94 protein-coding genes, 1 tRNA gene and 1 pseudogene (1 of these 96 running past the window's edge) are annotated in these 115343 nt (G+C 49.9%); 38 read left to right on the top strand and 58 right to left on the bottom strand.

Annotated elements, in window-relative coordinates:
- The 12 genes and pseudogenes from nuoG to efp all read right to left on the bottom strand — a co-directional run.
- Positions 1-1752 carry the 5' portion of an NADH-quinone oxidoreductase subunit NuoG gene (gene nuoG, locus ABJU74_RS03260; protein WP_348382688.1) on the bottom strand. 261 nt of this gene lie to the left of the window's left edge, so only the first 1752 of its 2013 coding nucleotides appear in the window; its start codon is at positions 1750-1752; its stop codon lies beyond the left edge, outside the window.
- Positions 1752-2114, bottom strand: a complete 363-nt coding sequence (locus tag ABJU74_RS03255) for a hypothetical protein (protein ID WP_348382687.1) — start codon at positions 2112-2114, stop codon at positions 1752-1754. Before ABJU74_RS03255 ends, nuoG begins: the two co-directional genes overlap by 1 nt.
- A complete protein-coding gene (gene nuoF / locus ABJU74_RS03250) occupies positions 2111-3421 on the bottom strand; it encodes an NADH-quinone oxidoreductase subunit NuoF (RefSeq protein WP_348382686.1) in 1311 nt (436 codons plus the stop codon). The genes ABJU74_RS03255 and nuoF overlap by 4 nt, the downstream gene beginning before the upstream one ends.
- Positions 3422-3514: 93 nt before the next feature.
- On the bottom strand, positions 3515-4180 hold the full coding sequence (gene nuoE / locus ABJU74_RS03245) for an NADH-quinone oxidoreductase subunit NuoE (protein WP_348382685.1): 666 nt from the start codon (positions 4178-4180) through the stop codon (positions 3515-3517).
- On the bottom strand, positions 4173-4424 hold the full coding sequence (locus ABJU74_RS03240) for a hypothetical protein (RefSeq protein WP_348382684.1): 252 nt from the start codon (positions 4422-4424) through the stop codon (positions 4173-4175). Before ABJU74_RS03240 ends, nuoE begins: the two co-directional genes overlap by 8 nt.
- Positions 4417-4599 (bottom strand): hypothetical protein, encoded by a 183-nt coding sequence (locus tag ABJU74_RS03235; protein ID WP_348382683.1) that lies wholly within the window; start codon positions 4597-4599, stop codon positions 4417-4419. The genes ABJU74_RS03240 and ABJU74_RS03235 overlap by 8 nt, the downstream gene beginning before the upstream one ends.
- Positions 4596-5828, bottom strand: a complete 1233-nt coding sequence (locus tag ABJU74_RS03230; RefSeq protein ID WP_348382682.1) for an NADH-quinone oxidoreductase subunit D — start codon at positions 5826-5828, stop codon at positions 4596-4598. Before ABJU74_RS03230 ends, ABJU74_RS03235 begins: the two co-directional genes overlap by 4 nt.
- 35 nt (positions 5829-5863) lie before the next feature.
- Positions 5864-6466: pseudogene (locus ABJU74_RS03225) on the bottom strand (NADH-quinone oxidoreductase subunit C); the annotation flags it as partial.
- 1 nt (position 6467) lies between these two features.
- Positions 6468-6983 carry an NADH-quinone oxidoreductase subunit B family protein gene (locus tag ABJU74_RS03220; RefSeq protein ID WP_348382830.1) on the bottom strand — a complete coding sequence of 172 codons (516 nt, stop codon included), beginning with the start codon at positions 6981-6983 and terminating at the stop codon, positions 6468-6470.
- Between the two features lie 41 nt (positions 6984-7024).
- Complete coding sequence (locus ABJU74_RS03215) at positions 7025-7399, bottom strand: NADH-quinone oxidoreductase subunit A (RefSeq protein ID WP_348382681.1); 375 nt, start codon at positions 7397-7399, stop codon at positions 7025-7027.
- 105 nt (positions 7400-7504) lie between these two features.
- Positions 7505-8323, bottom strand: a complete 819-nt coding sequence (locus tag ABJU74_RS03210) for an inositol monophosphatase family protein (RefSeq protein ID WP_348382680.1) — start codon at positions 8321-8323, stop codon at positions 7505-7507.
- 117 nt (positions 8324-8440) lie between these two features.
- On the bottom strand, positions 8441-9004 hold the full coding sequence (efp, locus tag ABJU74_RS03205; RefSeq protein WP_348382679.1) for an elongation factor P: 564 nt from the start codon (positions 9002-9004) through the stop codon (positions 8441-8443).
- Positions 9005-9137: 133 nt separating this feature from the next.
- Here efp and ABJU74_RS03200 point away from each other — a divergent pair, with 133 nt between their 5' ends.
- On the top strand, positions 9138-9356 hold the full coding sequence (locus ABJU74_RS03200; protein ID WP_348382678.1) for a hypothetical protein: 219 nt from the start codon (positions 9138-9140) through the stop codon (positions 9354-9356).
- Between the two features lie 61 nt (positions 9357-9417).
- Entirely contained in the window at positions 9418-9657 is a 240-nt protein-coding gene (locus tag ABJU74_RS03195) for a hypothetical protein (protein WP_348382677.1), read from the top strand.
- Here the strand turns inward: ABJU74_RS03195 and thiE are convergent, their stop codons facing one another.
- From thiE to tkt, 6 genes are read right to left on the bottom strand one after another with little or no spacing between them, the layout of a single operon-like run.
- Positions 9658-10290 carry a thiamine phosphate synthase gene (gene thiE / locus ABJU74_RS03190; RefSeq protein ID WP_348382676.1) on the bottom strand — a complete coding sequence of 211 codons (633 nt, stop codon included), beginning with the start codon at positions 10288-10290 and terminating at the stop codon, positions 9658-9660.
- A gap of 53 nt (positions 10291-10343) precedes the next feature.
- Positions 10344-11237: a fructose bisphosphate aldolase gene (locus ABJU74_RS03185; RefSeq protein ID WP_348382675.1), complete on the bottom strand. Its 894-nt coding sequence runs from the start codon at positions 11235-11237 to the stop codon at positions 10344-10346.
- 11 nt (positions 11238-11248) lie between these two features.
- Complete coding sequence (locus ABJU74_RS03180; protein ID WP_348382674.1) at positions 11249-11755, bottom strand: N-acetyltransferase; 507 nt, start codon at positions 11753-11755, stop codon at positions 11249-11251.
- Positions 11752-12942, bottom strand: coding sequence for a phosphoglycerate kinase (locus ABJU74_RS03175; protein ID WP_348382673.1), 1191 nt, complete (start codon positions 12940-12942; stop codon positions 11752-11754). Before ABJU74_RS03175 ends, ABJU74_RS03180 begins: the two co-directional genes overlap by 4 nt.
- Before the next feature lie 18 nt (positions 12943-12960).
- Positions 12961-13968: a type I glyceraldehyde-3-phosphate dehydrogenase gene (gap, locus tag ABJU74_RS03170; protein ID WP_348382829.1), complete on the bottom strand. Its 1008-nt coding sequence runs from the start codon at positions 13966-13968 to the stop codon at positions 12961-12963.
- 32 nt (positions 13969-14000) lie between these two features.
- Positions 14001-15968 (bottom strand): transketolase, encoded by a 1968-nt coding sequence (tkt, locus tag ABJU74_RS03165; RefSeq protein ID WP_348382672.1) that lies wholly within the window; start codon positions 15966-15968, stop codon positions 14001-14003.
- Between the two features lie 196 nt (positions 15969-16164).
- Between tkt and ABJU74_RS03160 the strand changes: the two genes are divergently transcribed.
- The 4 genes from ABJU74_RS03160 (at position 16165) to ABJU74_RS03145 (ending at position 17767) form a co-directional block, all read left to right on the top strand.
- On the top strand, positions 16165-16356 hold the full coding sequence (locus ABJU74_RS03160) for a hypothetical protein (RefSeq protein ID WP_348382671.1): 192 nt from the start codon (positions 16165-16167) through the stop codon (positions 16354-16356).
- Position 16357: 1 nt separating this feature from the next.
- Entirely contained in the window at positions 16358-16723 is a 366-nt protein-coding gene (locus tag ABJU74_RS03155) for a cell division protein ZapA (RefSeq protein WP_348382670.1), read from the top strand.
- A gap of 211 nt (positions 16724-16934) precedes the next feature.
- Positions 16935-17519, top strand: coding sequence for a 5-formyltetrahydrofolate cyclo-ligase (locus ABJU74_RS03150; protein WP_348382669.1), 585 nt, complete (start codon positions 16935-16937; stop codon positions 17517-17519).
- Positions 17516-17767: a DUF2842 domain-containing protein gene (locus tag ABJU74_RS03145; protein WP_348382668.1), complete on the top strand. Its 252-nt coding sequence runs from the start codon at positions 17516-17518 to the stop codon at positions 17765-17767. Before ABJU74_RS03150 ends, ABJU74_RS03145 begins: the two co-directional genes overlap by 4 nt.
- 26 nt (positions 17768-17793) lie before the next feature.
- On the opposite strand, the gene ABJU74_RS03140 is transcribed toward ABJU74_RS03145, so the two are convergent.
- A tRNA-Asp gene (locus ABJU74_RS03140) sits at positions 17794-17870 on the bottom strand.
- 426 nt (positions 17871-18296) lie between these two features.
- On the opposite strand from ABJU74_RS03140, the gene ABJU74_RS03135 reads away from it, so the two are divergent.
- From ABJU74_RS03135 to ABJU74_RS03120, 4 genes are all read left to right on the top strand, one after another.
- Positions 18297-19307, top strand: coding sequence for a hypothetical protein (locus ABJU74_RS03135; protein WP_348382667.1), 1011 nt, complete (start codon positions 18297-18299; stop codon positions 19305-19307).
- Positions 19308-19317: 10 nt separating this feature from the next.
- Entirely contained in the window at positions 19318-19794 is a 477-nt protein-coding gene (locus ABJU74_RS03130) for a hypothetical protein (RefSeq protein ID WP_348382666.1), read from the top strand.
- A 67-nt stretch (positions 19795-19861) separates the two neighbouring features.
- The gene (locus ABJU74_RS03125; protein ID WP_348382665.1) at positions 19862-20962 is read left to right on the top strand and encodes a hypothetical protein; all 1101 of its coding nucleotides are present in this window, start codon (positions 19862-19864) and stop codon (positions 20960-20962) included.
- Between the two features lie 116 nt (positions 20963-21078).
- Complete coding sequence (locus ABJU74_RS03120; RefSeq protein ID WP_348382664.1) at positions 21079-26121, top strand: hypothetical protein; 5043 nt, start codon at positions 21079-21081, stop codon at positions 26119-26121.
- A 146-nt stretch (positions 26122-26267) separates the two neighbouring features.
- On the opposite strand, the gene ABJU74_RS03115 is transcribed toward ABJU74_RS03120, so the two are convergent.
- The 7 genes from ABJU74_RS03115 to ABJU74_RS03085 form a co-directional block, all read right to left on the bottom strand.
- Positions 26268-27569 carry a dihydrolipoamide acetyltransferase family protein gene (locus ABJU74_RS03115; protein WP_348382663.1) on the bottom strand — a complete coding sequence of 434 codons (1302 nt, stop codon included), beginning with the start codon at positions 27567-27569 and terminating at the stop codon, positions 26268-26270.
- On the bottom strand, positions 27566-28579 hold the full coding sequence (locus ABJU74_RS03110) for an alpha-ketoacid dehydrogenase subunit beta (RefSeq protein WP_348382828.1): 1014 nt from the start codon (positions 28577-28579) through the stop codon (positions 27566-27568). Before ABJU74_RS03110 ends, ABJU74_RS03115 begins: the two co-directional genes overlap by 4 nt.
- Positions 28576-29850 (bottom strand): 3-methyl-2-oxobutanoate dehydrogenase (2-methylpropanoyl-transferring) subunit alpha, encoded by a 1275-nt coding sequence (locus ABJU74_RS03105; RefSeq protein WP_348382662.1) that lies wholly within the window; start codon positions 29848-29850, stop codon positions 28576-28578. Before ABJU74_RS03105 ends, ABJU74_RS03110 begins: the two co-directional genes overlap by 4 nt.
- A gap of 156 nt (positions 29851-30006) precedes the next feature.
- A complete protein-coding gene (locus ABJU74_RS03100) occupies positions 30007-33294 on the bottom strand; it encodes an autotransporter domain-containing protein (RefSeq protein WP_348382661.1) in 3288 nt (1095 codons plus the stop codon).
- Between the two features lie 188 nt (positions 33295-33482).
- Positions 33483-34424 carry a thymidylate synthase gene (locus ABJU74_RS03095; protein ID WP_348382660.1) on the bottom strand — a complete coding sequence of 314 codons (942 nt, stop codon included), beginning with the start codon at positions 34422-34424 and terminating at the stop codon, positions 33483-33485.
- Between the two features lie 73 nt (positions 34425-34497).
- Positions 34498-35082, bottom strand: a complete 585-nt coding sequence (locus ABJU74_RS03090; protein ID WP_348382659.1) for a hypothetical protein — start codon at positions 35080-35082, stop codon at positions 34498-34500.
- A 158-nt stretch (positions 35083-35240) separates the two neighbouring features.
- The gene (locus tag ABJU74_RS03085; RefSeq protein ID WP_348382658.1) at positions 35241-35723 is read right to left on the bottom strand and encodes an Lrp/AsnC ligand binding domain-containing protein; all 483 of its coding nucleotides are present in this window, start codon (positions 35721-35723) and stop codon (positions 35241-35243) included.
- A gap of 105 nt (positions 35724-35828) precedes the next feature.
- On the opposite strand from ABJU74_RS03085, the gene putA reads away from it, so the two are divergent.
- The 3 genes from putA (at position 35829) to ABJU74_RS03070 (ending at position 44390) form a co-directional block, all read left to right on the top strand.
- A complete protein-coding gene (gene putA / locus ABJU74_RS03080) occupies positions 35829-39548 on the top strand; it encodes a bifunctional proline dehydrogenase/L-glutamate gamma-semialdehyde dehydrogenase PutA (protein WP_348382657.1) in 3720 nt (1239 codons plus the stop codon).
- 103 nt (positions 39549-39651) lie between these two features.
- Positions 39652-41808 (top strand): EAL domain-containing protein, encoded by a 2157-nt coding sequence (locus tag ABJU74_RS03075; protein ID WP_348382656.1) that lies wholly within the window; start codon positions 39652-39654, stop codon positions 41806-41808.
- Between the two features lie 5 nt (positions 41809-41813).
- Entirely contained in the window at positions 41814-44390 is a 2577-nt protein-coding gene (locus ABJU74_RS03070) for an ATP-binding protein (protein WP_348382655.1), read from the top strand.
- A 4-nt stretch (positions 44391-44394) separates the two neighbouring features.
- On the opposite strand, the gene ABJU74_RS03065 is transcribed toward ABJU74_RS03070, so the two are convergent.
- From ABJU74_RS03065 to ABJU74_RS03030, 8 genes are all read right to left on the bottom strand, one after another.
- Complete coding sequence (locus ABJU74_RS03065; RefSeq protein WP_348382654.1) at positions 44395-45351, bottom strand: crotonase/enoyl-CoA hydratase family protein; 957 nt, start codon at positions 45349-45351, stop codon at positions 44395-44397.
- Positions 45352-45640: 289 nt separating this feature from the next.
- Positions 45641-46642 (bottom strand): NAD(P)H-dependent glycerol-3-phosphate dehydrogenase, encoded by a 1002-nt coding sequence (locus ABJU74_RS03060; RefSeq protein ID WP_348382653.1) that lies wholly within the window; start codon positions 46640-46642, stop codon positions 45641-45643.
- A gap of 68 nt (positions 46643-46710) precedes the next feature.
- Positions 46711-47640, bottom strand: a complete 930-nt coding sequence (locus ABJU74_RS03055; RefSeq protein ID WP_348382652.1) for an alpha/beta fold hydrolase — start codon at positions 47638-47640, stop codon at positions 46711-46713.
- A 29-nt stretch (positions 47641-47669) separates the two neighbouring features.
- Positions 47670-48524, bottom strand: coding sequence for a lysophospholipase (locus ABJU74_RS03050; RefSeq protein ID WP_348382651.1), 855 nt, complete (start codon positions 48522-48524; stop codon positions 47670-47672).
- The gene (locus ABJU74_RS03045) at positions 48521-49999 is read right to left on the bottom strand and encodes a DUF3336 domain-containing protein (protein ID WP_348382650.1); all 1479 of its coding nucleotides are present in this window, start codon (positions 49997-49999) and stop codon (positions 48521-48523) included. The genes ABJU74_RS03050 and ABJU74_RS03045 overlap by 4 nt, the downstream gene beginning before the upstream one ends.
- Before the next feature lie 87 nt (positions 50000-50086).
- Complete coding sequence (locus ABJU74_RS03040; RefSeq protein ID WP_348382649.1) at positions 50087-51646, bottom strand: wax ester/triacylglycerol synthase family O-acyltransferase; 1560 nt, start codon at positions 51644-51646, stop codon at positions 50087-50089.
- A 26-nt stretch (positions 51647-51672) separates the two neighbouring features.
- Entirely contained in the window at positions 51673-54018 is a 2346-nt protein-coding gene (locus tag ABJU74_RS03035; protein WP_348382648.1) for a glycerol-3-phosphate 1-O-acyltransferase, read from the bottom strand.
- Positions 54019-54027: 9 nt separating this feature from the next.
- On the bottom strand, positions 54028-55905 hold the full coding sequence (locus ABJU74_RS03030) for an HAD-IB family hydrolase (protein WP_348382647.1): 1878 nt from the start codon (positions 55903-55905) through the stop codon (positions 54028-54030).
- A 343-nt stretch (positions 55906-56248) separates the two neighbouring features.
- On the opposite strand from ABJU74_RS03030, the gene ABJU74_RS03025 reads away from it, so the two are divergent.
- The 3 genes from ABJU74_RS03025 to ABJU74_RS03015 all read left to right on the top strand — a co-directional run bounded on the left by ABJU74_RS03025 (position 56249) and on the right by ABJU74_RS03015 (position 63821).
- Positions 56249-59389 (top strand): S8 family peptidase, encoded by a 3141-nt coding sequence (locus ABJU74_RS03025; RefSeq protein WP_348382646.1) that lies wholly within the window; start codon positions 56249-56251, stop codon positions 59387-59389.
- A gap of 75 nt (positions 59390-59464) precedes the next feature.
- Complete coding sequence (locus ABJU74_RS03020; protein WP_348382645.1) at positions 59465-62083, top strand: EAL domain-containing protein; 2619 nt, start codon at positions 59465-59467, stop codon at positions 62081-62083.
- A gap of 94 nt (positions 62084-62177) precedes the next feature.
- Positions 62178-63821, top strand: coding sequence for a hypothetical protein (locus ABJU74_RS03015; protein ID WP_348382644.1), 1644 nt, complete (start codon positions 62178-62180; stop codon positions 63819-63821).
- A gap of 204 nt (positions 63822-64025) precedes the next feature.
- Here ABJU74_RS03015 and ABJU74_RS03010 read toward each other — a convergent pair whose 3' ends face one another.
- The 3 genes from ABJU74_RS03010 to ABJU74_RS03000 form a co-directional block, all read right to left on the bottom strand.
- Complete coding sequence (locus ABJU74_RS03010; protein ID WP_348382643.1) at positions 64026-66968, bottom strand: TonB-dependent receptor; 2943 nt, start codon at positions 66966-66968, stop codon at positions 64026-64028.
- A 142-nt stretch (positions 66969-67110) separates the two neighbouring features.
- A complete protein-coding gene (locus tag ABJU74_RS03005; protein WP_348422604.1) occupies positions 67111-68436 on the bottom strand; it encodes a membrane dipeptidase in 1326 nt (441 codons plus the stop codon).
- A gap of 1 nt (position 68437) precedes the next feature.
- Positions 68438-69481 (bottom strand): alpha/beta hydrolase, encoded by a 1044-nt coding sequence (locus ABJU74_RS03000; RefSeq protein ID WP_348382641.1) that lies wholly within the window; start codon positions 69479-69481, stop codon positions 68438-68440.
- Between the two features lie 135 nt (positions 69482-69616).
- Between ABJU74_RS03000 and ABJU74_RS02995 the strand changes: the two genes are divergently transcribed.
- The 3 genes from ABJU74_RS02995 to ABJU74_RS02985 all read left to right on the top strand — a co-directional run bounded on the left by ABJU74_RS02995 (position 69617) and on the right by ABJU74_RS02985 (position 73310).
- Positions 69617-71479 carry a PQQ-binding-like beta-propeller repeat protein gene (locus ABJU74_RS02995; RefSeq protein ID WP_348382640.1) on the top strand — a complete coding sequence of 621 codons (1863 nt, stop codon included), beginning with the start codon at positions 69617-69619 and terminating at the stop codon, positions 71477-71479.
- A 10-nt stretch (positions 71480-71489) separates the two neighbouring features.
- Positions 71490-72590, top strand: a complete 1101-nt coding sequence (locus ABJU74_RS02990) for a VOC family protein (RefSeq protein WP_348382639.1) — start codon at positions 71490-71492, stop codon at positions 72588-72590.
- 102 nt (positions 72591-72692) lie between these two features.
- Positions 72693-73310, top strand: coding sequence for a TetR/AcrR family transcriptional regulator (locus ABJU74_RS02985; protein ID WP_348422603.1), 618 nt, complete (start codon positions 72693-72695; stop codon positions 73308-73310).
- A 24-nt stretch (positions 73311-73334) separates the two neighbouring features.
- Here the strand turns inward: ABJU74_RS02985 and ABJU74_RS02980 are convergent, their stop codons facing one another.
- The gene (locus tag ABJU74_RS02980; protein WP_348382637.1) at positions 73335-74090 is read right to left on the bottom strand and encodes an SDR family NAD(P)-dependent oxidoreductase; all 756 of its coding nucleotides are present in this window, start codon (positions 74088-74090) and stop codon (positions 73335-73337) included.
- Positions 74091-74490: 400 nt separating this feature from the next.
- Here ABJU74_RS02980 and ABJU74_RS02975 point away from each other — a divergent pair, with 400 nt between their 5' ends.
- The 5 genes from ABJU74_RS02975 to ABJU74_RS02955 all read left to right on the top strand — a co-directional run bounded on the left by ABJU74_RS02975 (position 74491) and on the right by ABJU74_RS02955 (position 80544).
- Complete coding sequence (locus ABJU74_RS02975; protein ID WP_348382636.1) at positions 74491-75303, top strand: glutathione binding-like protein; 813 nt, start codon at positions 74491-74493, stop codon at positions 75301-75303.
- A 326-nt stretch (positions 75304-75629) separates the two neighbouring features.
- On the top strand, positions 75630-77057 hold the full coding sequence (locus ABJU74_RS02970; protein WP_348382635.1) for an NAD-dependent succinate-semialdehyde dehydrogenase: 1428 nt from the start codon (positions 75630-75632) through the stop codon (positions 77055-77057).
- Between the two features lie 23 nt (positions 77058-77080).
- Positions 77081-78523, top strand: coding sequence for a carotenoid oxygenase family protein (locus ABJU74_RS02965; protein ID WP_348382634.1), 1443 nt, complete (start codon positions 77081-77083; stop codon positions 78521-78523).
- A gap of 99 nt (positions 78524-78622) precedes the next feature.
- Positions 78623-79411: an SDR family oxidoreductase gene (locus ABJU74_RS02960; RefSeq protein ID WP_348382633.1), complete on the top strand. Its 789-nt coding sequence runs from the start codon at positions 78623-78625 to the stop codon at positions 79409-79411.
- A 146-nt stretch (positions 79412-79557) separates the two neighbouring features.
- Positions 79558-80544, top strand: a complete 987-nt coding sequence (locus ABJU74_RS02955) for a PHB depolymerase family esterase (RefSeq protein WP_348382632.1) — start codon at positions 79558-79560, stop codon at positions 80542-80544.
- Positions 80545-80563: 19 nt separating this feature from the next.
- Here ABJU74_RS02955 and ABJU74_RS02950 read toward each other — a convergent pair whose 3' ends face one another.
- From ABJU74_RS02950 to ABJU74_RS02925, 6 genes are all read right to left on the bottom strand, one after another.
- A complete protein-coding gene (locus ABJU74_RS02950) occupies positions 80564-82315 on the bottom strand; it encodes an ABC transporter substrate-binding protein (protein ID WP_348382631.1) in 1752 nt (583 codons plus the stop codon).
- Positions 82316-82340: 25 nt separating this feature from the next.
- Positions 82341-82616: a DUF2160 domain-containing protein gene (locus ABJU74_RS02945; RefSeq protein ID WP_348382630.1), complete on the bottom strand. Its 276-nt coding sequence runs from the start codon at positions 82614-82616 to the stop codon at positions 82341-82343.
- A gap of 24 nt (positions 82617-82640) precedes the next feature.
- The gene (locus ABJU74_RS02940) at positions 82641-83417 is read right to left on the bottom strand and encodes a carbohydrate ABC transporter permease (RefSeq protein WP_348382827.1); all 777 of its coding nucleotides are present in this window, start codon (positions 83415-83417) and stop codon (positions 82641-82643) included.
- Positions 83418-83482: 65 nt separating this feature from the next.
- Positions 83483-84358, bottom strand: a complete 876-nt coding sequence (locus ABJU74_RS02935) for a sugar ABC transporter permease (protein ID WP_348382629.1) — start codon at positions 84356-84358, stop codon at positions 83483-83485.
- On the bottom strand, positions 84358-85458 hold the full coding sequence (locus tag ABJU74_RS02930; protein ID WP_348382628.1) for an ABC transporter ATP-binding protein: 1101 nt from the start codon (positions 85456-85458) through the stop codon (positions 84358-84360). Before ABJU74_RS02930 ends, ABJU74_RS02935 begins: the two co-directional genes overlap by 1 nt.
- A 1-nt stretch (position 85459) precedes the next feature.
- On the bottom strand, positions 85460-86560 hold the full coding sequence (locus ABJU74_RS02925; RefSeq protein ID WP_348382627.1) for an ABC transporter ATP-binding protein: 1101 nt from the start codon (positions 86558-86560) through the stop codon (positions 85460-85462).
- Positions 86561-86861: 301 nt separating this feature from the next.
- On the opposite strand from ABJU74_RS02925, the gene ABJU74_RS02920 reads away from it, so the two are divergent.
- Positions 86862-87155, top strand: a complete 294-nt coding sequence (locus ABJU74_RS02920) for a hypothetical protein (protein WP_348382626.1) — start codon at positions 86862-86864, stop codon at positions 87153-87155.
- Positions 87156-87286: 131 nt separating this feature from the next.
- Positions 87287-87769 carry a GNAT family N-acetyltransferase gene (locus tag ABJU74_RS02915; RefSeq protein ID WP_348382625.1) on the top strand — a complete coding sequence of 161 codons (483 nt, stop codon included), beginning with the start codon at positions 87287-87289 and terminating at the stop codon, positions 87767-87769.
- A gap of 85 nt (positions 87770-87854) precedes the next feature.
- Here ABJU74_RS02915 and ABJU74_RS02910 read toward each other — a convergent pair whose 3' ends face one another.
- Positions 87855-88385: a hypothetical protein gene (locus tag ABJU74_RS02910; RefSeq protein WP_348382624.1), complete on the bottom strand. Its 531-nt coding sequence runs from the start codon at positions 88383-88385 to the stop codon at positions 87855-87857.
- A 248-nt stretch (positions 88386-88633) separates the two neighbouring features.
- On the opposite strand from ABJU74_RS02910, the gene ABJU74_RS02905 reads away from it, so the two are divergent.
- Positions 88634-89089, top strand: coding sequence for a GNAT family N-acetyltransferase (locus ABJU74_RS02905; protein WP_348382623.1), 456 nt, complete (start codon positions 88634-88636; stop codon positions 89087-89089).
- Positions 89090-89304: 215 nt separating this feature from the next.
- On the opposite strand, the gene ABJU74_RS02900 is transcribed toward ABJU74_RS02905, so the two are convergent.
- Positions 89305-90456, bottom strand: a complete 1152-nt coding sequence (locus tag ABJU74_RS02900; RefSeq protein WP_348382826.1) for a serine hydrolase domain-containing protein — start codon at positions 90454-90456, stop codon at positions 89305-89307.
- Positions 90457-90526: 70 nt separating this feature from the next.
- A complete protein-coding gene (locus ABJU74_RS02895; RefSeq protein WP_348382622.1) occupies positions 90527-91627 on the bottom strand; it encodes a hypothetical protein in 1101 nt (366 codons plus the stop codon).
- A 202-nt stretch (positions 91628-91829) separates the two neighbouring features.
- Between ABJU74_RS02895 and ABJU74_RS02890 the strand changes: the two genes are divergently transcribed.
- From ABJU74_RS02890 to ABJU74_RS02880, 3 genes are read left to right on the top strand one after another with little or no spacing between them, the layout of a single operon-like run.
- Positions 91830-92231 carry a DoxX family protein gene (locus tag ABJU74_RS02890; protein ID WP_348382621.1) on the top strand — a complete coding sequence of 134 codons (402 nt, stop codon included), beginning with the start codon at positions 91830-91832 and terminating at the stop codon, positions 92229-92231.
- On the top strand, positions 92228-92668 hold the full coding sequence (locus tag ABJU74_RS02885) for a MarR family winged helix-turn-helix transcriptional regulator (RefSeq protein WP_348382620.1): 441 nt from the start codon (positions 92228-92230) through the stop codon (positions 92666-92668). Before ABJU74_RS02890 ends, ABJU74_RS02885 begins: the two co-directional genes overlap by 4 nt.
- Positions 92665-93453 (top strand): thioesterase family protein, encoded by a 789-nt coding sequence (locus ABJU74_RS02880; protein WP_348382619.1) that lies wholly within the window; start codon positions 92665-92667, stop codon positions 93451-93453. Before ABJU74_RS02885 ends, ABJU74_RS02880 begins: the two co-directional genes overlap by 4 nt.
- 96 nt (positions 93454-93549) lie before the next feature.
- On the opposite strand, the gene ABJU74_RS02875 is transcribed toward ABJU74_RS02880, so the two are convergent.
- A complete protein-coding gene (locus tag ABJU74_RS02875) occupies positions 93550-93939 on the bottom strand; it encodes a hypothetical protein (RefSeq protein WP_348382618.1) in 390 nt (129 codons plus the stop codon).
- Positions 93940-94104: 165 nt separating this feature from the next.
- Here ABJU74_RS02875 and ABJU74_RS02870 point away from each other — a divergent pair, with 165 nt between their 5' ends.
- From ABJU74_RS02870 to ABJU74_RS02855, 4 genes are all read left to right on the top strand, one after another.
- The gene (locus ABJU74_RS02870; RefSeq protein WP_348382617.1) at positions 94105-94776 is read left to right on the top strand and encodes a hypothetical protein; all 672 of its coding nucleotides are present in this window, start codon (positions 94105-94107) and stop codon (positions 94774-94776) included.
- Between the two features lie 144 nt (positions 94777-94920).
- The gene (locus ABJU74_RS02865; protein WP_348382616.1) at positions 94921-96270 is read left to right on the top strand and encodes a hypothetical protein; all 1350 of its coding nucleotides are present in this window, start codon (positions 94921-94923) and stop codon (positions 96268-96270) included.
- 30 nt (positions 96271-96300) lie between these two features.
- Positions 96301-96660, top strand: coding sequence for a hypothetical protein (locus ABJU74_RS02860; protein WP_348382615.1), 360 nt, complete (start codon positions 96301-96303; stop codon positions 96658-96660).
- A gap of 35 nt (positions 96661-96695) precedes the next feature.
- The gene (locus tag ABJU74_RS02855; RefSeq protein WP_348382614.1) at positions 96696-97469 is read left to right on the top strand and encodes a DUF1036 domain-containing protein; all 774 of its coding nucleotides are present in this window, start codon (positions 96696-96698) and stop codon (positions 97467-97469) included.
- Positions 97470-97508: 39 nt separating this feature from the next.
- Here ABJU74_RS02855 and ABJU74_RS02850 read toward each other — a convergent pair whose 3' ends face one another.
- Entirely contained in the window at positions 97509-99479 is a 1971-nt protein-coding gene (locus ABJU74_RS02850) for a sensor histidine kinase (protein ID WP_348382613.1), read from the bottom strand.
- Positions 99480-99541: 62 nt separating this feature from the next.
- Here ABJU74_RS02850 and ABJU74_RS02845 point away from each other — a divergent pair, with 62 nt between their 5' ends.
- Together ABJU74_RS02845 and ABJU74_RS02840 are read left to right on the top strand one after the other, a co-directional pair.
- A complete protein-coding gene (locus tag ABJU74_RS02845; protein ID WP_348382612.1) occupies positions 99542-100216 on the top strand; it encodes a response regulator transcription factor in 675 nt (224 codons plus the stop codon).
- Between the two features lie 436 nt (positions 100217-100652).
- Positions 100653-102989, top strand: coding sequence for a beta-propeller domain-containing protein (locus ABJU74_RS02840; protein WP_348382611.1), 2337 nt, complete (start codon positions 100653-100655; stop codon positions 102987-102989).
- 226 nt (positions 102990-103215) lie between these two features.
- On the opposite strand, the gene ABJU74_RS02835 is transcribed toward ABJU74_RS02840, so the two are convergent.
- Both ABJU74_RS02835 and ABJU74_RS02830 read right to left on the bottom strand, forming a co-directional pair.
- On the bottom strand, positions 103216-103977 hold the full coding sequence (locus ABJU74_RS02835) for a hypothetical protein (protein ID WP_348382610.1): 762 nt from the start codon (positions 103975-103977) through the stop codon (positions 103216-103218).
- Positions 103978-103982: 5 nt separating this feature from the next.
- Positions 103983-104912 (bottom strand): SDR family NAD(P)-dependent oxidoreductase, encoded by a 930-nt coding sequence (locus ABJU74_RS02830; RefSeq protein WP_348382609.1) that lies wholly within the window; start codon positions 104910-104912, stop codon positions 103983-103985.
- Between the two features lie 171 nt (positions 104913-105083).
- Between ABJU74_RS02830 and ABJU74_RS02825 the strand changes: the two genes are divergently transcribed.
- Positions 105084-105659, top strand: a complete 576-nt coding sequence (locus tag ABJU74_RS02825; RefSeq protein ID WP_348382608.1) for a TetR/AcrR family transcriptional regulator — start codon at positions 105084-105086, stop codon at positions 105657-105659.
- A 410-nt stretch (positions 105660-106069) separates the two neighbouring features.
- Here the strand turns inward: ABJU74_RS02825 and ABJU74_RS02820 are convergent, their stop codons facing one another.
- The 7 genes from ABJU74_RS02820 to ABJU74_RS02790 all read right to left on the bottom strand — a co-directional run bounded on the left by ABJU74_RS02820 (position 106070) and on the right by ABJU74_RS02790 (position 114378).
- Positions 106070-106633, bottom strand: coding sequence for a hypothetical protein (locus tag ABJU74_RS02820; protein WP_348382607.1), 564 nt, complete (start codon positions 106631-106633; stop codon positions 106070-106072).
- A gap of 137 nt (positions 106634-106770) precedes the next feature.
- Entirely contained in the window at positions 106771-107166 is a 396-nt protein-coding gene (locus tag ABJU74_RS02815; protein ID WP_348382606.1) for a hypothetical protein, read from the bottom strand.
- Between the two features lie 1067 nt (positions 107167-108233).
- On the bottom strand, positions 108234-108695 hold the full coding sequence (locus ABJU74_RS02810) for a hypothetical protein (protein WP_348382605.1): 462 nt from the start codon (positions 108693-108695) through the stop codon (positions 108234-108236).
- Between the two features lie 169 nt (positions 108696-108864).
- Entirely contained in the window at positions 108865-111972 is a 3108-nt protein-coding gene (locus ABJU74_RS02805) for an efflux RND transporter permease subunit (protein WP_348382604.1), read from the bottom strand.
- A gap of 4 nt (positions 111973-111976) precedes the next feature.
- Entirely contained in the window at positions 111977-113095 is a 1119-nt protein-coding gene (locus ABJU74_RS02800; RefSeq protein ID WP_348382603.1) for an efflux RND transporter periplasmic adaptor subunit, read from the bottom strand.
- Positions 113096-113497, bottom strand: coding sequence for a hotdog fold thioesterase (locus ABJU74_RS02795; RefSeq protein ID WP_348382602.1), 402 nt, complete (start codon positions 113495-113497; stop codon positions 113096-113098).
- Complete coding sequence (locus ABJU74_RS02790; RefSeq protein WP_066749441.1) at positions 113494-114378, bottom strand: alpha/beta hydrolase; 885 nt, start codon at positions 114376-114378, stop codon at positions 113494-113496. Before ABJU74_RS02790 ends, ABJU74_RS02795 begins: the two co-directional genes overlap by 4 nt.
- Before the next feature lie 76 nt (positions 114379-114454).
- On the opposite strand from ABJU74_RS02790, the gene ABJU74_RS02785 reads away from it, so the two are divergent.
- The gene (locus ABJU74_RS02785; protein WP_348382601.1) at positions 114455-114928 is read left to right on the top strand and encodes a MarR family transcriptional regulator; all 474 of its coding nucleotides are present in this window, start codon (positions 114455-114457) and stop codon (positions 114926-114928) included.
- The last annotated feature ends 415 nt before the right edge of the window (positions 114929-115343 follow it).

The following is a 115343-nucleotide window of genomic DNA, read 5'->3' as shown; positions in this document are numbered from 1 at the left end:
CACATCGGACAATGCCCGCAAAATGCTCCAGTCTTCCCGCGCGTCGCCGGGCGCAAAAATCGCCTTATTCGAGCGCTGCACACGACCTTCCAGATTCACATATGTTCCGTTTTTCTCGGTATAGGCTGCTGCCGGCAAAATAACGTCCGCCGCATGCGCTCCGGCATCACCATGATGGCCGATATAGACTTTGAAGCTCTTGTCAAACGGCGCATAGTCCATTTCATCAGCGCCAAGCGAAAAGAGCAGTTTTGGTTTCTTCGCTGCAATCGCCTTTATGCCGCCATCATAGGCATAGCCGAGCATCAATCCACCGGTGCGCGACGCACCAATATGCAGCACGTTAAACCCATTCCAATCATCGCGGACCAATTTGTATTTTGTTGCAAGTTTCAAAGCAGCCCCATGCGCCCCTTCGACACTCAACGCACCGCCGCCCAATATCAGCGCAGGCTTTTCAGCATTTTTCAGCGCATCAGCGGCGGCTTTGGGTAGCTTGGCCAGCAAGCCCATATCATCCCCTAGCCACTCAACCGGATAGGTTTGGTCGGCTTCGGGGCCAATACCAAAGACTTTGGCTCCGCCCTTGCGAACGGCTTTGCGAATACGGGTGTTGACCAGCGATGCTTCCCAACGCGGGTTGGTCGAGACGAGAATAATAACATCAGCGTCTTCAATGCCAGCAATGGTTGTGTTGAAATTGACTGAAGCCAGATTGGACACATCATAAGATAGTCCCGTTTGCCGGCCTTCCAGCATGTCGGACCGCATGGATTTGAGCAGTCGCTTGGTCGCATACATGGTTTCGCAATCGACAAGATCACCGGCTATTGCCGCAACCGAACTGCCCGCCTTGACCGCCGCAATGGCCTCAAAGGCTTCATTCCAACCAGCGGCAACCAATTTGCCGTCCTTGCGAATATAGGGCTGATCAAGACGGCGTTTCATCAAACCGTCAATCGCATGGCGTGTTTTATCGGTCGCCCATTCCTCGTTCACATCGTCATTGACCCGCGGCAGTGCGCGCAGCACTTCCCGGCCACGACTGTCGATCCGGATATTGGTGCCGACACCGTCCATCACGTCGATCCCCATGGTCTTGGTCAATTCCCAAGGCCGGGCTTCAAAGGCATAAGGCTTGCTGGTCAAAGCGCCAACGGGACAAAGGTCCACGACATTGCCGCTCAATTCGCTGTGTACGGCGCCTTCGAGATAAGAGGTAATTTCCATCCCCTCACCGCGTCCAACCGCGCCAATTTCTTCTACGCCGGCTACTTCCTCGGCAAAACGCACACAGCGGGTGCAATGAATACAGCGGGTCATTACCGTCTTGACCACCGGCCCCATATATTTCTCGGTTACCGCGCGTTTATTCTCGTCATAGCGCGAACCGCCCTTGCCATAAGCGATGCTCTGGTCCTGCAAATCGCATTCACCGCCCTGATCGCAAATCGGACAATCAAGCGGATGATTGATGAGCAGAAATTCCATCACCCCTTCCCGCGCCTTTTTGACCATTTCGCTATCCGTACGGATTTCCTGTCCCTCGGCAGCGGGCAGCGCACAGCTCGCCTGCGGCTTCGGCGGCCCGGGTTTTACCTCAACCAAACACATGCGGCAATTGCCCGCAATGCTGAGGCGTTCATGATAACAGAAACGCGGAATTTCCTTACCGGCCAGTTCAGCCGCTTGCAGCACAGTTGCGCCCTGTGGAACTTCCAGTTCGACTCCATCTACGGTGACTTTAGGCATTATTTTCTCACCAATTTATCAATGTCGGAAGTATCCACTATTGCGGTAAATTGGTTTTCGGGGACATAGGACGAACCAACATCTTTTCCTTTGTCTTTGGCCTGTGCTTGAGCAAAAGTTCCGCATTGACCCACAATTCTATTTTCCACCCCTTGCCAACGCTGCGGTGAGCTCTTCTTTAGTTTTTTGCCAAGGAACACGGCGTTAGCCATGCTTCTCATGAAATCATGATCATTTGATTCATAGGCAACTTGATACCCACATTGCACCCAAGCTCTAACAGCCGGAGTGACTTCCAAACATGCCCATGCTGGGGAGGCTACCAAAAGGCTACCGCCAAGAATCAGATAGCTAAGCTTCATTCCGCCGCCTCCATTACTTCTTGCTGTGCGCCATTCTCGCGAATACGTCGCTCCATCTCCGGACGGAAATGCCGGATCAAGCCCTGTATCGGCCAAGCCGCAGCGTCGCCAAGCGCGCAGATCGTATGGCCTTCAACCTGTTTGGTCACTTCATAAAGCGTATCAATATCGCCTATCTCTGCATCGCCATCGCGCATTTTCTCCATAACGCGCCACATCCAGCCTGTACCTTCGCGGCATGGCGTGCATTGGCCGCAGCTTTCATGCTTGTAGAAATAGCTGAGCCGGGAAATGGCGCGAACGATGTCGGTCGACTTGTCCATCACAATGACCGCTGCCGTACCAAGGCCGGAGCCCAAATCCTTTAGACCATCGAAATCCATCGGCGCGTCCATGATTTGCTCAGCTGGCACCAAAGGCACCGAAGAGCCGCCCGGGATAACAGCAAGAAGATTATCCCAACCGCCCGTAATGCCGCCGCAATGCTTTTCGATCATATCCTTGAACGGGACAGACATGGCTTCTTCAAACACAGCTGGCTTATCGACATGGCCGGAAACCTGAAACAATTTCGTACCATGGTTATTTTCGCGGCCAAAGCCAGCAAACCAGCTCGCACCCCGCCGCAAGATGGTTGGCACCACCGCAATGGATTCAACATTGTTTACCGTAGTTGGGCAACCATAAAGGCCGGCACCAGCAGGAAATGGCGGTTTCAGGCGCGGCTGGCCTTTCTTGCCTTCGAGACTTTCAATCATCGCGGTTTCTTCACCGCAAATATAAGCGCCCGCGCCGCGGTGCACGAAGACATCAAAATCATAACCGGATTTGGCGGCATTTTTGCCGATCAAGCCAGCATCATAGGCTTCCTGGACGGCCGCCTCCATGACCTTGGCTTCCATGATATACTCACCGCGAATATAGATATAGGCGGCGCGCGCGCGCATTGCGAACCCAGCAATCAAGGCGCCTTCGATCAGCTTATGCGGATCATTGCGCAGAATTTCGCGGTCCTTGCAGCTGCCAGGTTCGGATTCATCCGCATTGATCACCAGAAAACTCGGCCGCCCATCAGGCGACTCTTTCGGCATGAAAGACCATTTCAAACCGGTGGGAAAACCCGCGCCACCGCGACCACGCAGGCCGCTTTCCTTCATTTCATCGATAATCTTGTCATTGCCGCGCTTGATAATATCAGCGGTTTTGTCCCAATCACCGCGTTTTTTCGCGGCTTTCAGATCCCAAGATTGGAAGCCATAGACATTGGTAAAGATCCGGTCTTTGTCTTGGAGAAAGTCAAAAGCCATTATTTCTTACTCCTCCGACCCCAAAGGCCGCCTGCCACAGCAATTGCAACAACCGCCAGCGCCACCCATCCTGCATATCCGTCGAGCAGCATCTTACCACTCCTTCCGATAATCATGATTGGATTTCACCATCTCTTTCAAGATCACTGGACCGCCCTCCGGTTCACTGGTCTTGCGGCCAATCTGCGAACCGACGGAAATCTCTTTGCCGGCAGCGAGATCTTCGAGAATGCGCGTCATGATGTCATAATCGAGATCTTCATAATTATCGTCGTTTATCTGAACCATGGGCGCGTTGGAGCAATTGCCCATACATTCCACTTCGGTGAGCGTGAACAATCCATCGGGTGTGGTTTTGCCTTTGGCCATGCCCTTGTTTTTGCAGGCGGCCATGACATCGTCGCTGCCACGCAACATGCACGGGGTTGTCCCGCAAACCTGAACATGGAAACGGCCTACCGGCGCGAGATTATACATGGTGTAGAAAGTCGCGACTTCATAGGCCCGCATATAGGGCATGTCCAAATAGGCGGCGACATATTCAATCACCGGAACCGGCAGCCAACCTTGGGTTTTCGTGTCCACGCCGACTTGCCGCTGCGCCAGATCGAGCAGCGCCATAACCGCCGATTTCTGCCGGCCTTCGGGATATTTGGCGATTTGCCATTTGGCGAGTTTTTCATTTGCTGGCGTAAATTTGAAATCGCCCCATTTGGCGCGCACTTCAATCTCATCCGGTATATTCGCAGCTTCAGCCATCACTATCACTTTTGTTTCGCGTATCAAAACGCGCTTCCCCGATTTCGTCCCAATGCTTGGAAAAATATATGTTCAGCCAGAAACCCGCAGCGATCAGGCCCACGGTCATGGTCAGTAAAATAATATTCCAAACCAGATTTTCCGGTTGCCACAATTCCCATGCCAGCATGATCGCAATGATCACAAAAACCGTTGCACCACCACCGAGCCGCCATCTTTTTGATGTATCAGGCGCATTAGCCATGGCGCAATTTCCGTTCAACAAAACGCCCGCAATATAATCCGATCACAGCGGCAAAAGCGGTCGACACCACTTCTTTCACGCTCACATCATTGTGGAATGCGGCGAGATACCCAGCAACGGCAGATGCAAAAAGGATGCTAGCGCCGATCAATATGATAATCTCGCGACCAATCACCGGTCACACTCCCCGAAGACAATATCCATCGCGCCCAAAATGGCAGTGGCATCAGCAAGCATATGGCCTTTGGACATGAAATCCATCGCCTGCAAATGCGAAAATGCGGTCGGACGGATTTTGCAGCGATAAGGTTTATTGCTGCCATCACTGACCAGATAGACGCCAAACTCTCCTTTCGGGCTCTCGGTTGCGACATAAACTTCACCAGCCGGCACATGAAAGCCTTCTGTGTACAGCTTAAAGTGATGGATCAACGCTTCCATCGACTGCTTCATCTCGCCGCGCTTGGGCGGAACAACTTTACGGTCGGTGCTCGCCACTGGCCCGTCAGGCATTTCATTGAGACATTGCCGCATGATCCGTGCGGACTGGCGCACTTCTTCCACCCGCACCATGAAACGGTCGTAGCAATCCCCGCGCGTACCAACCGGTACATCAAAATCCATCCGGTCATAAACATCATAGGGCTGAGACTTGCGCAAATCCCAAGCTATGCCGCTGCCGCGGATCATCGGGCCGGAAAAACCCCAGCGCACAGCATCTTCTTTGGACACGGTAGCAATATCGACATTGCGCTGTTTGAAAATGCGATTGTCGATGACCAAGCTCATCGCATCTTCGAAAAATTTCGGAAACTCATCCAGCCAATCCGCCATATCGGTCAGCAGTTTCAGCGGCACATCCTGATGGACGCCGCCCGGCCGGAACCAGGCGCTATGCATGCGCGCACCACTTGCTCGCTCGAAAAAGGCCAAACATTGTTCGCGAATTTCAAACACCCAGATATTGGGTGTCATTGCGCCGACATCCATGACATGGGCGCCAATATTGAGCATATGATTACAAATGCGCGTCAATTCCGCGAATAAAACCCGCAAATACTGTCCCCGTAAGGGGACTTCGAGATCGAGCAGCTTTTCAATTGCAAGCACATAGCTGTGCTCCATGGCAAGCGGTGAGCAATAGTCCAGGCGATCAAAATAGGGCAAAGCCTGCAAATAGGTTTTATGCTCGATCAACTTTTCCGTGCCGCGATGCAATAACCCGACATGAGGGTCCAACCGCTCCACAATTTCGCCATCCAACTCCATGACCAAACGCAAAACGCCATGCGCCGCCGGATGCTGTGGTCCGAAATTGATCGTATAATTTTGGATTTCCAGATCACCAACCGTCGGGTCAGCTTCATCTGCAATATGATCCATTTCGTCGAGATAATCAGCCATTAGGACTTGGCCCCCTTATCATCACCCGCGTCGGTCTTTTCATCCCCAGGAAGGATATAATCTGCCCCTTCCCATGGCGACATAAAGTCAAAGCTGCGGAAATCTTGCGCCAATTTTACAGGCTCATAGACAACCCGTTTGGCTTCTTCGGAATAGCGCATTTCGACATAGCCGGTCAGCGGGAAGTCCTTGCGGAAGGGATGCCCCTGAAAACCATAGTCGGTTAAGATCCGGCGTAAGTCGGTATTGCCTTCAAACAACACTCCATAAAGATCGAACACTTCTCGTTCGAGCCAGCCAGCAACTTCCCAAATATGGGTTACTGTTGGAACCGGCATATCTTCATTGGTGGTCACCTTGACCCGGATACGATGATTTTTGGTCAAACTGAGCAGATGATAACAAACCTCAAAACGCTCCGGACGATCCGGATAATCGACACCGGCTATTTCCACCAATTGCTGATAATCGTGCTTGTCGCGCAATTTGGCCATCACCGCGGGCAATTTCTTGCGGTCCACGGTCAAACTAATCTCACCATGCGCTTCGACCGTTTCCAAAACGGCCGCGCCCAAGGCTTTGTTCAGCGCATCAGCAACGCCGTCGTTGCTCGCTATTTTAGGGGCCCCGTTCGCCATATCAGCGCTCTAACGTCCCGATGCGCCGTATTTTCCGCTGCAATTGCATGACACCATATAGCAGAGCCTCGGCGGTAGGCGGACATCCCGGGACATAAATATCTACCGGAACAATCCGATCACAGCCGCGGACAACCGAATAGCTATAGTGATAATAACCACCACCATTGGCACAGCTGCCCATGGAGATTACATATTTAGGTTCGGACATCTGATCATAGACCTTGCGCAAAGCGGGGGCCATTTTGTTACATAATGTCCCAGCAACGATCATCACATCAGACTGGCGCGGGCTTGCTCGCGGTGCCGCACCAAAACGCTCCATATCATAGCGCGGCATGTTCACATGGATCATTTCCACAGCGCAACAAGCCAATCCAAAAGTCATCCACCAGAGCGAACCGGTGCGCGCCCATTGGAATAGCTCTTCGGTGGATGTGACAAGAAATCCCTTGTCATTCACTTCCGAATTCAAATCTTTGAAAAACGTCTCGTCCGGCGGCGTGTTCGACGCCATTGGCGTCCCATCCGCGTTCAAGATTGCATTACTGGTGGTTTCTACTCCCAATCGAGCGCTCCCATTTTCCATTCGTAAATAAATCCGACGGTCAAGATGAATAGAAAGACCATCATAGCGGACCAGCCAGCCCAACCAATTTGTCCGAGCGATACCGCCCAGGGAAACAGAAATGCTGCTTCGAGATCAAAAATGATAAATAAGATAGCGACCAGATAGAAGCGCACGTCAAACTGGCTTCGTGAATCTTCAAAAGCAGGAAAACCGCACTCATATTCTGATAGCTTTTCAGCATCGGGCTGGTGCGTACCGGTTAATCGAGAAACGCCCATGGGCAGAAAAACAAAAAGAGCAGAAAGGCCCAGTGCTACAGCAAGAAACAGCAATATCGGCGCATATTCGGTTAGATCGACCACAAAAGACTCGTTTCGCTAAATTTCAGGGCCGCTTTTAGGGATAGGCATCCCATGCTGCAAGGGCCAAATAGACCGAAATGGCGGCATAGCTCCCGCTTTTCTAATTCAAAGCAACGACCGGGCGAGGATTTTGTGCAACTTACTGTGCAGCGCTTCATTCGCCGCCAGTATTTCTCTTTGCCCGATCGGTTGATCGCCGCCAGTATAATCACTGACAAATCCGCCTGCTTCACGCACCATCAAAATGCCCGCAGCCACATCCCAAACCTGTAAATCGGCTTCCCAGAAACCATCAAACCGTCCGGCTGCCAGCCAAGCCAAATCGAGCGATGCCGCACCGTTGCGGCGGATGCCCGCCACTTCCGGCGCAATCGAACCAAATATACGAGACCATTCTGCCAAATCGCCATGGCCTTTAAAGGGAATACCCGTGGCAATGACCGCTTCCGATAGATCTCTGCGTGCCGACACGCGCAATCGTTTTTCGCCCAGATAAGCCCCTTTGTCCATTTCCGCCCACCAGGTTTGATCCGACACCGGTTCATAAATTAGACCGCTGGTTATTTTTCCCCAGCCTTGGCCATCATAGGCGCGCTCTTGAACAGCGATAGAAATGGCGAAATGCGGAATGCCGTGCAGAAAATTTGTCGTGCCATCGAGGGGATCGACAATCCAGCGCGGCTTGCCTTCTTCGCCTTCAATCATCCCGCCTTCTTCTAAAACAAATCCCCAACCAGGCCGCACCTTCATCAATTCGTCATATAAAGTGCGTTCCGAACGCATATCAGCCTTGGACACAAAATCCGCCGGCCCTTTTTTCGAAACTTGCAAATGTTCAACTTCACCAAAGTCACGGCGCAAACGCGATCCCGCTTTGCGCGCGGCGCGTTCCATAACGGTGATCAATGCGGAATGTGCAGGCATATCTCAGGCTTTCACTATCTAGGGGAGCATAGTTATCGTTTAGCGGTGGCTGTGTCGAACCACTTATCATCAATATTAGCCAGCGCCCTCCGATGAAGGCGAGCGTGACAGAATGACTTAACTCACTTTGCCGACATATTCCCGGGCATAGACATCAACGATGATTTTCGTACCTGCGGAGATAAATGGCGGCACCATGACGCGCACCCCATTATCAAGCACTGCAGGCTTGTAACTGGATGATGCGGTTTGTCCTTTGACGACCGCATCGGCTTCTACAATTTCAGCTTCAATTTGGTCCGGCAACTGCACAGAAATGGGCTTTTCTTCATAAAGCTCGAGCTGCACATCCATGCCATCTTGCAAAAATTCAACCGCTTCACCGAGCAAATCGGAAGGCAAAGTAATTTGCTCATAATTTTCTTTGTCCATGAACGTCAACATGTCGTCGTCAGCAAATAAATATTGGAAAGTCTTGGTATCCAGACGAACTTTCTCAACCGTATCAGCGCTGCGAAAACGAACATTGGTTTTCCGGCCATCGACCAAGTTTTTCATCTCAACTTGCATATAAGCGCCGCCTTTACCCGGTTGCGTATGTTGAATTTTCGCAACCTTCCATAGGCCATTTTCATAATCCAAAATATTGCCGGGACGGATATCTACGCCGCTGATTTTCATGGAATGTCTCGCTTTCGGAAATCTTGTGTTGCGGCCCTCTATAACGATGAACAGATATAGGCAAGCACAGCGAGAGTGTCGAATGGCTATTTCATACAATACAATAGACGTAGCGGATTTTACCCAATAGCCAATGGAAGATAATTTCGATCCGGCGACTCCGGAAGAAACCATGGCCCCTGCCGCCGGTCTGTTCCGCTCAAACTTTGCGGATGACCGGTTCCGCCTGTCGTCTCCGCATGGGTTTCTCAGCACAATCGAAACCATGCCGCATTTTGGGATACCTTCTCCCGATAGCTTCACAAAAAATTTCCTGGCCGGCCGCAAAGGCTTGTTCATTATCGAGCCCTGAACAAAGGCAACCTGTCTTTTTCATCCAATACCGTCTGCTGACAGCAATGTAACTTAACCGCATGACTGAACAAGATCTGCCCGAAACCATCACATCATGCACTGACGATGTCACCGACAACCCGGTTTGCGCTGGACTTTTTGGCTATTCCTTGAACGAAGCCAATATGCGTCCATTCTTGCCGCTACCCGAATATGTTCGTGATTTGGAACAAATTCCAAATTTTGCACCGCCATCAGTCGAGCGATTTTTGGCGCAATATGTGCGGTCGCAAATCGGCGTTACGAAAAGCTCATCCTGATCAACTTGCGTTTGATAATATGTCGGTAAATTGTCGGACTGTTTTTGCGGGTCCGTCCGGCGTTTTCCAAACCGAACCACTGACCGCCAGAAAATCGGCGCCCGCAGCGATCAGCGGTTGGCAATTATCCGGTGTAATGCCTCCGATCGCGACACTGGGTATCTCCATCATGGTTGACCACCATTGCAGGATATCAACGCCGGGCTGGTAGATAGTTTCTTTCGTCTCGGTTGGGAAAAAGGCTCCAAAAGCCACATAGTTGGCACCGCCCTCACCCGCCTCCATCGCGAGATGGCGGCTATCATGGCAGGTTATTCCAATTTGCACTTTATCGCCCAAGAGGGCCCGGGCTTCTTTCAAACCCGCATCGCTTTGCCCCAAATGCAGGCCATCGGCTTCTATCCGCTGCGCAAGCGCAACATCGTCATTCACCACAAAGGCAACATCGTGCGTATCGCAAATGGCTTTGAGCGGTTCGGCCAAACGCGCGGCGGTGTCTGGATCGATATCCTTGACGCGAAATTGAAAGGCCGCAACCGGCCCCGCCTCGAAAGCCGACTGCAATTTTTCCGGAAAATCACCACCCGTGTCTAGTGGTGAAATCAGATAAAGTTGGCAAGACGGTGGTGTCATAATCTCAGCCTCTTAGAAGCCATGCCTGCATTCATACAGGAATAGCTGACTTCCTACCCTTTGACTGTAGATGCTTGGTGAATCTGGTCGATGGCTTCGCCGAGGGATGCATCAAATTCTGCATCCGTCATCGGGTGCCGCAAATCTTGCAAGAGGGCCCGCGAAAAACTCGCAATCATGCCGCGGTTTTTGGCAAGCTCACTGCAGGCCTCATCCCGAGAAAAACCGCCAGAAAGAGCAACGACACGGGCCACGCGTGGATGATCCACCAAAGATGTATAGAGATTAGCTTCCGCCGGGATTGACAATTTCAACATCACTTTACGATCCGCAGGCAGTGCATCCAGTTGATTGGTAATTTCTTGAAGCAAAATCGCATCACATTGCGCACGTTCTGCGCTTTTAATATTCACTTCGGGTTCGATCATCGGCATCAGCCCGTGATCCAAAATCTCTCCAGCCACATCAAATTGTTGCTTCACAATGGCGGCTATACCGGAAGGGGATGCCAAATTGATAACAGAGCGCATTTTGGTTCCGAACACGCCTTTTGCCTTGGCCCGTTCCAACAGAGCGCTCAGTTCAGGCATGGGTTTCATCATCTGAACACCGTCAGCTTCGTCTTCCAAACCTTTGTCCACTTTCAAAAACGGCACGACACCGCGTTCCCAAAGCAAGCTTGGTACCGCTTTGCCATCCGCTTCGCCGTCCATGGTTTTCTCAAACAATATGGCGCCGATAACTTTGCCGCTGCCAAAGCTTGGTGCGGTGACGATCCGGCTGCGCATGCCGTGAATCAAGGCGAACATCTCATCATCATTGGCATAAGCATTTTCTTCAACGCCGTAGCCCCGCAATGCCTTGGGTGTAGATCCGCCGCTCTGGTCCAGTGCGGCAATGAAGCCGCCGCCATTTTCGATCGTGTCCATCATTTTGGGATCATGCATGAAATTCGTCCTTATTGGTTAGGTTGTTTGGCCAGAATATTGATATCTCGCCATAAAATGCGCTCATTGGGCACCATAGTCCCATATAAGTCTTTATTTTCGGTTCCATCCGGCTCGCCGCCAAGCTTTGTGTAGAGCTTGCGGGCGCGATCATTGCCGACCACAACGTGAAGCCACATGGATTGACGCCCATTTTGCTGAGCAATATTGGCGGCTGCCGTGAGCAGTTTTCGGCCGGTACCCTGCGATTGGCAAGCGCTGCGGACATGCAGATTGTCGACATAGACACTGTCATTATCCCAGGCGGCCACAAAGCCTTGAATGGCATGGTCTTCGGCTACCAGGACAATATCTTGCGCGCCAATGACCGCTTTACTCCAATGGTCTGCCATGAGGCCGGGTATTTTTTCATCCAACAGCGCGGGGGACAGCACATTGCGGTAATTTTCCTGCCAGCTGCGCGCATGAATCTCGGCAATTATCGGCCTGTCCATATCTTGTGCAGGCCGGATAATCATTGCTGCAGCGCCTTTACGCCCGGCAGATCCTTGCCTTCCATCCATTCCAGAAACGCCCCGCCCGCAGTCGATACAAAACTGAAGTCATCGGCCACACCGGCATGATTGAGCGCCGCCACCGTATCTCCGCCGCCAGCAACAGACAACAAAGAGCCTTCTTTGGTCAAGGCCGCCGCCGTTTGCGCTAGCGCAACAGTGGCCCGATCAAATGGCGGCGTTTCAAAGGCGCCCATCGGGCCGTTCCACACCAACGTCTTGCAGGTTTTGAGCACATCGGACAGCGCTTCCACAGCGGCTGGCCCAACATCGAGGATCATTTCATCCGCTGCCACTTCATGGACATTGACCGTCCGGGTTGGCGGATTGGCAGCAAATTCCTTCGATACGACCACATCATAAGGCAGATGAACCGTGCAATCAGCCTGATCGGCGGCCTCTAATATGGCATTTGCCGTATCGGTCAAATCATGTTCGCACAGGGATTTTCCGACATCGACACCGCGCGCCGCCAAAAATGTATTGGCCATACCGCCGCCAATGATCAAATGATCCACTTTCTCAACCATTTGCCGCAGAACATCGAGTTTACTGGACACTTTGGCGCCGCCGACCACGGCCACGACCGGATGATCCGGATTGCCCAGCGCCTTATCCAGCGCGCTCAATTCCCTTTCCATCGACCGACCGGCATAAGCAGGCAGATGCGCAGCCAACCCCGCGGTAGTAACATGGGCCCGATGCGCGGCGGAAAAAGCATCATTAACGAAAAATGTAGCGAAAGACGCCAGCGCTTTGGCCATGCCGGGATCATTTTGTTCTTCCCCCGGCGCAAAACGGCTATTTTCAACGACGCTGATGCTACCATTAGGTAATTTTGCGATCGCATCCGGATCCGGTCTTTGCAGAAAAGCAACGTCCCGGCCCAATATATCAGCCAAGGGCGCCACCACAGGTTCAAGCGAATATTGCATATCCACCTGCCCCTTTGGCCGCCCAAAATGCGCTAGCAGCAGTAACTTCGCGCCGCGGTCAGCCAATTCGGTAACCGTGGGAATCACCGCTTTCAGCCGCGTATCATCCGTCACCTTGCCATCAGCCATAGGCACATTGAGATCCACCCGGACAAAACCAGCTTGACCGGTTACATCACCAATATCATCCAGTGTTTTAAAATTGTTACCAGACATTGCTCAGAACCTTTCTGTCTAGAGCAAGCCCGCCATAACACCTGCTGTATCGATCATCCGATTGGAGAAGCCCCATTCATTATCATACCAGCTGACAACGCGTACCAATTTCCCATCCATTACGGATGTTTCGAGGCTGTCGACGGAAGAACTGGCGGGTTGATGATTGAAATCGCTCGAGACAAGCGGCTTGTCTTCAAACACCAAAACACCCTTCATAGCGCCATCTGCTGCGGCTTTCAGCGCATTGTTAATCTCTTCCGCGGTCGTTTCCCGATTGGGGGTAAAGACCAAGTCGACCAAGCTCACATTAGGCGTCGGGACGCGCACGGAAGAACCGTCCAGCTTGCCGTTCAGCTCAGGCAAGACCAATCCCACCGCGCGAGCAGCACCGGTTGTGGTGGGAATCATATTGACCGCCCCTGCCCGGGCACGGCGCATATCACTATGCATTTGATCGAGCATCCGCTGATCGTTGGTATAGCTGTGAATAGTGGTCATGAAGCCGCGCTCAATACCCACGGCATCATTCAGAACCTTTGCAACGGGAGCCAAGCAGTTTGTCGTACAAGATGCATTAGAAACAATAACATCCGTTGACGTCAAAACGTCATGATTAACGCCATAGACCACAGTTTGATCGACATTTTTGGCCGGTGCGGAGATTAAAACCCGTTTGGCGCCGGCATCGATATGCGGCTGCGATGCTTCTTTGGATTGAAAGAAACCGGTACATTCTAAAACAATCTCAACACCCATTTCAGCATGAGGCAAATTGCCTGGATCGCGTTCTGATGTCACAGCAATTTTCTTGCCATTGACCGAAATACTATTGCCATCGGCCGTAACTTCGCCCGGAAAGCGTCCATGGACACTATCATAGCCGAAAAGCAGCGCATTGGCGTTGGCATCCGCTAGATCGTTAATCGCAACCAGTTCCAAACCACAATCTGGGCGCTCCAATATGGCGCGGGCGACGAGACGGCCGATGCGACCAAATCCGTTAATTGCTACTTTTGTCATGATGTTGCTCCTTTGAAAGTGGATTTTGGCTGTTTTTAGCCCAATTTTTCTAATATTTGCGGGGTAATTGCTTCTGCAGTGAGACCAAAATGCGCGAACAGGTCATTAATCGGGGCCGATGCGCCAAAACTATCTATGCCAAAGCGCAGACCATTCAAGCCCGTATACCGTTCCCAACCAAAAGTTGTGCCGGCCTCGATCGAAACCCGCACCATATCGTCACCGCCCAACAGGTCCGATTTATAGCTATCGGTCTGGGCGTCAAATAATTCGGTACAGGGCATGGATATAACAACCGCTCCAACACCAGCGGCTTCCAATTGCGCCGCAACCGCCATGGCCAGCGACACTTCAGAACCGGTGGCGATCAAAACAACCTTTTGCGCATTTTCTGGCGCTTTAATTGAATAAGCACCTTTTTCACAAAGGTTTACGCTGACGTCATGGCGGATTGGCGGTAGCCCCTGACGCGTTAATGCTAGCGTAGACGGCCCTTCAGACCGTTGAATTGCTAGGGCCCAACATTCGGCCGTCTCTACCGCATCCGCGGGCCGGAATACATGCATATTGGGCATAGCACGCAAGCTTTGAACATGTTCAATCGGTTGGTGGGTAGGACCGTCTTCGCCGAGCCCGATACTGTCATGGGTCATGACATAGATGGCACGGCTATTTTGTATGGCGGAAAGACGCATGGCTCCCCGGCAATAGTCAGTAAACACCAGAAATGTCCCACCATAAGGGATAATACCGCCATGAAGAGCCATGCCGTTCATCGCCGCGGCCATCCCAAATTCGCGAATGCCATAATAAATATAGCGCCCGGAATAATCGTCTTTCGTCAAAGGCTTAGTGGAATCCGTCTTGGTATTGTTCGAACCTGTCAAATCCGCGCTTCCGCCGACCATTTCCGGTAATGCCGCGGTAAGCGCGCCTAGAGCCATTTCCGATGCTTTACGGGTCGCCACTTTCGGGGGATCTTGAACCAGGCCTTCCAGATAATCCTGCATCATATTTTGATCAGGGAGCGCCCCGGACATGCGCCTCTCAAACTCTTCAGAAAGACTATGAGCTTTAAGCCGTGCTTCCCATTCCGCCCGTTTTGCCGCTCCCTTTGCACCAATTTGGCGCCATGACGCCAATATATCCTCTTGAATTTCAAAGGGTTTATCATTCCAACCCAATTGTTCCCGGGTGGCTGCAATTTCGTCTTCTCCGAGGGGTGCACCATGAGTTGCGGACGTGCCCTGTTTGTTTGGAGCGCCATATCCGATCACTGTTTTACACGCTACCAATGATGGCCGCGGGTCAGCCTCGGCTTCAGACAAGGCGCGGCGTATGTCATCGAAATCATGGCCATCACAACGCGCTACATGCCATCCCGACGCCTCGTAACGGGCCGGAATATCTTCACTGGTCGACAATTCTGTGCCGCCATCAATGGTTATTCCATTGTCGTCCCACAGGACATTAAGCCGCCCAAGCCCCAAATGGCCTGCTAATCCCACGGCTTCATGATTGATCGCTTCCATCAGACAGCCATCTCCAGCAATGACCCATGTCTTGTGATCCACCAAATCATCGCCAAAATGGGCGTTTAAGTGTCGTTCAGCGATAGCCATGCCGACCGCCATGGCAAATCCTTGCCCCAAAGGTCCTGTGGTTGCTTCCACGCCTGCGAGCTTGAAATTCTCAGGATGACCCGCACATGGGGACGATAATTGCCTGAAATCCTTAATATCTGCCATAGTTGGTCGGTCATAGCCGGTAAGATGCAATAGCGAATAGATCAGCATCGAGCCATGACCTGCAGATAGAACAAATCGGTCGCGATCCGCCCATTTCGGGGCTTTAGGGTCATAATTCAGAAAATCGCTGAATAATATCGTCGCGACATCGGCCATACCCATGGGCATCCCAGGATGACCGCTATTTGCGGCTTGCACGGCGTCCATGGACAATGCGCGAATGGCGTTGGCCATATTTTTTTCAGAAATGGTCATAATATTTTCGGATCCCCCAAAGTGATCAAATTATGACAACGGTGGACTGAGAAAATCTACCGATTCGCCATTTTGAGACATCCTTTGCTGACCTGCGCTCATATCGTCAAGGCCGCGCTTCACCGATCTCGGGTTTACGCACGGCTCCGAGATTGTTACCAATGAAACACAATAACTTATATGTCGGAACCAAGTCATGGAAAATGAACGAGTGATCCTCGCGATAGGCCGAATAGAGCGCGCCCTCAGTCGGATAGAATCATCCCAGATATCTGCGCCTCACCCGCAAGCCGATCCTGCGCTGGAACAACGGCATGCAGCGCTAAAAGAAGAAATGAAGCAAGCCATCCTGACCATTGACGGGCTGATTGCCCGGCAGGAGAGTTGATATGGCACAGGTAAAGCTCGAAATTGGCGGCCGTTCATTCATGGTCACCTGTCAGGACGGCGAAGAAGATCATCTTGGTAAATTGGGTGCAATGGTCGACGCAAAAGCCTCAGAAGCGGGGGATCCTGCGGGTTTGACCGAAAGTCGGATGCTGCTTTTCACCTCATTGCTGCTGGCGGATGAACTGCATGCTTCAAAAAATGCCCAACGCAATGAACCCTCGCCGCAGCCTGCCATTCCTCCTGCTGCAAGCCCGCAGAAAACCAACGATGCTGAGGATGAACGTGTCTTGCTGGCGTTGGAAAAACTGGCGGATCGCGCCGAAGCTTTTGCGAACAGTCTTGAGCCAAAGAGCAACAATGCCTAGATAGATTGAGACGGGTACTGCCTGGCACGAGCCTGAAGCGAACATCCCTGAGGCGATATAACAACATAGGGAGCTGTCCCTGCCCGGATTGCGGACTTTTTTGGAAGTCGGGTTCGGTGCATATGGCGCCCACCTGACGTAATTGGCGTCAGAGGATTTTCTAGCAAACGACCTTGGCGGTCCCGTCACCACTTCCAAGAAAGACATATAGTTGAATAACTTAGTTGAAGATAAGAAGAAACTACGTGAAGAGTATAAGCGCCGACGCAAAGCTTTTTACGACCAACTGGATCCGGCGACAAAAGGCTTGGCATTCCGTCGTCCGCCTACTCCGCTAGCCCAGCTTATCAATGACAGCGAGACCATCGCGCTATACAGTGCCATGGGTTCAGAGGCGCCGACGGCAAGGCTCGCGGAATATTGCATTGAAATTGGAAAAAATTTATGTTTTCCAGTGGTTATAGGCAGGAAGCCCCTTGAGTTTCGCCTTGTTGATTCGATCAATATATTGCAAGCTGGCTATCAAAATATAGCGGAGCCTGGGACCGACTGTCCAGTGGTTGTTCCGGACCTGATTATCGCGCCTTTGGTGGCTTTTGATCGGTCTCTTAGTCGACTCGGTCAGGGTCAGGGCCATTATGACCGCAGCTTTGAAAATCTCCCGCATGCACGCCGAATTGGCCTGGCGTGGTCGGTGCAGGAAACCGAAAATGTGCCAAACGAGAATCATGACGTCACTCTGGAGATGATTGTCACAGAATCTGAAATAATTCAATCGGTTAACATGACGTCATGACATCAGATCCAGGCGATAAACCACCCTATAATCCGCCTGATGCCCCCAATTGGCGCGCGCCAGTTGGCATGTTGTTAATGTTGATCTTTCTCTTAGTTTGGTCCGGCATTGTCGTCACAATGATCGACTGGATAAGCAACCTCAATTTTTGGCTGCAATTGCCCATCTATGTTTTTGCAGGGATTATATGGATATTTCCGATCAAGCCATTGCTGCTTTGGATAAATACCGGGAAATTCCGTTCCTAGACCGCCATATGCCGTTTTTCAGGCAATGGCGCGAGTGACGAGACTTGAACTCGCGACCTCCGGCGTGACAGGCCGGCGCTCTAACCAACTGAGCTACACCCGCTTATTCACCGGCAAGCTTGCCGGGATATGCAGTGGAGAAGCGCAAGTATAAGAGCGCTGCCTGACTGTCAACAACACTCTTGCAATCCAGCGAAGATTTTTTTGACCCAGGTCCACCGGCCCATGAATTTGAGGCGATTTTCAACATGTCTGACGTCATTTTAACCGATACGGCCTTTGGGATTTTTTTCTCTAATCGATTTTTTGCAACCAAGCGATATTTTACAACATTGTACGCAAGTTACAATTGGTTACAGTTAACAGAGCGTTAAGCAAAAGCCAAAAAACATCCTCATTAATACCTTTAAACCCCTGTTTTCCGGGGAATTTGATGGTGACGTCATGAACATGTTTTTGACGCCATCTTTACGAAATATTTGCCTTTTTCCTGCATATCAGAGCCATGAATTATGCAAGAAAATCAAATTTGACCCGGCCAATTATGGCTCATCGGTCTTTTGCGGTTCGCGGAGCCATGACGGTTGCTGCCATCCTTTCTGCCATGACATTTGCCGCCCCAACGGTACATGCTGCAGGGACGGTTGCGGGAACGGACATACTCAATACTGCGCAAGCTACCTATGATGGTCCAGGCGGAACCGTTACGATCGATTCCAATACGGTGACGATTAAAGTGGACGAATTGCTCGATGTCACCGTCGCCTCCAGCGATCCAGGTGATATTGCTGTCGATAGCGGCGCCTTGCAACAAGTGACCACTTATCAAGTGACCAATACCGGTAACGGCAATGAAGCGTTTGCGCTGACCGCTGATACTGCAAAAGGTGGCGATGATTTCGACACCAGCAACCCAGTTATTTATCTGGATACGGACGATAACGGCATTTTCGATCCCGGTGTGGACACAATTTACACCCCGGGCGCGAATGATCCGGTATTGGCGCCGGATTCCAGCACAACCATCTTTATATTGTCGGACATTCCGGCAACAGCAACAGATGGACAACGCGCGGAAGTAGAATTGCTTGCCGCGGCCGTAACCGGCACCGGTACCCCGGGCACTAGCTTTGCGGGCCAAGGCGATGGCGGCGGTGACGCTGTGGTCGGTTCAACCGGTGCGGATGGTGAAGCGAGCAGCTTTTTCCTTATTCAAGCGGCGCAAGTTGCCTTGGTGAAAAGCGCAACAGTTGTTGATCAATTTGGCGGAAATCAGGCCGTTCCCGGTGCAACCATCACCTATCAACTGGTGGCGACCATTACCGGTACCGGGACTTTGACCAATTTAAACGTGACCGACGATATACCAGCAGACACCACTTATACGGCCCAAAGCATCACGCTTGAGGGTGCCGGCGTCACAGATAGTGACGCGGATGCCGATGCTGGATCCTTTGATGGCAGCGCGATTGCCGTCAGTCTCGGCGATGTACCGGGCGGACAAACCCGGACTATCACCTTCCAAGTAACCATAGATTGAGGAAAAGTTGATGAAAATCAATATCTTAAAGCGTTTGGCTATGCTCGCAGCCCTGGCAATTCCTGGAATGGCCATGGCCGCCAATAATGTGGCATTGACCAGCGACGTTTTTGTTGAACGCAAAGTGGAAAAACCGGACGGCACGACAGCAGTGATGCTCGAGGCGCCGAAAACGGTGGTTCCTGGCGATAATCTCGTCTTTGTCCTCAAATATAAGAATGTCGGCTCGACGCCGGCGACGGATTTCTCGGTCACCAACCCGCTCCCCAAAGCGGTGGCGTTCAAAGGAACGTCTGATGGCTCGGAAATTGTCTCCATTGATGGAGGCAAAAATTGGGGGTCGCTCTCGGCTCTCACCTACACGCGTGAAAATGGAGAGGTCCGCCCTGCCCTGATGAGCGACGTGACGCATATCAAGTGGAAATTTAATCGTTCTCTTTCAGTGGGTTCAGAAGGGAAACTTGTATTTCGCGGCACTGTAAAGTGACCGCAAACCGTATCGGATCGCCGCGGGGGTTTGGCGATCCAAATTGAAGTGAAACAGGAGATCAGTTATGACCAGTAAACTGAAACTACTCGCCACCGCGGGTGGTGTTTCTGCATTAATGTTGGGTGCAAACCCAGCATTTGCTGCAGGTACAACCGCAGGCGATACAATTACCAACAATGTGACCGTAAATTATCAGGTCGGCGGTGTAGACCAGACCGCTGAAACCGATTCAGACACGTTTACGGTTGACCGTAAGCTTGATTTGACGGTTTCGGAAGCAAATGGCGCCGCTCAGTCGGTAACGCCAGGCCAAACCGGCGGCGCTCCGAACCCAGCGTTCCTGACCTATACCGTAACCAACGATTCAAACGACGTTGTCGACTTTGAATTGTCTGCGGCTCAACAAACCACGGGTGCAGCGACACCATTTAGCGGTACCGATGACTTTGATGTCACCGGCCTGCTTATTTTCGTGGAATCCGGCGCAACTCCTGGCTATCAGCCAGCAGAAGATACGGCGACATTTATCGATGAATTGGCAGAAGATGCCAACCAGACCGTATATGTTGTCGGCGATATCCCGCTTGGCCTCGCAACAGGCGACGCAGCAGGTATCACTTTGACCGCAGCCATTAAAGAAGGCGACACCGGCGGTTCGCTTGGTGGTGATTATACGGTCAATGCCGGCGCCAATACCGAAGATGGCACCGTTAACGCGGCCAATATTGACAACGTATTTGTCAATTCTTCTGCATCGGACACCGATAACTTCGTCATTTCCGCTGCTAATGTCAGCGTTGTGAAGTCAAGTTCAGTATTGTGGGATCCCGTAAACGGTAGCTCCAACCCGAAATCCATTCCGGGTGCTGTTATCGAATATTGTATTGCGGTAACCAACGCTACAGGCAGTGCAACGGCGACAAGCGTGAGCATTTCGGATGATATTTCGGCTCTCGATCTGTCTTTCTACGCCACAGCGCCAGCATCAGGCCCAGCCACTATACCGGCTGCCAATGGTGTTCGATCAGCTCTGGCATGTGATGGTACTGGTACCAACGCAGACGCCGGTACGCTGGCCGAAGCAGGCGGCGTGATCACTGGTGATCTTGGCGATGTTGCTGCCGGTGTCACCGAGACTCTGCTCTTCCGGGCAACGGTCGACTAAAATTGAGGAAAGTGGCGGTTTACCGGGCCTCCGGTAAGCCGCCACCTCCCCTTTTTTTGATGCGGTGGTTAACCAATCTTTTTAAGCCAGTCAGTCTGGCAGTTGCTGCAGGAGCGATGATCGCGCCTGCCTCTATGGTACCCGCATATGCTCAAGGCTTCCCTCTTATAAGCAATGTAGCGGAAGCTGAATGGGATGTTGGCAGCCAACGGTTGCAAAGCCCTTCTAACCGCGTGGACATTCAAGTTGTTGCTCCCCCAGAAATACAACCGGAAATCACGCTTTTTCATTTTGATGATCCGCCCGGCGCGGAACAACTTTCTCTTCCCGGCACGATCTGCAGAGGCTCCGGTGGCAATGTCCCCGTTGAGCTCGTAGGTGTTTTTGCCGGAACCAACACTAGCCCCGCGTCTATATCCCAAACGGACAATATTCGCGCGGGTGAGCCTGTTATTCTCTCGGTTCTTGCCCCAAACAAGAATTTGAGCACCGCCACTATCGATAATTTCGATATTGTTATCACTACGCCTTCCGGTGACAGTGAAACGATCAATATCGTCGAGACCGATGTCAATAGTGGTCGTTTCGTTGGAATGATCAATACCGCAGCGGTACCGCCGGCGCCAGTTTCAGGCGATTGTGTCCTGTCTGTGCAGCCTGGCGACCAGCTCAGTGCCGGTATTGATGATTTATCCGGCGCTACAATCGGTTCAGTTGAAATCGGGATCCTGATTGATCCCTTTGGTGTAACCTTTGACAGCGGTGATGGCACAGCTGTTGATGGGACAAGAGTAACGTTGATCGACGCTGACACGGGCTTGCCCGCGGATGTATTCGGCGATGACGGGGTTTCTGTGTTCCCCAGCACAGTCATTTCCGGCGGAACCGTAACGGATAGCGGCGGAAACGTGTATAATTTCACCGAAGGTTTTTATCGCTTCCCCTTTGCCCGTCCCGGGCGTTATCGCCTGCTGATAGAACCGCCAGCGCCATATACGGCGCCGTCGACGGCTACGCCGGAGTCCTTGGCCGGTTTTCAGCGCACCGATGGCCTGCCCTTTACGATTGTGGACGGGTCTTTTGGCGGTATCATTGTCTTGGACGATCCCGCACCGGTGCGAGTGGATGTACCGCTTGATCGACCGGGTGTTCCGATCACCATCACCAAAGCGACCTCAACAGCCATTGCTGTGCCCGGTGATGCGATACAATATCGGGTCACCGTCCAGAATAGTGATCCGTTGCGGACAACCGGCGCGATTACGATTGAAGATCAGTTGCCGAACGCGATGCGCCTGCGTGCCGACACGGTCCGCTATAACGGCGCCTTGATTACCCCCAATGTCACGCCTAACGGCCAAAATTTCTCGGTCAACGTCCCTTCCTTGCCTGCTGGCGGAAGCGGTTTATTGACTTATTTGGCGGAAATCCGCCAGGATGCCCAACCCGGCGACGCGATTAACACCGCACAAGCCCGCGATGATCGTGGAGCCGAAAGCCTTGTCACCAGTGTGCCAGTGCGCATCGAACGCGACGGGATTTCGGAGCGTTTCACCCTTATTGGACGGATTACCGACGGCGCATGCACCGTTGATCCGCGCCTAGCCAACGGAATTGGCGGCATCCGAGTGATGTTGCAAGATGGTACCTATACCGTCACCGATGACGATGGTCGTTATCATTTTGAAGGCATTCGGCCCGGTTTGCACGTGGTGCAGGTCGATCCATCAACCTTCCCAGCAGACCTAGCTCCGGTTGATTGCGCGCAAAATACGCGTTCTGCGGGCAGCGATATCTCTCGCTTTGTTGAAGGCCGCGGTGGTGCGCTGAAACGCGCAGATTTCCGGGCCAAAAAGGTCGCTCCACGAGAAGTTGCTGCACCAAAAACCTACCAAAAACCTGAAATTTTGTCCGATCCTGAAGCCGCTGGTGCCAATCGCAACTGGCTTGCAGGTCAAGCACCGGGCATTGGCTGGGTATTCCCGGGTACCGACTATAATCCGCGGGTTAAATCTCTACGGGCCGCGGTAAAACACCGTAAAGGGCAACGGGTGGAGCTTTTGCTCAATGGCGAAAAAGTCAATCCTCTGTCCTTTGAAGGCAAAGAAAAGAGCGCAACCGGCTCGGTGCAGATCAGCATCTGGCGCGGACTGGATATTAAAAACCGGAAAAACGTTCTGACAGCGCGTGTTTTGGACGCAAAAGGCGCTTTGGTCGAAGAATTGACCCGCGAAGTCCATTATTCGGCTAGCCCGCTTAATGCAGAATTGCTCAAAGACAAATCCATATTGGTTGCCGACGGTGTCACCCGTCCTGTCTTGGCTGTTCGCTTGACCGATCGTGATGGCAAACCAGCGCATCACGGCACCACCGGCGATTTTAGCGTCCCTGCACCCTATATGCCGGCTATTGAAGTGGACGCCCAACAAGCCAATCAATTGTCCGGCTTGGAGCGCGGCGCACCGGTATGGCGTGTCGAAGGCGACGAAGGCATTGCCTATATTGAATTGGCGCCGACAACGGCTTCTGGCTCGGTCAGCATTACATTTCCATTCCGCGATGGCGAAGTTGCCCGCGAACAACGGGTTGAAACCTGGCTTGATCCAGGCAATCGGCCTTGGACCGTGGTCGGTTTCGCTGCCGGTACCGTTGGCTTCAACACGCTGGACGAACGTCTGGAAGATTTGACCGCCGATGATGACAATATCAATCTGGATGGCCGTGTTGCGCTTTATGCCAAAGGCCGCGTCACTGGCAAATGGCTCATGACCCTGTCTTACGATACCGACAAGGAAGAAGATGAGACGCGCTTTGCGGGTATTATCGATCCTCGTCGCTATTATACCGTATATGCAGATCGTTCTGAGCAACGCTATGACGCAGCGTCTGTACGCCGTCTCTATCTCAAACTGGAACGGCCGCAATTTTACGCGCTATTTGGCGACTTTGAGACCGGCATAAACGAGCCCGAGCTCGCTCGGTACCAACGTGCGTTTAATGGCGTTAAAGCCGAATATCGCAGCGATCAGGTTAGTGCTCTGGCCTTTGGTGCCGATGCTGCGAACCGCTTCCGCCGCGAAGAAATTCAAGGCAATGGTTTATCTGGACCTTATGCCCTCGCAACGCGCGATATTATCGCCAACAGCGAGCGGATCACGCTGGAGACGCGGGATCGGTTGCGCTCGGACCGGATTGTTGAACGCAAGGAACTGATCAGACATATCGACTATGATATCGACTATCTGGCCGGCACATTGCGGTTCCGTGAGCCTATTTTAAGCCGCAGCAGCGGTCTCGATCCGCAATTTATCATTGCTGAATATGAAGTTTTGGGTGTGGGCGGTCGTGATCTCAACGCTGGTGGCCGTTTGACTTATGAATCCAAAAATAAGAAGTTCAAAATCGGTGCCACGGCCATTCATGATGAGAATGAAAGCGTCAAAAGCGATTTGGTTGGCGTCGATGTCCGGTATCGACCCAATTTAAAGACAGAATTTCGTGCTGAAGTGGCGTCAAGCGATAGCGAAGACAAAACAGCCGACATATTAAATGGTGAACCGCGCGGTTCAGACAGCGCCGTCGCGTGGCTAGTGGAAGCGGAGCATCACGGATCTAACTTTGATGTATTGGCTTATGTTCGCCAGCAATCAGCGGGTTTCGGATTGGGTCAGCTTAATGCAGCCGAAAGCGGTACGCGCAAGTTCGGCATTGATACGCGGGTGCGGTTGAGTGACAAACTATCCTTGGCGGCCAGTGGCTATCAAGAGAATTTCTTGACCACAAACGCAAGACGGCGCTCTGGTACGGCAGAAATTGAATATCGTAGCAACGACACCGCGCTACGTGCTGGTGTGGTTCATGCGGAAGATCGTTTGTCAGACGGCAGCGTCAACCGATCAACCCTCGCACGCCTAGGAGCGACACAAAGGCTATTTGATGGCAAGTTGGAATTGGATGCACAGACGGAATTCGCCTTGGGCGGACAAGATGAAAGCATCGACTTTCCTGCGCGCCACAGCGTAACCGCGCGTTATGCAATCACCAATGATATTAAACTGGTCGGCACCTATGAAATTGCCGACGGGGAAAATATTGATGCCCGGACTGCCCGTATCGGGGTCGATGTCGCTCCATGGGATGGGGCGCGTGCGGTGGTCAGCGCCAATCAACAGGAAATTACCGAATTCGGTCCCCGCACATTTGCGGCTTATGGACTGACACAAAGCATTCCGCTCGACGACAAGTGGACGATTGATTTCTCACTCGACGGCAACGAAACCTTGGGGGGTTTTGACCGCAGCGACGTGATTAATGATCAGCAGCCTGTCGCTTCTGGCGGTTTCCTCGGCAGTGATGGATCCTTGACGGAAGATTTCGTCGCGGTCACCGCCGGTGCAACCTATCGTGATGATGAATGGAGCTGGGTATCCCGCGCCGAATATCGCGATGGAGATTTGAGTGAGCGCTACGGCTTCACCTCTGCCGTTTTGAAACAAATCGGTGAAGGCAGCTCTCTCGGCGCGCTGGGCAGCATCTTCCACGCAAAAGATGAAACCGGTACAAGCACGCAAGTTATCGAGGCAGAAGCCAGCTGGGCCCATCGCCCGGCCGATAGCCAGTGGTCTTGGCTCGAAAAACTCGAATTTCGGGAGGACAAAGTGCGCAACGCGGTTGCGGGCACCTCCGGACCAATTGGCGGTGCGCCGCTTCTTGTGAACGGAAACGTTACTTCTCGTAGAATTATCAATAGTTTAAGTGTCAATTATACGCCAATTGATGCGGATGACGGAATTTTCACCGAGGCGGGAGAATATAGCTTCTTTTGGGGAAGCCGCTATGTTTTCGACAAATTTGGTGAGGATGATGTCAAAGGCTGGAGCAACGTGATCGGAGCGGATGTCAAGTTCGATCTTTCTGACACGATTGATATCGGCGGACAGGCGACCGCGCGCATAGGTACGGATTTCGATACGATTGCCTATAGCGGGGGACCGAGTATTGGGATCACACCGTTTAAAAACGGCTATATCTCGCTCGGCTATAATGTGGTGGGTTTTGAAGATCGCGACTTTGAAGAAAGCCGCTATACCAGAGATGGGCCTTTCATCACCTTCCGATTGAAATTTGATCAGCAAACGCTCGGGAATTTGGGGTTCTAGGGCGCAACTGATCACCCATTCGCGGTCTTTGAGGCCAGGCGAATGCTCATGCTGACACGATCAGCACCAAGTTTCAAAAAGGCCGGAACCTTTGGGGGGAACCGACTTTATTGGACCGGCGGCGCAATGGTCAAAGCCCTAGCGGCTTAGTCAGCGAATAATAATATGGGTGTTTCCAGCAAATGCTTGAGCGCCTGCACATAACTGGCGGCATCATAGCCGTCCACGACCCTGTGATCACACGAGATCGACAGATTCATGAGCTTGCGCGCCTGAATCTCGCCGTCAATGATCATGGGGCGCTCTACTATCTTATTCGGACCGATAATGGCCACTTGCGGACGCTGGATAACCGGTGTTGTGGCAATGCCGCCTAACGGCCCTAGAGACGTTAAAGTCAGCGTCGATCCCGACAATTCATCCGATTTGGCGCTGCCACCGCGCGCGGCCGCCGATAAGCGGCCTATATCAGCCGCCAATTGCCAGATATTCTTGTCCTGAGCATCCCTTATAACCGGTACCATAAGGCCCTGATCGGTCTGTGTGGCCATCCCTAAGTGCACTGCGCCATGACGGGTCACCAGACCCGCCTCATCGTCATAAGTGGCATTGAGCATGGGAAATTGCGGCAATGATTTGCAGATCGCCACGATCATCAAGGGCAACATAGTAAGCTTTGGCCGATCGCCGCGATTGGCATTAAGGTCTGCGCGCATCTCTTCCAGCGCGGTCATATCAATTTCATCGACATAAGAAAAATGAGGAATATGGCGTTTTGACTCTGCCATATTTTGCGCGATCTTGCGGCGCATGCCGATGACCTTGATCGTCTCATCATCGCGCTTCTGGGACGCGCCTGCGGGCCGATAGCCCTGGCCGCTTCCATAGCTGAGATAGGCGTCAAGATCGCTGTGGCGAATATGCTCTCCCTGGGCTTTGACGAGGCTAAGATCGACACCCAGATCTGCCGCGCGTTTGCGCACGGCCGGGGTGGCCAGCACCTTTGCCAAGGGAGCATTTTCCGCCGCCATGACGTCAGTTTGCGGTGCTTTCACGGCCGCTTTGTTCTCGCCAACTGCTGGTGGTGAAGATGGAGCCTCGGGAGCAGTTTTCACTTTATTTTCAATGCCTTGAGACGACTTCAAAGCGTCACTTTCGGCTACCGCATCGCTCTGCCCATTATCTCCTTCCGCGGCGCTTTCGTCAACTTCAGACTCGATCTGAACAAGCATCGCGCCAATGGCAATAACATCCCCTTCTTCTCCAGCCACAGCCACAATTTTTCCGGACACCGGTGCTTCCATTTCAACCGTTGCTTTGTCCGTCATCATGTCCGCAATCTGGTCGTCTTCGGCAACCTGGTCCCCGACTTTCACATGCCAGGCAACAATCTCCGCCTCGGCAATACCTTCACCAATGTCGGGCAGATTAAAAGTATAAATGCTCATGATGTCAGCTCTCCGACTATCTTATCCAAAGCCTCGCCTATCCGGACCGGTCCTGGGAAATAAGCCCATTCCAGCGAATGCGGGTAAGGCGTATCAAATCCAGTAACGCGTTCAATCGGCGCTTCTAAGTGATAGAAGCAGCGCTCTTGAACCAAGGCAGACAATTCTGCTCCGAAGCCACTGGTGCGCGTGGCTTCGTGAATGATCAAGCAGCGCCCAGTTTTTTTCACCGAAGCCTCGATCGTTTCGATGTCCAGCGGCACCAAGGTCCGCAAATCAATCACTTCTGCATCAACCCTATGTTCTTCCACAACGGCATTTGCAACATGGACCATCGTGCCATAGGCCAATATCGTCACAGCTTCGCCGGCCCGGACAATATTCGCTTTGCCAATGGGTATCTTATAATAATCCTCAGGGACCTCAGACGCTTCAAATTTTGACCACGGCTCCACAGGTTTGTCATAATAGCCGGTAAAAGGCCCATTATATATTCGCTTCGGTTCAAAAAACATAACCGGGTCATTATCTTCAATCGCCGAAATCAGAAGTCCCTTGGCATCATAAGGCGTCGATGGAATAATCGTTTTCAATCCGCAGACATGGGTGAACATGCTTTCCGGTGATTGGCTATGGGTCTGCCCGCCAAATATTCCTCCGCCGAAAGGAGAACGTACAGTGATGGCACTTGTGAATTCAGCGGCCGACCGATAGCGCAAACGTGCTGCCTCCGATACCAATTGATCAAGCCCGGGATAGATATAGTCGGCAAATTGGATTTCTGGCACCGGCCGCATCCCATAAGCCGCCATGCCGACAGCGACGCCGATAATCCCGCATTCGCTGATCGGCGTATCGAAACAACGCGTCTTGCCGTGTTTTTCCTGAAGACTCGCCGTAGCCCGGAAGACACCGCCAAAATAGCCTACATCTTCGCCCATGACGACGACATCATCATCGCGTGTCATCATGGTATCCAGGCCACTGTTAATGGCTTCTATCATATTCATGACGGCCATTTGATTTCCCGTTCTTTATTGGCTTGTTTGCTTTGCTCTTCCAGGTGCCAAGGCATTTCCTCGAACACATCTTGAAACATGGTTTCAAATGGCTGATGTAAGCCATGTCCCAATATTCCATTTTTCTCGGCTTCTTTGGTCGCTAGCTTAACCGCTTCGACACATTGTTCATCGAGCACTGCATGTTGCTCTTCGCTCCAGGCACCGCGTGCGATTAAATGTCGTTGCAATCGGGTGATCGGATCACCCAATGGCCATTCTTCGCGCTCTTGCGCGCTGCGATAAGCTCCCGGGTCATCCGAAGTGCTGTGGGCTTCCGCGCGATAGGTAAAATGTTCAATCAAGGTCGGACCATTATTGGTTCTCGCTCGTTCAGCAGCCCATTGCGTCGCAGCGTAGACTGCCAGCGGATCATTGCCGTCCACGCGCAGTCCTGCAATTCCATAGCCGGCCGCCCGTGCTGCAAAGGTGGTGCGCTCGCCGCCAGCAAAACCAGAGAAAGAAGATATGGCCCACTGATTATTGACCACGTTCATGACGATCGGTGCATTGTAAACCGTGGCGAAGGTCATTGCGCTGTGGAAATCCCCTTCCGCCGTTGACCCCTCTCCGCACCAAGTGGCAGCAATCCGTGTGTCACCTTTTGCCGCGCTCGCCATCGCCCACCCGACGGCTTGGGGATATTGTGTTGCCAAGTTACCGGAGATAGAGAAAAATCCAAGTTCTCGAGAGCAATACATGATCGGTAATTGACGGCCTTTCAATTTATCTTCTCGGTTTGAAAAAATCTGATTGATCATATCAACCATCGGATAACCGCGAACAAATAATATGCCTTGCTGACGATAGCTCGGAAAACACATATCATCCCTGTGCAAGGCCATAGCCGCTGCCACGGACGTCGCTTCTTCCCCGGTACATTTCATGTAAAAACTCGTTTTGCCTTGCCGTTGCATCCGGTGCAGTCGATCATCAAAGGCCCGCACCTGCGCCATGGTTTTCAACATCTCGAGCAGCGTTTCGTCGGACAATTTCGGATCCCATGGTCCGACGGCCTGATAGTCGTCATCAAGCACCCGAACCATATCATATACCAGATCACGCATCGCGCCCGGATCACTATTTACATCCGGACGAGATTGATCACCAGCTTTGGGAATATCAACATCGCTATAATCAACCGCATCGCCTGGACGATATTTCGGCTCCGGGACGTGAAGAGACAATGGCGGTAAATTGGGTTTGCTCTGTTTATCAGCCATCCAAAATCTCCTCTTGCGCTTGTGCTGCAGCGCAACAATTATTTCAATTGATTGTTATATTATTTCATAGAATATAAAAGGTCAACATCCCTGTCCTAAGGGCAATAAAAAAGGGAGCGGACATCCACTCCCTTTTTTTTCAAATTTTTGGACTAATCAGAATCGCACAGCCATATTTAAAACCGCACGGTTGTCGCGATAGATTTGCTGACCAATCCGGCTTTCAACCGCTGCGCCAATGTTCAACGGCCCATTAGCGAAACTAAACCCGCCTTTTAGCTCACCATAAGAGGCATCCTGCAAGCCAATAGGAAGCGCAAACGGAAGGTTTTCAGCCTCCAAGAAACGCAATCGGAAACTGGTATCATTGCCGGATATCCGGTTTACAAAGTCGATTTTCATTTCTGGTTGGAACGTCCAACTGGATGCGTAGCGCATCTTCGCCTGGCCGGAAATTTTAAATCCGACCTTAGCTTCGAAACCGGCGCGACCAATTCCATCGACCGCAAGGCCGAGATCGCCCGTTGCGTCGCGAAAACCGTCAACGCTGTAAGACGCATATCCGATACTCGCTCGCGGAGTCAGCACCAAACCATCAGCATAAATATTGTAGCCAGCTTCAATTTCGCTCGCAAATGTCAAGGAGCTGGTGTTCAAATTGGTCAAGGCCGTCGCACCGCTAATGCGATGATCCGAATCTATCCGGGAATGGGTCATCGATGCCTGTCCGCCGATATAAAAATTGTCGTCCAATCTGTAATTGCCATAAACCGATGCTTGATTGGTTGCCACATTCGCCAAGCTGCCACTGACTTCCTGCGCGCCATTAGCGTAGCCGACTGCGGTACCGAAGCTGCTCCGATCATCAAGATCCAGCTCTAACCCCATCGCAATATGCCAACTGCCTTGTCGATCTTCCGAGCTGCTCCGACCAAAGGCCAAAGCTGATTGATTATAACCGGCAGACATAAAGCCGCTCATATTCTCCGGCAGCTGCACAGCAGACCAACTGGAAGATTTATAGTTCCCCGCGAAACTTAGCAACGCGGCGGAGCTATTGGTCAACTGACGATTATTCAAAACACCTGGCGCACCAACAATTTTGATTCTACCAGCCGCTTCTCGATTAAAACCCATAAGCGAAAGGCGATCGGAAACAAGATTACGCAATGTTGAGGCTTGTTGCTGATCCAATGTTGTCGTTCGACCGGCTTGAGAAGCCGACAGGCTTTGGAAGGTCGCACTCAGTTGCCCCACTTCCATAACGTCAATCAATCCAAAAACATTGGCCAGATCCGTAAAGGATCGATCACGCAAATCATCCAGCGCATTGCCAAAGGCTAAAGAGAACGCATTGGTTACGCCATTTCGATTGAAGAAATCAGAAAAGCGTATTGCGCGCATCCTAGCCGTGACATTATTGGGTCCGTAGATCAGTTCTGGATAGAGAACCCCTATTCTGCCAACGACATTGTCAAAACTGTTTTCCACACCGCCTTCAGCCGTCACAATTTCGAAAGTTTGCCCAAACCGAGCGCTTGCACGTCCAAATTTGTTGATGACAGCAGCTGTTCCGCCGAGCGAGATAATGCCGGGATTATCGCTGTCGCCGATAACCGCCAGCTTATCTCCGCCCCTGCGTCCAACATCGAAAATGGACAATGTGCCAGATGCTAAAATCACATCACCTGCAACCGTTAAGGTCCCGGTATCACCAAAGTTCCGCCCGGGTGCGATGGAGCCATTGACTGATGTGAGAAAGGTGGGATCAAACAATCCGTCACCGGTCAGCAAACCGACACCCAAAAAGGCTTCCCCGGTGGTCAATGTTCCGCGCAAATCAAGCCAACCACCGGTTTGAGTATAGTCACCCCAAACTTTGAGATTGCCACGCCGGCGAATATCCAAACGTGCAGCCCCTTCAATACTCAGTCGATCGATAGTGACATCATCACGCAACCGGGTTGCACCACGCGCGGCAAGCGTCACTTCATAATAGCGCGCCCTGATACCAGCAGACGGATCTGCTACCACATTGTTGGGAACAAAATTGCGACTGCCGGGCCCGCCTTCGATAAACACACTATTTGGCGCCCCCTCATCCAGTTCGACGCTCAGCGTCGACAGATCCTGGCAATCATCGAGGAAGCAGACATTGCCAAATTTTGGCGTATCGCCCGTGACGCCCGGCGCTTCAAATCCGGGTAAGGCATTGACCAATTCTCCGTCCACATCAATTGCATAATTGGGATCGATATCTTGGACCCAATGGCGCGGGTTCAGCCAATTGCGTGTCCCTGCACGGCTAGATGCGTAGACATACGCATTATTGGCGACAATTTGATCCCAGAAGAGATAAAGCGGCTGATAAAAACTCTGCGTGCCATAGGAAGAAAACGGCTGGAATGTATTGGCTGGATCAGGATCATCTTCCGCACCAAAGAAGCGCGAACCGCCGGATAGAACCGATGTAATAACCGGCTTGTCATAAAGTTCATCAGCGACCAGCGCACTGCCGGAATCACCGCCCGCAGTCGTGCCTTCCCGAGGCAGGGCTGCGCCGTCATAAAGATCAAAATCAAATCGCCCATTTTCGGAATCGAAAACTGCTTCGCCATCAGGGCTGTCAAAATCTGTATTGTATAGAGTTTGCGGCAAAGCCGGATCACCCGGGCCGAACAGGAAATTGTTTCGATCATCAAGCGAGCTTGCCGATGATATCATATTCTCCGCAATCCGTCGGCGAAAATCTATGCCCAAATTGGCGCCATCTGGCCCCAAGCCGCGCGCACCATAGCCATTGATGACACCATGAGTTTCCTCCCTCAGCGGCGAAAACAAAACAGTCCAAGTGGGCACACCATCGGCATGTGTATCCAGCGTGGCAAGCGCAACATCGGCTTCTAGGAAGCCAAGCGGCACGGATCGCTCATCATACCAGACCTGCTCCACATTATAGATGTTAAAATCCACATCGGTTTCGTTGGCAACACCATCATCAAGGCCAACCCAACGGCGAACGGCCGGGAGATTATCGGCGCTAAAGCCGAAAGCAATTGCGGTTCCACCGGATGCAAAACCATAGTCATCCGCGTCACGACTGTTGACACAGTGCGCGGCGAATAAAACGGTCCTAGGATTGATCAAAGTCCCGGTACACAAGCCGAGCCCAAAGCTGTTTTGATCACCGCGTACGGTCATTTGACCAACGCCGGTTACATCAACGCTATTGTCAAAAACACCGGTTGGCGGCGGATCATCCAAGGTTAAATCATCGCGGATTACGATATGCGCTTCATTTTCCACCGCTACCGGACGGGAGTGCGCTGCTTCATCCGCAGCAGGGGATGTAGATTGCGCATGCGCCGGCACCGCCAGTGCGGCGACGCAAGCAATTGAAGATGCAGTAACAAATAAAGAACGTGCGAATATAAAAGATGACATTGTAGCTCTCCCTAGTGACTGGTTGAACTAAGCAATACTACTGTTTTTTGAGGGTCCTCACGACTCGTTGAAACACCGTAAATATCATATATTATTGTAAACTTACATCCTTGGCAGGCAATTAAATTACAGCTGCTTGATCAACCGTGACGAGATTCCGCAATTTCTTGTCGTCATTTGACGCAAGTTTAAACAGCTACAGGCGCAGAAATATGCGCTTGCGGCGCGTAGTCTGTGACTTCGAAGTCTTCGATGCAATAGGAAAAAATTGAATCCGGATTACCGGCAATTTTGAGTTTAGGCGCCCCGTCTGGACGACGAGATAATTGTTCGTCAACCAGTGCTGCATGATTCAAGTATAGATGCACATCACCGCCGTTCCAAACCAATTCCCCGGGCTCCAACTGACATTGCTGCGCCACCATGCGCAAAAGCAATGCAGCCGAAAAAACATTAAATGCAAAACCCAATCCCAGATCACAACTGCGCTGGTATAAGATCACCGACAGCTTTCCACCTGCCACATAAAATTGGTAGGTCTTATGACACGGAGGCAGCGCCATTTGGTCCAACTCAGCAACATTCCATCCGGTGAAGATATGCCGCCGAGACCCTGGATTGTTTTTCAGTCCATCAATCAGCAAGGCAATCTGGTTGATGCCTTTTTCTTCGCGCCGATACAGCCCCTCGCCAGCTGGCGTAAAGCGCGGCCAATCGACCCATTGCTTGCCATAGACGGGACCTAAATCGCCCCATTGCTGGGCAAAAGCGTCATCCTCTATAATCCGATCCTCAAACGTCTCGCGATCAATATTGTCTCCAGTCTCTTTGCGATATTTGTCCAACGGCCAGTCCGTCCAGATATGGACTTTTTGCTTCACCAATGATTGAATATTTGTGTCGCCGGTCAAGAACCAAAGCATTTCTCTCGTTGCGGTTTTCCAAAATACCCTTTTGGTGGTCAACAAAGGAATGGCGTCATCCGCTAGATCAAACCGCATTGTCGCACCGAAAACAGCCTTTGTTCCGACGCCGGTCCGATCTGTCCGTTCGTCGCCGTTCGTCCAAATGTGCCGCATCAAATCAAGATATTGCTGTTCATAATGTTGACTGGAATTCACAAGACTCACTCCGTGTTTTGTCTGTCGACGCTATACGGGTCTTTCGCGATGCTCAACCGCGCAAAATATATTTTGTCGGACGTTAGGGGGTCTGGACAGCGGCCCAATTTTTCAAGTCATTGACAATCTGTTTTTGCGATCCATCAAGGCCTTGAAAAACACCATCCAATAAGGCCGCTAGAAATTGTCGCAAATCTATCAATGCATAGGGTGAACGATGTGCATCGACGCCCTCTGTCGACAATATTTCCATCATCTCCTGATGCGACAATAATTTTACGATCTGGCTCCAATTCTCTTCTTCTTTAAGGGACATTAAATTGGACAGTTCAACGATCAAAAAGCACTTAAAATCGTTGCCATCTTCCTCGGCACTGCCTGTTGCAACGCTGGCCACGGCAGCGAGAAAAACCTCTTCAAACTTGACGATTTCGTTGACACTGCGATCGGGTGTCGATCCAATTTCAAGACATTCCAAAGCTAGGCCAATCAAGAAGAGTTCACGCCAGGAATAGGTTGCGCCCTTGCCTTTCCCGGTGTTCGCGCCCGCAGGAAAGCCCAAGCGCTGAAAATGTTGCAATCGGCCACGAAAAGCTACTTTTTTATCTTGCTTGATACCGTGTTTCAGCGACAAGATGTCGAGAATTTCTGCATATGTGAATTCCATGGTCACCCTCTCCTAAACCGACAGGTTTGTTTGTCCCCGAATAAATAACATCATTGTTATTGTTTCATTGTCGGGCTGGGAGCAATGACGATCCGATCCATTTTGGTTCTATCCAAAATAGGGAATCAGACACACCGAATAACCGCCTCTATTTTATCTTACAGCTGATTGCTGAAATCGACACCAACAGCGCGCTTAACTTCTTCCATAACCGGAAATGTCGCGGTCTGATAAACTCCGGGTAGATCATTAATATCGTCCGTTAAGATCATCCGATATTCTTCCATATTGCGGCAGCGCACTTTCAGCAGATAATCAAACCCACCGGCCATCATATGGCAGGATTGAATGACATCGATTTTGCGCACCGCCTTGTTAAACTGCTCAAGATGCCGCCGGCTCGTGGCCTCCAATTTTACCTGAATGAACACCACATAGTTTTTCCGCACTTTGCGCATGTTGAGACGCGCATGATAGCCGGTAATATAACCATCTTCTTCGAGACGTTTCAGGCGGATTTGGCAGGGCGTTTTTGAAAGCCCGACCTGATCGGAAAGCGCTGCGAGCGACAGGCGTCCATCCTGTTGCACGGCATCCAATATGCGCCAATCAAACTTATCAAGTATCCTATCATCAGTCATGCATCAGTCCATTTGATTTATATTTTTATACTAACTCAGTATTTTTTCCTACTAAAACTTCAACAGCATTATTTCAATGCTATATCCTATCATTAAGTTGGTCTTATGAACCAACATATTTCCAGTCCTTCGATAGATTCGCTTTTGCGCCAAAAAATTGCAGATACGACATGGACGAAGGAAGATATTTTATATCGACAGATGCGGGCTCAATTGAACTTGGATGAATCCGGATGGGAACGGATTTTTGCTGCCAGCAAAAAATCAATTGAACGATTGAGAGCAGAAACTGATCAACCCCTTATCGATCAATTCCTAACCGAATATGGAGTATCAACTGACGAAGGTGTTCAACTGATGCGCTTGGCAGAGGCGTTGTCGAGAACGACCGATCCAATAACCGCCAATGCGCTTATTCAGGACAAATTATCTCATCGCAATTGGCTCGGCCATAGCGGTGCCGGTCACAAATGGGTGATGAGTCTGTCTGCTCGTCTTTTACATATCGTAGAAAAATGGCTGGTCTGGACTGGCAAACCGCATACCGGTTGGAAATCCATAATTGTTCGACCCGGCAACGGATTTTTGCGCTTTGCTACGCGCATGGCGATCAAGGCCTTATCATCCCAATTTGTTTTTGCCGAAACCTTGGAAGGCGCGATCAAGCGAACCCAAAACTATGCGAAAAAGGGTTATTTGTTCTCCTTTGATATGCTCGGCGAAGCGGCGCGAACCCAAGCCGATGCGCAAAAATATTATGCTGCCTATGATGAAGCCTTAAACGCTGTGGCCAGTCAGGCTTCATCACAAAAACCTGGCGACAATCACGGCATCTCAATCAAGTTATCGGCTCTCCACCCACGCTATGAATATGGGCAAGCCGAACAGGTCGCCCCGTCTATCGCCTCTTTGTTGCTGCCGCTCGCGATCAAGGCGCGAAAGGCCAATGTCCAGATTACAATTGATGCTGAGGAGGCTGAACGCCTCGATATTTCCATGGATGTTTTGTCAAAACTAGTGACCGCTCCAGAGCTAAAAGGATGGTTGGGATTGGGCTTTGTCGTGCAGGCTTATCAAAGACGTGCGCTGCCCCTGTTGGATTGGCTTGTAGAACAATCCCGCACTCTTGAAGCACCTCTGTTCATTCGACTGGTTAAAGGTGCTTATTGGGACAGTGAAGTAAAACGAGCCCAAGAAATGGGACTGGAAGATTATCCGGTATTTACACGCAAGGAAATGACCGATCTCAGCTATCTTGTTTGTGCCCAAAAACTGCTTCATCGCGCCGACCATTTTCGACCGCAATTTGCAACGCATAATGCGCTGACAGTGGCAGCGGTACAGGAATTGTCTTGCGACCAAGGCGCTATAGAATTTCAAAGGCTGTTTGGCATGGGGCAACAGCTACATGATCAAATTTTGGATAATGAGAATGGCAAAAGCCGTATTTATGCGCCCGTGGGCACACAGAAAGATCTCTTGTCCTATTTGATCAGAAGACTGCTCGAAAACGGTGCCAATAGTTCCTTTGTCAATAAGCTCGCAGATCCCAAGATCGCCATTCCCATGCTGATCCAAAATCCGGTCGAAGAACTGGCGAAATTTGAAACCATAGAAAATCAGAATATTCCCCGCCCTAATGACTATCTAATGCAGGACCGTTTAACTGCAAAGGGGTGGGATTTATCCAATCAGGTTCATCGGTCGCGGTTTGAATCAGGTATGAAAGAAGCAGCAAAAACCGCCTATCGCGCAAATCCAATTATCGCCGGCAAAGCCGTTTCAAGCCCTGAAGAAGTCGTAATCAATCCCGCTACATTCAAAGAAGCTGTTGGCCAGGTCAGTTTATCCGACATCGAAACGGCCCATCGCGCCGTCGACACAGCCAGCACAGCTTTTGCGAGCTGGTCTGCGCAACCCATTGGTCACCGCGCATCGGTACTCGAAAAAGCGGCTGACTTGCTGGAAGAACGCGCCAGTATATTTCATTATTTAGCAGTTCAAGAAGCGGGAAAAACCTGGTTGGACGCGGTCGATGAAGTAAGGGAAGCGGTCGATTTCTGCCGCTATTATGCCGCGCAGATCAGATCCGAAAAAATGGCGCACCGCAAAGCCTTGGGGGTGGTCATTTGTATATCGCCCTGGAATTTTCCACTCGCCATCTTTCTCGGACAGATAACCGCTGCACTGGCAGCAGGAAATACCGTGGTTGCGAAACCGGCGGATCAAACGCCGCTTATCGCTGCAGAAGCAATTCGATTGTTACACGATGCCGGGATTGACGGTGCTGCGGTAAACTTTGTTCCGGGTGATGGACCGAATGTCGGAGAAGCCTTGGTCGCTCACCCCAAAACTGCAGCCATTTGTTTTACGGGATCGACGCTTACAGCCAAAAAAATAGCTTCTCGTCTTGCACAACTGGATCGGCCGATGACCCCGCTTATTGCTGAAACAGGCGGGATTAATGCGATGATTGTGGATTCAACAGCCCTGCCCGAACAAACTGTTGATGATGTCATATCGTCTGCCTTTCAAAGCGCAGGACAAAGATGCTCCGCCCTGCGATTGCTCTGTTTGCAAGAGGATATTGCTGATGATTTTCTAACCCTCCTCAGCGGCGCTATGACCGCCTTGAAAGTCGGCAATCCAAAAGTTTTAGAGCATGATATTGGACCGGTTATCGACGCTGCGGCTCATCAAAAAATCTCAGCGCATATTGCCAAAATGAAAAAAATGGCGACGCTTATTGGTACAGCCCCTCCGCCCGTTTCTGACTATGGCTATTTTGTTAGACCAACCGCCTTTTTGCTCGATAATTTTGAAGACCTGGATCAAGAAATTTTTGGTCCGATCCTTCATATTGTTCGATTTTCCGCTGATCAAAAAATGAACCTGGTCGATCAGATTAATCAAAGCGGTTTCGGATTAACGCTAGGTGTCCACAGTCGAATTGACAGCGCCTGTGACGCGATTGCCGGTCATGCTGATGTCGGCAATATCTATATTAACCGCAATCAAATTGGTGCGGTAGTCGGTGTCCAGCCCTTTGGAGGACAAGGCTTGTCGGGAACCGGGCCGAAAGCAGGTGGTCCTCTTTACCTGCTGCGCCTGTCTTCGCCTTGCTCGCAACAGCAGAACTTCACGGGCCCGGCAGGCCAGAATTTTGATCACCATTATAAGCCGACAGCTGATCGGGTTATTGATTGCTTCAAAGCCGGTGCAAAAGCCGCATCGCTATGGCAAAAAATGACCGTTTCCGATCAAAATTTAATGACAACGGCACAGGCTTTAGAAGATTCCTGTTCCATGCTTTTGGAACAAGAGCTTCAACTGTGGCAGGCTTTACTTCAAAATATCGGATCGCTCCCCTCTCCTACCGGTGAAACCAACCAATATTCCTTGGCCGGACGCGGCCTTATTATTTCACTGTTGCGCGATGAAAAGGCAATCAAGCAAGCGGGTTGGCGGGCCATTGTTACCGGCAACAGTTTTCTGCAGGCTCACCGGGCACCAGCAGCGGATGAATTGAAAGCGTGGAGTGACCATATTAATCACGCCACAGGCGTCCCGCATTTGGTTCAGCAAACCCAAATTAGTGCAAGCGATAATCTATTGGAATATTTGGGTAGACCCGAAATTGCAGCGGTCATTATGGCACCAGATGACCCGGACGTGTCGCATGTCGGCCGAGCGATCGCTCATCGAGCCGGTCCCATTATTCCCATATTGACTCCGGATGATCTGCATGACCGGTTTGTTCATGAAAAAACAATCACCCATAATATCGCGGCTGCAGGCGGTGATATTGGCTTGCTCAACACCTGAGAATTGCTCCGTTTTAGCGATAATTTCGAAACAAAAATTGAAAGAGTTAGAATAACAATCCGGCGTTAACCTTATTTTGAGTATCGCGCCGTATTCCGACCCTATGACAACGCGCGTTCTCATTGTTGATGACAGGCCAACGAATCTCAGGATTTACGCCCAGTTTGTGACGATCATGGGGGAGAAATACTCCTCGGTGACCTTTGCTGATCCCGTCGAAGCGCTGGAATGGCTGCGCAATAATGGCGCGGAGTTGCTGGTTGTCGACTATCGCATGCCGCAAATGAACGGCGCGGATTTCATCAAAAATGTGCGCAAAATGTCGAATTGCAGCGATGTGCCGGCGATTGTGATTACGGCTCATCAAGATCGTGAATGCCGCCTGTCTGCCCTGGATGCGGGCGCAACCGACTTTTTGCAAAGCCCCGTTTCGCACGTCGAATTTTGCAAACGCGCTATGTCTCTGCTCACCAAGAGCCAGAAAAGTGTCAATCTGAGAAAAAGAGCATCAGAAATTGAGCGCAAACATGCTGCCCTTTCTGAAGTTGTCGATCGGGATGTGCCTGCAAGCAAAAGCATGTTGGAACAGATTATTGATACCATCCCGATCATGATCAACGCGACCGATCGTTCCGGACGATGCCTGTTCACCAATGCTTATCAATCGGCACTTTTCGATCAGACACCCGATCAAATGGTGGGGCGTGATTTCAGCGAATTACTGGGACCCGATCTTGCCACCAATTCCGAGCGGCGAAATGCGATTGTATTGAAATCAGAACAACCCATTCCGCACTATGAAGAAAAATTCACCAGTGATGGCGTGGAGCTTATTTTCCACTGCAACAAATCACCTTTGCTCAATCATAATGGGGAAACCATTGGTGTTTTGACAACGGCAGTAGACATTACAGCGCGTAAATTTGCCGAAGAACATCGGACCCATCTGGCATTGCACGACATGCTCACCGGCCTACCCAATCGCGCGTTATTGGCGGAGAAAGTGCGCAAAGCGATCGAAGCCTGCACCCAAACTGGTCAACAGGCAGCCTTGCTGTTGCTGGATCTCGATCGGTTTAAGGTGATTAACGACACCAGGGGTCATCATAGCGGCGACACGCTGTTGCGCGAAGTGGCCGAACGCTTGCTCGATATAATTGGACCGGATGATTTTGCTGCACGCATTGGCGGCGATGAGTTTGCGATCATTCTCGGCAAAGTTGATGATGCCGATGCAATTAACAGCCGTTGCACCAAGATATTAAAGGCGATCAATCAACCCTATTCCATTAGCGGTATTGAACAAGTTATTGGCGCCAGTATCGGCGTTAGCCTGATTCCAAATGACGGCAATGAATATGAAGAATTGCTGCGTCTTGCGGATCTGGCTATGTATGATGCCAAAGCCAATGGTCGGAATTGTCATCGGTTCTTCTCCGAGGGCATGAACGAAATTGCCCAAGCCGATGCCGCACTGGAAATCGAACTCCGAGATGCGCTAGCGCAAAATCAATTTGCTCTTGAATATCAGCCGATAGTCGATGCCCAATCTTTGGAATATGTTGGATTGGAAGCGTTGGTGCGTTGGGATCATCCAACGCGGGGCCGCTTACTCCCTGTGCAATTTATTCGCGTGGCCGACGATACCGGCATAATGGATACATTGGGCAAATGGATTATCGCCGAAGTGTGCAGCCAGATCCGGCGCTCTGCCGACGAAGGCGTTCATTTGCCTCGGGTTGCGATTAATGTTTCACCTCGCCAGTTCCAAAACCAAAATGTTTGCGAAGATATTCTCGAGAATATTGAGAAAAATAACATTGCGCCTTCCAAAATTGTTGTCGAGATCACGGAAGAATTATTACTCAATAACAATGATCATGTTAGCCAGACGCTCAACCGTTTGCGCAATGCTGGCGTCGGCATTTCCATTGATGATTTCGGCACAGGCTATTCCTCTTTGCAATATCTCCGGGATCTGCCAGCCAATTGCTTAAAAATTGATCGAACGTTTATTTCCAGGATCGAACATTCTTCGGCTGATCGAGCTATAATCGGCACCATCTCGCATTTGGCGCATGCTCTCGACATGCGGGTTATTGCAGAAGGCGTTGAGAATGACGCGCAATTGGAGTTGCTCCAAATATCAGGTTGTGATGAGATTCAAGGCTTTAAAATCGCGCGGCCTCAACGAGCAGAGGACTTGCCCAAATTATTCCAATCTCGGCCAGATGCGGTTTCTGATTCGGTGAAAGGATAAGCAAAATGCTATCCCCAACGCCTCGCCGTCACGGCGCGAAACATAAGCACACACATAATCATCACCATCATCACAAAAAACATGGTGATGTGATTACTCGCGGTCGTGACCGTGAACGCGAAATGATTATCAACCGTTTGGTTCTGATAATCATTGCACTGTCGGTGACCTATTATCTCGGCGGAGCCGCCAATTTGATCCTGGGCTTCCAGCTTCATCTAATGGGTAGTTTGGCCATATATATTGCCTATCGTTTCCGTCCGGGTCCAAGCAACGGCCGACGATTGGCTGGATTGATCGTCGACTTTGGTGTTTCATCTTATTTGTTCGAAGTGGGCGGAGGCGCGGTTGCGGCGCTCTATCCTTTATATCTTTGGGTGATTTTGGGCTATGGATTCCGCTTCGGCGTCAAATGGCTTGGCATCGCCGCGGCTCTTGGAACCTTATCTTTTGGCTGGACTGTTTTTAGCGTCCCTTATTGGCAAGAGAATATGTCGCTTTCCTGGGGCTTGTTAATCGGTCTGGTGGTGGTGCCGGCTTATTGTTCCACCCTGATCATCAAAATATCCTCCGCAACCAAAGAAGCGGAAGAAGCAAATAAAGCCAAAAGCTTGTTTCTTGCGAGCATTAGTCACGAACTACGAACACCGCTCAACGCCATTATCGGATATGGTACCCATTTGCTCGATATGAAATTGCCGGATGCGCAACAGCAAATGGTTGCAACCAGCGTGTCCGCCGGACAGCATCTTTTGCATCTGATCAATCAACTGCTCAGCTTCGCACAATCTGATACGCAAGAAGAATTGCCAGACCCGAAGGAATTTACCATTGTTGATGTCCTCACTGAAGTGCGGGATATCATGCAATTGGCTGCGGCTGAAAAAGGCCTCCAAATTCATCTTGAAGCCGAGGCGATGAGCGATCAGAAAGTCGCCGGTCAGCTCGACTATATCCGTAATATTTTAATCAACCTAACCAGCAATGCTGTTAAATTCACGGATTCCGGTACGATCACCATGAAATGTGGACTTGATGAAACCCGTGAAATTCCCGAACTTTGGTGCTCGGTAACCGACACGGGTCCGGGCATAGCTGAAGAAGCCCATCAGAAAATATTCGGCGTTTTCCAGCAAGCTGATGATAGCATTATTGATAATTTTGGCGGCACCGGTCTGGGACTGGCAATTTGTCAGCAACTGGCCATTCAAATGGGCGGCGGAATAAGCCTGCAAAGCGAAGTTGGCGAAGGCAGTACCTTCACCTTATCTTGCCCGATTTCTTTGGTTGCTGAGGTTGAAACCCCCGATCGGACAGGCGAAAATTTCCGCATATTGTCTCTTGGCTTTGGATTGAACGGCCCTCGCCTCTCTGGATATGATGCCCAATTTGTCGACATTGATCACGTGCAATGTGCCAAAGCCGACCGGTTGGAAACTATTCTTCAGAACCGTCCGCTAGTTTCCTATGATTTCGCATTGCTTGATGAAGAAATCGCTGAGCAGCACAAAGACGATATAGTGTTCTGGAACCATTTTCGCAACGCGAACTTACCGCCCGTTCTGTTGTCCAAGAACAGCAACAAGAGTCTCGATGAGATAAAATTACGCGCTGCCTTTGCGTCGGTCCTGCCCGCATCCCCTGATTTCGATACGGTGCGCAGCGTGGTTCAAATTGGTTGTTCATTCAATCGCACCCTCAAAAAATCGGAAGATGATCCTAATCGATTGATCCGAACATCCGTGTCGCTCAACATATTGGTTGCTGATGACAACCGCACTAATCAGATGGTTTTGCAGACGATATTGACCAATGCTGGTCATAAGGTCGTGGTCGTGTCCGACGGCGAACAAGCTTTGGATGAGCTCGATAAATATGCATTTGATATCGTCTTTCTAGACGTCAATATGCCGAATATCGGGGGTATTGAATGCTCCAAATTATGGCGCCAAATTGAAGGTCCGCGCAATCCAATTCCGATTATCGGGTTAACCGCGGATTCCACCGCCGAGACCGAGAAGAAGTGCTTGGATGCCGGTATGAATCTGCGTCTTACAAAGCCCATTGAGGCTGGCCTATTGCTGGATACTGTTGCGGAACAAACCGGAAATTTTGTAAAAGCGGACGAGGCGGAACGCCAAGGTGATCCGGATCCATTTGACGTGGTTCAACCAATCCAACCTGCACAACAGCAGGATCAGACACCACCAATTGATCCCGATCAGATGGACTATCTAAAATCAATCGGCGATGAAGAATTCGTTCAATCTATTGTGGACGCCTATCTGGAAGATACAGTCGAGATAATGGCCGCTTTCAATATGGCCATAGATAGCGACGATGTAGAAAATTTCCGCTTTCAGGCCCATGCCTTCAAGAGTGGGGCAAATAATGTCGGCGCACAAAAACTGTCTGAAATGTGCGGGCATCTCGAGATTATCACCGAGCATGATTTTCTTGAGCTAAAGCATGAATATGGCGTTCAGGTAAAAGCCGAAATTGACCGCATCATTGCGTTTTTTGATCAGCCCGAAAATGATGACGTGCCGACCAATCGCGATGGGATCAGCGCGGCTAGCTAGTCAATCAGGACACCGCTTTGAGTGACCGAGCAATTCTGCGTTCTTGAGCGGTGGCCAATCGCTCCATTTTGCGAACGTCGGTTTCTTCCAAATAGAGAGCTGTTTCAGCCCACATATCGGTGATTTCCAGCAGTTCATCAATGGTCACCGGATTGGCCAATCTGCGCGCCCGATAGACGGCGCGTTCAGCATGAAAACGGCTACGATTTTGGCGTGTATATTCAACAATCGCTTCTTCGCCCTTCCCGTCATCGGCCAGAATATCCACAACGCCCATTTCATACAGTTCTGCAGCGGAAAATAACTTGCCTTCGAGAATGAATTTTTCGGTTTCTTGCCGGCTCAAGCGCTGCCGCAAAAAGCTATAGGCTCCCATGCCGGGGAAAAGATTGAACAAAATCTCTGGTAGACCCAAACGCGCGCTTTTCTCGGCCACCAGAATATCAAATGCCAAAGCATGTTCAAAACCGCCGCCGAGCGCATCGCCCTGAACCAGGGCCATGGTAATGATCGGTGCACCAAAACCGGTGCTGTTGGCATATTGCATATGGACGCACGTCCGCGCATATTTCTTCAGGGCTCCAAGATCTTGTCTGCGGATACAATCGGCAAAATGTTTAAGATCACCGCCTAGATTATAAATTCCCGGCGTGCGCGATCCACACACAAAATAACGCAGTGGGTCATGATTGCGTTGCGCGTCCATCCCATAATTTGTGTGGACCCAATCTTGAACCAACTGGATTTCATCGCCCAATTCATAGGTATAGCTGGGGCGAGATTTTTGGTTCATATAGCACCAGAATATCTCGTCTGATTTATCGAACCGCAATTCAATTTCTTTAAAGTCTTGAGCAAATAGATCCTGTCCAAATCCGCTATGGCCGGTAATCAAAGATTCCGTCGCGTCAAAGACCAGATCGGTCTCGGCGTCACCTACGGTTCGGCTTCGTAAATCCATATATACTCTCCACATAATCGGGGCTACGTCGAAACTCAGACGTAACAATTCCCGAACTGCTTGGGATATATTTTTATGGCACGCCCCAAAAAGAAGCAAGCAAAAGAAAAGAGTTTAAGATCCATCCTTAATGGTTAACGAAAATTGCCAGTCTTTGACGAGACTTAATGGTAAACAAGTTTTTGTAAAAATTGGTAAATTTTGAAATCAAATTGGATATATGGAAGCAAAACGACTACCGATTTAGTGTAATCTTTTGAGAATAAATGAAAGTTTCTTTTGATACTTTCTAGCCAGCATCCGCTTCTGATCCCGCCGATGCGCTGATCAAACCGCGATAAGCGCGCACAGCCGATCGATTACCTTTGGTCACTTCGAAAACATCTTCTGCAATGGGCATCGCGACATTATATTTTTTCGCTAGGGCCATCACTGTTGGAGCGCTTTTCACGCCTTCGGCAACCATCAGCATTTCTTCAATGATATCGTCAATTTTTCGGCCTTTGCCCAATTCTACGCCCACATGCCGGTTGCGGCTCAGTGGACTGGTGCACGTTGCGATCATATCTCCCATGCCGGTCAATCCCGCAAATGTCTCTGGGCGTCCCCCAATTGCAACGCCAAGCCGGGTGATTTCGGCCAACCCCCGCGTGATGAGCGCAGATCGGGTATTGTCTCCTGCTCCCAAGCCATCCCCCATTCCGACAGCGATCGCGATTATATTTTTTAAGACGCCGCCCAATTCACAGCCCAGCAGATCAGTATTGGTGTAAACCCGGAACAGCCCCGAATGGAATAAGCGCTGCAATTGTTTGACGATAATTTCATCTTCCATCGAAATGACACTGGCAGCGGCCTGTCCCGCCATGATCTCACGCGCCAGATTCGGGCCCGTTAAAACGCCAACCGGATGCCCCGGTAGCACATCTTCGATCACTTCGGTCATGCGCTTGCCGGTTGCCAATTCCAAACCTTTGGTCAGGCTGATTACCGGGACCCATGGCCGTAAATAAGGTTTTGCGTCCTCCAGTACATTGCGAAAATTGCTTGATGGAATGCCCATGACCAGCACATCGGCATCCGACACGGCTTCGCCAATATCACTGGTTGCCTTCAGCGCTTCTGGCAATTCGGCATCGGCCAAATATTTGCTGTTGCGATGGTTGTTGTTAATATCATTGACGGTTTCGCTATCGCGCGCCCAGATTTTAATCGGAGCATTGCGCGAAACCAATGATGCCACGGTCGTTCCCCATGAACCACCACCCAATAGCCCGACGCGCAATTTCATATCTGATCCCCAATTTTGTACCGACTCCTCTTGTTGAGGAATTTTATATTTTCAAACTGGCGACAATTTCAGTGTTTGGCAAGAAATGCTCTATGGGCCTGGGCTGTTTCTTTCGGTCGCTCAACCATAGGGATATGCCCTGTTTCTTCGAAAACCACTGCTTCGCTATCGCGAATGCCTTCGTCCAGAACGGCAACGCAGCTCACATCAATTAACCGATCCTGCCGCCCCCAGATAATCAACGTCGGAGCCAAAATTTCGCCCAACCGGTCATTTAGCGGCTGATTGAGTCCAGCGCCGGCAATTTGCCAAAATATCTTGTCTAAAAGTTCGCGGTGCGCTGCGGCATCTGCGTAGAATATCTTCTTGAAATTTTTGGGCATGGCTACTGGCTTATGCGAAACAAACGCCATGAGTCTATCGACATCGGCGAGACTGCTCAAAGCCAGAGAATTCTCTCCTTTTTCTGCAGCTACTGCCAATTCGCTGTTGACCGAACCAACAACACCAGCATTGTTAAACAAAGTGAGAGAAGCCACTTTATCGGGATATTCCATCGCAAATTGCAGCGCGATAAATCCGCCCATGCTGTTCCCGCCAATGTGGCATTTTGTGATTTTCATGGCATCGAGAAACGCATTGAGACGATGCACCTGTGTGGCAATATCATAGTCGCGATCCAACGATCGGTCATTTTCGCCAAAGCCCGGTAAATCTGGCGCAATCAGATGATGCGTTTTTGTGATATGCGGCGCATATAATGACCAATTATCCTTGTCGCCGCCAAATCCGTGGAGCAACACTATGGGTAGGCCATCCGGACGACCGCCTTCCAAATAAGGCCAATTATCTTCGCCGGCTCGAATGGCTTTCTGCCGCATCCCTCCGCGCATCCGGATCATCGCGGTCATCATTTTGTAGAGCCATTGCGGAACAATGAAATAGCTCAGCACTAGCGCCCCAATCAAGGCCGCCAATAGGTAGAAAATGAACATCATTGCGTAGTCCCCTCACTCGCATGTCATGCTTATTTCACAGCAATATTATCGATCCAATCGGTCATATCGGTCAAAACCCGATCCCGTTCCGGCTCATTAAAAATCTCGTGATAAAGTTCGGGATAAAGCTTGAGCAGCTTTTTCTCCGATCCGATATTTTTCTCTAGAAATACAGATCCTTGAGGAGCAGTCAGGCTATCCTCCTCGCCATGCATCAAGAGCATAGGCAAGGTAATTTTCGCCGCATCCCGCTGGATCAAATCCATATTTTGCATCATCTCTGCGGCCAGTCGCGCGCTTATCTTAGTGCCCGATACTAGTGGATCGGCAAGATAGTCTGCAACGACCTTGGGGTCCCGGCTCACACCGTTGGCATCCAGTCCCAACACACCGAGTTTCGGAGCGATTGAAGACAATAGCTTGCTCACAGTTTTCAAGACCGCCGACGGTTCATCCGTCGCCTTAATGGCCGGCCCTGACAGAATAGCAGCCGCAAATTGCGATTGTTGAGCGAGCAAATAAGTCGCGGCAATCAGTCCGCCGAGACTATGTCCGACCAAAATCATCGGTCTTTGCTGCCCTTCTGCCGGCAATTGCGCGATAAGCGCGTTCAAACCGTCATGATAGACAGAAAAATGCGGCACAAAGCCGCGATCACCTGCCGATTTTCCATGCCCCCAATGATCAAGCGCGTGCACAGCATAGCCCCGTTCAACGCAATGTTGAGCAAAATAGCCATAGCGCCCACTATGTTCGTCATAGCCATGAACTAAAATAATCGTCGCTTTTGCTGGGCTTTCCGGCGACCAGCTTTGGAAATAGAGTTGATCACCTGCCGCCTGAGAAGGCGTAGCCAACGTCAACGACGATTCTTCATGTCTCAAGCGATTTTCCTCTTCATCGCCACCGAATGATCATGCGCCAGTTCGGTTTCATATTCGAACAGGATCCGGTCCAAGGTCTGACTGATTTTGGTCTGCACCCGAACCATTTCAATTTTTGGCCAGGTCGTGCGTTCTCCCAATTGGATCAATTCTCCAATTTCTTCGACCGACAAGTCACTTAAGATTTTTGCAGGACTCCAGAACATGGTCGGACGGATAATATTGATATCACCGGTATAATCCTGATTGATTACCGACAATGTCATATTGGCCATGCTATTCAGCCGCGGGAAATAAGAAAGCGGCTTTTGCATGATTTCGACATTGGCGTTCAACCAGGCCTTCATTGTGGATGTCGTCGCATTTCTAATCGCAGATATCGGCGTTCTTTGCTGTTTCACGTCGGTTGCAAAAGGCGTGATCAAAGGATTAGCTTGACTGACAATATGGTGATTCACGCCATAAAGGCGCGCCAGCCTTTTGGCGGGCAGATCGTGTGTCACCGAGCCATCAACCCACTTGCGATTGGGCAGATAGGGCTTGCGCTCGCCTTTATGGTCTTTGGCCGCCAAGGTCACCGGCGGATAAACGCCAGGCACGGCACAAGAAGCCATGACCGCTTCGCGGACATAGACATTGGGTGAAGCGATTGCGTTGAGCAAACGCGACGTTTGATGTTTTTCCGCCGGCGCAATGGATACATTAAGATGCCGACCGGTCAGATCATAAGCTTCCTGAAAGGTTAAATCCGGAATCATATTGTTGATACGCCGCCGAATCTCGTCAACTTTCAGTCGTTTCGTCCCGCCCAATAGCTCCAACCCGGTTTGCGATACTATCTCATCAGCGCCTTCCGCTACGAGATTTTCAGGATCGAAAAAGGGCGGAATTTCGTGGTCTACATGAGTGCTGATCAATGCGCCTACGACCGAACCACCGCTGGAGCCTGACATGATATGCGGCAAAAGACCTTCCAACCATAAAGCTTTTACCACGCCCATATGGAAATATAAAAAAGCCCCCGATCCGCTCATCAAAAATGCAGAACGGCCGTAGCAATGTTGGGCCCGGCGGAAAAAATCGAGCTTTTCCTCAAAGGGAATATCATCAACTTTATCGCTCGCGAGATATTCCAGCGAGTTTACGATCGCATCGACATAATCCTGAATGAGTTGCTTGGTACCAAATTTCGCTTTTTGGTGCAGGCGATCATTGCCCATACCGTCCATATTGCCATGGATGCCTTCATTCAGCGCATAGAGCAAACCCGCATTGTCTTGGGCTTTCCACAGTTTGGACAAACGCTTAAGACGACGGCGAATGGATACATTATCAAAATGTTTGCTTTCGTCGGCTTTTTTCCATGTATCAACGCCGGTAGAACGATCATGGGCAGCAGCCGCATCAGACCAGTCGGAATAATTTTCCGCCTGCGCCATGGCTTTTTCCATCTTCAAGGTGGTGTTCAAAATCATAATTTACTCGCTTACTGACCGACTGGATACACCTATTTGCGCAGAAAGACACCCGATAACGCATGCTATCCACCGATTATCCGCTCCTTATTTCTTTTTGGCAGGTGGCGCTTTTCTCGGCGTTTTTGATACCCGCCGATACATGATGGAAGCATCTTGCGGTTTGGCGGCTTTCTTTTTAGGCGCTGCTTTCGCCTTAGCCGCGCGCTTACCGGTCCCGGGCTTGGCATCGCGTAACTGGACAAAGGCCGCTTGCAGACATTCTCTGAAAAATTCAATATCCGGCATGATTTTTCGATCTGAGATCACGCTGAACGAGATCGTCCCATTATAGCTAGGCGTCGCAATGAATAAGCCCATACCATTGCCCAAGGGTCCCAAACCATATTGATGGGTAAGCTTGGCGCCATTCATATATAGTTGCACTTGAGGACCGGGAACGTTGGAAACAAACAAATTGCTGACCTTTTGGGCAAATCGCTCGCTGTTGAGAACCCGCGCAACGCCGGACATGGTCGCCCCGGGAATATGTTTCGTCAAATCGGTCATGATGCGGGCGCTCAGTCCCGATTTAGCGGCTTTGGTTTCACGGGTTGTGTCTCTAATCGCCTCCATACGCTGCAAAGGGTCTGCAATATCGGACCAGATTTTCACCGTCATGGCGGAAATGTTATTTCCCGGATTGGCCTCTTCACCCGTGCGGCTTCGCGCATTTATCGGAGCAACAGCTACCAGAGATTCGGCTGGCAACTCTTTGTGTTTGGTAAGATATTTCCGTAATGCTCCACTGCAAATGGCAAGCACGACATCGTTGATCGTTGCCCCTTCCACTTTCAACCTGACGGCTTTTAACGCCTCGAGATCAAATGTGACCGCTTCAAACATTTTATGCGGCGAAACCGGTCCATTAAATCGCGTCTCGGGAACCTTGCCTTCCGACGACTGACTATTAGGACCGATATTTTTCTGCGCGTTTTTCAATATGGCGGGCGTTAATTTCAGCAATGCCTGCGTCAATTTAACCGGTGATGTAATCGTGCTGTTAACCGCCCGGCTCAAAATATCGGCGGGTTCCGGCAACGGTGCCATTTCCGCCTCCTTCTTCGGCAAGGGAATGGCAGGCGTACCCTTTGTATCAATGTCTGACAGGGCAGCGAAAAAATGGGCGCCCGATGTCCCATCGATGGTGGAATGATGGATCCGAGTCAAAATCGCATAACTGCCTTTGGCAATGCCTTCGATATTATCCAGCCCTTCCACGACATACATATCCCAGAGCGGACGATTCATATCGAGAGGTTTGCTGTGATGCCGGGCTACGTGAATACAAAATTGCCGCCAATCGCCAGGCTCTGGCAAACGGCTGTGGGAAATATGCGCTTCCAGATCAAAATGCTCATCTTCAACCCAATAGGGATGATCTATATCCAAGGGTAAACGGTAGAGCTTGCGTTTGAACATCGGCGATATCACCATACGGCCGCGAATATGTTCGATTATATCTTTAAACCGAACCTTGCCTCCCGGGGCCGATGACGGGTCGTAAATATAGACAGCCATTACGTGCGTGAGATTATCCGGCGTTTGCATGTACACAAACTGGGCATCCTGGGCGCTAAGCTGATGGGGTTGGGGATTGTCAGTCATAGGGGGATACCTTCCAAGAGACTTGTTCATTCAAAAATTTTGTCAGCCAAGCTCAAAACTTCCAAGCGCGATTTTTCCATGCGACGCGACAAGGCCCGGAATTTTCGCAATAGGGCTTTGCGCGCGGCAATAGTTTCTACTGTAGTTTCACCAGTCAAACCTTGGCTTGCCGCCATTTTGAAACCATTTTCAAATAGTATTTTCCCGATTGATGCCTCGCTGGTTATCCGACGCAAAAGATAGGCTTGGCGCCCTTCTTTCAACGCCTCTTCAACACAGCTAGACTTATCTATTGCTTGTCCCGGTTCTAAACGGGACAAGATATCCAGAACCACCGTATAGGATTCTACAAATGGCAAAAAGACAGCATGACCAATGAGTGGTTGAAACCGATTGGTCAGGCTCTTTAACATCACACCACCTGTGTTCAGCTTCATTTCCCAATCGGGACAAGCCCGTGACAATTCCGCCTTGAGATTTTTGCGATATTCTTTTTTGGGGGGATAGAAAAATTCGAATTTGAACAAATCGCGCAGCCGATCCGTTTCCGACCAGAATATATCCGCCGCTACATTTTCTTTGTCTTCCCTCGCCTTTAACAAGGACAGTTCGATAATCGCTTTGTCGAGAAAATGATGAATGATCGAATTGCGATAATAGCTCGCTAGGGGATGTTTTTCAGGTTCGATGGTGTACACGGTGCTCGAGCCTTGATCATAACGCACAAAAAGTCCGCTATTGACCAATGTATCGACAACCTCCTGAATGCCTTCCAAATTCTGTTTCGTAAGATCATCGCTAAAGCGGATGTCCCGCTCCTGGGCCCATTCGACAAAGAAATTAATCACTGCTCGCAATTCTTCGGCGGTCATGGCCCGCGGGGCAGTTCCCAAGAGGCTGAGACACATTAAGGAGGTCAAGGTCAGCGGCGTCGCGCGATTGGCTTCCACCGCGACTTCAAAAGCTATTTTGGATAGCCCGATCCGATCATTAGGCTCCGGCGCCTTTTTGACGATGACCGGTTTCCCGAAATCAACATAGACCTTGCCCATCGGTTCGCGCAGGCTTCGCAAATAGCCGATAAACCAACTTAAGGATTCCGCCTTTTTTACCCGACCGGTTTGTTCGGTTGCATATTCTTCGACATCACGAATAAGATCAAAACTGGTTACCACGGGAATGATATGCACATTTTCAATGTCATTCACATTGGCGCTGTCCATCACATATTTGAGCAAACCATATCGGGGCGGCATTAGTTTGCCCAATCGCGACCGTGTTCCTTCAAAGGCCCAGGTCATTGGAAAGCGCTTTTCCAGCAAATAGCTGACATAATGGCGCAGAACCAATTTATAGACCGGGTTATTCTCGAAACTGCGCCGAATGAAAATAGTGCCGGCCCGGCGCAAAACAAAACCCAGTCCGAAAAAGTCGAGATTTATGCCGCCAAAAACGTGAACCAAGGGCAAATCATTTTGATAAGCCAGGTCCGTTGGTGTGACGCCGTCGATATAGGTTTTATGCGTAAACAACAATAATGTGGGATGGTCGCGCATAGTCTTGCGCAGGCGAGCCAATTCACTGTCCTTGAAAACCACTTCATCTTCATAGCCTTGCGACAGCATGAAACGGTCGAGCTTGGCTTTCATATCGATGAAAAAGGCGCTGGGGCGAGCGATCAGCTCCTTCATATATTTCCCCGCCTCGTCATAAAGAGCGGATTCCGGCTTATCGAGATCGGTCGCCAATTCCGTCATCGCCGCTCTGAATTTGGGATTGGCGCGCAATCCGTCAGCCACAAACCGAGGCACTTTATAGCGGCGACCGCGTAGTCCCCGTTCTTCTATATCCAGCACCAGTCCGGCTTGACGAAGAACAAAGCCAGCAAATTCCTGATTAGCTTCGCTCTCCGTTTGTGACGGCGCCTGGGCGGAAAAGCGTTCTTGCAGATTCTCTATTGTCGCGGGTTGCCCAATCAAGCAGTGGGCGCGGCGTTTATTGCGCCATAAAATTGTTCGGGCCCGAAAACTGCCCGGCGTTCTGGGATCGCCAAATAGGGCATGCCGTTTTTTGAGCGCCCTGCTCTTTTCAAAATTCGGGATGCGCCAAGCAATTCTTACCGGGATGACCAAGGTTTCTGGATCCGCCTCGAGCTTGCGCGCCAATTCTTTTAACCGCGGTTTGGTGCGATCATCGGATAAGGGCAAACTGACCCAATTTATTTCTCGGCCCGGGCCGCCTTCCGCAAGTGACGTGTGCAACCAATCGAGAAGATAACGGCGTTCAACACGATTGCGAGCATCAATGACAAAGAGTTTGGGCCCCTGTGTGAGTAGAGGTACCGCTTTCGCTATTGCCGTTGATTCGTCCATCCTTGCTCCCTATTTTTTCGCTGCGGCTGGCTTTTTCACACTGGGCTTGCGCGCCGGGCTTTTCTGCGATGGCGGTTTTTTCGCGCTACTCGCTTTGGATGTCGTCTTTTTCACCGATGCCCTTCTGGCTGGCGCTTTTCGGGCAACCGCTTTTTTCGGGGTACTCGTCTTGCTTGCGGGTTTACTGGCGGACGCTTTTGAGGTTGGTGATTTTCGGGCGGCTGGTTTTTTTGCCGTTGACCGTTTCGGTGCGGATTTCTTACTTACCCTCTTTTTTGCTCCAGCGGCTGTTTTTGCTTTGGCAGTAGTGGCGGGTTTGCGGGCGGCTGGCTTTTTCTGCGCGGCGGCTTTTGTCGACCTTGATTTGGTTGCGCCAGCACTCGCCTTCGCAGTTTGACCTGGACTTGTTCGCTTCACGACCACGGGCTTAGCAGGCTGCGAGGCGGGCGCACCGTCTTCATCTTCTTGTCCCAAGGCCTTTAAAAAGAGGCCGCGCACCTCTGCGACATGCTCGTCGAGCGTTGATCTTTTCCAGCTGCTGGTATCGACAGGTGGCAAAATATCCACTTTGACCGTTGCTGGGCGCATAACAAATTCATTTTTGGGCGCCACATCGCCAGCATTGTGAATCACAATGGGAACCATCGGAACGCCCGCTTGCATCGCAAGATGAAAGGCACCCTTTTTAAACGGCCCGACTTTGGGCGATAAGGTCCGCGTTCCTTCGGGGGCGATGCAAATGGATTTGCCATCCACCTTAATCGCATCAATCAAGGGCTCCATCGCTTTTATGGCGTTACGGCCATCGGCGCGATCCACAAAAATCGTGCCCGCCATTTCCATCACTTTGCCGATGACTGGCGTATCCTTGACTTCTTTCTTGGCAATGCCGCCGACATCTTTGCGGACCAGCTTGGCCATGATCATCACATCGGCTTTGCTTTGATGGTTAAAAACGAAAATACACGGGCGATTGACCCAGATATTTTCTTCGCCGTTAATATCGAGTTCCACTCCGGTCAAAGCCGTGGCAATGTCTCCGAACAAACCAGTTGAAAAATTGGTGGCTTCGCGCTGCGATCCGGTGAGCGCCCAAATTGGCAGTCCGGCAACAAAGGAAGTCACCAAGGAACCGGTCGCATAAATAGTGCGCAGATAATCCACGGGCTTGCCTTGCCCGCGGCTGTCAAAATTTTGCAGAGGCCAACCTCGCTCGATCGCAATTTCCGTCAATTTGCCATTGGGATTGAGCGGGCGCGGCTTGCCGACCCGTTCCAAAAGCTCGAGATCATCGTCGCTGTCAGAATAGAAAAAGCTCTTGTCCAAATTGAGCTTATGTTCGCTCGCCAGTTTTTCCGCTGCGATCACCTTGCCTTCACCGAAACAGAGTGGCCGAATAATATCTCCGGTAAACTCGCCATTTTCCACTTCATATTGGGAACAGAGCACATGCTCGATATTGAGATCCCGAGCGGTTGGTTCAATCTGGTAGATCGTTGCCGAGGACACAATCGCGACGGTGTGGCCCTTGGCCAAATGCGCTTCCACCAGTTCCCGGGATTCCGGGTAGACTTTGCGCGCAATATGTTTTTCGTAAAGCTCTTCGCCAAATTGGAAATAGCTATCCTCGGTGACGCCCTTCATAAATTTCGAAGCTGCGGTCATTAATCCGGAAAAACCCATGCTGCCCATCGAATATTGCGCCATGACATTGGCGGTTTCGACCAGCTCTTCTGCGGTCATTTCGCGGCGCTTAATCTTTTCCCACAACATCGCCGTGGCCGAATAGCCAGCGATTATTGTGCCATCAAAATCAAACAAAGCGCCAATATGCGGCCCGTCAGGCGCTGCTAATACGTCCTGCAAATGGGAATTCTGATCAACCATCAATAACCCTTAAATTTTCCCGGCCCCGCTGGCCGAAAGGCATCTTGGCAAAAAAAGCCTGCCTTTCCCAGTCTTTATTATCATAGGCGGTCAATCTGATGACATTGTCCGAATTTGAAGCAGCGCAAAGCTTTAACAAATGGCCTCGAATTCATCGTTTTTTACGAAAAAATCGGTCTAAATCACTACCATCAAACAAAAAAACGGCTGGCCTCGATAATTATTTTTGAGGGAAATCTGCGACAAATCCTGGTTACAATGATGTTAATCCATAATTTTGCGCGCTGGTTAACAACTGACCCCTATTTCGTTCATTATAAGTTCGTGGGTGAACGAGGAACAAATGAAAAGACCATCTAATTATCGCTCTAGCAAATTGGCTATTGCATCGATTCTATTCGGAACAGCGGCTCCCGCTGCTGCGCAAGCTGTTGATATCACGCCAGAAGGACCTGGCATTGATGCATCCGGATCTATCGATGTCGGAGCAAAGCCTGACGTCATGGCACCATCATCTGCACCATTGATCAATAGCGATCCCTTCGGCGCATCAGCCGTGGCCGGATCCGGTGTCACCGCAAATGCAGAACTCGAACTGCGCCCTATTGTTCCTATGGGTGGCAGCATCGATCCTTTTTCCGGTTCGATCGACCCTTTTTCCGGATCCATTGATCCCTTTAGCGGCTCTATCGATCCTTTCGCGGGCAATATAAATCCCTTTGAAGGCAATATTGATCCTTTTGCAGGCAATTTAAATCCATTTCACGGTGAAATTCGAGCCCTTTGGGGTGCGATTGATCCCTTTGGCGGCAATCTTGACCCCTTTGCAGGGAATGTTGATCCGTTTGCCGGCAATGTGGATCCCTTTTATGGCAATATTGATCCGTTCGAAGGTCAGATTGATCCGCTAAGCGGTGCTCTTTTGCCAAGCTATGTTGAGTTAAACGGTTTCTGGCATGATTTCGGCGCCAATTGGCGTGACGTCAACTTGCTGATCAATGAAATTCAAAGCGAAGGCCTGACCAGCGCCCGCTATTATGAGTTGCTCAACCTTGGCAATCTTTTGGTGAGCCATACAGAGAGCGTTTGGGGCGATGCGGTAACCGCACGTGAAGGCTCATCCGCGCAACAAAGCGTCTTGACGCCACTCTTACAAAAATTTGGCATATCTTCTTACAATCTCACCGGTTTGAGAAACTTGACACAGGGGCAACGCGCCCAATTGGTGACCGAATGGTATGACCAATTGATGGAATATAGTGGCCGGGATCATGTCGATCATTGGATGCGTACCATTAACTGGACGCCCGAATTGACCAGAATTCAAGGCAGCGGCGCTGATAGTGTTATTGGCATATTGGATTCTTCCATCGTCAATGATCCCGATCTGGAAGGCAATGTCTTCCATTCCGGCGGTTATGTAGCCCATGTGGGCGGCCATGGTACGGGTGTTGCCAGTTTGCTCATTGCTGATCATGATGGCCGCGGCGTTATGGGCATTGCACCCAATGCGTCGGTTGCCACCTATAATCCGTTTGATCAAACCGGCACGGCGTCCTGGGATGATATTCGCGATGGTATTGTTTCGCTAAAAAGCGTGAATGCCAGCGTGATCAACATGTCCTTGGGTGTGTCCGGTTGGACTTTGCATCCAGAATGGAACAATGTTTTTAACGACAATACCGTCAAGCAAATTGCCAATGACACGGTTTTTGTGATCGCAGCGGGCAATGACGGCATTACGCAAACCGAAAATGTTGAATTTCAACGCAATTCCAATTTCGGATTGATCGTTGTGGGTGCTGTCGACCCATTGGGTAATATCTCCAGCCTGTCCAACAAGCCCGGTTCAGTTTGCTTAACCGATCAAGGTCAATGTCAAGATGATAGTTACCTCAGAAATTTCTTCATTGTAGCGCCAGGGGAATTGATCCTGCTATCCGATGGCAATGGCGGCGTAACCCGCCGTTCAGGCACATCTTTTGCGGCTCCACTGGTATCGGGCGCGATTACATTATTGCATGATCGTTGGCCTTGGCTCGCACAGCATCCAGAGGAATCGGTCAATATTATTTTGAATTCTGCACAGGATCTTGGCGATCCCGGTGTGGATGATGTCTATGGCGTAGGACTTCTCGATGTAGAAGCCTCTCAATCGCCGCTCGATTTTAATCGTCTCGAAATTTATGAATATCGTGGCAACAGCCGGATCGCCCATAAAGCGTCGAGCCTGCAACAAAATGGCATCGGCAAAACCTGGGATGCCGATGGTGTGTTTTTGACGATGTTCGAAACTATCGGCAATACCCACCGCGACTTTGTCGTTCCATTTTCGAACCAGCTAATTGGCCAACGCTCCAACGTGACCGGATCGAGTGAATATTTTCAATCCTATATCACCGATCGGTTTGTTGACTGGACAACCGGCAGTTTTGCAGCATCTAACAGCGTCGGTGGATTTAGCGATATTGCCAATTACTCCACGCCTAAGCGTGAGGGTTGGAATTTTGGAATTTCAGCAACTAATCCAACGCGTTACTTGCAAAATGGACGTCAAGGACAGACACCTCATAGCGCTGTCACCTTTGGCGACGCGGCTGGGCAATTCTCATTTAATGCCGGCTTTGGCCAAGGCGCAGTTGCTTTGTTGGGCCAACAGTCGTTCGGTCTGACTTCAGACTATGATACAGACACTGGTGGTTTGAACCCGTTATTGGGTCTCGCATCAGGCGGCGGATTCTTGGATGCAGAATTTGCGATTTCCAAAAACACAAAAATAGCTTTTGGCCTAACCAATCGCCGGCTCGATCACAGCGAGAATTTCGCTTTGACGGATGCAGAGCGCGCACAGTTGAGAGGCGCTAAAGACTATAAAGCCAGCGCGTTTAACTTGCGTATGACTCACAAGCCGATGAAAGCCGCAACGCTAAGCGTCAGCTTTGCCAATGTGAACGAGAATGACGGTATTCTGGGCGTCCAATCGGCGCTTAGCAACGATCTGCGTTTTGGCTCACAAAGCAGAACCATGACCATTGGCGCTAGCTTTGACTTGCCACATGGCATCAGCATTGCTGCTTCAGCAACGTCAGCGCTGACCAAGACAAATGGCGGCACCGATCAAAATTTGCGGACCAATGGCAATGTAAGATCGTCAGCTTATGCCTTCTCGATTGGCAAACAAGGTCTGATCGGTAAGAAAGATCGTCTGCGGATGTCCTTTACACAGCCGCTGCACATCGAAAAAGGCCGCCTGGAATATAGCGCTGCGGAAGTTATTGATCGTTCGACGGGTGAAATTGGTCAAGCTGTTAATAGTTTCAGCATTGCGGATCAAAGCCGGAGGTTTACCGGGGAATTCCTCTACGCAACACCCATTATGGGCAAAGGGGAATTGTCCTTCTTCGGGCGGGCGCAATATGATGCCAATGCACGCAACAGCGTTAACGAAATAATAGCAGGTGGTCTGCTAAGTCTCCCCTTCTAATTGATCAATGGGAAGAGCTTGGGGTAACCATATTCTCTTCCCATAATCGAGATGTCGAACTGGGGGATGGGGAATATGTTAGGACGGAATATAGTTGCCGCGCTGCTGCTCAGCGCTGCATCCCATGCTTCCCTAGCCTATGCGCAGACCGAGACGGAAACGTCGGCCTTTGAAGCACAGATTGCGGACACAAAATCTTCGATGATGTCGGATCCGGGTCAGGCTCTCAAATCGGCTCGCAAAGCAGCGATGCTAGCCAATACGATGCCGAAAACTGACGCTGATCTCGCCGTGGCCACGAGCCAGTGGCTAGAGGGAGAAGCGCTTACGCGGCTCAATAAACCGAAGCAGGCTAAACCGGTCATTGCCGCCGCGTTGCAGACCGTTAAACGGGTTGCTCCCAACACCAAAATTCATGCTGACTTGCTCAAGTCCAGTGCCGCTATTGCCACTCAAACCGGTAAAGTAGAGCAAGCTCTTTCCATTCTCTATTCTGCTTATCGCATTTATGAGAAGCTGGATCAGAAACGCAGCCAAGCGATCATTTTGCACAATATTGGATCAATATATTATGAAGCCCGCGATTATCCGCGTGTTTTAAACTATTATGATCAAGCAAAAGCAATCTATGCCGACGATCCTGCATTAAATCTTTCATCGCACAACAACCGCGGAAATGCGCTGCGGGATATGGGTGAATTTGCAAAAGCGGAGCAAGAATATGCGCAGGCCTTGGCGGTTGCCAAAGAAATGGACAGCCCGCTCCTGCAAACCCGCATATTGACCAATTTGGCTTTTGCCCAACATGCCCAAGGCGATCTGGAAAAAGCCGAAAAAACAGCTATTTCCGGACTTTCTATCGCCCGCGCCGGCGCGCAGGATTGGGAACCCTTTCTATGGGGCACACGCGCCCAGATAGCCTTTGCTGGTGATCGCCTGAATGCGGCTGAAAATTATGTCCGTAAGGCGTTTAAGGGTGTTGATACGGCCAATTCGACCATGGCCTATCGGGACTATCACGAAACCGCCTATAAAGTTTTCGGGAAATTGGGACAGCATAAGCAGGCCCTGGAGCATCTCGGTGCCTTTAAACGGCTCGATGATAATGGCAGGGATCTGGCGGCATCAACCAACTCTGCGCTATTGGCCGCCCAGTTTGACGATGCCAATCGCGAATTGGAAATTTCAAAGCTGGAAGCCAAGCAAGCCCAGCGGGAAATGATGCTGGCTCAGTCACAAACGACCTTGCGCTACACCAGTTTGCTGTTGGTCGTGTCTTTCGCGGCTATTGGCGCCCTGTTCTTTGTTGTGGTCTCGGTGCGTCGTCGACGCAAAGCGGTGAGTGCTGCCAATGCGCAACTCTCTCATGCAGCGCGCCATGACCTGCTTACCGGTCTCGCAAATCGCGGCTATTTCCGGACGTTGCTTTCCAATGCGCTGGTTGACAATCAAGAGAATGGAACGCGCAGCGCCGTTCTGCTCATCGACTTGGATCGATTCAAAGCCGTTAATGATACATTGGGTCATAACATTGGGGATCAACTCCTTTGTTTAGTTGCAGAAAATCTGAAAGAAGCTGCGGGTGATAAAGCCCATGCTGTGCGCTTAGGCGGCGATGAATTTGCGCTGGTTATTCCAGATATCGGCAATGATGGTGATCTCGATAAAATCGGTGAAGATATTATCACTCGCCTTAACGGCACCCATTCCATCGATGGCACATCCGTCAATGTAGGCGCCACGGTTGGTATTGCCGTCGGTCCCGTTGATAGTGACAATGTTCAAACGCTGACCCGTTGTGCTGACCTTGCGCTTTATCACGGCAAAGAATCCGGTCGCGGTCAATGTGTGCGTTACAAAGAATTCATGCAGATTGAAGCAGACGAGCGTCATATTCTCGAAAATGATCTTCGCGATGCCTTGGAAAATGGCGATTTATCTATTGCTTACCAGTCGATTGTCGATGCAAATACACAAGAAATTATCGGTTATGAATCGCTATTGCGATGGAACCACCCGACGCGCGGAGAAATATCGCCCGCCATATTCATTCCGATTGCGGAAGAAGCCCGACTAATAGGACATATTGGTTCATGGGTATTGCGCACCGCCTGTGCGCAAGCCGAAAAATGGCCCGAGCATGTCAGGCTATCTGTCAACGTGTCTGCGCTGCAAGTTGAAGGTGGCGGTCTTGCCAATAATATCATCAGCGCGCTGGCCGCAAGCGGATTAAGCCCCGAACGGCTGGAGCTTGAAGTGACCGAAAGCGTCTTCTTGGATAATCACGAGAAAACCGACGCCACTTTGGAAAGTTTGCGCTCGCTGGGTATCAATTTGGTTCTCGATGATTTTGGAACCGGATATTCCTCGCTAGGCTATTTGCGCCGCGCAAGCTTCTCGACCATCAAAATCGATCGCAGTTTTGTCAAATCCGCGACGCAAGGATCAACCGAAAGTTTGGCGATTATTCGCGCGATTGTTTCCATGGCCGAAGAATTGGGGATGAAAACAACGGCAGAAGGTATTGAAACCCAGAATGAATTGAACGTCATGCGGGATTTGGGTTGCACCCAATTGCAAGGTTATCTCTTCTCTCGCCCAACCCAATCGGTGTCCGGACAAAGCGATTCCAAAGATACGAAGCCAGCGGTTATTCCATTTTCAAAATCGGAATTGAAACGCAAAGCAGGGTAAATCCAATACCCATGATGGCACTCAGTTGCCCTCAAACCATCTCAAAGCTGCGCTTAAATGCTGTATTCTCAGAAAAATGACCATATAGGGCAGTATGAAAAAAGTTCATTCTGCTCTGTTTCTGATTGGCGCCCTCGCCTTCACCGCCTTTATGTTCTTTCGCGCCGCTCCCGACATGTGGAGCGAAGATCTAAAGCTGCCTGAGCAGCAGCATATTATTGCGCCGGTCCAACTGGAGATTATCGCCCAAGTCGGACCATGGCCGACCATTTCCCGTCTAATCGGCTATAGAGGGCGGCTTTGGTTTGCCAATTCGGTCAAAGGGCGCAACCATAATTCTGCGGACATTTGGAGCCTCGATCCCGCTACCGGGACGGCACGATATGAACGCAATTTATTCAGCCAGGACGCCGGGCATCCCCTCGTCTACAAAGACCTGCTCTATTGGCCCTTGGAAGACGCGCTGTTATCCTTTGGCAATGGGATTGTCGATGTAACCAATGGCGAAACTTGGCAATCTTTGACCATTGCCAATCAGCCCATTTATCATACCAGCCAATTGCTCGCGCATCCCGATGGTCTGTTTGCCGTAACCGGGACACGCAATGCTGGACTGCAACTGTCCCAAGATGCTGGCCGCAGCTGGGAAGAATTTTATATCCACCCAACACCAACCACTCATGTCAGCAGGTTGAAAGAACTTACTATTTTTAAGGGAGAAATTTACGCCTCTCTGAAAGATGCCAAGATCAAGCGGCTCACGCGCTGGACTGGTAATGACTTTCAAACAGTGCGCAGTTGGCCGCTCAATCGCTATTTTAACGGACTGAATGTCCATCAGGGCGCGATATATGGTCTGGTGGGCCAAGGGCGCGAAAGAGAAATCTGGAAATTTGACGGTCAAAAATCCCTTCGCGTCGGCTTTAAAGGGCCTTTTACCGACCTTGCCAGCGATGGAAAAAACCTCTGGCTAGTGACACGCGACGGCCACCTCTGGTCCAGCCCAAAGGGCGAGCAATGGCGCCGCCACGGCGATCTTGCAAAAGGCAAACCTGTCTCCATTCACTCCATATCCGGGTATATCTATGTCGCTGGCACAGGCGATGATGGTCGCGGTATAATTTGGGGACGAGCTGGTGCAAAAATACCTTCTGGTCCTCAAAATCCGGCAATAGTTTTACAAGTCGGGGCAAAGAGCCGCAATCGGGATTGGGATAATATTGGCCAAGAATTGGATAGGCTACTGGCCGATCGTGCGAGCTATCAGAATTTCGCAAATAACAGTTTATGGAACCGGATAGATCAGATCGCACGGGACCGTCCGCCTTCCGGTTTTTTCGCAAAACGCTTAGCGGTAAATTTTCCTGATCAGAAAATATCAGCCTTTGGCGGAAGCATGGAATTGACCACTAAAGATCTGGCATATGCCTATTTACTGTGGGGCATGAAACAGTCCGGGTTGGGCGAGGTTCCGGTCGCGTTCTTAAAAGATCGCTGGCAGTCCAAACCCAATAGCTATGAAAAATATTTCGAACTGGAATTAAACGCAATCCGCACAATTCAGACCACTGGTCAAAATGATACACAGACAGTAAAGGCGCTCGTTGACCGGCTAAGCTATCCCGATGATCCCATCTGGTTCAGATCACAAGTTATCGGTACATTAACAGCCGTTAGCGGTCAGAAATTTGGATATGATATTGCCGCTTGGCAAAATTGGGCAAGCGAGAAAGATTAGATCGCGTTGCTTTTGCGCAAATGGGGCTGACAGGCGCAGAAAGCCATGTTCTAAACCCGCTTGGCGCCGCGTCTATTTTTCATATCCGTATTTCTATCAAGTGCACGTAAAAAGGGGCAAGCATTTCTGCTTACCCCCGATTTTCTAGCCAAAGTCGAGAGAGATTGAGTCTGGCTAGAGTGTCCTCCAGACTGTCCCCACAGACTAGAAGGCAACTTTGGCACCAAGTCTCCAGACCCGCCCCAAGGGATTACCGGTGAACGGGTTATAGCCCAATTGCGTTCTGGCAGAAGGTGGATCTTCATTTGTAAAGTTTTCGACTGAGAACTGCAGTTGAGCATCAAAGGCAGAAATCGGCAGATCATAGGCAAAATGGAGATCATGTTGTGTGAAGCTTGAAATATTTCGGCCAAAATCTGTAGGACCAAAACTGGTGACCGCACATGGATCGGGCAGAGCCGGACAACGCTCATCGCGAACACCATCAACATATTTTACACCATAGCGGGCATTGAAACCGCTAATGTTGAAGTTGACATAAGCATTGCCTCGCCACGGCGCGATTGTGCCGGGATTACGATCGAGATTGGCTAAACCAACCGCATTGAACCCAGCCCGGAGCAGCGTACCATTAAGATCAAAATCTCCGACTTTATATGTCAGAATATGGCTGGCATTTGCGCCGATGGTCAAAACACCGGTTCCGATTTCTGTGGTATAACTTGCCGCGAAATCTAGACCGGTAGTCTTTGTTGTCGGCCCATTGACCCATTGGGTGAAGACTCGAGAAATATCATCGCCCACCGTGACACCTTGAACACAGGCGCCGCCGGCGAAGGTGATAAAGCCGACAAAGGGGCTTGAACAATCAGCGAATCCATCAGGTATCGGCACCACATTACTCGCAATGGCTTGACCATCAGTTGTGGTGATTTCATCTTCAAAATCAAAGCTCCAATAGTCCACAGAGAAGTTGAAACCGCTAAAGTCGACAATAGCACCCACATTATAAGTAAATGCTGTTTCAGGTCCCAAATCCGTTGGATTTCCAGCAATATCGACAGCTTTAAAATCACCGCCTGATGCTGCCAAGCCAGCAAGTGAGGTGATGGCATTGGTGGATACTTGAGCCGCCAAAGGTGCACGGAAGGTCGTCCCGACGGAACCGCGAAGAACCAACCAATCAGTTGGCTCCCATCTTACCGAACCTTTAGGATTAAAGGTTGAACCAATGGATCCTCCATATGCTTCAAATCGGGCCGCAGCGGTAAATTCAAGTGTGTCGCTAATCGGAACAGCAACTTCGGCAAAGGCAGCTATCACATCTTGAGTCAAATCTGCATTGCGCTGGCCGCCAAGGAAGATAAAAGAACCCGCTCCCTCAAGCGCGCCACCAACACAAGATTGATCACCCAATATCGGACATGGGTTAAGATCCAAATTGCCAAATTCGTTGAGCGGTTTATTGTTGAACCGTGACTTGCGGTACTGCGCGCCGGCTGCCCAACCAACGGCGCCGCCACCAAAATCAAGTCCCATTTCGCCTGAGAAAATCAAATCCGCAACTACTGTATCCTCGCTTTGGTCATTACCGTTTGGAACAGCGATCCAATTAGCCAATTCTGCTGTGTTCTCTGCTCCTGGAACGTAGAATGGATTGTCCAGACCCAGAGTTGGGTTACCGGGACCGGCATTGGTAAATGGATTGAACCACAAGCAGCCATTGAGACCTGGAGTATTGCCGGTACAATTTGGTCCACCGAGACCATTTAACGCGGCCTGCAATCTCGATCCGATGATGCCCGGTGAACCACCGCGGCGATCATAGTTCATCATTGTAAGCGAAAATTGCCCCCGGAATGTTTCAGAGAAATCCTTCTCGAACGTACCGGAAAATCTATAGGCCTTACTGTTGACAAACTGGCGGCCCGACCCTCTTTCGTCGTTCGGAACGCCCAACCAACCGTAGGGACGCCAGAAGAAAGGCAATATGCGCCCACCCAGTGGCGCTGTCGCTCCGGTTTGAGCCAAGAAAGGCGCAACCCCTGGATTGGCAACGGGGACGCTGAACCCTTGAAAAATTGGTCCGCCTCCCAAGCCGGCTCCTCCAGGGCCTTGCAATGGAGGATATCCAGGTGAAGTTCCGATGGAATCTAAGTCGGTTTGCGCATAAGTAAATTCACCCCGAAAACGAAAAGTATCGGAGAGATCAACATCGGCTTGAATATAACCTTGATAGCGATCGGTTTCTTCAACAAGATTATCAAAGGGCACAAAGCTAAACCGACAAATTGGGAAAGCCCCGACAGCGTCTTCAACCCCGCCAAGATCATTACAACCTACGTCACGCACGCTACCTAGGAAACCAGGGTTTCCTGGCACGAAGAAATGACCAGGCGTACCCAGTGAAGACCAAGCCGCTGGATTAACCTCATAGGGTTGAGATGCATAATCGCGCTCGGTCGTGGGCAATTCGGAACGATGCTGCCAACCGAAGCCCGCAAGGATATTTACATCGCCAAAAGTTTTGCCAACCAAAATTGATGCGGTGTAGTTATCGTCCGATCCATTAACAAATTCATAGTCACTTTTGATCTCAACGCCTTCAAAACCGCTTTTGGTTATGAAGTTGGCCACGCCTGCAATCGCGTCAGATCCGTATGTCGCCGCCGCACCATCTTTCAAAATTTCAATGCGCTCGAGCGCAAATAACGGCACCGCGTTGGTATCACCAAAGCCGCCACCAACAGCGCCCGGTGCGGTAAATGTCCGCCGGCCATTGAACAATACCAAAGTACGTTGAGGGCCCAAACCCCGCAAGTTGATAGATCCGAGACCTTGATTGCCTTGCGCAGCGGTAGAAAACTGGTTTGTGTCACCGAGAACGCTGCCCACTTGAGGGAGATCTTTGATAAATTCCAACGGGGATGAAACGCCCGCGGTATCCAGATCAGCCGACGTAAAAACATCAACGGGTTGCGCGGCATCTTCCGGTGTTCCGCGAATAAAACTACCGGTCACAACGATGATATTCTCATCGTCATCGGCTTCTTGAATGTCCTGAGCATGAGCGATGCTGGGCATCGCGGTCGCTGAAAACAGAATAGCGCCAAGCGCACTTGTGCAACGCAAAAGTGATTTATTCATTATGTTCCCCTCCTCAAAACCCGAGCGTCAAACATGAAATATTTGATCCCGGTGCCATTTTTAGGCTTTTTGATTTTTCTCTCCGAGAGGAAAGGTGACTGTAATTCAACCAATAGTCAATAGTGATCTGCGCAAAGATTTCTTATTCGGATTTGTCCGCCATATTCTCAGCCTGACTCAACACTCTCATGAAATTCTTGCTCCAGATTTTTTCAATCTGATTTCGATTATAGCCGCGTTTCAACAGTGCAGCGGTGAGATTGAACGCTTGGCTCGCATCAACAAAACCCGCGATTCCGCCACCATGATTAAAGTCACTGCCAATACCAACATGATCAATGCCAACCCGCTTGACGATATAGTCAACATGATTGAGCAATTGATCCAGTGACCCTGGACCAATGATTGCACGCATGGCTTTTAAAAACGCTTGCCGGTCTTGAGCATCCGGAATTTCCCAATATAATTCATAAGGATAGGAATAAGCATCGGGTAACCCCGCGTCCCGCCGGACTTGCAAAATATCGGCGCGCATTTGTGGATCGGACAAGTCAACCAGATAGGCACCAAAGGCGGCCAAATGAATAACGCCACCGGCCTGCGCGATTCGGTCAATTTCTTCGTCGGAGAGATTGCGCGAAACAGCAGATAATTTACGCACATTGGAATGGCTTGCAATTACCGGGGCTCGTGACAATTTCACGGCTTGCAAAGTCGCTGCTTTTGACATTTGCGAGACATCCAAAAGAGCGCCCAAAGCGTTGATGCGTTGCACAGCCTTGATGCCCAGTGAAGACAATCCGCCATGCTCCTCAGCCGGTTCATAGGCCTGATTTTCGGCAATATATAATGGCCGCGAACTGTCCGAAAAATCATTATGACCCAGATGATTGAGACCAAAGACGCGTACGCCAGCGGCGTAAAATTCGTCAATCGCTTCCACCCGGCCATTTAGCGATCGCGCGTTTTGAAAGCCAAGCAATACCGCTATTTTTCCCTGATTGACAATTTGTGAAAGCGCCTTGGCGGACGTCGCCATCACAATATCCTCGTCCTGTTCAATCATTTGCGTCGCGGCCAACAGCTTTGCATTAGCTTCCGCCCTAGCCGCTTTGCGCCCAGCTTGCGTTCTTGGACCGGGGCCCACAGCAACCGATAGGATAACCGCATCCATCCCGCCAGCACGCAGTTTGACCGGTTCGGTTTTAGAGCGTCCATCCGCGCCGAGATAGGTCCGAGATGTTGTGGGCAACACGATATCGGCATGCGCATCGAGCACCAACACCTGTTGATGAATGACGCGCGCCTGATCGGAAAACGACTCTGTTTGTTGTGTATCTGTAGCAGGTTGCTCCCGATTTTCTGCAGTTGTCGTGCACGCCGAAAGCGCGGTCGCGGCAACGATCATCGGAATAGCGCGCCCCCCCAATCGCTTGGCCATGCCGAGAAAATGGAATTTCATGCACATGCTATTTTTCTCCCAAAAATTCGACAATGGCTGCGGTTGCACGATCGGGTTCCTGCATCGATGTCCAATGGTTGATACCCTTCAAACGCACCGTCCGCATATTCGGTCCGTTGCCATCGACCTTGTCGACCAGCGCAGGCACAAAAACGCTATCTTCTTCTCCCCATATGAACAGGCCCGGGACCTGTATTTTTGCTTCAGGGTCCGGCCAGAGATGGACGTCTGCAACCGCATCAAAGGGCGGAATATTTGCACGATACCAATTCATCGCCGCAAACAGCATCTCGTTGCTCGACAAAGCATTTTTGAACAGATTAAACTCTTCGGGAGTAATATCCCCTCGCTCAGCGAGCTTCCCATAAGAAAGCATTCTCGCCCCTTCTATCGCATTGCGACTTTGCAGCATTTCCAAAGTCGTTGCCCGAAAAAGCTGCATATATTGATTGCGCCGCTGTTGCTCCTTGTCGATTGCAGCATGGCTGAGAAAAAGGTTCAGCGGCGGGGCGCTCATGCCAATGACTTTATCGAGCCTTTCTGGATAGGCCTGCGCGTAAGACAAGGCCAAGACCGAACCCCAATCATGGCCGACCAGTATATATTTTTCATCGCCATTTAAATGGCGCGAAAATTCATCAAGTTGCCGAGCCAAATTGTCTATCGCATAGGGCTTTAAATCCATGGGCTTGGCGGATAGGCCTGACCCTAAAGCATCAACCGCAACCACGCGATATCGCCCCTTGAGAGCTTCCATCTGATCAAACCAACTATACCAAAAAGATGGAAATCCATGGTAAAATATTATCAAAGAGCCTTTTCCAGCTTCAACATAATGAAGCCGGTTATCCCCGGAACCGAAATAACCTTCAGTATAAGGAAAATCGGAACTACCCGCCTTATTGGCAAAAGCCACAGCAGGATCTTCTGCGACCGTAGACGATGTTTTGCCGTCAGCAAAATTGCCATTGCGCGCCGGCTCCGTCGCCATACAACCAACCACTAACAGCGCGCTCGTCATTAACATCATGGATTTGAAAAACTGCGCCATCCCGACCTCTCCTCCGCTTTAACCCATTGCATTATAGGAAGCGTTTGTTATTGTACAAATAGTCAACAATAATAGGTAGCACCTGTCAAATTCTAATTACGGGATGTGCCAAGGCAGGAGGATGAAAGAAAACATATGCGTCTGTCTTGGTCACTTTACACAAGCCTAATCTTGGTCACGATCAGTCTGACGGCGTGCCAAGAGCAGTCCCAAAAACCTCTATTACCAACCAACGAAATTGTCGATAGCAACGGTAATCCAGGAGAAGGTCTGTATCAAAAACATTGTGCCGCCTGCCATGATCAGGCTGCCGGCGAAGCGCCAACAAAAGCAGCCATTCAATTAAACGGTGTGGAATCGATCCGCACAGCGCTTTCAACCGGCGTGATGAAGGAACAGGCGGCGATGATGTCGCCAATTGAAATAAGAATATTGGCTGACTATCTGGCCAGCCCCAGCAGCGAAAGCGCGATCGCCAACGCGCGCAAACACCAGTGCGCGGGTCAATTGTCTCTTACGAAGCCGCTGTGGAATCGATGGGGCAACAGCAAACGCAACGTTCGGCATCAACCCACGATTAATGCTGGTATGACAAAGGAAGACATTCCCAATCTCAAGCTAAAATGGGCCTTTGGATTTCCTGGCTCCGCTCGCGCTCGATCGCAGCCAGCGGTGACGGCGGAAGCGATTTTTACTGGCAGTCAAAGCGGATTATTTTATGCTTTAGATAGCAAAACCGGATGCGTCTGGTGGACGTTTGAAGCCAAGGCCGAAGTGCGCAATGCCCCCACCATTTCAACCGATGAAAATGGTCATGCGAAAACACTCTATTTTGGAGATGTCGACGCTAATGTTTATGCGGTAAACGCCCGAACCGGCAATCTCTTATGGACCCGATCAGTTAAAGATCATCCCGTTGGTACGATAACGGGATCAATAACCTTGCATGAAGGCCGGCTCTTCATCCCGATGTCGTCGCTAGAAATTATCAATGCCTACATGCCTGATTATGAATGCTGCACTTTTCGCGGCGGTGTGCTCGCACTAGACGCACGATCTGGGCGATCCATCTGGCGTTTTTACACCGTCGACGAGCCTCAAAAAACACAGCGAAACGCAGCCGGTGCCCAAAACTATGGTCCATCTGGCGCTCCGATCTGGTCAACACCGACCGTCGATGCCAAACGGGGTTTGCTGTATGTTGGGACTGGTGAAAATTATTCCTCCCCTGCCAATGACAAAAGCGATGCTATCATTGCGCTGCAAATGGACAATGGAGCCGTCCGCTGGGTGCAACAAACCATTGCTGGCGATGCTTGGAACGGAGCCTGCGGGCCCAACGGATCACAGACCAATTGCCCGACAGAAGATGGTCCAGATTTCGATTTTGGCGCGCCGCCAATTTTGACCCGGTTAGACATTGGCAAAGATATTATTCTGGCCGGTCAAAAATCGGGGATGATCTATGGCATGGATCCTGACAATGACGGCAAAATCCTATGGCAAACCCGAGCCGGAATGGGCGGCTTTAATGGCGGCGTCCATTGGGGCATGGCGACCGATAGCAAAACCTTATTTGTGGGCATTGCAGACACTCCAGGAAACCGTTTTGCAACGGGACCTTCGCGCCAGGGTCTACATGGCTATGATCCCGCAACTGGTGAAGCGCTGTGGAGCAAGATCGAGTCTAATGTCTGTGCCGAACTAGCCCATAAATGCATGACCGCTTTATCGGCACCGCCAACCCACATGCCGGGCGTAATCTTTGCCGGTGCGCTGAACGGGATCTTGCGCGCTTATAGCGCAGAGGATGGATCGATATTGTGGAGCAAGGACACGCGGCGCGCCTATCAAACGGTGAATGGTGTGTCGGCGCGCGGCGGATCGATTGATTCCGCTGGTCCGATTGTCGCTGGCGGCCTGCTCATCGTCAATAGCGGTTACGACAAATTTGGACAGATACCGGGCAATATCATGCTGGTATATAGCGCGGAGTGACAAGCCAATCATGACCCCGAAAACCATTGCCAATATCTGCTGCAATCTGCTGCTTAGCCTGAGCCTCACCGCTTGCATCGCTGCGACGCCTAACAACTCCACTGATACCAAGGCCGCGCCGCCTCGGATAATCCAGACCCCGTTTGCGCGGCCAAAGTCGCTCGCCAATAACCGGATCAAGGGCGTCCGTTTTATCGGCAAAACCGTTTCCGATATTGACCGCACTATCCGCTTTTATGAACAAGCCGTGCCCTTTACCCTGGTCCGTCGATATCAGGTCGCAGCGTCTGAAATTTTTCACTCAGAAATGACGGCACAGCCGTATCAGACCATCGAAGTTGCGTTGATCAAAACCCCGACTGTTTTTGTCCAACTGATTGACTTTCAGCCCAATATTTCCACTTCGCCTGTTATCAAACCGGTTATCGGCCCTGGCCACACCCATATTTGTTTCCAGTCTTCGGCAGCGGAACCGGCGCTTTCGAAGTTTTTGACTGCCGGACTGACCATGGTTTCAAGAAACGCGCCGGTGGATTTGGGCGGTTATGGCGTGACCTACGCCTATGGCCGAGATCCGGACGGCACTATCATCGAAAATGAAACGATCGACAGACCGCGCCGTCAGGACAAGGCATGGGTCACGCATATTGGTAGTGCCACACCGGACGCAAATCGGATCGCTGAATTTTACAGCAAATTTATTGGCTATGGCCCGCGGCGCCGAGGAGAATATTCCAACTTTCCCAATATGGACAATATCGTTGCAATTGACGGCGTCGCCTTGCGCAGCGCTTGGTTTGCCTTGCGCAATTTTGAATTGGAATTTTGGCAATTTGTCAAACCCGCTACGCCCGACCGCCAAGCACCAGCAAAAGTCGACGAAATTGGATATAATATGACGGCATTTGAAGTGACTGATGTCGAAGCTGAACGCAAAAGATTGGCCAATCTGGATATTGAAACCATCGGTCCGGCAAAAATTAGCCAGGGCTGGAAAATCTATTATGCCTATGATCCGGATGGCAATGTAATTGCTATTCAGGAGAATATCTCCGCACCAACAACCGAGTCTATCGATCACATGCTATGGATCGATCCCATAGTCTATTAGCCCAGAAAACTGTCTCAATTCGGTATATATTGGGATGACCTTTATTGTTCAACATGATGATATTATATGATAATCACACGCAATATGAACGAAAACACATCCATGAAACGAAGGCGTCTCAGTCCTGAAAAACGCAAATCGTTGATCCTCGACCATACGGCCGACATTATCGCTGCGGATGGCGTTGCCGTATTGAGCATGGAATTAATTGGCAAGAAAGCAGGGATCAGCAAGTCCCTTGTCTATACCTATTTTGACAGCCTGACCGAATTGTTGCGCGCCCTGCTAAAGCGGGAATTGAAACGGCTCAGACGGCTCCAGGTTCAAGAGGCTGAAAATGCGCAAACGTTCGAAGAGCTGGTTCGCGGCGTTACTCATCAATATCTCAAATATATTGAAGAACGCGGCCTGATTATCGAACGACTGCAAGCGGAACCCAGTGTATCGAGAGGCCATGACCCGACCGACTATAGTCGCAATGATGCGGTTAGCTATATCTCTGAAATAGTTGCAAAAAATTTCGATATCCCGCAGGGTTTGGCGATAGCGGTGACGGATATTTCCTTTGGCCTTCCGGCAACCGCTGGTGCTTTTTATCTACACAGCGAAATGAGCAGGGAAGATATTGAAAAAATCACCGTGACTATGATCTTGGGATCGCTCAACGCGGTTCAAAATGACTATAGCACGCGGCAGCAAATCTTAAGGCGCAAAACCTAGGCCTGCTTCCAAGACATGTTGAAATTATAACGGATGGATCGAATGACCGCCATCCAAGACAAGAGATTGCCCGGTCATAAAGTTGCTTTGTTGAGACGCCAGATACACAGCAATCCCCTCCATATCTTCCAGCTTTCCAACTTCTCCCGCAGCCGCGCGCCGTTTGCATGCATCTCGAAAAATTTGCGGCGTATTGAGCGACATGTCGGTTTCAATGTAACCGGGCAAGAGCGCATTGACTTGAATTTTGGCCGCACCCAATTCTATCGCCAACGCTCTAGTCAATCCTGTAACCGCTGCTTTGGTTGCGGAATATCCACTGCCCATGGGCATACCCATAATGGCAGCCGCTGACGATGTGACTATAAGCTTTCCGCCTTGCTGTCGCTTCAGCATATGCGCGATAACCGGACGATAAGTATTCACCACGCTCGTGAGATTCATATCAACCGCAGCGTTCCATTCTTCTTCACTTGTTTGATGCAACATACCGGAGGACCCGCCCCCGGCATTAGCAAAACAGCTATCAACTTTGCCAAAGCGTTTTACAGTTGCCGCAAAAGCCGCATCGACTTGGTCCGTATCGGTAACATCACAGGAAAATATGGCGGCATCTGCTCCCATTTCTTGCAAGGACTTGAGCGCCACTTCGTTCTTTTCAGCATTGCGTCCCCATATTGCTACCGCAGACCCAGCCTTGACCAATCCTTTGGCCATTGCCAATCCAAGCCCCCCATTGCCGCCTGTCACCATGGCCACTTGACCGGTTAAATCAAACATAAGTCCGCCCCTGCATGTTATCCCTTTGCTCAGACCTGATGGACCGCCACCCCCCAAGGTACCATTAGCCATTGCGCCATCCATGCAATCTTATTGTACATAGAGTCAATAGTGTCTTTTGCGGCTTCAATAGTCCTGTTTGCACCATCACCTCAAAAATCTGGCCATAACGCAGCCTGTGGTTAGCAAAACCAAAAAAACCCCGATAATCGAGCGTTATTTGAACCTCCCCGCCATCTAGATCATGTCGAAAAACCTCTGGGGATAAATTCTGGATCAAGCGTCCATGATCTGAGGCGCTTCATTTTTGGCGCTACCCCATTTACTGACGCATTATTTAATAGTGGTTTCAAAGACAGTCCGAAACATGATAGGTTCGAAAAAAATTGGGAGATGAGAAATGATTGAAGCCATCAGCGCAGCCATGTTGGCCATGGGTTTGGCAGCGACACCACAAGCTACGGATGCGGAAATCGCCACGAAAAAGCAAAGCACCACAAATGCTTCAGCTGAAATCCCCAAAATAGTCATCTACCATCTTGAAGGCCGACGTTCTGAACGAATTATTTGGCTCATGGAAGAATTGGACCTCCCCTATGAACTCAAATTTGTGCGCGGCAATCTCATGGCTTCGATGATGCAAATTCGAGCGCTTGGTCATGGCATGCCGATGGCGCCAACCGTGGTCTATGGGGATGATATTATCGTCGAATCCGGAGCCATAATTGATACTATATTAGCGCGTCACGCTCCTGGAAAATTGGTGCCTCCTCTCTCCAGTCGAGCCTATCCCCATCATGTGAAATGGATGCATTATGCAGAAGGGTCGCTTGCGGCGCGGCTGTTCAGCGACTATCGCGCCTGGCGAGTCAAGCCGCCAACAAAGCGTTCAATGCTGGTCGACAGCGAAAATGTGGTGCAATATTCTGAAGATTATCTGAAAGAAAATAAGTGGTTTGGCGGTTCGGAATTTTCTGCAGCCGACATCATGATGGAATGGCCCTTAAACGTTGCGTTCAAATTAAATCTGGTCAACGCCGATCAATTTCCCAACATTCAAGAATGGCAAAAACGCATAAAAGCCAGACCGGCTTATATGCGCATGCGATCGATCGCGACGCCGGATGGCATTATTGGCGCCTTGCCTCCAGTAAAGCATCCACCGTCCGACAGCCGAGCAACCACTTTGCCAAGCGCTGGTTCCTCCAACTAGTCCAAGTCATCGTCAGCAGCTGGATAAATTGTTTCGAACAAGCGGGCGATCGCAACCGGGTTGAAGTCGCTATCGGACATAGCGAGGCGCTTTTTAGCACAAGTATCGCATCATTGACGCTTGGTGACTTACGACCCTGAGCAAGCACCGGTCCAGCGTTTACATCAATGGAATAGCCAACAAAAACCTGACCCCGTTCCTGCTGCAATGAGCGGCACCATTGCCGTATCAGTTATACTAGTTGTGATTGGCTCCTCGCCGTTTTAGCCCTTTATGAAAGGCTCGAGAAACCGGCCGATACGCCGGCCGGGAAAGGTCCATATCCTTTGAGAAGTTTGTTAGAACTAATTCAGGAAACCGATGGCGCATTAGCCGTCGATGACCCGGCAACCGGTGAGATCATTGCGCGCGTCAAAGCCTATAGCGTCGATGAAATCTCCAGCATCATTCAAAAAGCAGATGCAGCCCAGCCTGAATGGGCAAGTAAAACGGCAAAAGAACGCGCGAACATATTGCGCAAATGGTTCAACCTGATCATCGACAATATGTCTCCCCTCGCGGCAATTATCACTGCAGAATGCGGGAAACCGCTGTGGGAAGCGAAAGGCGAAGTCACCTATGGCGCGGCCTTTGTTGAATGGTTCGCCGAAGAAGGCAAGCGCGCCTATGGCGAGACTATCCCCAGCTTCGCTGCGAACAAGCGTGTCTTGACCATCAAACAACCCATCGGGACTTGCGCCGCAATTACACCATGGAATTTTCCGATTGCAATGGTCACACGGAAAGTGGCGCCAGCCCTTGCAGCCGGATGTTCAATCGTCCTCAAACCCGCTGAGGCAACGCCATTATCCGCTTTGGCCATTGAACAATTGGCCATCGAGGCCGGGATTCCAAAAGATATTTTCAAAGTCGTTCCAGTCACCAACCCTGCTCCTGTCGGTACATTATTTTGCAGTGATCCTCATATTCGCAAACTGAGCTTTACAGGTTCAACCCAGACCGGCAAATTGCTGATGCAGCAGGCCGCGCAAAATATCATGAAGCTAAGCCTCGAATTGGGTGGTAACGCCCCTTTCATTGTTTTCGATGATGCCGATATCGACGCTGCCGTAGAAGGCGCGATGGATTCAAAATTTCGCAATGCCGGACAAACATGCGTCTGTGCCAATCGAATTCTTGTTCAAGAATCTATAGCCCAAGAGTTTAGCGCCAAGCTGACTGCCAAAGTCGCTGCTCTCCCGGTCGGACCGGGTTGTGATGATGCCGTAAAAATAGGCCCCCTCATCGGCCCTGCTGCACAACGCAAAGTGCACCAATTGGTCGAAGACGCTTTAGCTGCCGGTGCCATCGCGCAGACGGGTGGAACCGCGCATGACAATGAAGGAAATTTCTACCAACCGACGGTCTTGACCAATGTCACCAGTGATATGGCGATTAGCTGCAATGAAATTTTTGGACCCGTTGCCCCAATCATGACCTTTGTTGATGAGAGCGATGCCATCCAATTGGCCAATGACACGCCTTATGGTCTTGCCGCATATTTTTACACGCGTGATATTGGACGGGTTTGGCGGGTAATGGAAGCGCTGGAATATGGCATGATTGGCGTCAACGAAGGCATTGTCTCAAGTGAAGTTGCCCCTTTTGGCGGGATCAAACAATCTGGTCTTGGCCGAGAAGGCTCCAAACACGGCCTCGATGAATATCTAGAGCTTAAATATGCCTTGATCGGCGGCCTTGGGAAACCCAGCTGAATCAGAATTAGGAAGGAAAGAAAATGGCCCAACCATTTAGCGAACACCCTTATTTAACTGGTCACCATCAACCTATGCGGTTTGAAGCGGTGGCGCCTGATCTGATTGTCGAAGGCGAGCTACCCGACGATCTCAATGGCGTTTTTTATCGGACCGGGTCGGAGCCACTTTATGATCCGCCGGAAGGTTATCATTGGTTTGATGGCGATGGGATGGTCTACGGATTTTACTTTGAAGATGGCCGCGTCTCCATGCGCAACAAATGGGTTCGCACGGAGAAGTTTGAAGCAGAGTTATCTGCCGGCAAAAGGCTGTTCGGTGTGTTCGGAGACCCAGCAACATCCGACCCGAGCGTCCAGGGAATGCGCTACAATACAGGCAATACCAATATCATACTGCACAATGGAAAGCTAATGGCCCTGATGGAAGGTTGTCCCGCAATTGAAATGGATCCGAGAAGCTTGGATACCCGAGACTATCTCGATTACGGAGGAACCATTACAGGTCCATTTTCAGCGCATCCCACTGTTGATTTGAGCACCGGTGAAATGATGAGTTACGGGTGGATGATCAATGGTCCAGCGGGCAAGCCCGAAGTGCGATATGAAGTGATTGACAAAGACGGGGCTGTAACCAATCAATTCCAGTTCGAAGCGCCGTATATGAGCATGATACATACCGTGTTGGCCACGGAAAATTGGGTGGTCGTCCCATTTAATCCTTTGGAAGTCAGCTTGGAACGGGCCATGAAAGGCGGGCCGATGAATGCATGGGCAAAAGGTCGAAATAGCCGCTTTGCGCTTTTCCCCAGACATGGCAATGCGGATGATATTCGCTGGCTAGAAATGCCCGGCCGACATATGTTTCATGAGCTAAATGCGTGGGAAGAAGATGGCCAATTGATCGCTGATGTGGCTGCGGCCAATGGTACGGCTCTGTTTCCCAATGATGATGGCACGATGAACACTCATGGCGACACCACATTGGAATTGCGGCGCTGGACTATAGATCTCACCGGTTCAACCGATGCGATCAAAGAAGAAACATTGAACGACAAGGATATCCAATTTCCACGGCCTGATGACCGGTTCATGACCCGCAAATCCCGGCACAGTTATGCCAATTCCAATCTCAATTCAGCGGACGGCCGTGTGGATGGAATGGATTCTGTGATTCATTTCGATACGCAAAGCGGCAAAGAAGATATTTTCCATTTTGGCGATGGTGCCGGTTGCGGTGAATTTGTCTTTGCTCCTCGAACCGGATCAACGGATGAAGCAGACGGCTACGCGATGACCTTGGTTCACCCGGCCAATTCTCATCATACGGAGTTGGCGATATTTCACGCAACAGATGTTGCTGCCGGGCCGGTTGCACGTGTGATCATTCCCTATCGCATTCCCAGCGGCTTCCACTGCAACTATTACAGTGCCGATGGCGCTTTGGCAGAACCTATTTTTGCCTAAGCACTAGTTTATTTTTTGCGGTGAATTTGTCTGTCAAACCAACAGACGATGCCCTAGTCTATAGCTCAATTCATTGTTTAATCTAAAGGATCTGGGACCGTGCAAAATCAACTCTTTTCAATGCAAGACAAAATTTGCGTCATTACTGGCGGTTCCCGAGGATTGGGCAAAGCCATGGCGACGGCTTTTCTTAACCTGGGCGCGAGAAAAATTTATATTACTGCGCGCAAGCAGGATGAATGCGCACAAACCGCGGCAGAATTATCGCAGCTGACGGAAAGCGGAGAATGCATCGCATTGGCCGCCGATATGAGCAGCGGCGAAGAAATAATGCGCTTTGTCCATACACTCTCGGAAAGAGAAGATCATATCGACGTCTTAGTAAACAATGCCGGCACCGGCTGGATGGCCCCGGTTGAAAAATTTCCCGAAATTGGGTGGGACAAGGTGATGGACTTGAATGTGAAGACACCCTTTTTCCTGACCCAGCAATTATTACCCTTGCTTAAAGCAAAGGCAACGCCCGAAGATAGCGCTTCCGTGATCAACATCGGGTCGGTTGCCGGAATCATGGGCAGCGCAGGAAGCGGGGTAAGCTATGGAACCTCAAAAGCAGCTGTTCACCAATTGACACGCAATCTCGCTCATCTTCTCGCCGATGACAATATCCGGGTGAACGCAATAGCACCCGGCCGTTTTCACTCCAAAATGACCAGCCATGTTGAACAAGATAAAAGTCAATATGATCAAGAGATAAAAATGATCCCTTTGCATCGCTGGGGCCATGATGAAGATATTATGGGGCCCGCACTGTTATTGGCCAGCCGCGCGGGCGCTTACATGACGGGAGAAGTTATTTCGGTTGATGGCGGCATCTTGGTCGCTTGATTGTCAGCGACCATATGTAAGGTTCGAGCGATGAAACGGGAGCAACACTGAAGTCCTTTTTGAAATGTATTGAAGATGAACATCGGTTTCAGCTTTCATCAATTCTCACAAGCCCAATAAAGAACCCATATCTTGGGGGGATTATCATGCACATCTTGTTCCGCGCGCTATGTTCTGCTGCCGTCATTGGTCTGGCAGGATCATCTCTGTCACAAGTCGCTCAAGCCCAAAACGAAGCAGAGCCAGAGGGCATATTGTCGGTTGAACGATTCCCTCAAGACAAACAAATGCGGCGTTATCGTCTCTACAGCCCGGCATCCGTTGATAAATTCAATGGGTCCCGCCCACTGGTTTTGGTAATTCATGGCGGCGGCAGTACAGATCGCGGCATGCTAAAATTGGACAAAGGCCAATGGAATGCCCTAGCCGAGAAACATGGCTTCTACGTCGCCTATCCCAATGCGGTTGATAAAATATGGGACTTTGGCGAAGGATTAACTTCAGAAGCGCGCGGTAAACGGGTGGATGATCTCGCTTATTTCAGCACAGTTATCGATCGTATTTCGAATGAGAAGAATATTGATCAACAGCGAATTTTTGCAACCGGCATTTCGCGTGGAGGTCAAGCATCCTATTTTCTCGCTTGCAATTTGACCGATCGCATTCGCGCTATCGCGCCAGTAGCGATGTCCTTGCCCACATTCATGACCAACGAATGCCGATCGGCTTTTCTCGATCCCTCGGCGTCAGGAAAGAAAATAGGCTTAGCGGTCATGAATGGAACTGCCGATCCCCAAGTCCCTTACAAAGGCGGCTGGATCACAGTGTTTCGCAAAAAACGTGATATTGTCATGGCCACGGAACAAACAATTGCATTCTGGAGAAAATTAAGTGGATGCAAAAATAGCGGCTTTGATCAAACCACAGTTGATCAACCCGGGGACAAAACCTCTGTGACGATCAAAAGCTGGACGCAGCGCTGCGAAACGGCGCCGGTAAAGCTATATACCATCAACAATGGCGGTCATACTTGGCCTTCCGGTTTGCAATATCTAAGTCCACGGATAGTCGGTGAGACATCAAAGGATATTAGCGCTGCCGGTGAGGCCTGGTCCTTTTTCTCTCAATTCTAATTTTCTGCCGCTGAACGCTCTACTGCCAAGTTGCAATAAGCTCATCATAGGCGATCGTGATAGGTTGAGGTTTCTCATTAGCCAATTTTGCTTTCGGAGAACCCGGTTGATTCAACCAGTAAGCAGCGCCTCGTTCTTCGCTCAACTTGGGTCCCAGTTCAGCCTGCAAATTTGAGCGCTCGAGCCGCCCCAACACCCGTTCTTGTTGCTGACACAAAGCATCCAGTGCTTCCTTCGGTGATTTTGCACCGGAAGAAGCATCGCCAATATTCTGCCACCATAGCTGTGCCAAGCGCGGATAATCGGGAACATTGGTACCGGTTGGTGACCATTGAGTCCGCGCGGGAGATCGATAAAACTCGATTAATCCACCCAGTTTCGGGGCTCTTTCAGTGAAGGATTCATGTTGAATGGTCGACTCTCGAATGAAAGTCAGTCCGACATGCGCTTTTTTGACATCAACCGTTTTGGAGGTCACAAATTGCGCATATAACCAAGCCGCTTGAGCGCGTTTGGTCGGTGTGGATTTCATCAAAGTCCAAGACCCGGCATCCTGATAGCCAACTTTCATTCCATTTTGCCAATAGGCTCCATGAGGACTGGGAGCCATCCGCCATTTTGGAGTGCCATCATCATTTAGCACTGCACTGGCTTCTTCGCTGACCATATTGGCGGTGAACGTCGTATACCAGAACATTTGCTGAGCGATATTGCCTTGCGCGGGAACAGGTCCGGCCTCGGAAAATGTCATTCCCGCTGCAGATGGTGGTGCATAGTCGGAAAGCCATTTGGAATATTTGGCTAGCGCATATACTGCTGCAGGAGAATTGGTTGCTCCACCACGCGCCATGCACGAACCGACGGGTTGGGATTTAGCGTTGACCCGAATACCCCATTCATCAACCGGCAAACCGTTGGGTTCACCGATGGAGCCCATGCCCGCCATCGACATCCAAGCATCGGTAAAGCGCCAACCCAAGGAGGGATCCTTTTTGCCATAGTCCATATTGCCATAGACTTTGGTGCCCTCTATTTCTCGGCCGGTGAAAAATTCGGCAATATCCTCATAGGCAGACCAGTTAACCGGTACTCCTAATTCATAGCCATATTGCGTTTCGAAATCCGCTTTAATGGCGGGATCGGTAAACCAATCATATCGGAACCAATATAGATTAGCGAATTGCTGATCGGGAAGCTGATAAAGCTTCTTGTCGGGACCGGTGGTAAAATCAGTTCCTATAAAATCTGCCAAATCCAGATCGGGATTGGTTACTGCCTTTCCCTCATCAGCCATCCAGTCGGTCAGATTCCGTACTTGCTGATAACGCCAATGGGTGCCGATCAAATCGGAATCATTGACATAAGCATCATAGATATTTTCATTGGATTGCATTTGTGTTTGCAATTTTTCCACAACATCACCCTCACCGATCAGATCGTGGGTGACTTTGATCCCGGTAATGGCTGAAAAAACGGGTGCGAGCACTTTCGATTCATATTCGTGCGTAGCAATTGTTTCAGAAACGACGGAAATTTCCATACCCTTAAATGGCTTTGCAGCTGCCATGAACCAAGCCAATTCTGCTTCTTGCTCCGCTCGGCTGAGGCTCGACAGGGTGCCAATTTCTTCCTCGAGAAATTTTTGCGCTGTGCCTTCCGGATCTGACATATCCACTTCAATTGACGAAGAATTCTCCGTCTCGCTACCTCCAGAACAAGCCCATAAAGTCAGGCTGAGGCAAGTAATGGCAGTGGTCCGAATAATTTTCATATATTTGATCCGTTCTTTTTTAATCCTATACCCAGCGAAAGACAGAAAATGCAAATAGTCCGCACAGCACCACCCCCCCATAGGCCATGACATCGGAAAGACCGATCCATGCCAGCATGATGAATGCGGAGCCCAGTAGCGAAATAAACAACCGATCACCGCGCATGGTTTCGATTCCTAAAATCCCAATTCTGGACGTGCTAGGTGATTTTCTATGAAACAATCCCATCGCCAACAAAGTTACTGCGATCGCGGCAAAAAATAATGCCGTTGGTAAAGTCCAAGCCATCCAGTCCAACATAAAAACCTTCCTTGCTCACCGCAATCAAACGCGGCCCAGGGCAAAACCCTTGGCGATATGATTGCGTACAAAATAAATGACAATAGCGCCGGGAATAATGGTCAAGACACCAGCAGCAGCCAACACGCCCCAATCGAGACCAGATGCCGATACGGTCCGGGTCATGATCGCCGTAATCGGTTTGGCTTCCACGCTGGTCAATGTCCGGCTGAGAAGCAATTCGACCCAGCTAAACATGAAACAGAAAAAGGCCGTAACCCCAATTCCGGGTGCTATCATCGGCAAGAATATTTTGGTGAAAAAGCGAGGAAAGCTATATCCATCGATAAACGCCGTTTCATCAATTTCTCTGGGGACACCGCGCATAAACCCTTCCAATATCCAAACCGCTAGCGGCACATTAAACAAGCAATGAGCCAAGGCGACCGCAATATGCGTATCGAATAGGGAAACGCTGGAATAAAGTTGGAAAAACGGCAAGGCAAACACTGCTGGCGGAGCCATTCGGTTAGTCAATAACCAGAAGAACAGATGGTTATCACCAAAAAACCGATAACGGCTAAAAGCATAGGCCGCCGGCAAGGCAACCAACAAAGCTATCACGGTGTTAAGGGACACGTAAATAAAGCTATTTACATAACCCATATACCATGATGGATCGGTCAGGATTGTTTGATAGTTTTTCAGTGTGAAGTTGTCCGGGAAAAGTGTGAACATCCCCAAAATTTCGGCATTGGACTTGAAGCTCATGACAATCAGCCAATAGATCGGGACCATCAAGAATATGAGATAGGTTACCATCACCAAAGTTGAGAGATGAATGCGCGGAAAAAGCTTCGATCGTTGTCCTTGCGGTTTGCCTTTTTTCATGACTGCGCCTCCTGCTTATCGGCGGTTATCATCACGGTGTAGAAAACATAGGAAATCAGCAGGATGACAAGAAAGTACATCAGCGAGAAAGCCGCTGCGGGTCCCAGATCAAATTGCCCAAGCGCCATTTTCACCAAATCGATCGATAGGAAGGTGGTGGCATTGCCTGGTCCACCCCCGGTTAGAACGAAAGGTTCGGTATAGATCATGAAACTGTCCATGAACCGCAGCAATATCGCGATCATGAGAACCCCGCGCATTTTCGGCAACTCAATATAGCGAAATATGCTCCACCGGCTGGCTTGGTCGATCATCGCCGCTTGATAATAAGCCTGCGGTATCGAGCGCAGTCCCGCGTAAGATAAAAGTGCCACCAAGGACGTCCAATGCCACACATCCATCATGATAACGGTGATCCAAGCATCTAAGGCATTTTGGGAATAATTATAAGCGATACCAAGTTCCGAGAGGCTCCGCCCGAGCAACCCGATATCGGAGCGTCCAAATATTTGCCATATCGTTCCCACCACATTGTAAGGAATGAGCAAGGGCAATGCCATCAGGACCAAACATAATGACGCTGTGAGGCCTTTTTTGGGCATACTCAGCGCGACGAGGATACCTAATGGAATTTCGATTAACAAAATGATCGTTGAAAAAAGCAATTGTCGACCAAAAGCATCCCATAAGCGTTCAGAACGCAATAATTCACGATACCATTCCAATCCCACCCAGAAAAAATCATTACCACCAAAACTATCCTGAAACGAATAGTTGACCACGGTCATCATCGGAATGATCGAGGAAAATGCGACCAGGATCAAAACTGGAATCACCAAAAACCAAGCGCGCTGGTTCGTCGTTTTTTCCACTATTTCGCTCCTCTATGGGGGGATGAAATTTCTTCACCTTCGACCCGCCAGTCATCACAGAATATGCTGATTTTATCCTTATCAAAAATCACGTGACTGCTGTCAGTCTCCAATATCGTTCCTTCGGCCAGCGCGATATTTATTTCGCCACCAGATAGAGACGCGTTGACAAATTTGTGACGTCCAACATCCCGGACACTATTAATCCGAACCGGCAGTCCCTCCCCTTTAGTGAACCGAACAAATTCCGGACGAATTCCCAATTGGACATCACCGCTCGGTTGGCCATAGTCGTGAGAAAATATGATCGACGTTTCCCCAATTTTTGCGCGGCAGCCCGAAAGCTGTATCGGCAAGAAATTCATCCCAGGCGAGCCGATAAAATAACCGACAAATTTGTGAGCCGGTGTTTCAAATAACTGTTTAGGCGTACCAATTTGCACGACCCGTCCGTCGTGCATGACCACAACTTTCTCAGCAAATGTCAGCGCCTCAGTTTGATCATGAGTCACATAGATCATTGTATGACCAAATTGTTGATGAAGGGATTTTAACTGGGTGCGCAATTCCCATTTTAAATGCGGATCAATGACAGTCAGTGGTTCGTCAAACAAGATCGCGTTGACATCATCGCGAACCATCCCACGGCCAAGTGAGATCTTCTGTTTCAAGTCTGTTGTAAGACCGCGCGCTTTTTTGTGGAGATCGGATTCCAATCCAATCATCTTGGCAATATGCTGCACACGCTGTGCAATATATGGTTTGTCCAAACCCCGATTATGCAGTGGAAATGCAAGATTATCCCTCACCGTCATCGTATCATAGACAACGGGAAACTGAAAAACCTGAGCGATGTTACGCTGCGCGGTTGCTGCGGTAGACACATCCTGATCATCAAATAAGACCCTTCCGCGGGTGGGCGTCAAAAGTCCGGATATGATATTTAGCAATGTCGTTTTGCCGCATCCGCTGGGCCCCAGTAAGGCATAGGCGCGCCCATCTTCCCAAGTATGATTAATCTCCTGCAACGCGAACTGAGCCTCCGGCCCTGGTTTCGGATCATAGCTATGTGCCAAATGTTCAAGCGTAATCGCAGCCATATTATGCGTTCACCAGGGTAGCGGTCACGGCAGGCGATGCCACTCGTTTTTCCGCCGCATCAAAATAAAACAGGCGACTTGGATCCAAACAGATTTGCATTTCCATCCCCGGTTCAAACATATGAATTTTGGGGATCAGACCAATCCATCTTTTGCCGGCAACATCAAGATGCAAAAAAGTGTCCGAACCGGTCAGTTCCGTGACAATGAGTTGGGCATCAAATATAATCTTTTCAGCGCTGCGTTCACTTAAAAGTTCCACATCATGGGCGCGAAATCCAGCCCAATATTGGCCATCTGGCTGACTGCCCATTTCGTCTTTCGCCATGATCGATTGCCCATTGGGAAAGCAGATCATTTCCCCTTGTTTTGTTACGGCGATAAAATTCATGGGCGGATCGGAATAGACCCTTGCTGTCTTGGCATCGACAGGTGTCCGATAAACTTCCGCCGCCGGACCAAATTGAGTCACTCGGCCTTCCCATAATGTCACACTATTTCCACCCAATAAAAGCGCTTCTTCTGGCTCGGTTGTCGCATAGACGAAAATGCTGCCAGACGCTTCGAAAAGACGCGGTATTTCGACCCGTAATTCTTCTCTCAGCTTATAGTCCAAATTGGCAAGCGGTTCGTCCATCAATACCAGGCCAACATTTTTCGCCATCGCTCTGGCCATGGCACAGCGTTGCTGTTGCCCACCGGAAATTTCATTCGGCTTTCGATCCAATATCGAAGACAGTTTCAACAACTCAGCAACTTCCTGGACTTTTGCATCAATTTCAGCGGATGATTTTTTCTGCAACTTCAAAGGCGATGCAATATTATCATAAACCGTCATCGCCGGATAATTGACAAATTGCTGATAGACCATCGCGATATCGCGATCTTGAACCCGGCAATTTGTGACATCTTCATCGTCCCAAAAAATCTCACCACTATCTGGTTTATCGAGACCAGCCATGAGCCGCATAAGGGAGGTTTTGCCAGATGATGTCGGACCAAGAAGAATATTCATTGACCCTTTTTGCAATTCCAAATCTGTAGGGAAAATATGCGTTTCGTTATTCCCTATTTTTGAAACGCCAGCCAAACGTAAACTCATCTTATCCCCTGCTTATGCGCATGCCATAACCGCTTCAATCGCATTGTAACGGGGACATTGGTTATGCAGCGCATATCTTCTCCGGTAGGACGAACATTCAAACCGTGCTCGTTTATTAAGCCAGCTATGGCATCAAATGGCTCGCAAGGCATTCACAAAATGCAGTTACTTTGAAATAGCATCAGCTGTCCTTTCGCGACCTCATGCCATCATCGCACTGAAAAAGTAGGTGTTGACCCCATACCCCGACGAACGGGTTTATGGGACATCCATCCTTGTTAGATGTAAGGAGAATATCGAGATGAAAAAAACTTATGCAATATTGTCAGTTGTTGCCGCAGCAATCACCGTGAGTGGATGCCTGGCACAAGGCTATGGCGCCCCACTACAAGAACCCCCGCCGCGTGAAGAGGCTCCGATCTATGAAACAGAAGTCCGCTATATCGGAACGGCTCCTTTCTGCGCAGCGCGTAAAGGAGATTGTTACAATCTCGGACGGGATTGGGAGTTTGACAGCTTTACCAAATCCGGCACTGGTGCCACTTGTGCAACCGGTACAAAAGCCAAATGCGTAAGACGTGTTCAAGTTAACTGACATCAGGCGATGCGGCCGCCTATACGGGGCCGCATCGCAAGTCTATTCATCACCTCACCCCATTGCCACGATTCAGCTTTATATGATGTGAAAGGCGGTTATACCCACCGAGACAGTTTTCAGAGGATCGAATGTCAAACCCGGACGCTCTTAACTTCCGCCCCGCCGTGCGCGCCGATTATGATCACTTGGGCGAGTTAATGTACACTGCGGTGAGAACCGGAAAAAGTCTGTACAATGAAAAGCAGCGTCAAGCATGGGTCCCCGTGCCGCGCGCAGGTGAAGATTGGACCAAGCGCCTAGATGCTCAGACCATTATTTTAGCAGAAAATGAAAAGCAAATTGCCGGCTTCATGAGTTTGACCGCAGATGCCTATCTTGATTTTGCCTATATCCGGCCAAGCTTTCAAGGATCGGGTTTGTTTCGTGCCTTATATAATCATATAGAGCAAGTGGCGCGGGACGCTTCCCACAAACGCATTTGGGTTCATGCCAGTCTCATGGCCAAACCGGCATTTTCTGCTGTTGGCTTTAGCGTCACCAGCGAGCAAACCGTAATGATCGGAACCGAGTCCTTTGAACGGTTTGAGATGGAGAAAATCCCCTCATTCTAGTTTTCCATTTGTCCGTCTCGCCGTTCCAACCTGTCCTGCCCCATAAGCTTCAGCAAGCTCTGCACAATATAATCTGCTTACAGGATCATTCGGGTAAGCTGATCATATGAGCGATCATGCGATTGCCTTCGAAAACAGCTGTATCTTCGACATTAATCCCATCTTCCACAAACACAAAATCAAACACTCGGTCCTTGTCTACATCGCTATGCAACATCACCAAATATTTGTCGCCGCCGCTGGCGGGATGTTGAATCTGAATCGTCACATTATCATTTTGACCGGCATCCAAATATGCAAAACCGGAAACAATATCGCCATCTGGACGGCCGTCGATAACCGGGTGCAGCACGAGCCAGCCCGCAGCGGCAATTTTGACGGCAGGAAATGTGATAGCGGTCGTATTCGCCCGCAACGTTGATACCGCAGTCCCATCAACTCGCACCTCCGAAGCGATGGCGCCACCTGCTTGCCGCGTCAAACCATCAACATTAATCGCATTGGCCGTGCCATTGCCCATGGTTATTTGCGGCTTCGATTCCGCCGCGTTCGCGGGCCCGCTTCCGACCCAAATAGCCAAGGACAAAATATAGGATAAATTGCGCTTCTTAAACATAGTCAGACCCTCTCCTTTGGTTTCAACCACCGGTCCGAACCGATGCATTACATCCTTTTTATAGGTGCATTCATCAGCAAGACAAGAGCACCCGAAAACGGAAAGCCCGATGCGAATGTCATCGGATAATTTGGGATAATTACACGGAGAAGAGAAATGACCCCAACGGTGCGGTGCCTTTAACATTTTTGATTGGACGGGGATGGGACAGAGCAGACATTGGATTTTGAATATGATAGGATCTCACCATGCCCTTACTCCTTCGTTTCTTAGACAAAGCCGAATTGCTTGCCGCATCACACTTATGCCTGCGATCCAAAGCCTATTGGGGTTATGACGAGGCATTCATGGCTTCGTGCCGAGAAGAATTAACGCTCACAGAATCGGATCTGATCAACGATAATATTGTGGCGGCTGAGGACCAGTCTGGTTTGGCCGGCATAGCACAAGTTTCGAAAGACCAGAGCGGTTGCTTTCTAGAGAAGCTTTTTGTCGATACTGACAGGATTGGGCAAGGCGTAGGAAAACAACTATATAATTGGTCATTGGCCACCGCTCGCGAGCTTGGCGCTACGGAATTGATTGTCGAGGCCGACCCAGATGCTGCTCCTTTTTACGAGCGGATGGGATGCGAAAGAAATGGCCAAGCCCAATCTGGTTCGGTGCAGGGTAGATTCTTGCCGCGATATGTCCACAAATTGTGAGCGGCCGTTAAAACTCACGCTGATCGAACGATCTTCGTGTACCCTATGCAGCAATTCGCGAATGCCCGCTTAGGGAGGAAGCAGCCACAACGCTAGTGCTAGCTATAAGCTATAGGCGCAAAAGCGGACGTTAGAATTTGATGCAAGCCCTTAGAGAGAAACTCAATTTTTGGACTTTAGGTTTTCGCCATGCTTGGGACGTGACCCATTCTCAGTCAATTTGCTTTTGTTTCTGTTGATTTGGCTTGGGTTAAATCGAGCCAGCGTTGGTATAGACTTATCATGGGAGAGCCTGGATCCAGAATAGCAATTGCTTTTGGCATCGCTTCCAGAGCAACCATATTGGGCGCGTTTAGAAAAATAATGACGCCGTCACGAGAGGCGGTATCAAAATATGTTAACGCCAGTTCATGCCAATCACTACCGCCATGGCTGATGATTTTACGATCACCATAGTCAATGACTTCCCAACCGAGACCATAACCTTGGGCCTGAGGGCAGTTTGGGGTTGGAACCTTTTGACAATCAACAGTTGCATTTTCACCTTTGTCGGATTGCACTGTGTTTCGATCTTTGGCGATTTCAGATGAATAGCCTTTTTCGGTCATGACATAGATTAAGAATTTGGCGTAATCTTGGATCGTGATAACCAGATCGTCTGCAGCAGTGGAGCTGCCCGGGTTTCTGCAATATCCATTTTCGGGATAACAGTAATGCCCCGGAAACTTTCCTGAACTGTCTTTAGTCTGCGCAATTTTTCCGAAATTCTCAGTGTCGATGCTGAATGCGGCATTGGTTATTTTGTTCGGTTCGAAGAGGTGTTTTTGAACCAATGCATCAAATTTTTCTCCGGTTTTCTTTTCCGCAAATTTGGCGAGATATTCATAACCTTCTCCAGAATAACCAAATACTTCTCCCGGGTTGGTAAGAAATTTCAATTTGCGTTCTGGCGTGAAAAACCGCCAATTGGGAAAACCAGTTTTGTGGATAAGTGCAATTCGGGGGGTGAGCTGCTCGTGGCGGGAATCGCCCGAAAGGTCAGGGTCGATCCAGTGGCCCGACATGGACTCATCAAGTGAAATTTCTCCTAACTCCACCAATCTCAGCACGGTTTCTGCCGTTACAGCTTTTGTGACCGAACCGACATTATATTGCGTTTTGGAAGATGCTGGTACCGAGGGCGATTGCATGCCGAAGTTACCACTCCACACCAATTTACCACCCTCAATTACCGCAACACCGGCCGTGAGTATTTTATGCTCCGACATTAAAGTGCTAAATTTTCGATCCCATTCGGTTTGCTGAAAATCAGTAGCTTTTTCAGTCGGAATTGATGCTAGTTTCTGGTTGGAAGTACATGCTTGCATCAGCGAGATCATGCAAAAACAGACAAAGACACGTGAAATTGGAATCATTATCGACAATTTTCCTACTTTTCTATTTATCGTTTTGTGATGTGAGTTCTTTTTTAATTCTATGCAACATGGTCGCGCCCTGCATTGCTGCGGAACGATCAGCAGGAGAATTGTATAAAGAACTAAGCAATACAAGGTCCATTTCACTGATAGAACTTGGCGCTTCTTCACCAGCTTCTAAAGAATCAAACAACGAAAGAATGGAAAAACGAGGTGTGGAATTTGAGTTTCTCTTTTCGGTATCAATGAAGGACCGCATAGCAGCATAGTCGGCGATTTGAACAGTTGTTAGACCCACCAACGCATCCTTTTCTATCAACAAAAAGGAATGGGTTACGGATTTCTGCGTTGTCCATTTAATGTTGGATTTGACGGATGAGTACATGATCGGGACTTGTGTGGTTTCGCCTTGGTCTGAAGGAACAACGCTAACTTCATCAGAATATTGCAGGGCACCGGTTTCGGCAGAGCTGGTCTGTTTGCGCTTCCAACCATAAGTCGGCCCGCCCATTTTAGCGACCTGTTGCCGTTCATAATGTGACAGACCGCCAAATAACCGCGATCTTTTCTTGCGGAGCATGTTAACGGCTTCGGTACCGTCTGAAACAACAATAACATAAACGTTTGGATCACAAGATTCAGCCGCAACCCGCATATCTGCAGTCTTCGCAACACCGCGCATCCGCTGTTCCACCTGCAGCTTGTTATCATCGGATAAACCTACAACCTTTGGGCAAATAGCATTGGAGAAACGGGCATATTGACCGTCATGCTTGCCACCTTTCGGCACAGCTATCGTAGTATCAATAAAGTCAGCAATCGCTGCCTTGGTTGTTTTGTTGCCGGTGACAATAATGTCTTCATCAGGTGAGCGTGGGTCCGTGAAAGTTGCAATTGCGGGAGATGGCATAAACGCTAGGCCAGAGATTGTTAGACTCAGGGCTACAAGAATATTCTGCTTCATTTTCATTACTATCTCCTCTTCAGTTGGGGAGATTTGCACAATCCAGTTTTGTTGTAAAGAACAGTGGATCATGTGACCGTGAACAAAAATGGCATCCTCATTTGGACGCCAATTTGATTGGATTTTCGAAGCCAAAACTCCGCTACCGAGATATTGCATTTCGCCCGGCCACCGTCCGCGTAGCGCACCGAAGCGGACATCCGCATTTATTGAAGCTACTCGTACTTCAAAAAACCAAGCATGAGCAAATAGGTATCTCCATATTCCTATCAGTCACAGCACTAGATACTCCACAACAGGGCTTTCCTTTATACGATATTCGTATATATACGTTATACGATTTTCGTATAAAGGAAAAACGATGAAGCTACTCTTCCCCTTTGCTCCCGCAATGCTGATCGCTGGCCGCATTGGCCTCGCATCCCTTTTTTTACTGGGCGGTATAAACAAAATTCTTAACTATGCGGCGACGCTCGACAACATGCGCGGCGTTGGATTGGAGCCAGCCGGTGTACTTCTGCCTCTCGTCATTGCACTGGAACTTGGCGCTGGCTGTCTGATCGCAATTGGGCGCTGGATGGCGCCGCTTGCTGCACTTGCATTGGCCGGGTTCACGCTGGCAGCTAATCTGGCATTCCACGATTTCTGGACCATGGAAGGAGATCGTGCCGCCTTAGAGCTTTCTCTCTTCTTTAAGAATATTTCTATCGCTGGAGCACTTTTGTTTCTTGCAGGCGCATTATCAAAAGAGGCTTCAGAATGAGGAAACCAGAAGAAGATCTCCTGTCCGGTATAAGGGTGCTTTTGCGAATCTTCACAATCGATGAAACACGTTTTCCACCCGCGGAGGGACGCATCAAATATAATGCGATAGACTTTCAAGCACTCTATTTTATTGCGGAGAATAATGATTGCAGTGGCGCCGCACTGGCTGCTTTTTTGGGAGTACCCGCAACGACGGCCCAATCGGTCATCGAGCGACTGATAAGTCGTGGTTATGTTTCGCGCCGCTCTGGTACCGGGCGCGCCATTGCGCTTTCATTGTCGAAAGAAGGGCAAACTATATGTGCAGCGATCCGACGGCAGGATATTGCCAACTGCGGCACGATGCTAGCGGCGCTTCCGGAAGATGAACGTTCTGATTTTGCAGCGAAGATCTGTGTCATTGCACGGGCCCTTGAATCGGCAGAAACGGAATGACCGCGACCCAAATTTTAAATCAGCTGGTCCCGAAAAAGCATGAAGATGGTCTAGGATGGATAGTGCATGTTAATCGGAACCTCTGCCTTGGTCCACGCCAATCCAAACATTTGAGCGGCGGGGCTTCCACCGCAGCGATGATTGACGCGATGGAACAGGAAGTCGGGAAACCGGTCATTCAGGCTGCGACACAGTTTCTTTTTTCGCCGCAAGCAGAAGAAGTCGCGGCCATCACCGTGGAAGTCGGCAAGACAGGCAGATCAATATGTCAGGCGAAGGCGCGTTTATCAGTCGGGTGTGAAACGGCCGTCACATTGTCAGCTACGCTGGGCGCAAAAAAAGATATCGGTTCATTCACATGGGCTAAATTCGAAAATGCCGATATTCCCCATGAGTGCCCCCCTATTCCATTCGTTCGGGAAGATGAAGGTGATCTCCATTCGAATCTCGATATGCGTCTCGTCGAAACACCCAGTGATGGAAATATGCGATTCTGGGTGAAAACACCTGATAATTTTCTTGAAAAGACATCGGTTTTTCTGGCTCTGATCGCAGACTTTCTTCCTGAAGCCATACACTTTAACATCGGGCAGCGCGCTGGAGCTGTAAGTCTGGATAATTCTATCCGCATTATTCAGCGCGAAGCAACAAACTGGCTGCTGTGCCACACGAAATTGCTCAGCATCTCGGACGGCATTTTTCACGGGAACATGAACCTTTTCACTGACACGGGAATCCTTCTTGCGACCTCTTCCCAATCCGGTGTGGTTCGATTGCTAGATTAACCGCTTATTGCCAAGCGGGAATTGCAGATTGAACGGTGGAGACAGCAGGTCAGTCTTTGGTTTTAACTCTACAAATAACTCACCCCGCTGCCCCGGCTAGATTTTGACACAGCGGGCCGCCGCAATTTTATCCGTCATTGCAGACTCCCGCGATCGCAGCACAAGTTCGTCATTCTTTATATGCACGCTGATAAGGTCGGTTGCATAGCGCACTCCACTGCCACTTTGTGATCGAGGAAGGAGCAAATCGCGGCTGTTCTTGCCCGATCTTTTGGACGGAAGGGTTAGCTTAATCAGCGACAGCTTGTCTATCGTCATGAAGGCCAGACTGAGCACCATGTCATTTTCGCACCGGTAAACGCTTGCCGTTCGATCGGCCTCAAACCGGGGCTCGGCAATATGGCCAGCATGCGCCAAGACCAGATAAGGGCCGTCAATCATGATCATGAGAATTGCCAGCTTGGCTTGTGTAAAAAGCGGCGCCATTCTTATCTCCCCTAGCTTCTGCAGCCCGCAATTTGAAAGCTGGAAAATTGCTCCAATGGTTTTAACTATCCACTCATCCGTTCCAGCAAAATAGTGTCATCCTACTATTCCGGTGATGGCGGTGCTCCCGTAATCCCATGGCAACGTCACAGGGAGACTGAGAATATGAAACGCCAAATGATATTGATTACCGCAGCAATGAGTCTGGGATTAAGCGCTTGCATGGGCGGCGGGGTTCATAGCAATGTTTCCCAGTTTAATTCGCTGGAAAGCGTGCCGGCCTCGGCGACATATTCGGTCGTATCGTGGCGGCCAGAACTTGCGAACAGCCTGCAGTTCCGTAACTATGCGCAGCGCTTGTCCGAAATCATGCGCGAGGCTGGATTGCGGGTTGTGGAACCGGGTCGGCCGGCCGATTATGTGACCTATCTTGATTACGGGATCGACAATGGCCGGCCCATAACCAGAACCTACAATGTTCCGGAATGGGGTACAATTTACAACAGCCAAACGACATCTACTGTAATCGACGATTCATCACCCGGGAAACAGGTGATCAACAGCACCGTCAGCGGAACCGATCCCACTTATGGCATAAAAGGATATCGTCAAGAGACGCGAAATTCGACTGAATTTGCGCGCTTTGTCAATGTCGACATATTGCGAGCCAATGCTACGGCGAGGACTGTGCCAGTCTATGAATTGCGTTTGAAAAGCAGCGGATCGTGCGGCAGCATTCCCGCCCTCATGCCAAAATTTATGAAGGCTATCGAAAAGCGGTTTGATCGCAAATCGGGTTATTCGGGCAAGGTCAAAACAAGCGGAATCGATTGTTGATTACTGAACTGAGAATGAACACTTTTTGGCGCAAATTAGTGTGATTCCACTATGGGCACAGCGGCGCTTTTTTTTCATGATCCAACCAACGCACGACAAAGGAGACGGACGGTGAAGAAGACGAAATACCAAAACAGATTATCTATGACAGCTATGATTTGTGTTGCGCTCACCGCTATCGGATCACAGCCAGTACAAGCGCAGGCTGATACCTTTGCAGACTTGTTCAAAAATCAAAATGGGGATGATGCCCAAATATTGGAACGACGAGGCAACGAGGCACGCGATCGCCGGATCGACGCAAAAACCCCCGATGCAAGAACGCGCAATGCAAGAACGCCGGCCACAACCGATTTTGACGGTCCGGAATATCGTCAACATGTCGGCAATCTGGCCGCCAATGCGGATTTGCAATCGCTAGAGCAACGCGGCTATGATGCCCGTCGGGCCCGGCCTCGTCATCAAGTTAGGAACGAATATGATTTGACGCCCCGAGAACGGCGCGAGTTACAGCGGCGCGGACGGGATGCCCAAGTGACCCGCGGCACGCGTCCAGGCTATCAAGCTGATCGCACGCAATACCAACATCCTCACAGCGCCGATACAAATAACCTCCGCACCCACGCGATGTCCCGAACGCCGCGCAACCCGGATTTTAAGGGCGCTGAATATCGCCGTCATGCGGGAAGGCTTGCCGCAAATGCTGATCTGCAACAGCTTGAACAACGCGGCTACGATGCCCGTCGCGCTCGGCCTGGCCATCAAGTCAGGAGCGAATATGACCTCACACCAAACGAACGCCGCGATCTTCAGCAACGCGGTCGTCAGGCCCAGATCAACCGCGGTGCCCGACATGGATATCGTCCGGTCAATTCAGCCAGGTCCATGAGGTATCAAAACCCAGTCACCTATGGAAATCACTATCCGGGTGCTGGACGGCAACCGCTTAGAAATCCATCCTCTAGACCACATTCTGCAAGCCGCGCTTTCAGTGGACCAAAAAATGGCTATTCGGCAACATCATTGTCGAACAAGGCCTCAGCGGTGGATTTCGGAACGGAAGCGTTTGGAGGACGCAGTACCGGGCTCGGCGAATATGGCCTGGATATGACTTATGGCCAGGCGAAAACTTTTACCAATGGCGGTGATCCCGTTATTGCCGCTGATCGCGCAACTCGAAATTTTGGCAATAATCTTGTCGGAGCGGCACACGGGGTCAGCCAGTCCATTCGCGATCCGCGCAAGATTCCGCGCAACATGGGCCGTGCCGTGACCGGGGTTGCCAATACAGGTGTAAGCGCCGCGCAATATGTCGGTTCGACAGCAATTAAGACCACGCGAGACGGCGCCCGCTTCATGACGGATCCCAAATATGCCAACAAGCAGGTCAAATATGGCGCAAAAAAAGCGGCCAAAACAATCAGCAATGTCGGAAAGTCCACATGCAAAGGCTTTTCTACTCTGCTCGGACTTAACAAGAAAAAATGCCGTTAGGTTTTACGGCGAATAGCCAGGAGATTGGTCATGAAAAAATTGTTGGCATTGCCATCCGCGGCAGCACTTCTTCTGTTCCCAGTGGCCGGATTGCCCTTCTCCGGGCCGGCTCTGGCCAGTGGATCAGCCCCGCAATATCGCTCTTATTGCGAGGCAAAATATCGCACGGGTGCGTTGAAAGGTGTAAAGCCGCGGTGGAGTTACGGATATAACAGCAAGACCAAACGCATGGAATGCCGGGAAAAGGATTCGATGGGCCTGAATACGTCGGTAAAGGGCAGAACCTTTTGGATCAACCTGCATGACCTGTGCAGGTTTTCAACGGGACGTTCGGATTTTCATTGGCACGGGGCCGGAAACGTATCTTGCGGTCCCAATAACCATCGATGACGAATAGATCCGCCAATCGCCTAACGATTGGATGCATGACTATCGCCTCTTTATTGGGGGCATCCGGAATTGTGCTTCCTCCGGCGGCGACGGCGGAAGGTTCATCCATCAGTCTTTCGAAATTTTGTGATGGCAAATACCGGACCGGCCTTTTGCGCGGTCTCCAGTCAAAAATCGGAGCAAAATGGAACCCCAAGAAAAAGAAATGGGAATGCTGGATTCCCAGAAAATTTGGCTACGGCATCGTTACCGAGGGCAGCTACCGGAGCCTGAGCTATGCAGAGGCCTGTCGCAAGATGAGAGGCACGTCTGCCTATCATGGCCATGGCCGAACGGTGCATTGCGGGCGGAAAAGTGTTCGCCCACCAGATCCCCCGCAACAGTCCCGCCCCGCACCACCATCAAATGGCTATGGGCGCGGTCAAGCTGAATATACAGCTCTCCAAATGTGCAACCGATCTCGTACCGATACAATTTACGCTGCATGGGTATGGCATGACTGGGGTGAAAACCGCCGTCCGAAAAATTGGCGGGCACAAGGCTGGATTAAGCTGCGGCGTGGTCAATGCGAACGTGTAGAATTTCCGCATTATCGAAACGGTGACCCTTATGAAGATACGGTTTATCTCCACGCTACGTCGGAGCATATAAAATGGGGGCAAAGTGACTACAGCTTCTGCGTGCACCCTTCCGATTTTGACCATATCGAGAGTGACAGAATGGCTTGCACGGCTCGAGGACAGCGGCTGGTGAGAATGTTTGAATTTCAGTTGGTCCCGGCCGCCAATAACAACTTTAATTTTAATTAGTACAAATGACTTGAATCAGTTTTTGAGTTTCCGAGGCCTTCAACGTGGTTTTGCCAAGGGGATGCCTGATAGCCTCCAACGAGTCCCATTTTCTTCCGGGCAATGTTCCAACAATAGACCTTCGCCAGTTGATATCGATCGCGCAATTCCTAAACCCATTCCATGCGGCCCCCATTTTTGATCAGGTTTCGGTTCGCTATCTGTATGGGCAATTTTTTCTAAAACATCAGGAGGAACACCCACGCCATCATCCGTCACTTCTATCCACGCTTTTTCTTCATGCTGACCGGTTTCCACACCGATGCGGGTTGCACCAGAATGTTTGATCGCATTGTCAATGAGATTGGATAGAATTCTGTGAATGGCAACGGATGGTACTGCGAGAACCAAATCACTCTTACCAACTTCAAGCGCACAGCCCTTATTGAGAGCCTCATCACCAAACATCTGTTCGAGCGTCAATAAATGTTCGCCTAAAGCAGTTTCCTGGCGGCTATGAATGTCTTCGGTTTTTCTTTTGGTCGACGTGACGGCACCCGCTTCGTCTAGAATTGTCGCCGACAGCAATTGATCTATATAATCTATACTCCACTCCAATGCTCGGTGAAGTTCTCTATTTTTAGGGTCAACACCGGATAATGCGCTTTGCAAAGAAACAAGCGGCTGGCGTAAATCATGCCGCGTTTCGGAAAGATTACGCCGCGCACGACTAATCTCTACCAGGGCAGCGTTTCGATCAACATGCGCTTGTGCTAGCCGATTAGCAATCTCGCTGCTTTGCACGGCAGCCGCAAGCTGTTGCTCCTTTGATTTATCCCGTTCCATAATGATACCGCGCACTTGGGTGATGATCGCAGCACTAAAGACCAAACAATCCAATACCAGGAGAAACAGCGCTGCTGTATCGAACCAATCATTATATTCAGCAACATCTGGAAATCCCGCCCGAATTGTAAGCAATACATAAGCAAGCAGGATAGAAAATCCGAGTGCGAACAAACCAGCGCCTTTGACTTTTTGCCGAACTGCCGTCCACACAAAATAACCGACAAATGCCAGAAACCCTGTACCGGTCGCGACCATTATCAACGTTGTTATGGGCAGATGAAACATCGCTCCAACGAGGGAATTAATCACCGTCACTCCGGCCACAAAAAGTGCAATGCGAAACATCCGTGGCGCATTGCGGGATGCTTTGGTGAAACTGGTCGCGAAGAAGAAGTAGAAAACGCACCATGAAAGTCGCAAAATGCGCTTTATCCCATCATGATGGGCGGAAAAAAATTCCGGCAAATAGGGTGTCGCGTAACCATAAGTATGGACGTTGAGCATAATCAGCGTGAAAGTGTAGAACGAGAATAATGCTATAACATGTGATCGCATCAATATCGCAAAGCCGGCGGCCAACACGACTGCAAACAAGGTGGAGCCGAAATATAGCCCATGAACCGCGGTGACAAATTGACGTTTGGCGATAAACTGATCTTCTGAAATCAAACTGATCGGAAACGCGCGATCGTTTCTGGCAAAGTTGATGTCAATCTCAAGGCGAACAGGCTCGCTGTCAGTTATGACGATAGGCCGAGATTCGAGTTGGAGATTTTGGCTGCTGAGCGTTTCTGCATCCTTGAAACGAGGACGAGATTTGAGAAGAATTTCTTTTTGTCCTTGGCTCACCAAGCTTATCAACACTTCAGCCCGCGCAGCTTCCTCCGTCACGACCCTGAAGAGAAGCGGTTGTTCATCGCTATTTTCGATTTGCAAATTATATCGGACAAATTCCAGCTGACCGGTTTGTTGACGGAATACCGGTTTTGATATGGTCTGAATATCATCAATTGTCGAAATATCTGCGAGATCTATCACCTGCAGATTTGCTTTTGCGGCATCACTTACAATGACCAGAGCAGCGAAAGAAAACAAGATCAGCAACACTGATGTCAGCCGATCACGCAGTTTATGTTCAATGGACTGGACAAGTTGGTTGATAATATCGGTCGCCCTGTTCATATTGTGCCTGCTGATCTGGAGTTTGCTCACAGACCGCTCCGGAAAAACGTGGTTGGGGGATAATGGACACTATTCACGCTCAAAGTCCACTGCGCATTGTCCTTGGCGATGATCATGCGATTGTGCGTGCTGGGTTGCGAGGTGTACTGGAACGCGATGGCCGCTTTTCGATTCTCGCCGATGCCGAGGACGGGCTTAAAACCATTGCTGCGACTAAAAAACATCAACCGGATATTCTGATTGTTGATATTGCCATGCCAGTGATAACCGGACTGGAAGTCGTTGAAGAAATCTGCCGTTGGTGTCCGGATACAAAAATTGTTTTGATGACCGGTTTGCAAAATCCAACCATAATGAAATGCGCGATGGCCAGTGGAGCGCACGGCCTTCTTCTCAAAGGTGATGAAATTGATCGGTGGCCACAGCTTCTTTGTGAAATCGCAAATGGCGAAATGCGTGTTTCGAAAAGTGTAAAAGCGGTTCTGGACGAACCCTCTATTCATGATAGCCTCACCCGCAGGGAAAGACAGATTCTCATTGGATTGATACAGGGCGGCACCAATGGAACGCTGGCCGCCCGCTTTGGTATCAGTACAAACACGGTCAATAATCATCGCACCAGCCTCATGCAGAAATTGGATGTGCACTCACTTGCTGAACTCATGACATTAGCAGCGCGCGACGGGCTACTGGAAATTGCAGATCACACGCGAACCGGAGGAAACGCGGATCTGTAATGGTTTGGATTAGATTTGGGCAGATCGATAACATCTTCACATTAGCCCGGCAGGGCAAGGCCTGAATTATCCTCTTCGATCTTCCCATTTTCCGTTTCCTGCAACCAGATCAGACTGGATAACTGTACAACGCATCAATTGGCAATGAACTGGTGTAATCACACCATTCTATCACCACTGCAACCTGTGAATGGAATTGAGGGACGCTATTCCATCCCGAAAGAACTGCGCAAAATCGGCAATGAAGAAGGTGGGGAACAAAGCCAGACTTCCGTCGTCGCGTCCCAAGACTAAGCGACGAGATCGGGCCGCCCCAATGGCTGCTCTTGAAATCCGCATCAATTTTGATCCCGATAATTTCAATGCCATTCCGATTTTATCCAACCTTCACTATCGATTGATGTTATAATCATTCCCGTAACAAGGAGAAGAGTCGATGAGAGCTATTTCTGCTCTACTTGGGCTGGCCATAATGATTGGCGGCGCACCGCTGTCTGCAAAATCGAGCCATAATGAGGATGATCCGCCGGAATATGCGTTCGAAGCAAAAGAGCTCCGTAAAGTCACTTCTGACCGGCTTGAGACATTTTCAAATGATGCGGATATAGTCCGTTATCTTGAAAAGCTCGATGACATTAAGATGGAAAGCGATGCCGATTGGGCAAATGCCGGTCACCCAATTATTGTTGCCGCCTCGATGGTACAGGACGTAAATCCTCCTGCAGATGTTTGTAGCGATCCGGCAATTTGTCCTGAAGAGGACGATGCCGCCAGTACGGTAGTTGCAACTGCTTCCCGGGTTTCTGCGCCATCGGCAGTTGCGACGTCGATTACCAATGTCCAATCTCTCGGTGTAGATGAAGGCGATATTGTCAAGCAGATCGGCAACTATCTGCTCGTGCTGCAAGATGGTCGTATTTTCACAATCAATATCAAGGACATGAAAGTTACGGACCGTAAAGAAGTGTACCGTTTGCTATCGTCCAAGACACCGAAAAAGCGCTGGTGGGAAGATGATTTTGAAGGTGCCGACTGGTATGACGAAATGCTGGTTCGAGACGACCACATTATCGTGACTGCATATAGCTATGATGATGATGCAACCGAGATATCAATATTTCGACTAGATCAGACAAACGGAAAAGTCGAAAGTCGCGGCGTTTTTCTTATGAGCAGCGATGACTATTACAGTGGCGATAATTATGCGACGCGGATCGTCGGTGACAAGCTTATTGTCTATAACAGCTACGCGCTTGAAGACATGGACTTCGAAGATACCGAAGAACGCCCGGTGCTATTTCGCTGGTTCCCCGACTATGATCGTAAAGATGCACAAAAAAAGGGCAAACCGCTGCTGAATGCGCGCGAGATTTACAAACCTATTTTGCGAACCGCCGATCCAACCATCCATGCAATTTCCGTTTGTTCACTTGGTGAGTTTGTGGTCAATCAGATATTTGATTGTACAACCACCGGTTTCACAGGCCCTGGAGCGGCCGAGATGTTTGTTTCTCCCCATAATATCTACCTGTGGAATGCGGCAATTGATGACGAATGGATCAATGTCGATGAATGCTTTCCCGATCATGATTGGGATCAACCGTTTCCGGCTCTAAAACGCGCGAAACGGCGTGATGTAGTTCCCGGTGCAGTCTATCGGATGAGCATCAGGTCGGGTGATGTTGATGTTATTGGAGTGAACGGAACGCCTTTCGATCAATTTTCTATGGAGGAAAGCGGTAACCGCTTCCGTGCGCTGGTTGATTGGCGCACTGTGCGTTGTGAGGACAGCGAATACGCACCGGCGGAACTTGCCTATCTTTCCATCCGGTCTCGCGAATTTGGTAAGAATTTCCTTCCGGTTCGTAAAAGTCGTTTTACTGTTGTTCCACCGCTAGGCAAGGCGAAGGCCGAAAATCGATTCACTGACAAATGGCTAATTTATGGCGGGCGCGAACGATATGGAAGCCGCCCACCTGAACCGCCAGAAGAGTTGCCAGAAAGTGCTGATGCGGGCGACATTGTAGAGCATGCCGAGGAGGTCGCCGCATATGACCGCGCTCGAACAGCACGAGTGGTAGCAGTTCCAGTTAACAATCCCCGCAAGGCAAAAGTGATCGATTTTGCTCATAGTGTCATTCGGGTGGAACGTGTCGGCGCCGATATGATCGTCAATGGCTACCATGATGACCGGGGACTCAACCTGACCCTGATAGAACTTGGCAAATCACCAAAAATCGCGTCCAGCCTTTATCTGGCCAATCGTTTTGAAAGCGAAGGACGCAGTCACGCCTTCAACAGCATGATCGATTCCGAAGGAAATGGCGTGCTCGGCATACCGACCGTGCGCGGAGAGGAAGGCAGCTCTCGTTACGCCTGGCGCTCCGATGCTTCTGATATCAGCTTTGCAAGCAAGGATTCCACGGGCAATTTGACGGATGCTGGCGCACTGGCGGGCCAGAAAGAAGCGGATATTGAAACACATGAAGACTATGCATGCGAAGTTTCCTGCATCGATTGGTATGGAAATTCGCGACCGATATTCACCGGAGGCCGCATTTTCGGATTAATGGGTACGGCATTGGTTGAAGCAAAGATGATCAATGGCAAAGTGAAAGAAGTCGCGAGGTTAGAGCTGACTAATCCGATCCCGGGCGTCGAAGGATTGGGTAAACGCGTCCCGCATCCAGACGATGCTAAACGACCTCCGCCGAGACCGCCGGCGGAACCAATAGACGAACCGATCTACATTGGTCCGTCGCGTGAATATTAGAGTAAACAAGCGTTTCAATAGGTACGCCAAACCCAGTGACGGCTTTTGGCCCCCTTTTTTCCGCAATGGATCGTTAAATCGAAAACCCGCTTCTGGGTCGGAAGCTGAAAGTCGACCGTTGTCTTACTAATGTCCGCTTTTGCGCCCATAGTGGACATGGGAGTTATCAAATGCACATCATATCGCAGCGATTGCCGACAGAGCGGTTTCAATAGCGATGAGATGTCTATTGAGCTGTTTTGATCAAGGCATTTCGAATCTCTAGTCCGGTCGCCTTCACATCTGCTCGAATGGCATCATCAGCCTCACGCTTTTGCAAAAATCTGCTGGTATCCACTCTGGTCGAGTGGAAAATAACGATACGGTCCAATAGCCGAGTAAATGAGATTTCTTCGACAATTGGATATGTTACAACGCCCGGCATCACAAACCCTGTATCAATGAGCAGCGCTTTTCTATCCTTGCGATTATCCGTGACCATAATAGCACCAGCCTTGTCGCCGTGCGAAATTTGATAGATTGTATTGATTAATTCAGCGCTGATCGACGTCGCAGGGACTTGATACGGCTGACCTTGGATATGCGCTTCAATTTTTTCTCGGGTGAAACGAAAAATTTGTTCGAATTTTTCTTGTTTGATTGCGTCTGTCGCAGGCGCGAAACCCAGGCCATAGAATAAGATGCCTTCATCAAATTCACCTGCTTTTTCCCAAGGTTCGACTATTTTCGTATAGAAAAGCGCGTTTTCTGGAGGGAGCTTTTTATCCTGACTAACATCGACATAACCATCGGGAACAGGCAGCGAAATCGTCACATCCAAAATCACAATCGGGCGCGAGTTCTCAGCTCTGACTGGCCCAGAAAACCCGCAGGCAGCGAAAAATAACCAAAAAAGCAATCTCATCATTGCTGTATAGCGACAGAGGTTCCTTTCACAACAGCGCCTGTTTTTGCATTTAAAATCAATACGAAACAGCGAATAACCCAATCAACTTATTTCGGGATTGCATTGAGCAGATTCCAAAAAACCTCCCGTTTTTGTTGGTTATGGCCTGCATCTGTGCCGCTTAGTTCGACTATTCCCCGCATATTGTGAAAGTAGCTGCCCGTGGGTATATCCTGCGTTGCCGCAATTAAGGATGCCTGCGCTCCCAAAAAGGGAGAAATCATCAATCGGCGTTTGAAAAAGCCAGCCAAACCCTTGATGCTGCCTTCCAGTTCGGTGGCAACGACACCAGGATGGACCGCGATGCATTTTAAATCTGGAAAGTGATAGCTAATTTCTTGCTGTTGCCATAAATTGCCCAGTTTACTGCGGCTGTACGCCGAAATTGATCTTCCCCTGAAAGTGAACTCGGCCGAACAATTATCAGCCAGAACATATATATCTCCGGTGGTAAAAATTACCCTTGCGCCGGTAGACAAACAATCCCTTTGCAGTAACGCGTTAAATAATCTTTGGTGACCAAGACAGTTCACTGCAAAACATAATTCCAGCCCTTCGTTATTTTGACTGGACTGAGTTTCAGAGATACCAGCATTGGCGCAGAAAATGTCGATCTTTCGGTTTGGATTTTGCCAGCTTAACTCCAAAACGGCATCTTCGATGGAATCTTTATCTGCTAAGTCGAGGGTTAGGAACGAAACTTCCCCATCGTTTTTGTCTTCAGTTTGCTGAGATTTGTCGGCATCAGATCCGCGCGCCGCGACGATAACATCGGCCCCTCTGCGCACTAATCCTTTGGTAATTTCCAATCCGATACCTCTATTTCCTCCGGTCACCAGGGCTAGTTTTCCATCCAAACTCCTCGTCTCCGGACACATCATCGTTGCCGATTTTTGGCCAATAATAGAACTGAGAACCCGCAGATATTTATTTTTAAACGGCATGTAAGTTTTGTGATGATCAAACGGTACCGGCATTTAAAATAGCACCTGAACAACGAAATTTTCAGATATTATAAGAACCGCCGCCCCACAAAATGGCACAAGGGGAACCATATTAGTTTCACTTATGATATGAGACTGCTTCATCATTAAACTTTCATAATTACAAAAAATGTAATATGTAACTACAATCGATATGAGTCAAGAATGAAAGGGGTAAAATTGGAAACACGTGAGCGCATAATGGAGCAAATGCTGATCCATGTTCATCGCTACGGACGGAAACGCACGCGCCTTGTTTCTTTGGCGGAAGATTTGGATATGTCTCATGCCAATATCTACAGGCACTTTAAGAACAAGACCGAAATTTTAGATGCTGTGGTCATCGATTGGTTGCGGTCGGCCGACAGTCTGATTGACGAAGCAGCTGCCAAAGAACAAAGCGCGGCGGGGATCTGTACTGCCATCGTTATCGCATTGCATCGATTTTTGAAATGGAAATTGGAAAACGAACCTGGCGCAATTGAAGTTTTTCGGCATGCTTTTTCCGATCAGCCCAAAGCAGTAGCAAATCATCTGACCGGTCTGCGTTTGAAAATTGGAACATGTGTTGCCGAGCATGGCGAAAAAGCCGGCGAGGCTTCAGAAAAAATCGCTTTGCGGCTTGATCTGCTGACGACAGTTTTAGAGTCATTTTTGAATCCCGTTCAAATTTTTGAACGCGGATCGGAAAATGATGAAGAGCAACTAAGATTGTTGATGGCGCTGTTTTTTGCAGACTGAACCGCGCACCGATTACAGATTGTTCATAACCTATTCTTCTGCTCTCGGGGAGTTAGCCCGCTTCGTCCTGAAAGCAAAAGCCAAGAAAAATCAAATTGTTGCTAAAAACGTAATTGAAATCACGATTGGAACAAGATTGCGTTAGTTATCCGGGGTGGTCTTGGCGGAGAGACAGTCCGTTTAAACGCTTGGATTTGCAACGGTTACAGCGGTTTTTATGTATCTGGTCCACAGTCTGGGCCACAATTAAAACTTGATTAGATTCATCAAAAAATCAGTGAAATTATATCAAAAAAAGTTTGATAGGGAAAAACTACGTGAAGACGATGATGTTGAGTTATGTGTTCGTTTCGTCCCGAAAGCGGACATCTCGTTCAGTCGAATGAAAGCGAGTTTCCAACTTTTCAATGTTACCGAATCTTCTCTGAATTTTTTTCCATTATGGTTTCCTTCCCAACTTTCAGCGCCAAACATCCTATCTTCAAAGCGATGCTTGCTTTAGAAAATAAGGATTGTTCCTTTCGGAATTCAAAAACAAGCAGATCTCTTTGAGCATAAAGATGGCCACTGTCGGCGGCTTGTTTAAGCCAGGAAACTCCGCTTGGTTCATCAGCGACGCCTCCATTGCCATCAATTAACATGCTTCCCAACCAATATTTACAAGCAAAGCTTCCGAGTTCAGCTCCTTCTTCGAAAATCATTAGTGCCTCGCTGGCTAAGCCCTCGTCAAGCAGCAGCTTTCCATAGGCAATAAAAGCTTGGCGGTTTCCTTTTCGTGCCGCTCGGTAGTGATATTCCATAGCAGTGTGGTTGTTGTTCTCGGCAATCACGTCGTTGGACAACAGCCAACCCAATGTCATCAACGTGAATTCTGAACCGTTGTCGGCAATTGGGAGGAGTAATCCAAACGCATCCTGATAGCGTTTTTCTTCTATCAAATCGGCAACGCGCAGCTCAATTTCATACGGGGTCATATTCTAAATCTATCTGGAACGAGACGCTCAAAGTCAATTTTCTATATTCACTAATATGTTGTGTCCGCTTTTGCGCCCAAAACGGACACCAGCGTTGTGACTGCAATATCCCGAAAGCGGACACTAGCACAGCATGTCTATCGATGTGCGACGACGTACTTCTGGTAGAAATTGTCTGGGTCAATGTCTAATGTCTCCACACCAACTATCTTCTTCAAGTCGTACTCTATGTGAAACTCATTGTAAGGTTGAGGTTTCGTTGCCCCAGCAACTTCGAGTTGGATGACAACATTCTGAAACGGTTCGTCAGGCATGCTGTTTCTGATTTTCTGGAGCACTGGCTCAAACATGTTCTCAGGGTCATTGAATGAGATGTACGATTTCTCGCACTTCTTGCTTACACCAACCCATGGGCCAGCATCAAAGCTAAGGTACATTTCGTATTTCACGCGGAAAACGCTGCTGCCGTGTTCAATATGTTTGACGCCCCAGCATTTTTGAAGCCTATCTAACATTTCCTTCTCGCTGAACATTCTATTTTCCGTTGTCTCTTTTTCAGGAGAGCATGCGGTCAAGAAGAGAATCAAAAAGAGGAAAAATTTGAGCATCACTTAACCGTGATACCAATATTGATGGTAATGCTACAAGTTTTGACCTATGCTCGGAATGAGGTGTTTCTTAACATCCGCTTCTGCGCCCAAAGCAGTCATCAAATTGTCTGATAATATCCGCAACACAATAACGTGTGAAGCTGGCCGAAGCTTTTTTTTGACTAGGGTGGAATATCGGAAATTTGGATAACCTAAAATAGTCCAATATTTCCAATTACTTAACGCGTAATTTGGAGGCCCGAGCCGGAAATCTGATTTCCTTATATTTCAATAGGGTAGCCAAAATTAGCGGCCCGTTTTTCGGAACCGTAACCCGCGCTACTCAGAAGATTTTGGCTAACCCAAAAGCGCTTGAGTTTTTAATCTATCGCAACACCCTAATGTCCGCTTTATCCCGAAAGCGGACATTAGCGATCATTTCAATTTTGAGTTATATTGAAGCCTTCGGGATATTCCCCTCAAATTGAACGGCGCCGTCATGTGATCGATGCCATGGGGGAGCAGAAGCCATCCAAATGTCCGCTTCCACATTAAAACCCGATGGGTCGTCGAGCGCGCCAACCTTTATTGCTACAAGTTCCGGATTGCTGTCAGGCCGTGAAAAAATTTGCACGCCACAATTTTCACAAAAGTAAGTGCCGCCACTATGCGGGTTGGCCTTGAAACATCTCGGGTTGCCTTGTTCTATCTTAAATTCAGTGCTTTTGAACACCCATGTTAAGTTGGCAGCTCCGCCCGACGCGTATTGGCAGTCACGACAGTGGCACGCAACTCCTCCCAACGGATTTCCCGCTATGCTGAATTTCATTGCTCCACATCTACAGCCTCCAGTTCGCATTTTAGTCTCCTAGTTTGTTCAAGAAGTTCAAAAATGGCTATTAATGAATTTTGGCTCAAGTATGGATAAGCTGGCCCAGAATAAGGCCAGAACCAGAAAACGGCGCCCTAAGATCACAAAGCCAATGTCCGCTTTATCCCGAAAGCGGACACTAGCTGATTGAAGGTGACTGCTGACGAACCGGATATCTAGCAAGTTGAACCATCAGACTTTCAGCAGCTGCTTTAAGTTGATTTGCGTCATCGGCAATATCAATGAATAGTTCTTCGTCTTCTTTGGTTCCGCCTCTTGCCCATTCAGGTCGGGCTTCAAGCGCAAATGATACCCGAATGATATCATTGGAAAGGCAGTTCATTTCTAGATTGGGCTCCGTAAAGCTAATGTGATCGGAAACCTTCTCTCCTTTTGATTTCGATAACATCCACTTAATCAATGTCAAAACCTCAAAGGTACACAGACATGGGTCATGAAAATTCCAATCCTGCCCACCCAAAGAAGCTCGACCAACGATATTCAACCAATTTGAATCCCACTCGTCGTCCACCAACTCAGGGAATTGGTATCCAAGAATTTCCAGCTCAAGAAAGTCATTGTCGCTGTTTGATAGTCGCATTCGTTCGCGAATAGTGGAATCGGAGCATTTTGCAATCTCGGTGGCCGCAATATCCCGAAAGCGGACATTAGAGCAGGCGGTTTTTCGCTGTGTCGGCCATACTCGCTCATCATCGAGTTACCGGCGCTGTCAAACGAAACTGAGAACTCAATTATGATGTCTTATTGGACTAAGCGTGGTGCTCTTTCCAAAGTCCTCGCGATAGCTTTGCGCTAACAAGGGTTTTTAACCGAGCATAGTCATCCGGCAAGGCATAAGCAGCAGGCACTACCAACAATGTTAAAAAGGTAGATGTCGCTAATCCTCCCATAATGATGAAGCCCATGGCATTGCGCCATTCAGCGCCATCGGACTGAGCAAAAGCAACGGGCATCATGCCAAAAATTGCTGCCAAAGCCGTCATAAGCACGGGCCTGAGACGTTCGGGTGCGGCTTTTTGCATCGCATCTGCCGCGCTCATCCCATTTCGTCGATAATCATTCGCCAGATCCACCAGAAGAATCCCGTTTTTCATCACAATGCCCATCAAAGCGATTAAGCCAATCTGTGCAAACATGCTCAATTCCTGATTGGAAAGCCAAAGCGCAATAAACGCCCCGGAAAAGGAAAGAGGGGCGGTAAGCATGATCAGAACAGGTTGTCCGAAGCTGTCAAATTGGCTGGCGAGAACAATGTATAGCGCGACGAACGCAAGTGCGAATGCGAGCAATATAGCAGAAGTCGTGTCTGCCAATCTCCGCGCCATACCTTCCATTTTGGTCGACATTCCTTCAGGCGGGGGATGACTGGCCAAGATTTTGTCAACCTGAGCAACAGCGACACTTAATGCTGCGCCGGGCGGTGTGTTTGCGTTGATGGTAATTTGCCTCGCTCGGTCCATGCGATCAATCTGAGCTGGGCTGTCGGCAACTTCAATTTCCGCAACCGCCGCCAGGTCGACTAGATTCCCACCCCCTGATCGGACAGGGAGACGGGCAATGTCATCCAGACTTTGCCGTTTATCCTCATCCACTCGGACTCTAACGTCATAGCGCCTACCTTCCGCTTCAAATGTTCCGGCATCACTCCCGCCAATTAACGTTCGCGTTGCTGCAGCGACGTCACGCGCCGTTACCCCTAAATCTGCTGCCCGATTTCGGTCCAATCGAATCTGCAATTCCGGTCTGCCACCTTCGTAGGTAGAGGCGATATCCACCAATTCCGGCGTAGCACGCATTTCCCTTGCTATGATGTTTGCGTATTCATTGATGGTGGCAAGGTCGGCACCCGAAACTACAAGTTCAATTTGGGCAGACCCCACACCGGCACCCGAGACCCAAGGGACTTCCACAGCCGAAATATCCTTGGCCTCTGGCAGTGCCTTTGCAAGAACCTCGCGCGCTTGGTCCATAATCGCGCCCTGTTTGAGGGATCGACCCTGTTTAGGTGTGAGGTCAACATAAAAATCGAGTAAATTGGTTTTCTGATTTGTCCCTGCCCCGGCGGTAACAAACACATATTCTATATCTTCAATTTTGCGCAACGCCTCGTCAGCCCGCAATGAAGACTCTTTGGCAGTTTCAATGCCAGTTCCCAACGGTAGTTCAACACTTGCTAGGAACTCTGACCTGTCCGTGAGGGCCATGAACGTGGCAGGAATCATCCCTGCAAATAGACCACCGATCAAAAGACTTATGATCGCTCCCAAAAAAACGAGATATCGTTTCCTGATCGACCAACCTACAAGCTTTTCGTACTGCTTTCGCATGGTATCGTGGAAGGTTTCAATTTTTCCCAACCAGCCCGTTTTTTCTTTTTCCGATTTCAGGAATCGCGAAGCCAGCATGGGCGATAGGGTAAGAGCAACCAGCAATGACACGCTAACCGAAAATACAATTGCCAAGCCATATTGAAAAAAGAAGCGTCCAACTATTCCTTCCATAAAGGCTATAGGCACAAACACGGCCAATGTCGCAAATGTCCCAGCAAGCACCGCCAAGGCGACCCGCTTGGTCGCTTCTGGTGCGGCCTCCATTGGATCAGCCCCTTCATCAACGTCACTTTGCACGGCTTCAACAACCACGATGGCGTCATCAACAAGTAATCCTATCGCAACCGTCAACGCCAATAATGTCATGAAATTCAGTGTAAAATCGAACGCAGCAAAGGCAGCGAACGTAGCAATGACCGATGTTGGGATAGCTAGCATAACGATAAAAGTTGCCCGCCAACTAAGCAGAAAAAAGAATGTGACAATAACAACCAATATTACTGCGATCATTAAATCAAACAGGACGTCACCAATGGCCGATTCGATGAATCTCGCGGTTTCTCTCGTGACAACAATTTCAACGCCGCTCGGCAGTTGACTTTTGATCTGCTCAATCTCCGCTTTGATTGCCTTGGTCATTGCAACTGTATTGCTGCCAGATTGCTTGCGAACTTCGAGCACAACTCCGGGGCGACCATTTAATTGAGCATAGCTGGTTTCATCCTCAACAGAATCTTCTACCCGTCCGATATCGCGGATCCGCGTGACCTGTCCGTTGGGCCGATATTCCACTGCGAGATTGCCAAATTCCGAGGCTGTGTTGGCTTCCGCCAATGTTCTGGTTCCATATTGCTTGCTGCGACCATCAATCTCAAGGCGACCGCCCGGCAATTCGGCATTTTCGTTTCTCAATGCGGTGATAACATCATCCGTGCTAACGGCGCTTGCACGCATCTTTGCAGGATCAAGCCAGACCCGCATTTCCCTCTCGCGCCCACCTACAATTGAGATGGAGCCGACACCGCGAATACGTTGCAGCCTATCTTTGACGACGTCGTCGGCAAAGACTGTGAGGTCTCGGACAGGCGCATCTCCCGCTATCAGTAGAGACAATATCGGTGCTGCATCGGGATCAAGCTTTTCCACAACTGGCGCGTCAGAATCTTCTGGCAGATTGCTCAATATGCTGGCGACCCTATCCCGCACATCCTGAGCTTTCACGTCGGCATCTTCTGATAACTCAAACTCCAAAACGACCTGACTGACGCCTTCCGCACTAACTGAGCGCATTTGCCGAATTCCAGAAACGCTGCTGACTTCCTCTTCAATAATGTCGGTTATTTCAGTTTCGACGGTATCTGGCGAAGCGCCAGGCAATGTTGTGGTCACGGACACATAAGGAAATTCAATCTTGGGAAAAAGATCAACGCCGAGCCTACCAAAACTCAGAAGACCCAGAACGACTAGCGACGCAATTACCATTGTCGCGAAAACTGGACGCCGGATCGAGACATCGGAAATCCACATCGGCTTAGCTTGCAGGCTTTCGTTGCTTGCGCTCTACTTTTTGTCCGTCCCGCAAAGTAGATGGTGGGTTTTTGATAATTCTGTCGCCGCTCTGGACACCTTGGGTGATCTTTACCCGTTCAAAATCTATGCTTTCAATCTTTATATCCCGTCGACGTGCAATGCCTTTCTCAAACAGGAACATATATGCGGCAGCACTGTCGCCTTTCACTGCTGATCTAGGCAGAATGATTGCGTTTTCTGGAGGCGTTTCGATCAGTGCCCGGGCTCCAAGTCCGCTGCTAATCCTGTAGTCTGGATTCCTTATGGGTAACCGCAATTCGACCGTACGAGATTCTGGGTTGACCCGGTCATTGATGATGTAAACGAAACTATCGAATGGTTCATCAAAGCCATCAACGTAAACCTTTGCCTTTTGGTTGCGCTTAAAATCATCAACCCGAGCTTGCGGAGCACTGACGATTGCCGCAACTATTCCCAACTCCTGTAATTGCAAAGCTGAGGATTGTTCGCCCATTGAAAAACGGTTGTTGAGATAGGACCCTTCGTCGACCATTCTAGCAGTCACAACGCCGTTATATGGAGCACGTGCAATAGTGTCGCGAAGGGCTTGTTTAGCGGTGGCCAGTACCGATTGCGATTGAGATACCTGTGCGCTGGCGACGGCTAAGTCTGTTTCGACCTGTTCGACTTGCGCTTTCGACACGAAGCCTCTCGGGGCAAGTGCGATTACGCGGTCATATTGGCGCTGGGCCTGTATAGCCTGCGCTTCGGTCAGGCGTAGCGCTGCTGATGCTTCCGCAACACGTCTTTTATAATCTGCTTGCCTGATCTGGAAAAGCGCTTGCCCCTTCTTAACCCTGTCACCGACTGTCACAAACATGGTCTCGAGTGGCCCCTCGACGAGAGCGCCAATTGCGCTGCTTTGCTTGGCCGCAATCGTGCCAAAAACCTCCACGGGTTCGGCTAAAGGTTCGGATTTCGCTGTCAGAATATCGACTTCGAGTATAACATTTTGCTGGATGGCATCATTGCTTGCATCGCTGCTATCGTCATTCGAGCAGCCGGATACCAAGGCGAATATGGCTATAGAAAACAGCAATATGATGTTTTTAATAGCCATTTACGTGCTCAAATATGTCCCGCGTCCGCTAGCTACCAAGCGATCATCGTCGTCCAAAATGCGTGTGTCTGCGGTACTTATTGTCTTGCCCAGCTTGATAACTTGACCAATTGCACGAAGCGGGCCTTTGGTAGCCGGGCGATGATAATCTACCCTCAGATCGGCGGTTGCCTTTGCCACACCACCGGCAGCAATAACCGTATAAAGCCCGGTTAGATCAATTAAGGATGCTAATATGCCGCCGTGTACGGCTCCAATCACGGGATTAGATACGAGCTCATCCCGCCACGGCATTTCCAGTTCCAAATGATCGTTGCTTTGTTGAACAATTTTCAGACCTAACCAGCGATGAAAAGGCGCAATCTGCAATAAATCAACAAGATTTTCCGGATCATGTTTCATGTTGCGTCACCGCGATTGTGGGTTGAATTCAAGAAAGAGATAATGGCCGAGCAAAACGCATCATTGCGGTCACCGACAACCATATGGCCAGCATCTGCAATGTCGGTAAAGACCGCCCGAGGCACCAAAGTTTGGAAATGTGCTACAGCCTCCTCGGAGACCATGTCGCTCGATCCTCCGCGTATAAGATGAACGGGTTGTTTTAACTTCCCAGCCGCCTCACTTAGTCTAGAAAATCCATCGTCCTGTGCATCGGAGGCATTGTCGCGTGTACGCGTCACATGGTGAATAAAGTTGGGGTCCCAATGCCAATAATACCGCCCATCGTCTCGCTTGCGTAAATATCGATCAAGCTTACCCGTACCTTGCCGTTTCTCTCGTTGCGGCATGTACTCAGCGATGATTCTGGCAGCTTCATCCGGGGATGAAAATCCATCTTTCATATGGGCTTGCATGAACCCGACAACTCTTGAAACACCAGCGGCTTCCATCTTCGGCGCGATGTCAACTAACGTTAGCGACGAGATACTTGAAGGTGCCAACAGCCCAGCAGCAATCATTCCTGCGATTCCACCCAGTGATGCTCCGACTAATGCCGGAGGACTATCAAGCTGTTTAGAAACGGCGACTAGATCACGAGCAAAATCGCGCATATCATACGCGCCATCGGATGCCCATTCGCTGGCACCATGGCCACGCATATCAATGGCTGTGGCACGATAACCAGCATTTCCCAGTTCATCTAGCACCTTCGTCCAAGCATGACGGGTTTGTCCGCCGCCATGTGCGAGCAACACCGGAAATCCGGTTTTTGGTCCAATAGTGCTTGCCGTGATCTTCAAGCCGTTATGGCCAGTGAAGATGCCCTCTTCATGATTCATGTCAATTTCATAGGCTGTAAAGCGATAGATAGTAAAGAGCTTTAATATAATTGCTCTTTATGATATAGGCATCGTCATGATGAACGAAGCAGCTACAATAAGTTCCAAACTGCGCGACGGATTTATCAATGAGACCGACGAATTCGCGTTTTTGCTGGAGGAAGTGCCACGCGTCATGCGCAAAGCATTCGAGGATTCGATTGCCCGTTTTGGCCTAACTCGTACGCAGTGGCGAACACTGGCATATCTGATCAAAGCTGAGGGGATGACGCAAACCGAGTTAGCAAATTGCCTCGAATTGGAGAGAGCTACGATAGGATTGACGATCGATTATCTTGAAAAACTAGAATTCGTGGAACGCCGGCATGCTGAAGGCGACCGGCGTGTCTGGCGGATATTTCTACTTCCAAAAGCAATCGATATTATTCCGCAACTTCGGAAAGAAGCTAACGCCGTTTATGAGATCATGTTTAAGGGGATTTCCAATGCAGATATTGCAAAGATGCGATCTACGATGGGAAAAATGACCCATAATTTGAGAGATATCTAAGCAACAAATTTGTGCGATCTTTATGATTTGGCCTCCATCTTCCGAAGGGTCAAATCATCTGGAGCGAGTGGTGGGGACTACTCGCTCCTTTTTTGTGAATTGAGATCGGTTAATGCGCTGATACTGATAGCTTTGGCGGTGATTCTGAAATTCCAAGCAATATTTGTAAACGGGGGCAATTGGCATAATCAACGAATTGTTTCATCTGCAGGCTAGTGTCCGTTTTTGCGCCCAAAGCGGACATTGGTTGATCCATAAATCACAAAAAGTTTACTTAATTTGGAGCAAGCCATATGGATTGTGTCGATGAGCATGGAGCGATTTATAGAGTTATGGACTTCGTCCGATTTTCCCCCTGAAACGGTATCGGAAAAAGACGTTGCATCAGCTGAAGAACAGCTCGGAACGAGCTTTC

This window comes from Parasphingorhabdus sp. (genome assembly GCF_039982415.1).
GTDB lineage: Bacteria > Pseudomonadota > Alphaproteobacteria > Sphingomonadales > Sphingomonadaceae > Parasphingorhabdus.
The sequence above is the reverse complement of the archived record's forward strand: the minus strand, read 5'-3'. Positions and strand labels throughout refer to the sequence as shown.

Coding starts and splice junctions, on each gene's coding strand:
- ABJU74_RS02790 (WP_066749441.1), bottom strand. CDS start 114,378: ATGAATCATGAAGAGGGCATCTTCACTGGCCATAACGGCTTGAAGATC.
- ABJU74_RS03200 (WP_348382678.1), top strand. CDS start 9,138: ATGGAAGATAATTTCGATCCGGCGACTCCGGAAGAAACCATGGCCCCT.
- ABJU74_RS02845 (WP_348382612.1), top strand. CDS start 99,542: ATGGACACTATTCACGCTCAAAGTCCACTGCGCATTGTCCTTGGCGAT.
- ABJU74_RS03035 (WP_348382648.1), bottom strand. CDS start 54,018: ATGGACGAATCAACGGCAATAGCGAAAGCGGTACCTCTACTCACACAG.
- ABJU74_RS03010 (WP_348382643.1), bottom strand. CDS start 66,968: ATGAATAAATCACTTTTGCGTTGCACAAGTGCGCTTGGCGCTATTCTG.
- ABJU74_RS02825 (WP_348382608.1), top strand. CDS start 105,084: ATGAAAGGGGTAAAATTGGAAACACGTGAGCGCATAATGGAGCAAATG.
- ABJU74_RS02975 (WP_348382636.1), top strand. CDS start 74,491: ATGATTGAAGCCATCAGCGCAGCCATGTTGGCCATGGGTTTGGCAGCG.
- putA (WP_348382657.1), top strand. CDS start 35,829: ATGAACCAACATATTTCCAGTCCTTCGATAGATTCGCTTTTGCGCCAA.
- ABJU74_RS03145 (WP_348382668.1), top strand. CDS start 17,516: ATGACATCAGATCCAGGCGATAAACCACCCTATAATCCGCCTGATGCC.
- ABJU74_RS02895 (WP_348382622.1), bottom strand. CDS start 91,627: ATGCAATATCTCGGTAGCGGAGTTTTGGCTTCGAAAATCCAATCAAAT.
- ABJU74_RS02940 (WP_348382827.1), bottom strand. CDS start 83,417: ATGGTAACCTATCTCATATTCTTGATGGTCCCGATCTATTGGCTGATT.
- ABJU74_RS02910 (WP_348382624.1), bottom strand. CDS start 88,385: ATGTTTAAGAAGCGCAATTTATCCTATATTTTGTCCTTGGCTATTTGG.
- ABJU74_RS02905 (WP_348382623.1), top strand. CDS start 88,634: ATGCCCTTACTCCTTCGTTTCTTAGACAAAGCCGAATTGCTTGCCGCA.
- ABJU74_RS03180 (WP_348382674.1), bottom strand. CDS start 11,755: ATGATTATCCGGCCTGCACAAGATATGGACAGGCCGATAATTGCCGAG.
- ABJU74_RS02795 (WP_348382602.1), bottom strand. CDS start 113,497: ATGAAACATGATCCGGAAAATCTTGTTGATTTATTGCAGATTGCGCCT.
- ABJU74_RS02865 (WP_348382616.1), top strand. CDS start 94,921: ATGACAGCTATGATTTGTGTTGCGCTCACCGCTATCGGATCACAGCCA.
- ABJU74_RS02880 (WP_348382619.1), top strand. CDS start 92,665: ATGACCGCGACCCAAATTTTAAATCAGCTGGTCCCGAAAAAGCATGAA.
- ABJU74_RS02925 (WP_348382627.1), bottom strand. CDS start 86,560: ATGAGTTTACGTTTGGCTGGCGTTTCAAAAATAGGGAATAACGAAACG.
- ABJU74_RS03090 (WP_348382659.1), bottom strand. CDS start 35,082: ATGGAATTCACATATGCAGAAATTCTCGACATCTTGTCGCTGAAACAC.
- ABJU74_RS03025 (WP_348382646.1), top strand. CDS start 56,249: ATGAAAAGACCATCTAATTATCGCTCTAGCAAATTGGCTATTGCATCG.
- ABJU74_RS02900 (WP_348382826.1), bottom strand. CDS start 90,456: ATGCAAGCATGTACTTCCAACCAGAAACTAGCATCAATTCCGACTGAA.
- ABJU74_RS03155 (WP_348382670.1), top strand. CDS start 16,358: ATGGCACAGGTAAAGCTCGAAATTGGCGGCCGTTCATTCATGGTCACC.
- ABJU74_RS02950 (WP_348382631.1), bottom strand. CDS start 82,315: ATGAAAATTATTCGGACCACTGCCATTACTTGCCTCAGCCTGACTTTA.
- ABJU74_RS03065 (WP_348382654.1), bottom strand. CDS start 45,351: ATGGATTTACGAAGCCGAACCGTAGGTGACGCCGAGACCGATCTGGTC.
- ABJU74_RS02985 (WP_348422603.1), top strand. CDS start 72,693: ATGAAACGAAGGCGTCTCAGTCCTGAAAAACGCAAATCGTTGATCCTC.
- ABJU74_RS02815 (WP_348382606.1), bottom strand. CDS start 107,166: ATGTTCAGCGAGAAGGAAATGTTAGATAGGCTTCAAAAATGCTGGGGC.
- ABJU74_RS02995 (WP_348382640.1), top strand. CDS start 69,617: ATGCGTCTGTCTTGGTCACTTTACACAAGCCTAATCTTGGTCACGATC.
- ABJU74_RS02945 (WP_348382630.1), bottom strand. CDS start 82,616: ATGTTGGACTGGATGGCTTGGACTTTACCAACGGCATTATTTTTTGCC.
- ABJU74_RS03130 (WP_348382666.1), top strand. CDS start 19,318: ATGAAAATCAATATCTTAAAGCGTTTGGCTATGCTCGCAGCCCTGGCA.
- ABJU74_RS03030 (WP_348382647.1), bottom strand. CDS start 55,905: ATGGTTGATCAGAATTCCCATTTGCAGGACGTATTAGCAGCGCCTGAC.
- ABJU74_RS03255 (WP_348382687.1), bottom strand. CDS start 2,114: ATGAAGCTTAGCTATCTGATTCTTGGCGGTAGCCTTTTGGTAGCCTCC.
- ABJU74_RS02850 (WP_348382613.1), bottom strand. CDS start 99,479: ATGAACAGGGCGACCGATATTATCAACCAACTTGTCCAGTCCATTGAA.
- ABJU74_RS03015 (WP_348382644.1), top strand. CDS start 62,178: ATGAAAAAAGTTCATTCTGCTCTGTTTCTGATTGGCGCCCTCGCCTTC.
- ABJU74_RS02805 (WP_348382604.1), bottom strand. CDS start 111,972: ATGTGGATTTCCGATGTCTCGATCCGGCGTCCAGTTTTCGCGACAATG.
- ABJU74_RS02830 (WP_348382609.1), bottom strand. CDS start 104,912: ATGCCGGTACCGTTTGATCATCACAAAACTTACATGCCGTTTAAAAAT.
- ABJU74_RS03220 (WP_348382830.1), bottom strand. CDS start 6,983: ATGGCGTCGAACACGCCGCCGGACGAGACGTTTTTCAAAGATTTGAAT.
- ABJU74_RS03195 (WP_348382677.1), top strand. CDS start 9,418: ATGACTGAACAAGATCTGCCCGAAACCATCACATCATGCACTGACGAT.
- ABJU74_RS03070 (WP_348382655.1), top strand. CDS start 41,814: ATGCTATCCCCAACGCCTCGCCGTCACGGCGCGAAACATAAGCACACA.
- ABJU74_RS02920 (WP_348382626.1), top strand. CDS start 86,862: ATGAAAAAAACTTATGCAATATTGTCAGTTGTTGCCGCAGCAATCACC.
- ABJU74_RS02915 (WP_348382625.1), top strand. CDS start 87,287: ATGTCAAACCCGGACGCTCTTAACTTCCGCCCCGCCGTGCGCGCCGAT.
- efp (WP_348382679.1), bottom strand. CDS start 9,004: ATGAAAATCAGCGGCGTAGATATCCGTCCCGGCAATATTTTGGATTAT.
- ABJU74_RS03060 (WP_348382653.1), bottom strand. CDS start 46,642: ATGAAATTGCGCGTCGGGCTATTGGGTGGTGGTTCATGGGGAACGACC.
- ABJU74_RS03240 (WP_348382684.1), bottom strand. CDS start 4,424: ATGGCTAATGCGCCTGATACATCAAAAAGATGGCGGCTCGGTGGTGGT.
- ABJU74_RS02840 (WP_348382611.1), top strand. CDS start 100,653: ATGAGAGCTATTTCTGCTCTACTTGGGCTGGCCATAATGATTGGCGGC.
- ABJU74_RS02860 (WP_348382615.1), top strand. CDS start 96,301: ATGAAAAAATTGTTGGCATTGCCATCCGCGGCAGCACTTCTTCTGTTC.
- ABJU74_RS03000 (WP_348382641.1), bottom strand. CDS start 69,481: ATGGCGCAGTTTTTCAAATCCATGATGTTAATGACGAGCGCGCTGTTA.
- ABJU74_RS02855 (WP_348382614.1), top strand. CDS start 96,696: ATGACTATCGCCTCTTTATTGGGGGCATCCGGAATTGTGCTTCCTCCG.
- nuoE (WP_348382685.1), bottom strand. CDS start 4,180: ATGGCTGAAGCTGCGAATATACCGGATGAGATTGAAGTGCGCGCCAAA.
- ABJU74_RS03160 (WP_348382671.1), top strand. CDS start 16,165: ATGGAAAATGAACGAGTGATCCTCGCGATAGGCCGAATAGAGCGCGCC.
- ABJU74_RS03005 (WP_348422604.1), bottom strand. CDS start 68,436: ATGTGCATGAAATTCCATTTTCTCGGCATGGCCAAGCGATTGGGGGGG.
- tkt (WP_348382672.1), bottom strand. CDS start 15,968: ATGACCATTTCTGAAAAAAATATGGCCAACGCCATTCGCGCATTGTCC.
- ABJU74_RS02875 (WP_348382618.1), bottom strand. CDS start 93,939: ATGGCGCCGCTTTTTACACAAGCCAAGCTGGCAATTCTCATGATCATG.
- ABJU74_RS03040 (WP_348382649.1), bottom strand. CDS start 51,646: ATGACTGACAATCCCCAACCCCATCAGCTTAGCGCCCAGGATGCCCAG.
- ABJU74_RS02955 (WP_348382632.1), top strand. CDS start 79,558: ATGCACATCTTGTTCCGCGCGCTATGTTCTGCTGCCGTCATTGGTCTG.
- ABJU74_RS03020 (WP_348382645.1), top strand. CDS start 59,465: ATGTTAGGACGGAATATAGTTGCCGCGCTGCTGCTCAGCGCTGCATCC.
- ABJU74_RS03110 (WP_348382828.1), bottom strand. CDS start 28,579: ATGAATATGATAGAAGCCATTAACAGTGGCCTGGATACCATGATGACA.
- ABJU74_RS03125 (WP_348382665.1), top strand. CDS start 19,862: ATGACCAGTAAACTGAAACTACTCGCCACCGCGGGTGGTGTTTCTGCA.
- ABJU74_RS02810 (WP_348382605.1), bottom strand. CDS start 108,695: ATGCGACTATCAAACAGCGACAATGACTTTCTTGAGCTGGAAATTCTT.
- ABJU74_RS03055 (WP_348382652.1), bottom strand. CDS start 47,640: ATGATGTTCATTTTCTACCTATTGGCGGCCTTGATTGGGGCGCTAGTG.
- thiE (WP_348382676.1), bottom strand. CDS start 10,290: ATGACACCACCGTCTTGCCAACTTTATCTGATTTCACCACTAGACACG.
- nuoF (WP_348382686.1), bottom strand. CDS start 3,421: ATGGCTTTTGACTTTCTCCAAGACAAAGACCGGATCTTTACCAATGTC.
- ABJU74_RS02980 (WP_348382637.1), bottom strand. CDS start 74,090: ATGTTTGATTTAACCGGTCAAGTGGCCATGGTGACAGGCGGCAATGGG.
- ABJU74_RS03185 (WP_348382675.1), bottom strand. CDS start 11,237: ATGCATGATCCCAAAATGATGGACACGATCGAAAATGGCGGCGGCTTC.
- ABJU74_RS03175 (WP_348382673.1), bottom strand. CDS start 12,942: ATGTCTGGTAACAATTTTAAAACACTGGATGATATTGGTGATGTAACC.
- ABJU74_RS03100 (WP_348382661.1), bottom strand. CDS start 33,294: ATGTCATCTTTTATATTCGCACGTTCTTTATTTGTTACTGCATCTTCA.
- ABJU74_RS03120 (WP_348382664.1), top strand. CDS start 21,079: ATGATCGCGCCTGCCTCTATGGTACCCGCATATGCTCAAGGCTTCCCT.
- ABJU74_RS02990 (WP_348382639.1), top strand. CDS start 71,490: ATGACCCCGAAAACCATTGCCAATATCTGCTGCAATCTGCTGCTTAGC.
- ABJU74_RS03045 (WP_348382650.1), bottom strand. CDS start 49,999: ATGATTTTGAACACCACCTTGAAGATGGAAAAAGCCATGGCGCAGGCG.
- ABJU74_RS02785 (WP_348382601.1), top strand. CDS start 114,455: ATGATGAACGAAGCAGCTACAATAAGTTCCAAACTGCGCGACGGATTT.
- ABJU74_RS02965 (WP_348382634.1), top strand. CDS start 77,081: ATGGCCCAACCATTTAGCGAACACCCTTATTTAACTGGTCACCATCAA.
- ABJU74_RS02890 (WP_348382621.1), top strand. CDS start 91,830: ATGAAGCTACTCTTCCCCTTTGCTCCCGCAATGCTGATCGCTGGCCGC.
- ABJU74_RS02870 (WP_348382617.1), top strand. CDS start 94,105: ATGAAACGCCAAATGATATTGATTACCGCAGCAATGAGTCTGGGATTA.
- ABJU74_RS02930 (WP_348382628.1), bottom strand. CDS start 85,458: ATGGCTGCGATTACGCTTGAACATTTGGCACATAGCTATGATCCGAAA.
- ABJU74_RS02885 (WP_348382620.1), top strand. CDS start 92,228: ATGAGGAAACCAGAAGAAGATCTCCTGTCCGGTATAAGGGTGCTTTTG.
- ABJU74_RS03075 (WP_348382656.1), top strand. CDS start 39,652: ATGACAACGCGCGTTCTCATTGTTGATGACAGGCCAACGAATCTCAGG.
- ABJU74_RS03105 (WP_348382662.1), bottom strand. CDS start 29,850: ATGGCTGATAAACAGAGCAAACCCAATTTACCGCCATTGTCTCTTCAC.
- ABJU74_RS02820 (WP_348382607.1), bottom strand. CDS start 106,633: ATGACCCCGTATGAAATTGAGCTGCGCGTTGCCGATTTGATAGAAGAA.
- ABJU74_RS03115 (WP_348382663.1), bottom strand. CDS start 27,569: ATGAGCATTTATACTTTTAATCTGCCCGACATTGGTGAAGGTATTGCC.
- ABJU74_RS03210 (WP_348382680.1), bottom strand. CDS start 8,323: ATGCCTGCACATTCCGCATTGATCACCGTTATGGAACGCGCCGCGCGC.
- ABJU74_RS03230 (WP_348382682.1), bottom strand. CDS start 5,828: ATGGCTGATTATCTCGACGAAATGGATCATATTGCAGATGAAGCTGAC.
- ABJU74_RS02800 (WP_348382603.1), bottom strand. CDS start 113,095: ATGGCTATTAAAAACATCATATTGCTGTTTTCTATAGCCATATTCGCC.
- ABJU74_RS03085 (WP_348382658.1), bottom strand. CDS start 35,723: ATGACTGATGATAGGATACTTGATAAGTTTGATTGGCGCATATTGGAT.